Source organism: Rheinheimera sp. UJ51 (assembly GCF_020819615.1).
Taxonomy (GTDB): Bacteria; Pseudomonadota; Gammaproteobacteria; order Enterobacterales; family Alteromonadaceae; genus Alishewanella; species Alishewanella maricola.
In genome coordinates this window covers 56,450-171,448 of record NZ_JAJHOG010000007.1, presented here as the reverse complement: position 1 = coordinate 171,448, position 114,999 = coordinate 56,450, and the positions used below count along the sequence as shown (strand labels likewise).

The 114,999-nt window shown below is 47.0% G+C and carries 109 protein-coding genes (1 of these 109 running past the window's edge); 45 read left to right on the top strand and 64 right to left on the bottom strand.

Annotated features, from left to right (window positions below):
• Positions 1 to 298: 298 nt before the first annotated feature.
• From LMJ53_RS11190 to lptM, 9 genes are all read right to left on the bottom strand, one after another.
• Positions 299 to 1,090, bottom strand: coding sequence for a hypothetical protein (locus tag LMJ53_RS11190; protein WP_229586133.1), 792 nt, complete (start codon positions 1,088 to 1,090; stop codon positions 299 to 301).
• Between the two features lie 54 nt (positions 1,091 to 1,144).
• Positions 1,145 to 3,226: a GNAT family N-acetyltransferase gene (locus LMJ53_RS11185; protein ID WP_229586132.1), complete on the bottom strand. Its 2,082-nt coding sequence runs from the start codon at positions 3,224 to 3,226 to the stop codon at positions 1,145 to 1,147.
• 3 nt (positions 3,227 to 3,229) lie between these two features.
• Positions 3,230 to 5,398 carry a DNA helicase II gene (gene uvrD / locus LMJ53_RS11180; RefSeq protein ID WP_229586131.1) on the bottom strand — a complete coding sequence of 723 codons (2,169 nt, stop codon included), beginning with the start codon at positions 5,396 to 5,398 and terminating at the stop codon, positions 3,230 to 3,232.
• 91 nt (positions 5,399 to 5,489) lie between these two features.
• Positions 5,490 to 6,188, bottom strand: a complete 699-nt coding sequence (locus LMJ53_RS11175) for an HAD-IA family hydrolase (RefSeq protein ID WP_229586130.1) — start codon at positions 6,186 to 6,188, stop codon at positions 5,490 to 5,492.
• Positions 6,188 to 7,117, bottom strand: a complete 930-nt coding sequence (gene xerC, locus LMJ53_RS11170; RefSeq protein ID WP_229586129.1) for a tyrosine recombinase XerC — start codon at positions 7,115 to 7,117, stop codon at positions 6,188 to 6,190. Before xerC ends, LMJ53_RS11175 begins: the two co-directional genes overlap by 1 nt.
• On the bottom strand, positions 7,104 to 7,763 hold the full coding sequence (locus tag LMJ53_RS11165; protein WP_229586128.1) for a DUF484 family protein: 660 nt from the start codon (positions 7,761 to 7,763) through the stop codon (positions 7,104 to 7,106). Before LMJ53_RS11165 ends, xerC begins: the two co-directional genes overlap by 14 nt.
• Positions 7,760 to 8,590, bottom strand: coding sequence for a diaminopimelate epimerase (dapF, locus tag LMJ53_RS11160; protein WP_226751435.1), 831 nt, complete (start codon positions 8,588 to 8,590; stop codon positions 7,760 to 7,762). Before dapF ends, LMJ53_RS11165 begins: the two co-directional genes overlap by 4 nt.
• A 15-nt stretch (positions 8,591 to 8,605) precedes the next feature.
• Positions 8,606 to 9,862, bottom strand: a complete 1,257-nt coding sequence (lysA, locus tag LMJ53_RS11155) for a diaminopimelate decarboxylase (RefSeq protein ID WP_229586127.1) — start codon at positions 9,860 to 9,862, stop codon at positions 8,606 to 8,608.
• Between the two features lie 5 nt (positions 9,863 to 9,867).
• Positions 9,868 to 10,041, bottom strand: coding sequence for an LPS translocon maturation chaperone LptM (gene lptM, locus LMJ53_RS17150; protein WP_420778856.1), 174 nt, complete (start codon positions 10,039 to 10,041; stop codon positions 9,868 to 9,870).
• Between the two features lie 72 nt (positions 10,042 to 10,113).
• Between lptM and cyaY the strand changes: the two genes are divergently transcribed.
• The 10 genes from cyaY (at position 10,114) to LMJ53_RS11105 (ending at position 19,654) form a co-directional block, all read left to right on the top strand.
• Positions 10,114 to 10,434, top strand: a complete 321-nt coding sequence (gene cyaY / locus LMJ53_RS11150; protein WP_226751432.1) for an iron donor protein CyaY — start codon at positions 10,114 to 10,116, stop codon at positions 10,432 to 10,434.
• Between the two features lies 1 nt (position 10,435).
• Positions 10,436 to 11,116: an alpha/beta hydrolase gene (locus LMJ53_RS11145; protein WP_229586126.1), complete on the top strand. Its 681-nt coding sequence runs from the start codon at positions 10,436 to 10,438 to the stop codon at positions 11,114 to 11,116.
• Positions 11,117 to 11,118: 2 nt separating this feature from the next.
• Positions 11,119 to 12,045 carry a hydroxymethylbilane synthase gene (hemC, locus tag LMJ53_RS11140; protein ID WP_229586125.1) on the top strand — a complete coding sequence of 309 codons (927 nt, stop codon included), beginning with the start codon at positions 11,119 to 11,121 and terminating at the stop codon, positions 12,043 to 12,045.
• An 8-nt stretch (positions 12,046 to 12,053) separates the two neighbouring features.
• Positions 12,054 to 12,791 carry a uroporphyrinogen-III synthase gene (locus LMJ53_RS11135; protein WP_229586124.1) on the top strand — a complete coding sequence of 246 codons (738 nt, stop codon included), beginning with the start codon at positions 12,054 to 12,056 and terminating at the stop codon, positions 12,789 to 12,791.
• On the top strand, positions 12,788 to 13,912 hold the full coding sequence (locus tag LMJ53_RS11130; RefSeq protein ID WP_229586123.1) for a uroporphyrinogen-III C-methyltransferase: 1,125 nt from the start codon (positions 12,788 to 12,790) through the stop codon (positions 13,910 to 13,912). The genes LMJ53_RS11135 and LMJ53_RS11130 overlap by 4 nt, the downstream gene beginning before the upstream one ends.
• Complete coding sequence (locus LMJ53_RS11125) at positions 13,905 to 14,987, top strand: heme biosynthesis protein HemY (RefSeq protein ID WP_226751427.1); 1,083 nt, start codon at positions 13,905 to 13,907, stop codon at positions 14,985 to 14,987. Before LMJ53_RS11130 ends, LMJ53_RS11125 begins: the two co-directional genes overlap by 8 nt.
• Positions 14,978 to 15,499, top strand: a complete 522-nt coding sequence (locus tag LMJ53_RS11120) for a DNA-deoxyinosine glycosylase (protein ID WP_229586122.1) — start codon at positions 14,978 to 14,980, stop codon at positions 15,497 to 15,499. Before LMJ53_RS11125 ends, LMJ53_RS11120 begins: the two co-directional genes overlap by 10 nt.
• Before the next feature lie 174 nt (positions 15,500 to 15,673).
• Positions 15,674 to 16,960: a TonB family protein gene (locus tag LMJ53_RS11115; RefSeq protein ID WP_229586121.1), complete on the top strand. Its 1,287-nt coding sequence runs from the start codon at positions 15,674 to 15,676 to the stop codon at positions 16,958 to 16,960.
• A 204-nt stretch (positions 16,961 to 17,164) separates the two neighbouring features.
• Positions 17,165 to 17,887 (top strand): hypothetical protein, encoded by a 723-nt coding sequence (locus LMJ53_RS11110; protein WP_229586120.1) that lies wholly within the window; start codon positions 17,165 to 17,167, stop codon positions 17,885 to 17,887.
• Positions 17,888 to 18,325: 438 nt separating this feature from the next.
• The gene (locus tag LMJ53_RS11105) at positions 18,326 to 19,654 is read left to right on the top strand and encodes a TonB family protein (RefSeq protein WP_229586119.1); all 1,329 of its coding nucleotides are present in this window, start codon (positions 18,326 to 18,328) and stop codon (positions 19,652 to 19,654) included.
• Between the two features lie 191 nt (positions 19,655 to 19,845).
• Here LMJ53_RS11105 and LMJ53_RS11100 read toward each other — a convergent pair whose 3' ends face one another.
• Complete coding sequence (locus LMJ53_RS11100) at positions 19,846 to 20,253, bottom strand: acyl-CoA thioesterase (protein WP_229586118.1); 408 nt, start codon at positions 20,251 to 20,253, stop codon at positions 19,846 to 19,848.
• 159 nt (positions 20,254 to 20,412) lie between these two features.
• On the opposite strand from LMJ53_RS11100, the gene LMJ53_RS11095 reads away from it, so the two are divergent.
• Both LMJ53_RS11095 and LMJ53_RS11090 read left to right on the top strand, forming a co-directional pair.
• Entirely contained in the window at positions 20,413 to 21,762 is a 1,350-nt protein-coding gene (locus LMJ53_RS11095) for an SEL1-like repeat protein (RefSeq protein WP_229586117.1), read from the top strand.
• A gap of 58 nt (positions 21,763 to 21,820) precedes the next feature.
• Complete coding sequence (locus tag LMJ53_RS11090; RefSeq protein ID WP_229586116.1) at positions 21,821 to 23,170, top strand: SEL1-like repeat protein; 1,350 nt, start codon at positions 21,821 to 21,823, stop codon at positions 23,168 to 23,170.
• On the opposite strand, the gene fre is transcribed toward LMJ53_RS11090, so the two are convergent.
• The 7 genes from fre to LMJ53_RS11055 form a co-directional block, all read right to left on the bottom strand.
• Positions 23,171 to 23,878, bottom strand: coding sequence for an NAD(P)H-flavin reductase (fre, locus tag LMJ53_RS11085; RefSeq protein ID WP_229586115.1), 708 nt, complete (start codon positions 23,876 to 23,878; stop codon positions 23,171 to 23,173).
• A 22-nt stretch (positions 23,879 to 23,900) separates the two neighbouring features.
• Positions 23,901 to 24,179, bottom strand: a complete 279-nt coding sequence (locus LMJ53_RS11080) for a 2Fe-2S iron-sulfur cluster-binding protein (RefSeq protein WP_229586114.1) — start codon at positions 24,177 to 24,179, stop codon at positions 23,901 to 23,903.
• The gene (ubiD, locus tag LMJ53_RS11075; RefSeq protein ID WP_226751418.1) at positions 24,176 to 25,660 is read right to left on the bottom strand and encodes a 4-hydroxy-3-polyprenylbenzoate decarboxylase; all 1,485 of its coding nucleotides are present in this window, start codon (positions 25,658 to 25,660) and stop codon (positions 24,176 to 24,178) included. The genes LMJ53_RS11080 and ubiD overlap by 4 nt, the downstream gene beginning before the upstream one ends.
• 219 nt (positions 25,661 to 25,879) lie before the next feature.
• On the bottom strand, positions 25,880 to 27,076 hold the full coding sequence (locus LMJ53_RS11070) for an ATP-binding protein (RefSeq protein ID WP_229586113.1): 1,197 nt from the start codon (positions 27,074 to 27,076) through the stop codon (positions 25,880 to 25,882).
• On the bottom strand, positions 27,076 to 27,780 hold the full coding sequence (locus tag LMJ53_RS11065) for a response regulator transcription factor (RefSeq protein ID WP_229586112.1): 705 nt from the start codon (positions 27,778 to 27,780) through the stop codon (positions 27,076 to 27,078). The genes LMJ53_RS11070 and LMJ53_RS11065 overlap by 1 nt, the downstream gene beginning before the upstream one ends.
• Entirely contained in the window at positions 27,780 to 28,172 is a 393-nt protein-coding gene (locus tag LMJ53_RS11060) for a DUF3019 domain-containing protein (RefSeq protein ID WP_229586111.1), read from the bottom strand. Before LMJ53_RS11060 ends, LMJ53_RS11065 begins: the two co-directional genes overlap by 1 nt.
• A gap of 11 nt (positions 28,173 to 28,183) precedes the next feature.
• Entirely contained in the window at positions 28,184 to 28,972 is a 789-nt protein-coding gene (locus LMJ53_RS11055; RefSeq protein ID WP_229586110.1) for a MipA/OmpV family protein, read from the bottom strand.
• A 253-nt stretch (positions 28,973 to 29,225) separates the two neighbouring features.
• Between LMJ53_RS11055 and LMJ53_RS17090 the strand changes: the two genes are divergently transcribed.
• The 3 genes from LMJ53_RS17090 to LMJ53_RS11035 all read left to right on the top strand — a co-directional run bounded on the left by LMJ53_RS17090 (position 29,226) and on the right by LMJ53_RS11035 (position 36,108).
• Positions 29,226 to 34,394 carry a S8 family serine peptidase gene (locus tag LMJ53_RS17090; protein WP_324295606.1) on the top strand — a complete coding sequence of 1,723 codons (5,169 nt, stop codon included), beginning with the start codon at positions 29,226 to 29,228 and terminating at the stop codon, positions 34,392 to 34,394.
• 204 nt (positions 34,395 to 34,598) lie between these two features.
• Positions 34,599 to 35,243, top strand: coding sequence for a class II aldolase/adducin family protein (locus tag LMJ53_RS11040; RefSeq protein ID WP_229586109.1), 645 nt, complete (start codon positions 34,599 to 34,601; stop codon positions 35,241 to 35,243).
• A gap of 85 nt (positions 35,244 to 35,328) precedes the next feature.
• Complete coding sequence (locus LMJ53_RS11035) at positions 35,329 to 36,108, top strand: EAL domain-containing protein (RefSeq protein ID WP_226751416.1); 780 nt, start codon at positions 35,329 to 35,331, stop codon at positions 36,106 to 36,108.
• Between the two features lie 58 nt (positions 36,109 to 36,166).
• Here LMJ53_RS11035 and LMJ53_RS11030 read toward each other — a convergent pair whose 3' ends face one another.
• Positions 36,167 to 38,665, bottom strand: coding sequence for a TonB-dependent receptor plug domain-containing protein (locus LMJ53_RS11030; RefSeq protein ID WP_229586108.1), 2,499 nt, complete (start codon positions 38,663 to 38,665; stop codon positions 36,167 to 36,169).
• Between the two features lie 160 nt (positions 38,666 to 38,825).
• Here LMJ53_RS11030 and LMJ53_RS11025 point away from each other — a divergent pair, with 160 nt between their 5' ends.
• The 3 genes from LMJ53_RS11025 to LMJ53_RS11015 all read left to right on the top strand — a co-directional run bounded on the left by LMJ53_RS11025 (position 38,826) and on the right by LMJ53_RS11015 (position 42,452).
• Positions 38,826 to 39,995: a cystathionine beta-lyase gene (locus LMJ53_RS11025; RefSeq protein ID WP_229586107.1), complete on the top strand. Its 1,170-nt coding sequence runs from the start codon at positions 38,826 to 38,828 to the stop codon at positions 39,993 to 39,995.
• A 188-nt stretch (positions 39,996 to 40,183) separates the two neighbouring features.
• Positions 40,184 to 41,488 (top strand): sensor domain-containing diguanylate cyclase, encoded by a 1,305-nt coding sequence (locus LMJ53_RS11020; RefSeq protein ID WP_229586106.1) that lies wholly within the window; start codon positions 40,184 to 40,186, stop codon positions 41,486 to 41,488.
• 118 nt (positions 41,489 to 41,606) lie between these two features.
• The gene (locus LMJ53_RS11015; RefSeq protein WP_229586105.1) at positions 41,607 to 42,452 is read left to right on the top strand and encodes an ion transporter; all 846 of its coding nucleotides are present in this window, start codon (positions 41,607 to 41,609) and stop codon (positions 42,450 to 42,452) included.
• Here LMJ53_RS11015 and LMJ53_RS11010 read toward each other — a convergent pair.
• Positions 42,443 to 43,153: a VC0807 family protein gene (locus tag LMJ53_RS11010; RefSeq protein WP_229586104.1), complete on the bottom strand. Its 711-nt coding sequence runs from the start codon at positions 43,151 to 43,153 to the stop codon at positions 42,443 to 42,445. The genes LMJ53_RS11015 and LMJ53_RS11010 overlap by 10 nt on opposite strands.
• A 163-nt stretch (positions 43,154 to 43,316) precedes the next feature.
• On the opposite strand from LMJ53_RS11010, the gene ppc reads away from it, so the two are divergent.
• Positions 43,317 to 45,947: a phosphoenolpyruvate carboxylase gene (ppc, locus tag LMJ53_RS11005; protein ID WP_229586103.1), complete on the top strand. Its 2,631-nt coding sequence runs from the start codon at positions 43,317 to 43,319 to the stop codon at positions 45,945 to 45,947.
• 75 nt (positions 45,948 to 46,022) lie between these two features.
• Here ppc and LMJ53_RS11000 read toward each other — a convergent pair whose 3' ends face one another.
• Genes LMJ53_RS11000 through ltaE form a run of 4 tightly spaced genes read right to left on the bottom strand, consistent with a single transcriptional unit; the run spans position 46,023 to position 49,807 of the window.
• Positions 46,023 to 46,418, bottom strand: a complete 396-nt coding sequence (locus tag LMJ53_RS11000; protein ID WP_229586102.1) for a VOC family protein — start codon at positions 46,416 to 46,418, stop codon at positions 46,023 to 46,025.
• Positions 46,418 to 47,389: a tetratricopeptide repeat protein gene (locus tag LMJ53_RS10995; protein ID WP_229586101.1), complete on the bottom strand. Its 972-nt coding sequence runs from the start codon at positions 47,387 to 47,389 to the stop codon at positions 46,418 to 46,420. Before LMJ53_RS10995 ends, LMJ53_RS11000 begins: the two co-directional genes overlap by 1 nt.
• 17 nt (positions 47,390 to 47,406) lie before the next feature.
• A complete protein-coding gene (locus LMJ53_RS10990; RefSeq protein ID WP_229586100.1) occupies positions 47,407 to 48,702 on the bottom strand; it encodes an amidohydrolase in 1,296 nt (431 codons plus the stop codon).
• A gap of 19 nt (positions 48,703 to 48,721) precedes the next feature.
• Complete coding sequence (ltaE, locus tag LMJ53_RS10985; protein WP_229586099.1) at positions 48,722 to 49,807, bottom strand: low-specificity L-threonine aldolase; 1,086 nt, start codon at positions 49,805 to 49,807, stop codon at positions 48,722 to 48,724.
• Between the two features lie 114 nt (positions 49,808 to 49,921).
• Here ltaE and LMJ53_RS10980 point away from each other — a divergent pair, with 114 nt between their 5' ends.
• Positions 49,922 to 50,539, top strand: coding sequence for a flavin reductase family protein (locus tag LMJ53_RS10980; protein ID WP_229586098.1), 618 nt, complete (start codon positions 49,922 to 49,924; stop codon positions 50,537 to 50,539).
• Positions 50,540 to 50,549: 10 nt separating this feature from the next.
• Positions 50,550 to 52,109, top strand: coding sequence for a serine hydrolase (locus tag LMJ53_RS10975; protein WP_229586097.1), 1,560 nt, complete (start codon positions 50,550 to 50,552; stop codon positions 52,107 to 52,109).
• 52 nt (positions 52,110 to 52,161) lie between these two features.
• Here LMJ53_RS10975 and LMJ53_RS10970 read toward each other — a convergent pair whose 3' ends face one another.
• Positions 52,162 to 54,402: a TonB-dependent receptor gene (locus LMJ53_RS10970; protein WP_229586096.1), complete on the bottom strand. Its 2,241-nt coding sequence runs from the start codon at positions 54,400 to 54,402 to the stop codon at positions 52,162 to 52,164.
• A 228-nt stretch (positions 54,403 to 54,630) separates the two neighbouring features.
• Here LMJ53_RS10970 and LMJ53_RS10965 point away from each other — a divergent pair, with 228 nt between their 5' ends.
• The gene (locus tag LMJ53_RS10965; RefSeq protein ID WP_229586095.1) at positions 54,631 to 56,688 is read left to right on the top strand and encodes a protein-disulfide reductase DsbD family protein; all 2,058 of its coding nucleotides are present in this window, start codon (positions 54,631 to 54,633) and stop codon (positions 56,686 to 56,688) included.
• Positions 56,689 to 56,728: 40 nt separating this feature from the next.
• Positions 56,729 to 57,328, top strand: coding sequence for a redoxin domain-containing protein (locus LMJ53_RS10960; RefSeq protein WP_229586094.1), 600 nt, complete (start codon positions 56,729 to 56,731; stop codon positions 57,326 to 57,328).
• Positions 57,329 to 57,349: 21 nt separating this feature from the next.
• On the opposite strand, the gene LMJ53_RS10955 is transcribed toward LMJ53_RS10960, so the two are convergent.
• The 7 genes from LMJ53_RS10955 to mtnK all read right to left on the bottom strand — a co-directional run bounded on the left by LMJ53_RS10955 (position 57,350) and on the right by mtnK (position 64,639).
• Positions 57,350 to 58,258 carry a sialidase family protein gene (locus LMJ53_RS10955; protein ID WP_229586093.1) on the bottom strand — a complete coding sequence of 303 codons (909 nt, stop codon included), beginning with the start codon at positions 58,256 to 58,258 and terminating at the stop codon, positions 57,350 to 57,352.
• A 12-nt stretch (positions 58,259 to 58,270) separates the two neighbouring features.
• Positions 58,271 to 59,506: an ABC transporter permease gene (locus tag LMJ53_RS10950; protein WP_229586092.1), complete on the bottom strand. Its 1,236-nt coding sequence runs from the start codon at positions 59,504 to 59,506 to the stop codon at positions 58,271 to 58,273.
• Between the two features lies 1 nt (position 59,507).
• Complete coding sequence (locus tag LMJ53_RS10945) at positions 59,508 to 60,689, bottom strand: efflux RND transporter periplasmic adaptor subunit (protein WP_229586091.1); 1,182 nt, start codon at positions 60,687 to 60,689, stop codon at positions 59,508 to 59,510.
• Complete coding sequence (locus tag LMJ53_RS10940; protein WP_229586090.1) at positions 60,689 to 61,684, bottom strand: HlyD family secretion protein; 996 nt, start codon at positions 61,682 to 61,684, stop codon at positions 60,689 to 60,691. Before LMJ53_RS10940 ends, LMJ53_RS10945 begins: the two co-directional genes overlap by 1 nt.
• Position 61,685: 1 nt before the next feature.
• Positions 61,686 to 62,627, bottom strand: coding sequence for a multidrug transporter (locus LMJ53_RS10935; RefSeq protein WP_229586089.1), 942 nt, complete (start codon positions 62,625 to 62,627; stop codon positions 61,686 to 61,688).
• On the bottom strand, positions 62,615 to 63,295 hold the full coding sequence (locus LMJ53_RS10930; protein ID WP_229586088.1) for an ABC transporter ATP-binding protein: 681 nt from the start codon (positions 63,293 to 63,295) through the stop codon (positions 62,615 to 62,617). The genes LMJ53_RS10935 and LMJ53_RS10930 overlap by 13 nt, the downstream gene beginning before the upstream one ends.
• Positions 63,296 to 63,445: 150 nt before the next feature.
• The gene (gene mtnK / locus LMJ53_RS10925; protein WP_229586087.1) at positions 63,446 to 64,639 is read right to left on the bottom strand and encodes an S-methyl-5-thioribose kinase; all 1,194 of its coding nucleotides are present in this window, start codon (positions 64,637 to 64,639) and stop codon (positions 63,446 to 63,448) included.
• An 88-nt stretch (positions 64,640 to 64,727) separates the two neighbouring features.
• Between mtnK and mtnA the strand changes: the two genes are divergently transcribed.
• Positions 64,728 to 65,756, top strand: a complete 1,029-nt coding sequence (gene mtnA, locus LMJ53_RS10920; RefSeq protein ID WP_229586086.1) for an S-methyl-5-thioribose-1-phosphate isomerase — start codon at positions 64,728 to 64,730, stop codon at positions 65,754 to 65,756.
• Between the two features lie 98 nt (positions 65,757 to 65,854).
• Here the strand turns inward: mtnA and LMJ53_RS10915 are convergent, their stop codons facing one another.
• Both LMJ53_RS10915 and LMJ53_RS10910 read right to left on the bottom strand, forming a co-directional pair.
• The gene (locus LMJ53_RS10915; protein WP_229586085.1) at positions 65,855 to 66,223 is read right to left on the bottom strand and encodes a PH domain-containing protein; all 369 of its coding nucleotides are present in this window, start codon (positions 66,221 to 66,223) and stop codon (positions 65,855 to 65,857) included.
• Positions 66,224 to 66,331: 108 nt separating this feature from the next.
• A complete protein-coding gene (locus LMJ53_RS10910; protein WP_229586084.1) occupies positions 66,332 to 66,526 on the bottom strand; it encodes a hypothetical protein in 195 nt (64 codons plus the stop codon).
• 292 nt (positions 66,527 to 66,818) lie between these two features.
• On the opposite strand from LMJ53_RS10910, the gene LMJ53_RS10905 reads away from it, so the two are divergent.
• The 6 genes from LMJ53_RS10905 (at position 66,819) to LMJ53_RS10880 (ending at position 71,380) form a co-directional block, all read left to right on the top strand.
• A complete protein-coding gene (locus LMJ53_RS10905) occupies positions 66,819 to 67,148 on the top strand; it encodes an ArsR/SmtB family transcription factor (RefSeq protein ID WP_229586083.1) in 330 nt (109 codons plus the stop codon).
• Between the two features lie 29 nt (positions 67,149 to 67,177).
• Complete coding sequence (locus tag LMJ53_RS10900) at positions 67,178 to 68,233, top strand: alkene reductase (protein ID WP_229586082.1); 1,056 nt, start codon at positions 67,178 to 67,180, stop codon at positions 68,231 to 68,233.
• A gap of 321 nt (positions 68,234 to 68,554) precedes the next feature.
• Positions 68,555 to 69,757, top strand: a complete 1,203-nt coding sequence (locus tag LMJ53_RS10895; protein ID WP_229586081.1) for a GGDEF domain-containing protein — start codon at positions 68,555 to 68,557, stop codon at positions 69,755 to 69,757.
• A gap of 152 nt (positions 69,758 to 69,909) precedes the next feature.
• Positions 69,910 to 70,077, top strand: coding sequence for a hypothetical protein (locus LMJ53_RS10890; protein WP_229586080.1), 168 nt, complete (start codon positions 69,910 to 69,912; stop codon positions 70,075 to 70,077).
• A gap of 224 nt (positions 70,078 to 70,301) precedes the next feature.
• The gene (locus LMJ53_RS10885; protein WP_229586079.1) at positions 70,302 to 70,484 is read left to right on the top strand and encodes a hypothetical protein; all 183 of its coding nucleotides are present in this window, start codon (positions 70,302 to 70,304) and stop codon (positions 70,482 to 70,484) included.
• Between the two features lie 197 nt (positions 70,485 to 70,681).
• Positions 70,682 to 71,380 (top strand): CPBP family intramembrane glutamic endopeptidase, encoded by a 699-nt coding sequence (locus LMJ53_RS10880; protein ID WP_229586078.1) that lies wholly within the window; start codon positions 70,682 to 70,684, stop codon positions 71,378 to 71,380.
• Between the two features lie 551 nt (positions 71,381 to 71,931).
• On the opposite strand, the gene LMJ53_RS10875 is transcribed toward LMJ53_RS10880, so the two are convergent.
• Positions 71,932 to 72,504 (bottom strand): hypothetical protein, encoded by a 573-nt coding sequence (locus LMJ53_RS10875; RefSeq protein WP_229586077.1) that lies wholly within the window; start codon positions 72,502 to 72,504, stop codon positions 71,932 to 71,934.
• A gap of 3 nt (positions 72,505 to 72,507) precedes the next feature.
• Positions 72,508 to 72,780 carry a hypothetical protein gene (locus tag LMJ53_RS10870; protein WP_229586076.1) on the bottom strand — a complete coding sequence of 91 codons (273 nt, stop codon included), beginning with the start codon at positions 72,778 to 72,780 and terminating at the stop codon, positions 72,508 to 72,510.
• Between the two features lie 410 nt (positions 72,781 to 73,190).
• Between LMJ53_RS10870 and LMJ53_RS10865 the strand changes: the two genes are divergently transcribed.
• Both LMJ53_RS10865 and LMJ53_RS10860 read left to right on the top strand, forming a co-directional pair.
• A complete protein-coding gene (locus LMJ53_RS10865; protein ID WP_229586075.1) occupies positions 73,191 to 73,784 on the top strand; it encodes a DUF6088 family protein in 594 nt (197 codons plus the stop codon).
• The gene (locus LMJ53_RS10860) at positions 73,781 to 74,827 is read left to right on the top strand and encodes a nucleotidyl transferase AbiEii/AbiGii toxin family protein (protein ID WP_229586074.1); all 1,047 of its coding nucleotides are present in this window, start codon (positions 73,781 to 73,783) and stop codon (positions 74,825 to 74,827) included. The genes LMJ53_RS10865 and LMJ53_RS10860 overlap by 4 nt, the downstream gene beginning before the upstream one ends.
• Positions 74,828 to 75,140: 313 nt before the next feature.
• Here the strand turns inward: LMJ53_RS10860 and LMJ53_RS10855 are convergent, their stop codons facing one another.
• The 4 genes from LMJ53_RS10855 to LMJ53_RS10840 all read right to left on the bottom strand — a co-directional run bounded on the left by LMJ53_RS10855 (position 75,141) and on the right by LMJ53_RS10840 (position 77,901).
• The gene (locus tag LMJ53_RS10855) at positions 75,141 to 76,124 is read right to left on the bottom strand and encodes an MDR family oxidoreductase (protein WP_229586073.1); all 984 of its coding nucleotides are present in this window, start codon (positions 76,122 to 76,124) and stop codon (positions 75,141 to 75,143) included.
• Between the two features lie 35 nt (positions 76,125 to 76,159).
• Positions 76,160 to 76,786 carry a TetR family transcriptional regulator C-terminal domain-containing protein gene (locus LMJ53_RS10850; protein ID WP_229586072.1) on the bottom strand — a complete coding sequence of 209 codons (627 nt, stop codon included), beginning with the start codon at positions 76,784 to 76,786 and terminating at the stop codon, positions 76,160 to 76,162.
• Positions 76,787 to 77,103: 317 nt separating this feature from the next.
• Positions 77,104 to 77,568, bottom strand: a complete 465-nt coding sequence (locus LMJ53_RS10845) for a hypothetical protein (protein ID WP_229586071.1) — start codon at positions 77,566 to 77,568, stop codon at positions 77,104 to 77,106.
• A gap of 147 nt (positions 77,569 to 77,715) precedes the next feature.
• Complete coding sequence (locus LMJ53_RS10840) at positions 77,716 to 77,901, bottom strand: hypothetical protein (RefSeq protein WP_229586070.1); 186 nt, start codon at positions 77,899 to 77,901, stop codon at positions 77,716 to 77,718.
• 26 nt (positions 77,902 to 77,927) lie between these two features.
• Between LMJ53_RS10840 and LMJ53_RS10835 the strand changes: the two genes are divergently transcribed.
• Positions 77,928 to 78,251: a YajD family HNH nuclease gene (locus LMJ53_RS10835; RefSeq protein WP_226751378.1), complete on the top strand. Its 324-nt coding sequence runs from the start codon at positions 77,928 to 77,930 to the stop codon at positions 78,249 to 78,251.
• Between the two features lie 162 nt (positions 78,252 to 78,413).
• Here the strand turns inward: LMJ53_RS10835 and LMJ53_RS10830 are convergent, their stop codons facing one another.
• Complete coding sequence (locus LMJ53_RS10830) at positions 78,414 to 80,507, bottom strand: choice-of-anchor I family protein (RefSeq protein ID WP_229586069.1); 2,094 nt, start codon at positions 80,505 to 80,507, stop codon at positions 78,414 to 78,416.
• A 47-nt stretch (positions 80,508 to 80,554) separates the two neighbouring features.
• On the opposite strand from LMJ53_RS10830, the gene LMJ53_RS10825 reads away from it, so the two are divergent.
• A complete protein-coding gene (locus LMJ53_RS10825; RefSeq protein ID WP_229586068.1) occupies positions 80,555 to 81,805 on the top strand; it encodes a serine hydrolase domain-containing protein in 1,251 nt (416 codons plus the stop codon).
• 105 nt (positions 81,806 to 81,910) lie between these two features.
• Here LMJ53_RS10825 and LMJ53_RS10820 read toward each other — a convergent pair whose 3' ends face one another.
• From LMJ53_RS10820 to LMJ53_RS10810, 3 genes are read right to left on the bottom strand one after another with little or no spacing between them, the layout of a single operon-like run.
• Complete coding sequence (locus tag LMJ53_RS10820) at positions 81,911 to 82,402, bottom strand: CC0125/CC1285 family lipoprotein (protein WP_229586067.1); 492 nt, start codon at positions 82,400 to 82,402, stop codon at positions 81,911 to 81,913.
• A 21-nt stretch (positions 82,403 to 82,423) separates the two neighbouring features.
• Positions 82,424 to 83,149, bottom strand: coding sequence for an anti-sigma factor family protein (locus LMJ53_RS10815; RefSeq protein ID WP_229586066.1), 726 nt, complete (start codon positions 83,147 to 83,149; stop codon positions 82,424 to 82,426).
• Complete coding sequence (locus tag LMJ53_RS10810) at positions 83,146 to 83,634, bottom strand: RNA polymerase sigma factor (protein ID WP_229586065.1); 489 nt, start codon at positions 83,632 to 83,634, stop codon at positions 83,146 to 83,148. Before LMJ53_RS10810 ends, LMJ53_RS10815 begins: the two co-directional genes overlap by 4 nt.
• Positions 83,635 to 83,760: 126 nt before the next feature.
• On the opposite strand from LMJ53_RS10810, the gene LMJ53_RS10805 reads away from it, so the two are divergent.
• Positions 83,761 to 85,149 carry a S8 family serine peptidase gene (locus LMJ53_RS10805; protein ID WP_229586064.1) on the top strand — a complete coding sequence of 463 codons (1,389 nt, stop codon included), beginning with the start codon at positions 83,761 to 83,763 and terminating at the stop codon, positions 85,147 to 85,149.
• Here the strand turns inward: LMJ53_RS10805 and LMJ53_RS10800 are convergent.
• The 6 genes from LMJ53_RS10800 to LMJ53_RS10775 form a co-directional block, all read right to left on the bottom strand.
• The gene (locus tag LMJ53_RS10800) at positions 85,129 to 86,040 is read right to left on the bottom strand and encodes a surface lipoprotein assembly modifier (protein ID WP_229586063.1); all 912 of its coding nucleotides are present in this window, start codon (positions 86,038 to 86,040) and stop codon (positions 85,129 to 85,131) included. The genes LMJ53_RS10805 and LMJ53_RS10800 overlap by 21 nt on opposite strands.
• Before the next feature lie 55 nt (positions 86,041 to 86,095).
• Positions 86,096 to 86,908 (bottom strand): hypothetical protein, encoded by an 813-nt coding sequence (locus LMJ53_RS10795; RefSeq protein WP_229586062.1) that lies wholly within the window; start codon positions 86,906 to 86,908, stop codon positions 86,096 to 86,098.
• Between the two features lie 670 nt (positions 86,909 to 87,578).
• On the bottom strand, positions 87,579 to 88,487 hold the full coding sequence (locus tag LMJ53_RS10790; protein WP_226751369.1) for a LysR substrate-binding domain-containing protein: 909 nt from the start codon (positions 88,485 to 88,487) through the stop codon (positions 87,579 to 87,581).
• 178 nt (positions 88,488 to 88,665) lie between these two features.
• Positions 88,666 to 89,208 (bottom strand): 1,2-dihydroxy-3-keto-5-methylthiopentene dioxygenase, encoded by a 543-nt coding sequence (locus LMJ53_RS10785; RefSeq protein ID WP_226751368.1) that lies wholly within the window; start codon positions 89,206 to 89,208, stop codon positions 88,666 to 88,668.
• A 6-nt stretch (positions 89,209 to 89,214) separates the two neighbouring features.
• Entirely contained in the window at positions 89,215 to 89,889 is a 675-nt protein-coding gene (gene mtnC / locus LMJ53_RS10780) for an acireductone synthase (RefSeq protein ID WP_229586061.1), read from the bottom strand.
• A complete protein-coding gene (locus LMJ53_RS10775; protein ID WP_229586060.1) occupies positions 89,886 to 90,527 on the bottom strand; it encodes a methylthioribulose 1-phosphate dehydratase in 642 nt (213 codons plus the stop codon). Before LMJ53_RS10775 ends, mtnC begins: the two co-directional genes overlap by 4 nt.
• A gap of 143 nt (positions 90,528 to 90,670) precedes the next feature.
• Here LMJ53_RS10775 and LMJ53_RS10770 point away from each other — a divergent pair, with 143 nt between their 5' ends.
• The 5 genes from LMJ53_RS10770 (at position 90,671) to deoA (ending at position 95,644) form a co-directional block, all read left to right on the top strand.
• Positions 90,671 to 91,816 (top strand): methionine aminotransferase, encoded by a 1,146-nt coding sequence (locus tag LMJ53_RS10770; RefSeq protein WP_229586059.1) that lies wholly within the window; start codon positions 90,671 to 90,673, stop codon positions 91,814 to 91,816.
• Positions 91,804 to 92,586 carry an amidohydrolase gene (locus LMJ53_RS10765; RefSeq protein ID WP_229586058.1) on the top strand — a complete coding sequence of 261 codons (783 nt, stop codon included), beginning with the start codon at positions 91,804 to 91,806 and terminating at the stop codon, positions 92,584 to 92,586. Before LMJ53_RS10770 ends, LMJ53_RS10765 begins: the two co-directional genes overlap by 13 nt.
• A gap of 86 nt (positions 92,587 to 92,672) precedes the next feature.
• Positions 92,673 to 93,848 (top strand): MFS transporter, encoded by a 1,176-nt coding sequence (locus LMJ53_RS10760; RefSeq protein ID WP_229586057.1) that lies wholly within the window; start codon positions 92,673 to 92,675, stop codon positions 93,846 to 93,848.
• 54 nt (positions 93,849 to 93,902) lie between these two features.
• Positions 93,903 to 94,331: a cytidine deaminase gene (locus LMJ53_RS10755; protein WP_306178596.1), complete on the top strand. Its 429-nt coding sequence runs from the start codon at positions 93,903 to 93,905 to the stop codon at positions 94,329 to 94,331.
• Positions 94,332 to 94,333: 2 nt separating this feature from the next.
• Positions 94,334 to 95,644, top strand: a complete 1,311-nt coding sequence (gene deoA / locus LMJ53_RS10750) for a thymidine phosphorylase (protein WP_229586056.1) — start codon at positions 94,334 to 94,336, stop codon at positions 95,642 to 95,644.
• Positions 95,645 to 95,796: 152 nt separating this feature from the next.
• Here deoA and rho read toward each other — a convergent pair whose 3' ends face one another.
• Together rho and trxA are read right to left on the bottom strand one after the other, a co-directional pair.
• Positions 95,797 to 97,062 carry a transcription termination factor Rho gene (gene rho, locus LMJ53_RS10745; RefSeq protein WP_226751360.1) on the bottom strand — a complete coding sequence of 422 codons (1,266 nt, stop codon included), beginning with the start codon at positions 97,060 to 97,062 and terminating at the stop codon, positions 95,797 to 95,799.
• Between the two features lie 194 nt (positions 97,063 to 97,256).
• On the bottom strand, positions 97,257 to 97,583 hold the full coding sequence (gene trxA, locus LMJ53_RS10740) for a thioredoxin TrxA (RefSeq protein WP_226751359.1): 327 nt from the start codon (positions 97,581 to 97,583) through the stop codon (positions 97,257 to 97,259).
• A gap of 102 nt (positions 97,584 to 97,685) precedes the next feature.
• On the opposite strand from trxA, the gene rhlB reads away from it, so the two are divergent.
• Together rhlB and gppA are read left to right on the top strand one after the other, a co-directional pair.
• Positions 97,686 to 98,975 carry an ATP-dependent RNA helicase RhlB gene (gene rhlB / locus LMJ53_RS10735; RefSeq protein ID WP_226751358.1) on the top strand — a complete coding sequence of 430 codons (1,290 nt, stop codon included), beginning with the start codon at positions 97,686 to 97,688 and terminating at the stop codon, positions 98,973 to 98,975.
• Positions 98,872 to 100,497: a guanosine-5'-triphosphate,3'-diphosphate diphosphatase gene (gene gppA / locus LMJ53_RS10730; RefSeq protein ID WP_324295605.1), complete on the top strand. Its 1,626-nt coding sequence runs from the start codon at positions 98,872 to 98,874 to the stop codon at positions 100,495 to 100,497. Before rhlB ends, gppA begins: the two co-directional genes overlap by 104 nt.
• A 51-nt stretch (positions 100,498 to 100,548) precedes the next feature.
• On the opposite strand, the gene hemB is transcribed toward gppA, so the two are convergent.
• The 10 genes from hemB to LMJ53_RS10680 all read right to left on the bottom strand — a co-directional run bounded on the left by hemB (position 100,549) and on the right by LMJ53_RS10680 (position 108,436).
• Complete coding sequence (gene hemB / locus LMJ53_RS10725) at positions 100,549 to 101,556, bottom strand: porphobilinogen synthase (RefSeq protein ID WP_229586055.1); 1,008 nt, start codon at positions 101,554 to 101,556, stop codon at positions 100,549 to 100,551.
• Complete coding sequence (locus LMJ53_RS10720; RefSeq protein ID WP_229586054.1) at positions 101,546 to 102,346, bottom strand: TatD family hydrolase; 801 nt, start codon at positions 102,344 to 102,346, stop codon at positions 101,546 to 101,548. Before LMJ53_RS10720 ends, hemB begins: the two co-directional genes overlap by 11 nt.
• A gap of 2 nt (positions 102,347 to 102,348) precedes the next feature.
• Positions 102,349 to 102,858 carry a hypothetical protein gene (locus tag LMJ53_RS10715; protein ID WP_229586053.1) on the bottom strand — a complete coding sequence of 170 codons (510 nt, stop codon included), beginning with the start codon at positions 102,856 to 102,858 and terminating at the stop codon, positions 102,349 to 102,351.
• Positions 102,855 to 103,619: a twin-arginine translocase subunit TatC gene (tatC, locus tag LMJ53_RS10710; RefSeq protein WP_229586052.1), complete on the bottom strand. Its 765-nt coding sequence runs from the start codon at positions 103,617 to 103,619 to the stop codon at positions 102,855 to 102,857. The genes LMJ53_RS10715 and tatC overlap by 4 nt, the downstream gene beginning before the upstream one ends.
• The gene (tatB, locus tag LMJ53_RS10705) at positions 103,597 to 103,977 is read right to left on the bottom strand and encodes a Sec-independent protein translocase protein TatB (protein ID WP_229586051.1); all 381 of its coding nucleotides are present in this window, start codon (positions 103,975 to 103,977) and stop codon (positions 103,597 to 103,599) included. The genes tatC and tatB overlap by 23 nt, the downstream gene beginning before the upstream one ends.
• A gap of 2 nt (positions 103,978 to 103,979) precedes the next feature.
• Complete coding sequence (gene tatA, locus LMJ53_RS10700) at positions 103,980 to 104,243, bottom strand: twin-arginine translocase TatA/TatE family subunit (protein ID WP_229586050.1); 264 nt, start codon at positions 104,241 to 104,243, stop codon at positions 103,980 to 103,982.
• A gap of 51 nt (positions 104,244 to 104,294) precedes the next feature.
• Positions 104,295 to 105,923, bottom strand: a complete 1,629-nt coding sequence (gene ubiB / locus LMJ53_RS10695; RefSeq protein ID WP_229586049.1) for a ubiquinone biosynthesis regulatory protein kinase UbiB — start codon at positions 105,921 to 105,923, stop codon at positions 104,295 to 104,297.
• Positions 105,924 to 106,532: a ubiquinone biosynthesis accessory factor UbiJ gene (locus tag LMJ53_RS10690; protein WP_229586048.1), complete on the bottom strand. Its 609-nt coding sequence runs from the start codon at positions 106,530 to 106,532 to the stop codon at positions 105,924 to 105,926.
• Positions 106,532 to 107,287, bottom strand: a complete 756-nt coding sequence (gene ubiE / locus LMJ53_RS10685; protein ID WP_229586047.1) for a bifunctional demethylmenaquinone methyltransferase/2-methoxy-6-polyprenyl-1,4-benzoquinol methylase UbiE — start codon at positions 107,285 to 107,287, stop codon at positions 106,532 to 106,534. Before ubiE ends, LMJ53_RS10690 begins: the two co-directional genes overlap by 1 nt.
• Positions 107,288 to 107,410: 123 nt before the next feature.
• Complete coding sequence (locus LMJ53_RS10680; RefSeq protein ID WP_229586046.1) at positions 107,411 to 108,436, bottom strand: GGDEF domain-containing protein; 1,026 nt, start codon at positions 108,434 to 108,436, stop codon at positions 107,411 to 107,413.
• 252 nt (positions 108,437 to 108,688) lie between these two features.
• Between LMJ53_RS10680 and LMJ53_RS10675 the strand changes: the two genes are divergently transcribed.
• On the top strand, positions 108,689 to 110,434 hold the full coding sequence (locus tag LMJ53_RS10675) for a DUF885 domain-containing protein (RefSeq protein WP_229586045.1): 1,746 nt from the start codon (positions 108,689 to 108,691) through the stop codon (positions 110,432 to 110,434).
• Between the two features lie 94 nt (positions 110,435 to 110,528).
• On the opposite strand, the gene LMJ53_RS10670 is transcribed toward LMJ53_RS10675, so the two are convergent.
• Positions 110,529 to 110,771, bottom strand: coding sequence for a hypothetical protein (locus LMJ53_RS10670; RefSeq protein WP_229586044.1), 243 nt, complete (start codon positions 110,769 to 110,771; stop codon positions 110,529 to 110,531).
• A gap of 42 nt (positions 110,772 to 110,813) precedes the next feature.
• Complete coding sequence (locus tag LMJ53_RS10665) at positions 110,814 to 111,272, bottom strand: EVE domain-containing protein (protein ID WP_229586043.1); 459 nt, start codon at positions 111,270 to 111,272, stop codon at positions 110,814 to 110,816.
• Positions 111,273 to 111,335: 63 nt separating this feature from the next.
• Between LMJ53_RS10665 and tesB the strand changes: the two genes are divergently transcribed.
• Complete coding sequence (gene tesB, locus LMJ53_RS10660; protein ID WP_229586042.1) at positions 111,336 to 112,205, top strand: acyl-CoA thioesterase II; 870 nt, start codon at positions 111,336 to 111,338, stop codon at positions 112,203 to 112,205.
• Here tesB and plsB read toward each other — a convergent pair.
• Positions 112,202 to 114,703: a glycerol-3-phosphate 1-O-acyltransferase PlsB gene (gene plsB / locus LMJ53_RS10655; protein ID WP_229586041.1), complete on the bottom strand. Its 2,502-nt coding sequence runs from the start codon at positions 114,701 to 114,703 to the stop codon at positions 112,202 to 112,204. The two genes, tesB and plsB, sit on opposite strands and share 4 nt — an antisense overlap.
• 80 nt (positions 114,704 to 114,783) lie before the next feature.
• On the opposite strand from plsB, the gene lexA reads away from it, so the two are divergent.
• Positions 114,784 to 114,999: the beginning of a transcriptional repressor LexA gene (gene lexA, locus LMJ53_RS10650; RefSeq protein WP_226751343.1), read on the top strand. It continues 405 nt past the right edge of the window; 216 of the gene's 621 nt are visible here — the first part of the coding sequence; the start codon lies at positions 114,784 to 114,786; the stop codon falls past the right edge of the window.

Here is a 114,999-nt window from a genome sequence, read left to right as displayed (position 1 = left end):
CAATAGCGAGCAAACGCATGCGCTTACGCCCATTTTTCTCGGCGCGAGAAAGCTTAAGGATGTCTTCAGCAGTATGATTCATAAGACTCAGAGTGTGATGATTTGGTGAGTACAATTAGAGCAAAAAACAAGATGGAATGGTATATCTTGGCTGTAATATCATCCGTATCACAGCTTTGGCTATTCAGTCATCTCATCAATAAAACTGACTTTGTAAAGCTGAGCTGTTATTAATGAAATATAATCGTGTCATATCTATAAAATGAATCAGGAAAACAGTCAGTACATTTCAGATTAATTAAGGACGTTGTAAGTTACCGTTACTATCAACTTGCCATTCTGTTTTGCCAAGGCTTTTGATGAAATCTTCGACATCCTCTACTGGACGAGCAGCGATATATTGCTTTTGTGCGTCGAGAAAAATCAGCCAATTACCATCAAACTTATTTAAATCAGCTTCGTTTATTTGAATGTGCATGCCCATGTATAACGGTGGTACGTTTTTCCAGCCTTGGGTAATTCGATAGATAAAGCGACTGGTATAATCTAAATGTAAATAGTTGGCTTGTTCTATAGCGGTAAGTGTTTGCCTATCAGTAACGGTGACAATAGCTATGGTGCTACTACGTTGGGCGTAACTTTGTAGTAAAGCGCTGCTCTCTTGCTGTTGACTATTTACAGGGGTGGTCAGTAAGGGTTTTGTGATGGGTTCTGCAATTTCTAATGCAAAACGTTGTAGTGCATATTGATCAAGATAATCTTGATATACCATGGTTTTACTACAATCAACTAATGGCATCGGTTCGCGAGGTTTTAAACTTTGCCAAGCTTTAGCGTGGTTAATTGCAAATAGAAAATCTTTATAAGGAATATTTAAAGTGGCTTCAATGATGCTGGTTAATTCTCGTTTCTCAGGCAAACCCAATATTTGATAATCTTTGATTTGTTGGCATTGAGCATATTGTTCAGCAATAACGTTATAACTGGTTTGGGTATGGATAGCTGTTTGTAATAAGCTTCGCTCAGACAGCGTAAGATGATCAAGAGTGGGTGCTGTACTACTGAGCAATAATGAAAATAAGCTAAACATAATGTCTCCAATAATAAGACCTTACTCTAGCATTAATAACGCAATGACAATAGTTTAGGCTGAATCTATGTGCTGTGTTATGGCTTGTTGCATCAGTTTAATAGCGCAAGCTTTGCCCGTGAGTGAAAAGCGTTGGCAAATCACTGCCCAGCTTTGTTTTTGCCAAAGTTTAGCAATGAACACTTGCTGCTGCTGCTTTGATAATACGACCGCGTATTGATTAAACCACTGTAGTAACTCACTGATCACGAGTTCAAAGGGGCGTTGATCTGCGCTAAATAATTGCAGATTGCTAAGAGTAAGGGGCGTCATGGCGTGTTGAGTTGGCTGAATAAGTTGCAAGAGCAAATCACTCGCTATATTGCTTGGGTAGTCTGGTAATTCTTGATAAAGGCGCGAAGTAAATTCTAGTTTTAGCTGCTGAACCTTTGATACATTTTCTGCCGATAATGCTTTTAGCATAACCAGTGAAGGCTCCGCACTCGCTTTATCTAGCTGCATGCCGAGTCGAATAGCCGCAAAGCCCGCTTTTTGCCAAAAACGCACTAAATCAGCGGAAGCAGCAAAGCTACTGCCAACATAAAGATAACCTTGTTGCTGCAATGGCTTTTCTAATCGAGTTAGCAACTGACTGCCTAATTGCTGTCGTTGCAAATGAGGTTGCACCGCAATACGCATAATGCGCGCCAATTTAACGGTGGCTAATGCCGGGCTGGCCAAATGAAAAGCCAGATTTTGTGCTAATAAATGCCCTTGGATCCGGCGCCGTCCTTGATAGATTGCTTGGCTTAGCGCGTCATCGATCTCTCCCTCTTGGCTGATCAGGGCACAGGCCAGTATTTGTTTATCTTGTTCAAGGGAATAAACACTCAATGCTGGGTTATCTAGCAGTGCAGCCAGATCTTTTACCTGCGTTTGATAATGCGCAAAGCTCAACAAACCAAAGACTTGTTGTAGTTTCTTCGGTTCAGTTAGCCAGTCGCTGGCGTGATAATGTTTAAGTTCAAGGCTTTCAGCAGTGAGCGTCACGGCAGTCTCATCTGTTTGCTTTAAAAGAAAGCCTAGTCTAATTAATTGTTCTAGCGGATCTTGTGCTTGATAACGGATAGGTTGAGTTAAACGTAATAATCGCCAATTTGGGCAGCGTTTCGTCAAATAAGGTTGAAAACGTAATTGAAAACCGCGGCCGGTGCCTTCGTAACCATGCTCGGTACTAGCAAAGACGATACGACTATAATGGTCTAATAATTGTTGTAGCAAGGGCGTTGGTATTGCTGCTGCTTCGTCGATCAATAATAATTCGGCTTCGGGTTGTGAAGCTAATAACTCATCTACAGCAACAAAGCGCAATGCCGATGAAGCAGAAGCCTCATGTTCGGTAAGTTGCGCAAAATGTGCTAAGGCGACTGCAGCTTGTGCCTTTGCCGGTGCGGTGATCAGTATGTGCTTTTTCCCTAATAGGGCTAAGTGTGCGGCGGCAATACCTAATGCCGCTGATTTACCACAGCCGCGATCGGCAAGTAATAATAATGGCCTGCGACGATGGCCTGATACGACGTTTAAAATAGCGCTAACCGCTGTAGCTTGTTCAGACGTTTTATAAGGCATGGTAACGTCTAATGTTGTAGAGGGTGCCTCTGCCTCAGGCCAAGTTAAGTCATTAAAAAGTGTTGTGGCGTTGCCGCGCAAAACATTAGCTTGTTGTAATTGCCCAAGCCAAAACGCTATAAAGTAACCAGGGTAATCAGTGGGGGTTGGGTAAGAGCGTAAACGCTGATGCGCAGGGTTTGCGAGTTGCTGCCATTGTAATGACTCAGGTGCTAATAATAACCAGAGACCGCCTGCGGTGAGCGCACCGGCACTGGCGGCAATTTTGTCGGCATCAAAACCACTGAAGGCATTAATAATTAAGCAGTCACACTCAATTCCCAATAGCTGATGCGCTTTGTATTGTCCGATGTTCTGGCATTGCGCTGGTGTATGTTCGCCCAGCCACCAACCACGCTCAGGTTGTAGTGCCATTAACAAATGTTGTGCTTGAGTCAGTAACGACTTTTCATCACCTTGCAAAATAACCGGTAGGCGAATTCGGCAATTAGCCGCTTTCACTAATGCTTGTTGCAGAGCGGCAAGCACGGCTTAGACCGCCTCGAGTCGTGCATAGGCGGTCATTAACCATTTGCTACCTAACTGGTCAAAGTTCACTTGAATACGTGATTGTGGGCCGCTACCTTCATAATTTAACACGGTTCCTTCGCCAAACTTTTCGTGTAACACGCGCTGACCCAGTTTAAAGCCGGTATTTTCAAAAGCGCTATGGCTGGCGGCATTACTGTATCGGTTGAACTGTGCCGGGCGACTGACTTGCGTGGTTAAACGGATCTCTTCAACGCAATCATCCGGGATTTCGCGTAAAAAACGTGAGGGTTTTGGGTATTGCTCTTGACCGTATAAACGACGGCTTTGCGCATGGCATAAATACAGTTTTTGCATCGCTCGCGTCATGCCGACATAACAGAGGCGACGTTCCTCTTCTAACCGTGTTGGATCATCACCACTTTGCTGGCTTGGAAACATACCTTCTTCTAAACCACACATAAATACTAACGGAAACTCTAAGCCTTTAGCGGAGTGTAAGGTCATCAATTGTACGGCATCAGAATGTTCTTCTGCTTGGTATTCACCTGCTTCGAGCGCGGCTTGAGATAAGAAGGCTGCTAACGGGGTCATTTCTTCTTGCAGCACACTGTCGAAGTTCTGACAGGCGGTAACCAATTCATTTAAGTTTTCTATCCGAGTTTGAGCTTTTTCCCCTTTCTCGGCTTGATACATTGCATATAATCCCGACTGCTTAATCACTTGCTCGGCTTGTTCGTGTAACGGTAGCTCGTTAAGATCGGTATCTAATTGCGTGATCAACTGCATAAACTGCTCAATCGCATTCGCTGCTCGGCCACTGAGTTGTTTTTCTGCGAGCATTTGCTCAAGGGCTTGCCATAAGGTTTGTTGGCTAGCGCGAGCCTGCTGGCGTACCTTGTTCATGGTGGTTTCACCGATGCCCCGCGCCGGAGTGTTAATTACCCGTTCCATCGCCGCATCATCTTGCCGATTATTCAGTAAGCGCAGATAGGCTAAAGCGTCTTTGATTTCTTGTCGTTCATAGAAGCGTAAGCCACCGTATATCCGATAGTGTAATCCTTCTTGGATTAAGGCTTCTTCTAATACCCGCGATTGCGCGTTATTACGATATAAGATAGCGCTTTCGGTAAGTGGATTACCTTTGTTATGCCAATCGCGAATGCGACTGACAATAAAGCGCGCTTCGTCGAGTTCATTAAAAGCGTTGTAGGAAGAAATGGTTTCGCCTTCACTGCCGTCGGTCCATAGATCTTTACCGAGTCGACCACTGTTATTGCTGATCACCGCGTTGGCCGCTTTAAGAATAGTGGCAGTAGAACGATAGTTTTGTTCAAGGCGGATCGTATCGGCACCAGCAAAGTCTTTTAAAAATTGCTGAATATTTTCAACTTTTGCGCCGCGCCAACCATAGATAGATTGGTCATCGTCACCTACGATCATCACCTTGGCACTGCTGCCTGCCAGTAGGCGTAACCAGTTATATTGAATAGCATTGGTGTCTTGAAACTCGTCAACCAAAATATGCCGAAAACGTTGTTGGTAGTGGTTTCTGACGGCATCATGTGTTTTCAATAATTCAAAACTACGTAGTAAAATTTCGGCAAAGTCGACTAAGCCAGCACGGTCACACATATCTTGGTAAGCCGCATAAATTTTAACCATTTGTTGTAAGCTAAAATCAGCACCGGCATCAATCATGCCTGGGCGTTGCCCTTCGTCTTTGCGGGCATTGATAAACCATTGAATTTGTTTGGCAGGCCAATGCTTTTCATCCAGATTCAGTGCTTTTAACACACGTTTGACTAAGCGGTGCTGATCATCAGAGTCAATGATTTGAAAGCTTTGTGGCAAGTTAGCTTCTTGATAATGCGCGCGCAACATGCGATGAGATAAACCGTGGAAGGTCCCCATCCATAAGTTATTTAAGCTAACGCCAATGGTGCTCTCAATCCGACCACGCATTTCTTGCGAGGCTTTATTGGTAAAAGTAACAGCGAGCAAGCTGTAAGGGGCCACTCTCTCTACCTGCATTAACCAGGCTAAACGATGCACCAGCACCCGGGTTTTACCACTACCGGCGCCAGCAAGTACCAGCATATGTTGTGGCGGTGCCGCCACGGCATCGCGTTGTTTATCGTTTAGCCCGTCCAGCAGGTAAGAAACATCCATTCGTCGCTCTCGATTCGCTATTTTTAGCCATTATAACAGCCTTGGTCTAAGCGCCAAGTCATACGCGTGGTATTAGTGTATAAATAACCAGTTATATTAGGTCGCGCAGTTGCTGTAATTGGTTAAAGTGCAAGTGAGGTAAAATTGACACCGGGGTTTGGTAATGATCAAGCCACGCCGCCTGGCAACCCGCACTTAGGGCACCCATCACATCCGCGCGATGGCTATCACCAATATGCAATATAGCACTGGGTTGCACAGCTAAACGTTGAGCTGCAACTAAAAAGAGATCTGGATAAGGCTTCATGCGGCCATCAGGGCCAGCTTGCAAGCTAAGTTCAAATAAGTCGCCAAGCCCCATTTTTTTGATACAGGCATTACCGTTAGTGATGGCAATCAGTTGATAGCGGCTGGCTAGACTTACCAGCAGTTCTGTTACTTCAGGTAATACGTTAATGGTCGTACGTGCATCCCAAAACGCTTGATATGCTAACTCGGCAATTTCGCCTGCTTCGCAAGATGTTAAGCCTAATGTCACTAAACCTGCCTCAACACCCAGTAAGCGCCAGCGGCCAATATCGTGGCGAATGTCGGGGTTGTTTTTCGCTAATAAACGGCGTTGCTGCCACCAAAAATCACTGTGGGTACTTTTTGTCAGAGGGGCATGCATATGCAGACTTTGCAACATAGCGGCTTCAGCCGCGGCAATCACTGGCTTGTTGTCATATAGCGTATCGTCTAAGTCAAAAGACAATACCGATATGGGTTTAAGTGACTTATATAATTGCATTATTTTTTCCTTGCCCGCGGATGGGCGCTGTCGTACACCTTGGCCAAATGCTGAAAATCGAGATGGGTATAAACCTGAGTGGTGCTCAGATTGGCATGGCCCAATAGCTCTTGTACGCCGCGAAGGTCACCGCTGGATTGCAATAAATGGCTGGCAAATGAGTGGCGCAGCATATGCGGGTGTAAATGTTGGCCCAGGCCTTGCTGTTTGGCCCAATGTAAAACGCGCTCGCGCACTTGCCGTGGAGAAATGCGTTGATGCTCAATACTTAAAAAAAGTGCACCGCGGTCTTGCTCAGCAGTGCTGTCGGTGAGCAGCGACGGGCGCATGTTTAACCAAGCCTGCAACGCACGAAGTGCTACCGAACCAACCGGAATTTGGCGCTGCTTATTACCCTTACCGGTAACACGAATTAAGGCTTCACCCTGATTTAAGTCGTTCAGATTAATCGCCACTAACTCCGCTAAGCGTAAACCGGAAGAGTAAAACAACTCCAACATGGCTTTATCGCGGCACGCCAAAATATCTTCAGAGCTATCAAAACTGAGTAATTGACTGAGTTGTTCAATTTCGAGTTGTTTCGGTAAGGTTTTGCTGGCTTTGGGCAACTTTAAAGACAGCGCAGGATTCTCGCGAGTTAAGTTTGCTTGTTGAGCCCAGCGATAAAAGCTACGTAAAGACGACGCGCTAAGTGCCAAGCTACGGGCACTAAGGCCTTCTTTTCGAAATTGCAGCAATTGCTGTTGGATATGCGCTTGGCTTAATTTAAACCAACTTTCATGTGCAGGCTGTAAGGCATGCGCGAGTTTGCTAAGTTGCTGCTGATAGGTTTGCAGCGTTTGTTTACTGTAACCGCGTTCCAGCCGAAGATAGCTTAAAAATTGCTTCACCGGAGTAGACCAGTGCAGCGGTAGCTCAGCTGCGGACATAAGGCGGCAACACTAAGGCGAGCAGTGTCACTAAATGACTTAAAAACAACACATCCATACCCGGTTGAAAGTGCTCATCTTGTTCACTACCAAACGCCAAAATAGCCAATGGCTCATTGGCATGGTCAATGCGAAGTAGGGCTACCGAATGCACTTTCGCAGGAAAAATGCCTTGTTGCTCTTCTTTGTTTAAGCGACCTAAATAAACCGACTGTTGCTGCAAGCGGCGGCTTAATAACAGTTCATAGGGGGCTAAATCTTGTTGGCCATTTTCTAAACCTAACAAACGACAATGCTTTACTAAGGGCATGGTATCAGCAAATTGCTGTAACGCTGCGGTCAGTTGTTTAAAGCTCGTTGCTTGGTGAATAGCGATATGCAAGGCATTAAGAGCGATGAAGATATGTTCGTTTTGCCGTGCTACCGACATTAAGCGTGTTATATCTTCTTCAAGGAGATGAATTTTTTCACGTTGTAATTCAAGTTGTCGCTCGACTAATGACACTGTTCCGCGTTGTTGATGCGGTAAACGCAATTGCGGCAGTAAATCAGGATAGTGCTGAAAAAAATCAGGGTGCTGTTGTAAGTAATCGAGCACCACAGAAGCGGCGAGCAGCTCTTTTTTCTGGATCAGGCTGTCTGTCATAAGGATAATTGTCCATCAAATACATGTTCTGCGGGGCCGGTCATTTTTACCGGTGTGCCCGGTCCGTTCCAACGAATTTGTAGGCTGCCACCAGGTAAGTCAACGCGAACCTGTTGCCCCAGTTTCTTTTGAAGTTGGCCTACTACTACCGCAGCACAAGCGCCTGTGCCACAAGCTAAGGTTTCACCAGCACCGCGCTCCCATACTCGCAATTTAATATGGTGTTGGTTTAATACTTCCATAAAGCCAATATTGGCTTTTTCTGGAAAGCGCTCATGCGTTTCCAGTTGTGGCCCCAGCGTGTGTACATCGGCTGTGGCAACATCAGGCACATCAAGCACCGCATGCGGGTTACCCATTGAAGCGACACCGCAAAATACGGTTTGTTGCTCTGTCAGCATAATGTAGGTCGCTTCTTGTTTTTGGGCTTTAAACGGCACTTTGGCCGGTTCAAGTTGTGGGATCCCCATATTCACCGTGACCTGGCCGTCTTGTTCCACATACAAGGTGATCTTGCCTGATTTGGTACTCACGTTGATCTTAGTTTTATTGGTTAAACCACGATAGCGCACAAATTTAGCAAAGCAGCGGGCGCCATTGCCGCATTGTTCGACTTCTGAGCCATCAGCATTAAAAATCCGATAATGAAAATCCAGATCTGGATCGTAAGGCGGCTCAACCATGAGTAGCTGATCAAAGCCGATGCCAAAGTTACGGTCGGCTAATTTTTTGATCTGCTCTTTGGTTAAGAAGACATTCTGACTGACAGCGTCAATCATAATAAAGTCGTTGCCTAAACCGTGCATCTTGGTGAAATTAAGTAACATATGAGCCCTAAATGCTTAGTCTGCGAGCAATTGTTCGCCACGCCATAAATCTTGCCATTGTTCACGGGCACGGATCAGGTGACTGCGTTCGCCATCCACCATGATTTCAGCAGCACGCGGGCGGCTATTATAATTCGAGCTCATGGTAAAACCGTAAGCCCCCGCAGAGCGCACGGCTAATAAATCGCCTTCACGAATGGCGAGCAGCCGATCTTTACCTAAAAAGTCGCCTGTTTCACAGACCGGGCCCACCACATCATAAGTTTGTGGTGTCAGGTTTTGCTGTATGACTACCGGTACAATGTTCATCCAAGCACTATACAAAGCGGGGCGGATTAAGTCGTTCATCGCCGCATCAACGATGGCAAAGTGCTTTTCTTGTCCTGGTTTTAAGAACTCAACCTTCGTCAGTAACACCCCTGCGTTTGCAGTGATGGCCCGGCCTGGTTCCATAATCAGTTCTAACTCGGGATAATCTTTTAAGCGCTCGACCACTTTTTTGATATAGTCTGAAGGTTGCGGCGGTTGTTCTTGGTCATAAGTTACCCCTAAGCCACCACCAATATCGATATGCTTTAATGCGATACCATCGGCACGAAGCTGAGTGATCAGCGCCAGCAGTTTTTCTAAGGCATCTAAGAATGGCTGTGTTTCAGTGAGTTGAGAGCCGATATGACAATCTACGCCAACCAACTCGATATGGCTTAGTTGCTTGGCATCACGATATATCTCTGCGGCTAATAAAATATCGATACCAAATTTGTTCGCTTTTAAACCGGTCGAAATATAAGGGTGCGTTTTCGCATCGATATCGGGGTTAACGCGCAGCGACACCGGGGCTTTTTTATTCAGCGACTTTGCCACCTCTTGTAAGCGGTGTAATTCACTCACTGATTCAACATTAAAGCATTTAATACCGAGTTGTAACGCAAAGTGCATTTCTTCAGCGGTTTTACCCACGCCAGAAAAGACCACTTTGGCTGGATCACCCCCAGCAGCAATGACACGACGTAACTCACCGGCAGAAACTAAATCAAAACCACTACCGAGTCGAGCCAGTATATTTAACACGGCTAAGTTGCTGTTGGCTTTCACAGCATAACAAACGAGGCTGTGCGGATGCTGCGCGGCGGCATCGGCAAAGGCATGATAATGCCGTTCAATGGTGGCTTTAGAATAGACATAGGTTGGTGTGCCATAATTGGCCGCAATTTCTGACAGAGCAACTTGCTCTGCAAATAAGGTATCACCCTGATAATTAAAGTAATCCAATCTAGTCACCCTTGTTCTTCAGATTGTGTTGTTATCTTTTGCGATGCGGGCTCTGCCACTTCTGGCTCGGCCTGTGGTAAGGTAAGTGGGCCTTTCTGGCCGCAAGCCGTAAGCAGAGCAGCGCATAATAGTCCGCTAAATAGCAGGCGTAACGGGCGTGAAATTCGCTGAGCGTACATGGTTTTTATTTCATTAATTAATTGACGCTCTATAATCGCATCCTTAGCAGTAAAAGCAAACAGGTGAAGCAGATGAATGACCTAGAATATGATGAATTAGCTGACCAAATGTTGTTAGCGGTAGAAGATGGCATCGAGCAACAGGACCTTGATCTGGATTATGAGTCGAATGGTGGTTTGTTGAGTATTGAGTTTCCCGACAAAAGTAAAATCATCATTAACAAACAGCCGCCGCTACACCAGCTATGGGTAGCAACCAAGTTTAACGGCCATCACTTTGAATGGCGCGATGGCCAATGGATTGATAATCGTACCGGTATTGAATTCTGGCAATTAGTTAACGAGGCCGCTTCTAAACAAGCGGGTGCAACAGTTGTGTTGGGGCCGCAATAACATGGCATTACTTCCTTTTGTTGATGTACCGGCACAAGGCACGGCTCAAGCCGTTGTAGTTTGGCTACATGGTTTAGGTGATTCTGGTCACGGTTTTGCGCCGATAGTGTCGGAGTTACGCTTACCTGCTAATGCCGGTATTCGTTTTATATTTCCGCATGCGCCTGAAATTCCGGTCACGGTAAATGGCGGAATGCGGATGCGGGCTTGGTACGATATCAAAACCATGGATTTGACCAATCGCGCAGATGAAGCAGGCGTAAGGCAATCAGCTACCGCGGTCACGGCATTGCTCGATAAATTAATCAGCTCAGGTGTCCCGAGTGAACGCATTATGCTGGCGGGCTTTAGTCAGGGTGGCGTGATTGCACTGCACTTATTACCGCGCTTGCCTTATAAGTTGGCGGGTTTTATGGCGTTATCTACCTACATGGCTTGCCCCGATAAACTGAGCGCAGAGCAGTTGAGCCACAACAAAAATACGCCGGTATTTATCGCACACGGTACACAAGACCCTGTCGTGCCAATGGCTGCTGGTCAGCAGGCCTACAATACCTATAAAGCTGCTGGCTTTAACGTCAGCTGGCGCGATTATCGGATGCCGCACAGTGTTTGTGCGCAAGAAGTTGATGAAATCAGCCGCTTTATTCAAAGTCGCCTGATCAATAAGGCAGAGGTATAAGCATGGCCAAAATCCGTATTGCGACACGCAAAAGTGCCTTGGCACTTTGGCAAGCCGAATTTGTGAAAGCCGAGTTGCTGAAATATCATGCTGATTTAGACGTTGAATTAGTGCCGATGTCGACGCAAGGCGATAAAATTTTAGATACGCCGCTGGCGAAGATTGGCGGTAAAGGTCTATTTGTTAAAGAGTTAGAAACCGCCATATTGGAAGACCGAGCCGATATTGCCGTACACAGTATGAAAGATGTGCCGGTAGCGTTTCCCGAGGGCTTACAGTTACAAACAATTTGCGTACGCGAAGATCCGCGTGATGCCTTTGTTTCTAACCAGTTTCGTCGTTTAGCTGAATTGCCACAAGGCGCTGTTGTGGGCACTTCGAGTTTACGGCGGCAATGCCAAATAAAAGCCTTACGGCCTGACTTACAAGTGCGCGATTTACGCGGTAATGTTAATACTCGGCTCAAGAAACTTGATAACGGCGAATTTGCAGCGATTATTTTGGCTGCGGCCGGGCTGATACGTTTAGGTTTTGCTGAGCGTATCGCCAGCTATTTAACCGTCGACAGTAGTTTGCCAGCCAACGGTCAAGGGGCAGTGGGTATCGAGTGTCGTAGTGATGATGCTCAGGTACAAGCCCTGTTAGCACCTTTAGAGCACAGTTTAACGCGGCAATGTGTGTTGGCTGAGCGAGCAATGAACCGCGCGCTACAAGGGGGTTGTCAGGTGCCCATTGGTGCTTTTGCTATATTAGAGGGTGAACAACTGTGGCTGCGAGGTTTAGTTGGCTCACTGGATGGTCAGCAGATTATTCGTGATGACGTTCGCGGTTGCATCGATGCGGCTGAGCAATTAGGTCAGCAATTGGCTGAACAATTGTTGGCAGCAGGCGCCGGAGAGATCCTCGCTGCTGTTTATCAGCAAAGTTAGCGCTTACTATGTTCTTAATCACGCGCCCTGCTGGCAAAGCAGACCATTTACTGGAATCATTAGACAGCTACGGTATTCCCTATCTGTATCAGCCGGTGATTACTACACAAATGGTGCAATTAAAACCGAAAGATATTCGCTGGCTAGAGCAAGCGGATAGCTTAATTTTTGTCAGCATCAGTGCGGTGAACACTCTAGAGCAACAAGTGACAGTGAAACAATTGCCGGGGCGCTTATTTGCTGTCGGTGCCACCACCGGTGCCGCTTTACAACGTTGGACTGGGCGTCAGGTGATCATCCCAGAAGATCAGCGCAGTGAAGGCTTGTTAGCACTACCAGAGTTGAACAGCGTTGCAGAGCAACAAGTGGTGGTAGTGCGAGGTAATGGCGGTCGTGAACTGATTAAACAAACCTTGGTGCAACGTGGTGCCACGGTGCGTTATGTGCAAAGCTATAGCCGTTTGCCATTGCCGTTAGATGGTGCTCAGCTGAAGCAGCAATGGCAACAGCAGGGCGTGCAGTGTATCGTAGCCACGAGTAATGAAATTTTGCAGCGCATTTTTGGGTTAGTGCCCACAGAGCAGCATGCTTGGCTTGCTCAACAACATTGGATCCTGGTTAGCCCACGGGCACGCGACAGTGCGCTGGCGCTAGGGATCCCACTACAGCATATTCATCTAGCAAGCAGCGCCAATGACGATGCCTTGTTAGAAGCGGTGACGCAGTTTAAGAGGAACATTCTATGAGTGAGCAAGGGCAGGCGACCGTTTCGGAAAAAGTGACAGCACCCGCTGAGGTTGCATCCGATACGACCCACACGGAATCATCAAATACACCGCCGCGCAAAGGTAATGGTCTGGCCTGGTTTGCCATTTTTCTCGTATTGTTATTAACCGCCGCTATGGTGGCGGGGGGGTATTGGCTGTGGCCACAATGGCAATCACTCCAACAGCAGAGCCAGATCACAGAGCAGGGCATTGAACAAAAACTGCAGCAAACGACAGCGACGATCAGTCAGCAGCAACAGCAATGGTTAGAGGCTCAGCAACAAAAACAGTTACGCTTGCAGCAAGAGTATCAACAAGCGATGCAGCAAGATCGTGAACAATTGCAAATGCAAATACAGAGCTTACGCCAGCAAGTGCAACAGCGTGATGGCGCACCGCCACAACACTGGGTATTGATGGAAGTACGTTTCTTGTTAAAGCGAGCGAGTCAAAGTTTGGTCTTGCAACAAGATGTGCAAAGCGCGCGTTGGTTGTTGCAAGCAGCGGATGAGCAACTTGCTAAGCTAGATAATGTGCTGTTGTTAATGGTTAGACAGGCAATTAAGGATGATCTGGCTGCGCTGCAACAAGTCCCTAAAACGGATTTTTCACCGTTATATTTGCAGCTTGGTCAATTACGCCGGCAAAGCATGCAGCTACCATTAAAACAGCAAGAGCAACGTTTAATTCCTTCGCATCAACCGAATGATGATTTAGGCAATTGGCGTGAAAATCTGTCAAGTTATTGGGAGCAAGTATCAGGTAAATTATTCAATGTGCGTGCTGCGCAACCCCAAGATTTTTTCAGTTTATCTTCAGAGCAGCAAATTACGGTGCGCTTAAGCTTACAGCAGCAGTTATTGCTTGCGGAGCTGGCAATTTTACAGCAAGAGCCGGAAGTGTATCAGCACGCATTACAACAAGCCGCCGATTTATTGCAGCGTTACTTTGCTGCCGAAGATCCTATTGTGCAGCAAACCAGCGCTAGCATTGTCGAATTAGCTTCGGCTGCGATGCAAAAGCCCGCATTGCCAGCTTTGCAAAGTATCAATCAGTTAGACCGACAACTTAGTATCATAACGGAGGCTAATTATGAGTAAGCTGTTGATCCTAACAGCAGTCTTAATTCTAGCCATGTTGCTGGGGCCGGTGTTCATTAATAACCCTGGTTATATCAAGATTGTTGCAGCAGGTTACACCATTGAAATGACCTTATTAGGCTTATTTGTGGCCGTCATCGCTGTGGTGTTAGTGTTAAAAATATGCTTAATATTGCTGCGGAAATTAGCTTATTGGCAGCAATTTTCGCTAAACTTCTTTCGTGGTAGGCGTCAACGTAAAGCGCGAGAATCTTTTGCCATTGGTCTGCAAGCGTATGCGCGGCAACAATGGCCTTTGGCCAGCGAAGAGTTACAACATGCTTTGTTAGATCCACAATACGTGAATGAAAAACGCATGTTGGCCAGTTATGCCAGTTTTTATGCCGGCAATAGCGAGCATGCAAATGAATTAGCTGCGGCGTTAACGGCCGATGAAAGTAGCACGACCTTTGTGCAAGCTGATTTGATGCTACAACAAAATAAACCTGGGCAAGCATGTCGTTTATTGGCGGCACATCTTGATGCTGCGAAAACCGATCCCGCTTTAGGGCAATTGTATCTGCAAGCACTAAAACAAGCCGGCCAATGGCAAACGTTGCTGCAAACTATTCCGTTATCATTAACTCAGCAATGGTTTGGTAAAGCAGAATGGCCGTTGCAGCGTTATGCCGTTTATCCTGCGGCATTGAGCCAACTGAGTGCGCAGCAAGGTTTTAGCGAAGAGTCTGAAATTTGGCAAGCGTTACCGTCAAAAGAGCGTAAATCGGCGGCTGCGATGTTGGGCTTAGCATGGGCGCAAGCTCAGGCGGGGCAATGTGAGCGTGCTGAACAGCGTTTAGTACAAGCACTCACCTTAGAAGACTTACCGGCAGCTTGGCCTTACTTAAAACAGATCCCGTTAAATAACTCAGTATTAAAGTTACGTAAAGAAGTGCAGCATTGGCTACGCTCTAGCCCCTCTAATGGCTATATTTACGCGGTACTTGCCTACTTAGCCGAGCAAGAAGGCGATCGTGAGCAAGCCAGTATGGCGTGGCAAAAAGTACGGCAATATAACCCCGAGCTGTGTCGGTAATTTTGCAAGGCTTGGCCGCGGTGACAAACCGCGATGCCAAGGTGTTAATTTTGGGGAGTATGCCGGGGGCTCAGTCGCTCGCCAGCCAGCAGTATTATGCCCACCCGCGTAACGCCTTTTGGCCCATTATGGCATCGTTGTGCGGTTTCTCTGCCAATCTTCCTTATCACGAGCGCTTAGTCTTATTGCGACAACATGGTTTTGCGTTATGGGATGTGCTGGCGCATTGTCAACGTCAGGGCAGTTTAGACAGCGCCATTCGCCATGAGCAAGCCAACGACTTTAATCACTTCTTAGCCGAACACGGCCAGTTAAAACTGATCGCTTTTAATGGTGCCAAAGCACAGCAAAGTTTTAACAAGCAGGTATTACCAACGTTAGCCATCACACCCCCGCGCTTGTTAACCCTTCCTTCTACTAGCCCGGCACATGCGGCGATGTCTTTTGATGCTAAATTGCAACAATGGCTACAAATTAAGCAACGCTATCAGTTAAATGAGGGCTCAACATAAAAATCGTGCTTTTCGTGCTTGAGAAATGTGCAGCGGTAAGACGCCTATTCATCCTTTAATGTGCGCCTATTGTTGTGCTAAAGTGTATTTAGTGTAGATTAAGTGTGTTTTTAAATCTGGCAAGGATTAACAATGAAGCGCTTATGGATTTTGCTCCTGACATGGCTATGTAGCATGCCCCTTTTAGCTGATTGGAATACGGCAATGACGGCATACGACAAACAAGATTATGCGGTAGCTAAAACGGAATTTGAACGCTTGGTTCCTCTCGGCAACGAAGAGGCTATTTTTAATTTGGGCGCGATGTATCACCTCGGTGAAGGTGTATCGCAAGACAGTATTTTAGGTCTGGCGCATTTTATGTTGGCAGCAGAGCTAGGTAAGCCTAACATTTCCCATGTGGTAACGGGTTTACAGCAAAACCTAACCGCGTCGCAGTTAGCCCTAGTTGACACACAATTACAGCGTATCCGGCAACAAGTAAAAGTGCCAATGTTGACATCGATCGATGACAACGATAAGACTAAAGCGCCACAAGCGGTGAAGCGTGTTCAGGCAAAATACCCCGCGGCAGCGGCGGCAAAGGGGCAGTTTGGCTATGTGGCTATGCGCTTTTTAGTTGATGGCAAAGGTAATGTTCAAACCATTAATGTGGTGGACTCATTTCCTAACAACGTGTTTGATAGGGAGGCTATTAGAGCGGTAAGTCGTTGGAAATACGAAGCCAGTGGCAAAAGCCATATATTTAGCGCAGAGCTAAATTTTTTCCTCGAGGGTGGTGTCAATGTTGCAAAAGTTGATGATTTAATACAGCAGCATCAACTATGGCAAGGCGCGTTAATCGGCTCACCGCAACATCAATTTATGCTAGGCCATTTGTTACGTCTGGTTAATATACAAAACAGTAACTACATTTCTATCGACCGAGATATGCCGATTACGGCAGATTTAGATTTATCCGTTTTCAAGCCGTTAAATAAGCTAGAAGCTGATTTCAGTGGTTTTGTCGGTTATGCGGTGGTGCGAATAGCCGATGACGGCACTATTGTTGAGCAAATTTATGCCGATATTGATCCCAGTAGTCAGGTGCAAAATTTGTTGGGGTTAAAATTAAAAGGCAAGATAGATCACGACGTTTATCAGATCATTAAGTACAGTCATGTTTCAGCGCATCGCGCACCCTGGGTTAGAGCTTCTTTTAAGATGCCGTCGAGTTTTTCTGCGCATTTTTGGTGGGATAAAGCGGCGAAGAATGGCAGTAAAGAAGCGCAACGTATTATGGCGGCCTATGATGAGCGTTGGGAATGGTATTTGTTAGAGCAAGAAGATGCCGAAGTGATGGCCTGGGTAGGCAGCCGTATGCTATTAGAAGGGCAGCGTGCGGAAGGTTTAGCCTTGTTAGATGCCGCTATCACCAAGCAGTATCAACCGGCGAAAGAGTTAAAAAAGCAATTGCTATAAGCAACTCTAGTTATTATGAAAAGCGGCGAAAAGCCGCTTTTTTTGATCTTCAATTAAGCGGGTTTGGATAGTTAGTCATTCATTAAATAGCGACAACAGTGCTATAAAAATACTTAATGCAACTAAACGACAGTGAGCTTATCTAAACAGAACACTTTATCTTGAGGCCAGCAGTAACCTGGTTATGTGAGTGAACTCTGCTTAATGGTTAAACTAAAACAGCTATTTCGCGAATATGCAGCAGCCTTTGCTTGGGCATTATTGTTGCACAGCCTCGTGTTGGCTTTGTTATTACACACCACGCTACAAAAACCCGTTGCTTTGCCGCAAGCCGAGCCGATCAGCACCTTTCTTTATCAACCAGCAATTAAATCGCCGGAGCCTGTTGCAGAAATGAAAGTAGAGCGTCCAGTAAAGATACCTGTAGCTCATGCAGATCAGAACGCAGCAAAACAGGCCGCGGCTAGCCACATTAATCAATCCATCAAGCCGCCTGAAGTCAGTGCTACAACCGTTAGCAAAGCGCGGGAGGACGAGCCCGTGTTAGCCTCAAGCGACATTATCTCCTTGCCTATTACGCCAAGGTCCAGCTTAGCTGAGCGTAGTTTAAAACAATTAGCGCAGCCTTATCAGCAAGCGTTAGCACAAGCCGCTGACGCGAGCTATCAACAATGGCAGCAACAGCAGCTGCAACCTAGGATAACCGTAGCAAAACAACATCAGCATGCCGGTGCCAATCCAGAAAAAGCCGTGTTATTTACTTATAATGATGGCCAGCAATTGGTTAAGCTCGGTAACAACTGTTTAATCGTCGATCCACAACTAAGTGGCTTTGAACAAATGATGCAAGCCAAGGGCGCACCTTGCCAAGAGAGTGATGATGCGCTGTTATTTCGTCAAACCATGGCCAAGTGGTTAAGCCGTTAAGTACGCAAAACACCACAGTTAAAGGTACAGGTTATGCTTGTTAGCACAGACCTGTTGCTCCCTCAACGCAATAGTGATTAAAAGCGATGTCAATCTGATTCCATAGTAATCGGCGGGCGGGCTGAACGTTAAAAATAGCAAGTATGTTAAAACACGAGACAAGCATAGCAGTTGGAAAAGGGATGCTTATAACCAAGCGCCCATAACGCTTTGGTTACTACACACTGTAAATGCTTGTTACTAAACTGCATTTTGTATCTCTGCAAAAGATATTGCCGTTCAAAGTTGACTGCGAGCCAGTGGCTCGTTCGACATCACCTGAGAGTAATTGAAAAAGCATAGTCGTTTTTCAGTAAGCGGTTACGTGGTTTTTGTGTTGCAATTTTGAGCGATAGGTGTAGATTATGTGTCAATAGCATACAAAAACAAGGACGATCAATGAAACGCACATGGACTTTAATGTTAGGCCTGATATGCAGTTTACCCCTCTCTGCCGATTGGAATCTGGCAATGACCGCCTATGACAAACAAGATTATGCGGTCGCTAAAGTGGAGTTTGAACGTTTAGTCCCTTTCGGTAACGAAGACGCTATATTCAACTTAGGCGTCATGCATCACCTTGGTGAAAGTGTGCAAAAGGACAGCCAACTGGCGTTAGCGTACTTTATGTTGGCGGCTGAACTCGGTAAAGCAGATATTGAACATGTGATTGCGCAATTACAACAAAGTTTTACCGCAGCGCAATTAGCCGTTGTCGAAACGCAACTGCTGCAAATTCGGCAGCAAGTGAAAATTGCGGCGTTGAATCCAGAAGATGACAGTGTTGAAGTCGACTTACCACAACCGATAAAGCGCATACCTCCAAAATACCCCGTATCAGCCGCTGCGCAAGGTCAATTCGGTTATGTGGCTATGCGTTTTTTAGTTGATGCAGAGGGTAATGTGCAAACCATAGATGTGTTGGATGCGTTTCCTGAGCGTGTTTTTGTCAGGGAATCTATCAGAGCGTTAAAGCGCTGGAAGTATGAAGCCAGTGGTAAAAGCCATCTATTCAAAGTACAACTAGATTTTATGTTGGGCGGCGGTGTTAATGTGGGGCAAGTGGATAACTTTATCCAAAAACATCAATTGTGGCAGGGCGCTTTAATAGGTTTGCCGCAACATCAATTAACCCTAGGCAGTTTATTGCGTTTAGCTGATGTGCAAAGTAGTAATACTTTGCACATAGATAGCGAATTGCCGATTGCTGCAAATCTGGATTTAGCCGTGTTTCGGCCAATAAAGCAGTTAAAAGTCGATTTTGATGGTTTTATGGGCACTGCGGTGGTCCGAGTAGCGGACGATGGTACTATTACAGAGCACATCTCGGGTGAAATTGCCCCCTCTAGCACAGTACAAAATCTAGTAGGTTTAAAGTTAAAAGGTCAGGTCGAACACAACGTTTATCGTATAACGAAGAACAATGACAGCCCGTCGCAGCAGGCGCCTTGGGTAACGGCGTTATTTTCCGTGCCATCCAATTTTTCTGCGCGTTTTTGGTGGGACAAAGCCGCTAAGAATGGTAGTAAAGAGGCACAACGTATTATGGCGGCTTATGATGAGCGTTGGGAGCAGTATTTATTAGAGCAAAAAGATGCCGAAGTCATGGCTTGGGTAGGTAGTCGCTTGTTACTGGAAGGGCAACGTGATGAAGGTTTAGCCCTGTTAGATGCAGCCATCGCTAAGCAGTATCAGCCCGCGAAAGCGCTTAAAAAGCAGCTGTTGTAAGCAACAGACGTGACGTTAGAAAGCGGCTTAAGGCCGCTTTTTTGATCTTAAAAAAGTGTTTCGCCAGCGGCTTAATGTTCAGCGCAATAGCGCGTAACAGCAAAGAAAACCTAATACCATAGTTATTGGTTGAACATTAAAAACAGCGCATTTGCGCAAAACTGAAAAGGGCCTGCAAGCCCGCTAACAGTTTACTCCACTAAATGCTGCTCTAGACGCTGGCGCAGATCACCCTCAATGGCTACCGCTTTACCGGTTTTTTGATCCAGGCAAACGAATGTCACTTGAGCATCTGCCGCAATAGCGTCGGAACCGGCTATCCGAACTTCCTGAGTGACCACAGCGCTTTTGCCACCCACTTTACTAAAGCGTGTATACACTTCTAGGGTTTGGCCCATGGTCGCTGCCACGCGATAGTTAATATTGATATTGACAATTACCCAGGCCAAATTGTGTTGGCTAAACCACTGAATATCCCCGCTGTCTTCTAAATACCCCCAACGGGCTTCTTCTAAAAACTCTAAATAGCGGGCGTTGTTTACATGTTGATAAATATCTAAATGATAGCCCCGAACTTTAATCACTGTTTTATGTTGCATCCATAGCACCTGTTTTTAGTGTATTTGCTCTGATTTTGGCATAGTTCGAACACCGCTGCCAGTGACCATTATGTTTTAATAGTTGACGCTTAACACGCCTTTGTTAATATGCTGATAACTGCTTCACAAATAAAACGCTTATATGTTAAGGATGAATCGATGCGATTAATTTTAGTGCTAGGATTTTTGCTACTCAGCTTTGGGGTGCGGGCTGATTGGCTGAGCGCTTTGCAAGCATATGAAAATAAACAATACGCTGTTGCAAAAACAGGTTTCACTAACTTATTACCTTTAGGTAATGCTAATGCCGCTTTCAACCTTGGTGTGATGGCATATTATGGTGAAGGTCAGGAGGTTGATCTCGAACAGGCCTTAACTTATTTTTTACTAGCAGAGCAATTACAGCATGAACAAGCTGCAGACATTGTTAAGCGTATTTATGAAGAAGCTAGCACAGCACAACGAGCTGGTGCAGAAGAAGCGGCGGCTAAAGCTTTAGCGGGAGTGTTTATCAAAAAAAATGCTCAGCGCTATCAATTAAGTAAAGAGCAACCGCCAGCTGAAATATCCACACCGATGCCCGATATTCCCAATGATGTCACCAGAAAGCATCCATTTGGTTATGTCGTTGTACAGTTTTTAGTGGATGGTGAGGGGCGGGTAAAAGTTGCCGATGCCGTAGACGGCTTCCCGGAAGGAGCTTTCGATCCTTATGTTTTCCGTACTATGGGGCGTTGGCAATATGAAGCAACCGGCAAAGCCCATTTGATGTCGGTACGCCTGAGCTTTTGGGCCACGGGTTCAATGAATGCGCGTTCTGCTAATCAGATTATTAAGGGGCAAAATTTATGGTCCTATGCGCAACTGGGCTCGAGTAGGCATCAAGAAATGCTAGGCAGCGTACTGAATTTAGTGTCGATGGTGTCAGGTGCTGAAGTGTATATCGACGAAGATTTGCCCGCACCAGCCAATGAACCAGATGTTTCGGCATGGTTTGAAAGCAGAAAATTTGATATCAACATCCCGGGTTTGGCCGGAGCAGTCAGCGTAGCAACCAACGAAAAAGGTGAAATTGTTCGATTGTTGGATGCCAGTGAGTTAACTCATCCCGCGGCAGAAACACTGCAGGGAACGCGGATCCGTGGTGCTAATAGTGGCTTTTTCCGGTTAAGTAATAGCTTATCGCAAGATCGTTCGTTTAGCCGTGTTAGTAAGAAAAACAGCATTTTGGTTGAACAATATCATGCCGTGCATCAAGAGTTGACAGCGGGTTACTGGTGGAAAACCGCGGCTGCAAATGGTGATCGCCGAGCACAGCGTATTTTAGGTGCGCAACGCGAAGATTGGCAGTTCTATCTTATTCAACAGCAAGATCCGCTGGCGACGGCTTGGCATGGCGCACGTTTATGGTTAGATGGCGAAGCCGCAGAGGGTAAAGCGCTATTAGAACAAGCGCAAGCCGCAGGTTACAAGCCCGCGAGCGAGTTATTACAAGCCTTAAGTTTGTAGTGCGCTTAGCTATTCAAACCACGCTAATTGAAAAATAGCGAAAATTAAGGAACATAAAATGCGTTTTATGACACTCGTATTGCTGATGCTGACAACCTTCGCCGTGCAAGCGGATTTGCTGGTGTCTTTACAAGCCTACGAAAATAAAAAATATAGCGAGGCAAAAGCGGGCTTTATTACGCTATTACCACTAGGTAATCCCGATGCAGCCTTTAATCTAGGTGTGATGGCTTATTATGGTGAAGGACAAGAGATTAATCGGGTAGAAGCATTAAGCTATTTTTTACTAGCAGAAAAATTACAGCATCCAGATGCCAGCGCTATCGTGCAACGTGTGTATGCCGAGGCGAGCAGCGATGAGCGTCTGCAAGCCGACGCTGCGGCAGCTAAAGCTTTTGCTGCGGTCATTATTAAACAGGATGCGCAACCTTACCAGCTGAGTAAAGAGCAGCCTCCGGCCGCCATTAATACGCCGATGCCGATAATCCCTGAAGAAGTCACCAGAAAGAATCCGTTTGGTTTTATCGTATTACAGTATTTAGTAGATGGTACGGGAAGGGTGCAGGTTGTTGATGTATTAGATAGTTTTCCGGTTGGTGCTTATGATTTTCACGCTATGCGCGAGCTGCGCCGCTGGGAATATGCAGCGACCGGTCGTCCGCATTTAATGTCGGTGCAGTTAAATTTTTGGATAGCCGGCGTGATGGATTCAGGCAGCGCGAATAGGATTGTTAATCAAAATAACCTTTGGACTTATGCACAAGTGGGTTCTGCTCGGCACCAAGAAACACTGGGCAGCGCGCTAAATGTGATTTCTATGGTGTCGGGTGCTTTAGTGTATGTAGATAAAGATATGTCGGAGCCTGGTGATAAGCCGGATTTAACGGCTTGGTTTGACAGTAGAAAACTGAAAATTAATATTGAGGCATTTGATGGCGAAGTGACAGTGCAAACCAATACAAAAGGCGAAATCGAGCGTGTGTTGCAAAGCGATGAACTTATTGCCCCCGAGGCAGAGGCGTTGCTGGGCATGCGCATTCGTGGCGGCAAAGAAGGCATTTTTCGACTCAGTAATAGCACCAAACAAGAACGCGCTTTTAGTCGCTTAGTGAATCGCCCGACTATTTTGATACAGCAATATGTGCCAGTGCATGAGCAGTTAACGGCAGAGTATTGGTGGCGCACAGCCGCGACAAATGGTGATCGTCGAGCACAGCGTATATTAGGCGCGAAGCGCGAAGATTGGCAGTTCTATCTGATCCAACAGCAAGATCCGTTGGCGGCAGCCTGGCATGGCGCACGTTTATGGTTAGATGGAGAGAAGACCGAAGCTAAAGCCCTGCTAGAGCAAGCACAAGCCGCAGGTTACAAGCCTGCGACTGAGTTATTACAAATATTAAGTTTATAGTTAGATATAAGCAAACGCATCAGCAAACATGTGCTCGCGATGGCCGCCTTGCGCGATAAAAGCCTCGCGAGCCACCCCTGCCATTGCAAATGGGCCAGCCATATAAATGTCGTAGGCTTCAAGAGAAACAATATCTTGCAACACGGCTTCATGCACTAAGCCACTGCGACCTTGCCATTGTGCGCTAGGCTCTTGCACCACCGGAATCACTTGATATTTACGATTGCTGGCTGCCCAACTCGCCAATTCGGTCTGGTAATACAAGGCGTCTTCGCTTTTTACACCCCAGTACAATAATACCGGGATGTCTTTTTTCGCAGCCGCGATTGCTAAGGCAATACTGTGTACATAAGAGAACCCGGTGCCACCGGCTAATAACACGATGGGGCGATCACTGTTCGCTTGCCAAGCGGCATGACCCAGACCGACTTCAACTTGAACCGGCTCACCGGCAGCAAATTGTTGTTGTAGATGAGTTAACGCTGCCCCAGACCAGTTATCTCCCGCTGCCGCGCCAATGTGCAATTCCAACAACGGTTGTTCTGGGGTGCTGGCGATAGAGAAAGGTCTTTTATCTGTTGCTGTCAGACACAGTTGTAAGTATTGGCCGGCAATAAAGTTAACGGGCGCAGCTGGCGCGAGTACAACTTTACTGACAACGTGAGTAAGGGCTTCAATGGCAACAACCTGACAAGCAATAGCGTTCATAAACATCTCATGTTAAGCGGGGTTAACCGCGTATAAAAGGGTGGTGTAGTTGCAGATCGGACTGGGCATAAGCCACGCAACAGTAAACAAATCGCTGCTGACGGTCAACGTCTGTTAATGGGCTTGGTTCAATATAACTCACGTTACCGTCACGTAGTTTACACACGCAACTGGTGCATACGCCCTGCTGGCATCGGTAAGGAAAATCGATACCTTGGCGCAGCGCGGCCTGCAGAATAGTTTCTTCAGGCCGCACTTCAAAACTTAACTGCGCTGGCAGTACCGTGACCTTATGGCTCATGGTTTGGCCGCGGGTAAAGTGATGCCCAGGCTTGGCCATAAACTATCAACCCGCTGTTTAATTTCGTCAGACATGACAATCGGCTCGCCCCATTCACGAGTGGTTTCACCTGGCCATTTATTGGTGGCGTCCATACCCATTTTTGACCCTAATCCCGATACAGGTGAAGCAAAATCAAGATAGTCGATTGGCGTGTTTTCAATCAGCGTGGTATCGCGCGCGGGATCCATACGGGTGGTAATGGCCCAAATCACATCTTGCCAATCGCGGGCATTGATATCGTCATCACAGACAATTACAAATTTAGTATACATAAACTGGCGTAAGAACGACCACACACCCATCATTACGCGTTTGGCATGGCCAGGATACTGTTTTTTCATCGTGACAACAGCTAAACGGTACGAACACCCTTCAGGGGGTAAGTAAAAGTCGGTAATTTCCGGAAATTGTTTTTGCAAAATGGGCACGAACACTTCGTTCAGTGCGACGCCCAAGATAGCCGGTTCATCTGGTGGACGGCCGGTGTAAGTACTGTGATAAATCGGATCTTTACGATGTGTAATATGCGTTACAGTAAATACTGGGAAATTATCGACTTCATTGTAATAACCCGTGTGATCCCCGTAAGGCCCTTCGGGGGCCATCTCACCCGCTTCAATGTAGCCCTCAAGCACAAATTCAGCACTGGCCGGCACCTGCAAGTCGTTACTCACGCATTTAACCACTTCGGTGTTATCACCACGTAATAATCCGGCAAAACCATATTCAGACAGCGTATCAGGTACAGGCGTAACGGCACCTAGAATGGTGGCAGGATCGGCGCCCAGTGCAACCGACACAGGGAAGGGTTTGCCCGGGTGAGCTTTTTGCCATTCAAAGAAATCTAAAGCGCCGCCACGATGCGATAACCAGCGCATAATCAGCTTGTTTTTGCCCAGCACTTGTTGACGATAAATACCCAAGTTTTGGCGGTCTTTATGCGGCCCTTTGGTTACGGTAAGACCCCAGGTGATCAGGGGGGCGGCATCGCCCGGCCAGCAAGTCATAACCGGCAACTGGGTCAAATCGACCTCATCACCACTGAGTACGACTTGTTGGCAAACGGCTTTTTTCACCTGTTTGACCGACATATTCAGAACTTGTTTGAAAATAGGCAATTTACTAAAGGCATCTTTCAGCCCTTTTGGTGGCTCGGGCTCTTTTAAAAAAGCCAACAATTTACCGACTTCACGTAAGGCCGCCACATCTTCTTGGCCCATACCCAAAGCCACTCGCTGAGGTGTACCAAATAGGTTGGCTAATACTGGGATCGAATACCCTTTTGGGTTTTCAAATAATAACGCTGGGCCACCGCCACGCAGAGTACGGTCGGCAATTTCAGTCATTTCCAATACCGGATCAACGGGCTGCTTGATGCGAATTAATTCACCACGTTGTTCTAACTGCGCGATAAAATCACGTAAATCTTTATATTTCATTGGTTGCCTTCATCAATGCCAGCGTAACATCGAGCTTCATTTCGCTGACTATTATACATTTCTAAGGGCTATCTGCCAGTTCTGGCCGACGCTGTGGCCAAGTGTCGTGGCACATTAGAGCTATGCTGCGATAAATACATGGGCAGATATACGCGATAACGAGCAGAAGGGGTTAGAAATTAATGTCAAAAAATGTCAGCTAACGCTGGGGCTGCAGTGTTAAGGGGGTGTTAGCTGGGTGCTTATAGAAACAGCGGCGCCGCCAAGTGAGGCCGATTGTTTTACTTGCACCTGAGCTTGATGCCAATTGGCAATTTGACTAACAATATACAAACCTAAACCAAAGCCTTTATCATCTTGCTGTTGGCGTTTGAAGGCCTTTAATACATCTGGAGTGCTTTGCAAGAAGCCTGGACCATCATCTTCAACGCTCAAGCTCCAACCTTGGTCATCTGCTGTTAATTGCACTTCAATCTGCTGTTTTGCAAAACGCGCCGCGTTAGTGACCAGATTCTGCACCACAATACTGATGGCTGCTGGGTCAAAGCAAGCTTGTTCACCTTGCGAAGAAAAGCGGAGCCTAATGGCCGGTGGTAGGTGAGTAAAGCGTGGCCTTAGCTTCTCTATAAACTCTACCAGCAGAACCGGTTGTAATGTCTTTTCATGCTGCAGATGTTCCAATTTGGCAAAGCTTAAATAACTAGTGGCAAGTTGTTCAATTTCGTCTAAATCAGCATTTAGCCGCTGTTGATATTGTGGTGCAAGTTGTTGTTGAGATAACGCTAAAGCAAAACGCATACGTGCCAGTGGCGTACGTACTTCGTGCGATATTATTTTTGATAGCGCTTTGTGTAGATCAACTAAATTCACTATTTGATTGGCCACCTTGTTAAACGCTTTTGCCAGTGGGTAGATGGCGGAATGCTTGCTGATGTTTAAAGTAAGATGCTGTGGGTTCTCACCAAATTCGATTGCGGTTTTTTGTAAGCGTTGTAAATCTCTAAATACTGGCCAAATGAGCATAATAGCGATCAGCGTTAAACAGCCATAAAATGCCAGTAGCAGTATTGGCATCACATCTTCAGTTTGTGCTGTTTTTTGCAGCGGACCCAGCCTAACGACTTGTGTCGGATCAGCGCTCAATTGGTAATAGTACAAAGAGGTGGCATCGTGAGCCAAGGCAATGGTTTTACCTTGCTCCAGTAAGTTCGCTAACGACTCAGGCAGTGCCAGTTGATTACGTGCTATTAAGCTTCTACTTGGCAGGGGGTGTTCTGGCGCAATTAGGCTCTCAATGTTGAGCATGTACTGGTTGTGTTCTGGATACAGTTGCTCAACGATTTGACTAAAACTCCAGATGACCAAGGCGCATGAGAGTACTAAGAAGAGAAACAGGCGATAAAACTGTTGTTGCATTAGCGGTTAGTCCTGGGATCATAATGGAATAGATAGCCTTGGCTAACCAGCGTGGTAATATCTAAGCCGATAATATCTAATTGTTGTAGTTTCGTGCGTAAACGACTGATTTTAACATCAATGGTGCGATCCAGACCGTTGTATTCACGCCCCACTAGTTGCTCAAATAAAAACTCGCGATGTAATACTTGGCCATTGTGGCAGGCAAAGATCCACAATAAAGCTAATTCTTTAGTCGTTAACTTAACGCTTTTATCTTGCACGCTAAGTTGATGCGTTAAGCGGTTAATCGTGAGATCCGCTAATCGTAATTCATGGCGATTCAGTGTACTCATTTTGCGTAAGTTTGCATTGATGCGGGCGAGCAGTACTGTTGGCTTCACCGGTTTGACAATATAGTCGCAAGCACCTAGTTCTAACCCTTTGATTTGTTGATGATCCTCATCGAGCGCTGTTAGAAATAAAATCGGACAATTAAAACGTAGTGTCAGCCAGCTACTGGCTTCGAAGCCGCTGACACCAGGTAACATGACATCGCAAATAATTAAATCAAAGCCCACGCTTTGTGGAATTTGGCTGATCAGTTCAGCTTGGCTGATATGTTGTACGTTAAACCCTTGTTGTTGCAGATAAGACAGCGTGAGTTCGGCCAGTGGCAAGTCATCTTCTATCAGTAAAAGCCGTGTTGATTGACTCGCTTCCATTATAAATTCCAACCAAGGCCGCGCCGGCGGCGTGATTTTACGGGGTTATATTTAGCGGTAGTAAATTCAGCTTGGGCTATTAAATTGGCATTCATATCCAATAAACGAAACATGGTATTGCGTTTAATACTGAGAAAGAGGCTTAAGCTAACGTGATTAAAAGCGGCATAACAAGATAACGGGGTTTCGTCATCACTGCGCCATAAACAGGCTTGCTCGGTTAAGGGGGCTTGATACTCTATCGATAAATTAAGCTGACACACAGGTTGCTCGTCTGTGACGACACATAAGTTAGGCGTTAAGATCAGGTCATCAAGATCCTTAGCGGTCGCCGGTAATGCCCACCATGTCGTCAGAATTAAGCCTAGCGAGGCAACTATTTTACCCTGCATGCGGTACCTGTTTAAAAAGAATAACTCACCCCCACAAAGGCAGAAAGATAATCAGACTTTTCAATCAACGGGCTTTGGCTAATACCATGCCCCAAATGGTTATATTCCAGCAAACTGATTAGCGTCCAGTGAGCATTAAGTGTTTTGTTGGCAACCCAGCGAATATGCGAGTTAAGCGTATCTCGTGGTTGATAGCTTGTGCGCGCTGTTTGTAATTCGGCATCCGTTAAATAGTAATAATAACTAACCAGTTCACGGCTTTTTTGTGTTAACCCAAGCTCTAGCCCCCAAGATACGTCATACCAATCAAAGACATATTTGTAGCGTAAGTGTAGTTCATAACCATTATGCACACCGGAAATGTCGGTATAGGCGCCGGCAGTCATATCGCCTACTGCACTTTGCCAAGTGAGTTGCGAGCCAAGCAAATAAGATACTTTACGTTCTATCGCGGCATAATTTATGGGTCGGCTGGGGCGGCCAGGCGTCTTACCATTAGTAATGCCAAATAGATCAGTGACTAATAAGTTGCCAATACCATCCAGTTCAAAAAATAAACCATCTTCATTTAGCCGACTTTGAATATCGACAAACAGCTGTTCATTTTCGAACAGGCTATAGCCTAAAGTGAAATTTTCCAGATAAAAGCGCTCACCGTAGTAAAGCACGCTGGGCAGCACATAGGTTTTTATCGGTTCAGCATGGGCACGCGGGTTTTCGACGTAACCATAGCCTAAGGCCACAGCAACTTGCCATTCTCCAACAGGTACGTCGTTTGCTGTAGCGACCTTAGTTAGCATGGCACATGCTAACCAGCAGCCGACAAACAGCTTTAGCCTGAGCTGAAAATTCAAACGCTTGCTCCACCAAAAATGTATAGCGTTATTAAAACACAGAATAGACCCAGTGTGACGCATGCTTTATGGCAATTGATACACACTGTAACACCAAGATGCTATCGGTTAATTATTAGCCTGTGATTATATCTTAATTCTGGCAGAAACATCTGCTGGTGCAAAACGCACATATTAAAACAATCCAGGAAGCATAATCGTGAAACTAAAACATGTCACCATCGCAATAGCGGCAGCACTTTACAGTGCCAGCTCCGCCTATGCCGCTGGGGTAGGCGTCCCAGGGCAGCCCATTCAACATAAACTGGAAAAACCTAAGCTGGATATTGAAAAGATTTATCAATATTCAGATGAAGCGCGACAGCGTTACGATTCCATGGCACAAAATGATGGACTCAATGTGCAGGTTAATCGCCAGCACGGTAAGTTTACGCCCGAACAAGATCTTCGTGGTGAGCATGTCTATATTGTCCGATTAGCCAAGCCTGCTATCTCAGCGGCGACCTTTAGCGAACAGACACTGCAACAAATCAATAATAACGAGCAAAAGCTGTTTCGTGCCGGTAAAGCGGTGTCGGTAGAAATTGAGCAGTACCGTAATCAGTTGATGATTCAGCAAAACGAATTTATGCGTCAGGCTGGAAGTCTCGTCGGGTATGTACAAGTTCGTCGGCAATTTACTAATGCGATCAATGGTATGACGATGACCATGACGCAAGAGCAAGCCGCTCAATTAGCGACGCTGCCTCAAGTGCTCTCGGTGCAGCGTTCGAAAATTTATGAGCTGTTAACTGACGCGGGTCCGGAATTGATTAAAGCCGATGCCGTTTGGACAGGGCAGGCTGCAGCAACAGCAGGTATACCGTTTAAAGGTGAAGGTACCATCATTGGTATCATCGATACCGGTATTAATACCGATCACCCGTCGTTTGCGGCGACTGCCGAAGACGGCTACACCCATAGCAATCCATGGGGCGCCGGTACCTATGTGGGCGACTGCACAAAAAGTGGTTTTGAAAGCCTATGTAACGATAAGTTAATTGGGGTACGCAGCTATTCGGTGATCACGGATTTATTTACCTCGGGTGAATTGGGCGCGGTGATGCCAGCCAGCGGTGAAGATTATCAAGGCCATGGTTCGCATGTAGCCTCAACGGCAGCGGGTAACGTGTTAAACAATGTGGCCTTTGTTACACCAGAAAGCGCTAGCGCGGGTGATGGTGAAGTCATTCAAGAGGCCATGTTTCCACAGATCAGCGGTGTAGCACCGCGGGCAAATATCGTGTCTTATCAAGTGTGCTATCCCGCCGCCGAAGAAGTATCAGGCTGTCCTGGTGAAGCTTTAATTGCCGGTATTGAAGATGCAATCAGTGATGGGGTTGATGTGATCAACTTCTCCATTGGTGGTCAGGACTCTCACCCTTGGACCGACTCTGTTGAAATGGCTTTTTTGAATGCACGTGAGGCTGGCATTATTGTGGCCGCCGCTGCAGGTAACTCCGGTCAAGCGAACGGTGCAGCAGAATTCTTTAGCGCCATCGATCATGCGTCACCCTGGTTGATGAACGTGGCGGCAACAACGCATGGTCGTGAAGTCGTAGTAGAAACCCTGCTAGCTGAACCGCAATATGCTGATCCTGCGTTAGCGGGCAGCCGGATGCCAACTTGGGAAAGTTTAACGGGTGGCTCTATTACTGAAACCGCCGTTACCGGTGTGGTATTGCGTGCCGCAGACTACTTGAATGTGAATGGCGTAAAAGATCAATATTGTGGTGCAGCCTATGCGCCAGGTACTTTTGAGGCTTACCCCGATGGTAGCCCAGTAGTTGATGCGAATAATAATCCTGTTGATACCTTAGTGGTTTGTGCTCGTGACAACCTGGATAACCCTAATGGTGTGGCACGTACGTTAAAGTCAGACAATGTGAAAGCCGGTGGTGCAGACGGTTTTATCATGTACAACTTTGGTTCCTCTGATCCCATAGTGTATACCGCTAAATATTCTTTACCCTCAGTACATTTGAGCTATGGAGATTGGTACGGTCATGTCAGTAATGGCTCTTATGGCTTAGAGGATTGGACACGCAGCAGTAATGGTAAGAGTCATATGATTACCATTAAACCCACGGTGATTGAACGTCGCGTTGATCAAGCTAATGCCGATTGGTTGGCGCCTTTTTCTTCACGTGGTCCAAGTTCGTCAACTGCAGAGGCGTTAATTCCTGCTGTTGCGGCGCCGGGCGTGAGTATTTATGCGGCTTATGCCGATGAAAAACCCTTTGTTGATACACCGACTACCGCTGATTTTACCTTTTTAAGTGGTACGTCAATGGCTTCCCCACATGTAGCCGGTGCCATGGCGTTATTACGTCAAGCTCAGCCGACGTGGAGCGCCACCGAGATCCAATCTGCTCTAGCGATGACCGCAGATAATGTCGTGCAATATCGCCGTTTAAACTCAGCAACTGGTGATGTGGAGTTAGCCAGTACCTATCGTGCGGGTACCGGTCGAATCAACGTTGAAAATGCAGTAAACGCCGGTTTAGTGATGGACGAAACGGCGGCTAATTTCCGCGCCGCGGATCCTGAAAATGGTGGTGCAGTGCATAAACTGAATTTACCGCAGTTAGTTAACTTCAGTTGTAAGCCACATTGTACTTGGCTGCGCACCGTGAAAGCGACGAAAGACGGCAGTTGGTCAGTCAGTGCTGGCGATGTAATGAATTGGGCCTATGATTCACGTTCACAAGTAAAGCAAAACGGTGTCACTATTGAAGTTTCGCCTAGCGAGTTTACCTTGGCTGAGGGTGAAACTCAGGTGCTTATTGTCAAAGCTTCAGTGATGGATACGCAAGACTTATTCTCCAACGCAGAAGTTGAATTGCATTCACAATTATTCTTAACCGAAGTGAACGGCGCCAGTCCTGAAGCGCATTGGCCGATGGTTTTCAAGTACGACATGAATAACATGCCGGCTAAGCTGGAAGCGATTGCCCATGCCAACAATGCCAGTGCCGTTTTCAAAGGGATAGAATTACCTGCCGGTGATAATTTCGGTCGGGTCTTTACTCCCGTAAAAGCAGAGGTTATTGAAGTTACTTTACCCAAGGATGATGACGCCCAGTTCCCGTGGAGTACCAATATGGATCTGTCTGTTGATGTGGCAGAGCGATTGGACGAAGCGACCGTCACGCATTTTGTTAATGTACCTGAGGGTGCCAAGCGCCTTGTGGCAGAAACCATCGGCAAAACGGTATCGCCATTAGGTGAAAGTTTTGATGTGGGTAACTTACTGGTTTATGTGGGTAAAGACTACAACGGTAATGGCTTCCCCGATATGAATGATGAAATCTTATGTTTCTCTAATCATATTATGTATAACAACTTCTGTAATATTAATAATCCGGATGCAGGTGATTACTGGGTAGTGTTCTACAGCTCAAGAAAGGGGTCTGCGCAGAACAACTATTATGATGCGGTAGAAGAAACCTTTAAGTATGCCGTCGCGGTAGTGAGTGATGACATCAACAACGAGCTTACCGTGCAAGTACCATACAGCGATGGTAAAACGCCGGTTGATGTGAGTTTGCATTGGGATTTACCCGAAATGGCGGAAGACGATATTTATTATTCGGTCGTCGACTTTGGTTCGTCAATGGTGAATGCAGGCAATATTGGTAAGGTCGGTTTAAAACTGGTGCGAGGTCAAAACGATATTAGTTTAGATGTACCTAGAACCGCAGCCAAGCGTGGTGATAAGGTCCCGTTTACTTTTGAAGTGTTACCTAATAATACCGGGGCGGATCGTCAATTTACCATTAGTGCAACCATCCCAGCGGGTTTAACCGTGAGTACACAAGATGTGTTTTCTTCTAACAGCGATATTGTGACCGGTATAGAGTTAGAAGGCGATCAGCTTGTCATCACGGGTATGCAACCTGATACTTCAGAGTGGGTGTCGGATTATATTGTAACCTCCAATCTGGATGATGCGATGTGCCGCACGCCTAACTTTGGTAATACTAATGTGGGGGGTTATGTCAACCTAGCCGAGTTTGGTATTCAACCTGTGTTCGGTGGTTTTGCACCTGTTGAGTATGACAGCAACGGTCGTGCTCTCTCTAATAAAGACAATAGCATCCAGCATCGTAACGGTGTGGTCATTCCGATGAGCAGCATATTTAACGGGTACTACGATAGCTTCCATCTTTACAACAATCGTGATCAGTTGAATGTGAATAAGCAAAATGCCGTTGAGATCCGAGGTACAGGCTTAATTTCTTTATGGGAAGGGCAGCCACTGTTTGCACCTTATCATTATCGTTATCCTTATAACTCTTTCCCTTACGAGTCGATCTCTCCGTTGTGGCGAGCTGCTGGTGGTATTGGGTCTAATTTTAATGCCGATTTGATGAGTGTGCCGTTGGATACTGCTGGTTCAGATCGTTCAGGCATTTCTTTGGCTAGCACACAAAGCGGTTGGGGGATTATTGAATTTGATAATGCACGCTCTTACGGTAATCAAGTACGTGCCGCTGATCGCACTTATAGCTATACCGAACGTGATGATCGTTTCGATTTCCAATGGATCTTTAATGTCGATGTAAACCATCAAAAAGGTCAATACGAAATGTTTATGGCGTACGACAACATAGACTTTGGCTCACAAGATGAGCGTGGTTCGATTGGTGTGCAAGGTTTCCGTGGCCCAATATATAACCGTGGCCCGTTTACTGCTTATTTAGCCAGTGATGTAGCTTATAACGACTTGACCGATAAAGTGGCTAATGATTTGGTCTATTGCTTCGATTATGTAGGGCCTGAGTCTTCGCAGTTTGAAGTCACCGTTTGGGCGGAAGTCACTGCGGCAGCAGCGGGTAGCGACTTGCAATTTAACGCAGTGAGTCAAATCGATGGCATGGCAGATATTGCAATGAGCCACAGTATTAAGTCACCAAGTAATATTACGCTGGGCACTATTGCTGATCAGCAAATCGATGAAAACACGACTTTAAGCAACCTTGTGGTGTACTACGTTGATGAAGAAAACAGTGTTAATAAAATCAGTGTGACTGGCGATAAGATCACGGCAACAACTACTGGCCATGAGTCAGGTAGTAAGATCAGCATTACGCCAGACAAAGATTTTCATGGCGAAGTGGTCGTTACCGTCAGTGTTGCTGATGTTGAAAACCCAGCGGATAAAGCAAGCACACAGTTTAAATTAACCGTTGTGTCCGATGGTAAGGAACCGGTAACGGTCTCACCGCCAGTGGTGGTTCAACCGTCGAGCAGTTCATCAGGTGGTAGCGTCAACTTCTGGTTATTAGCCATGTTAGGGTTATTAACTTTGAGAAGAAAGCGCTAATCATTTTACGCAGTGAGACAGGGATGTCCCTTGTAAAAACCGCCGCTGGCGGTTTTTTTTTGCCAAATTTAGTCAGTTTAGCGGTGCTAAACGCATCGTTAGCATTGTGCGATATAACAGACTGCTCGTTTTGGCCTGCTAAGCGGCTGGCATCGCTGCTGAGGAGACTTATACTGTTGTTAACATATTTCGACGGGTTATACGATGCAAGAGCAAGAAGGGGTTATAAAATTTCAATTGTTTTATCAAGCTGCGCCATTACCTGCCAACATAGATATTACCGAGTTAAATGCGTGGCGTACGCTTTGCGTACAAACGGGCATGTTAGGGCAGCATCTTGAGCGCTATGATAATTATGGTTTTGGGAATATTAGTCAGCGGGTCGCAGGTGGTGAACACTTTATCATCAGTGGCACGCAAACGGGTGGTAAACTGCAGTTAAGCGCAGCAGATTACGCGCTGGTCACCGCTTGTCTACCGGCACTAAACCGAATTAGCGCACAGGGCGTAACTAAACCCTCTTCTGAAGCGATGACACATGGCCAGCTTTATCAGTTACTGCCACAGGTTAATTTTATTATTCATGCGCATTGCCCGGCAATTTGGCAGTATGCAGATGCACTAGCGTTAGCGCAAACGGCTGCGCAAGTGCCTTACGGCACGGTGGCGATGGCGGAGGAAGTGTCCCGCTTGTTCCAACAAAGTGAGGCCGCGGCACAAGGTATTTTCACTATGGCAGGGCATGAAGATGGTGTGGTGACCTTTGGCAAGAATGCTGAAACCAGCTTTCAAATTTTAATGCGTTATTATGCAGCTGCGCTGGCGCTGGGTGCGACACCAAATCTGTGATTGTCTTTGATAAATTATCAAAAAGCAGTCACAATGCTTTAATGTTATTTTATCTCATTTTCACTCCCACTAGAGAGCGCTTTTTATGCAGTTTCCCGATTCAGTTAAACAGCAGAGCTGCCAGGATTGTTTAAGTGGTCAAGATCTGGGTTTTGAAATCCGTATGGCATTTCAACCGATTATCGATTGGCACACGCAGCAGATTGTTGCTTACGAAGCCTTGGTGCGCGGGCCGAACGGTGAAGGTGCAGGGTGGGTTTTTTCTCGGATAAACGATAGCAATAAATATTACTTTGATCAGGCTTGTCGGGTAAAAGCCATTGAAACCGCTGCGCGTCTAAAATGCAGTACCTATTTGAATATTAACTTTTTGCCGAACGCGGTGTATAACCCAGAAACCTGTATTAAAGCCACCATTGAAGCTGCCGATCTCTATGGCTTTGATTTAACCAAGCTGATTTTTGAAGTGACTGAAGGTGAGCAGATCCCAGATAAAGCGCATTTGAATCGCATCTTTCGCAGTTATGCTAAACGTGGCTTTCAAACTGCGATTGATGATTACGGTTCGGGTTTTGCAACATTAGATTGGCTAATCGAGTTAAGACCTCACTTATTAAAGCTAGATATGGAACTGATCCGTAATATTCACCTTAATTGCGCAAAACAATTTATCGTGGCCAAAACAATTGAGCAATGCGAGTTGCAAGGTACCAAGGTGTTAGCTGAAGGCATTGAAACAAAAGAAGAACTAGATTACTTAGTGGGTATTGGTGTGCGCTTGTTTCAAGGATATTATTTTGCCAAGCCGGCTTTAGAAGCGCTGACACCGCTAGAAGGCTTAACAGGGATGAAAGCGTTAAATTGAACGTATAACCCCAAAAAAACAAGGCGCCTTAAGGCGCCTTGTTTATTTTGGCGGTAACTTAGAAGTTATAAGATACCCGGCCATACACTAAGCGACCTGAACGTCCGAACGGTGAATAGTTCGAGAACGAGGTGGCGCCTGTGGTATTTAAGTTAATGGGGTTAGCATCTGGATATTCATCAAAGATGTTATCAGCACCCACTGCCACGGTCCAACTATCGTTAAAGTCATAGCGGCCTTCCAAATCCATCAAGACTTTCGGGCTTAATGTCAGATCAGTGGCTGCCGTAGTGCCCGGTGATAATACCTCACCGTAACGAGTTGCTTTAAAGGTCGCGCTGAAATTGTCGTAGCTCCAGTTTACTGTGGCGCCAAACTTATCTTTAGGCGCACCTTTTTCAAAGGTCAGTACGTTAACGCGACCAAACAAGGTGGGGGCGGGATCAAGTGCTGACAGCTCTGCGGTTACTGGCACGGCAGTAACTTTCGTTTCGTTGATGTTACCTACCACCGTAAAGCTGAACAAACCAAAATCTTCTGTTGGTGTTGACCAGTTAATAACAACATCCACGCCTTGTGTTTCGGTATCTACACCATTGATAAAGAAACGACCACCACCGATACCGATAAAGCCTTGCGAGCTTAAATAATCGCGCACGTTCGTTTGGGTTAAGTTTTCTGATAACACGATACGATCATCGATATCGATGCGATAACCATCTACCGTGATAGAAACACCGCCCACTTTAAACACGGCACCTAACGAGTAGTTTACTGACTCTTCAGCATCTAACGGTTTGGCACCTAACGCTTGCGCAACCGGGTTGCTTACCGGGAAAGTCGTGATATCAAAGGGTACACCGTTGATAAAGTTAGTTGAGGTTGCGGTAAAGTATTGTTGCTGTAACGATGGGGCACGGAAACCGTTTTGTAATGAACCACGAATACCAAAGTCATCGGTAAAATCGTAACGTAACGCGGCTTTACCGGTAACATTACTGCCAAAGTCAGAATAATCTTCAGCACGCAGCGCTACTGAGCCCAGCATGTTATCCGTGATATTCGCTTCTAAATCGACATAAGCGCCAATAGCACGACGTGTTTCACGTACTTCGTTAGACGGGCGGAAGCCGGGGAACACCTGCGCGCCAGAAGCCGTTGGGTTACCATTTAACAGTTCGCCGCCATTGCGCCATGAATCAGGTTCACCGGCGAAAATACCGTAACGTTCACGGCGTAATTCTATGCCGGTAGCAATGTTTAACGGCGAAGCTAACGCATCGACATTAATTGAGCGCACACCAGATAAGTTAAACACGGTTTGGCCATAACGGAAGCCACCAGCATCAAACTCGGTTTTGCTGGTTGGGCCGATTGAGCGGTTTAAGGTGTTTTCAATAGTGAAGGCCATACGGTTTTGGCCCCAAACTAAAGACGTATCAACGGTCCACTCGCCCACATCAAATTCATAACCTACAGCAGCACTGGCATCCGTCACATCGGGTGCAATAATAGGTAAGAAACCATCTGGGTAGATCGCCAGAATGTTGCGGGAATCGTTGGCTGGGCGATAGAAACCGCCTGAACGCGCTTCACGATCTTGGTAGCTTAACCAAGCATAAATTTTACCGTTATCTAAGGTTTTACCGGCATTAGCAAACAAGGTAAATTGCGATAATTCAGGCTCACCATACCAAGCACTGAAGCGGTTGAAGTAGGTTTCACGCGTATCATATTGGCCATTGACCAACGGATACTGTTGACGATAATCCCAGCCGCCACGCTCTGTGCGTTCGGCGTCTTTGTATTCTGCAGATACGGTGAGGAAAGCATCTTTGCCAAGTTCAAAACCACGCCAGCCACTCAAGGTTAGCGTTTCACCGTCAGTACGACTACGCTCAAGATTAGCTGGTGCACTCCAAGTGGCGCCTGTTGGGGTCGGTGTTGTTGGCGTGGTGTAGCTGGTTTCACGCCAGCCATAAGACGAGGTAAAGTTACCGCCTTCGCTCGCTTCGCGTAAACGAATGTTTAATACCCCGGCAATGGCATCTGAGCCATACTGGGCTGAAGCACCATCACGTAATACTTCAACTGAATTAATCGCTGCGGTAGGAATGGTATTTAAATCAACAGCAGAAGAGCCACGGCCCACGGTACCGTTTACGTTAACCAAAGCAGCGGAATGGCGGCGCTTTGAGTTAACTAGCACCAGAGACTGATCTGGCCCTAAACCACGTAAAGTAGCTGGGCGCACGGTATCAGTACCATCGCTTAAACCTGGACGCGGAAAGTTAAAAGACGGTAGCGCGGTTGATAGTACTTGATTCAGTTCGGTTGAACCTGCACGGGTTAAATTTTCTGCGCTGATAATATCGATTGGCACTGCAGTATCAGACACCGAACGACCGGCAACCCGAGTACCCGTAACAATAATCTGCTCAATTTTTTCTGCTTTTTCATCGTTTTCGCTGGTATTGCTTTGTTGCGCCATTGTTAGCGGTGTAAACAACGCTAAGGTAATAGCTAACGCAATAGGATGCGGTTTTATTTGGTGCATGTGAGTTATCCCTTTGTTATTTTTATTGAATCTAGTTGCTGAACTTGCTGGTGTCAAACGTGTAACAGAATTAAACATTGCTTGCAGCGGCAAAATAATGACATAGTATAAAGCAGACTTCTAGAAGTCTTTTCGCCTTTGATTAACGTTGGAGCAATACATGAAAAAGAATACCCAGTTAATTCATGCAGGTCGTGGCAAAAAGTGGACTGGCAGTGCGGTTAATCCGCCTATCGTACGTGCTTCAACGATTGTGTTTGAGACCATGGAAGAGCTTAAAAACGCCAGTAAAAATAAAGGTAACGCTGTGCCGTATTATGGTCGGCGCGGCACGGCTACACATTTTGCATTTCAAGAAGCCATGTGTGAGTTAGAAGGTGGGGCCGGTTGTGCTTTATATCCTTGCGGTGCCGCAGCAATCAGTGGCGCTTTATTGGCGTTTTTAAAAGCAGGCGATCACTTGTTGATGGTCGATACCGCGTATGAGCCAACACGAGGATTATGTGAAAAAGTGCTCGCCGGTTTAGGGATTGAAACCAGCTATTACGATCCCTTGCTGGGTGCCGAGATTGAGAGCTTAATTCGTCCGAACACTAAGGTGATCTTTTTAGAATCACCTGGTTCGTTGACCATGGAAGTGCAAGACATACCGGCAATTTGTCAGGTTGCAAAGGCGCATAATATTATCACTATGCTAGATAACACTTGGGCTTCGCCGATCCTATGTCGGCCGTTTGAGCTTGGTGTGGATATTTCTATTCAAGCTGCCACCAAATATATCATTGGTCATTCAGATGTGATGTTAGGCACAGCGAGTGCGAATGAACAGCATTGGCCTCAATTACGTGAGCAGAGTTATTTGTTAGGTTATTGCGCTTCGCCAGATGATGTATATCAAGCTAGCCGTGGTTTGCGCACATTGGGCGTGCGTTTAAAGCAACACGAAAAAAATGCTTTAGAAGTGGCAGAGTGGTTAGCACAGCGTCCAGAAGTTGAAACAGTGCGCCATCCTGCTTTTCCTGAGCATCCAGGGCATCTGTTTTTTCAGCGCGACTTCAACGGTAGCAATGGTTTGTTTTCTTTTGTATTGAAACAGGGCAGTGCTGCGCAGGTGCAAGCCTTTATTGAAGGTATGCAGCATTTTAAAATGGGTTTCTCATGGGGCGGCTATGAGAGCTTGATTACTGCGGTGCCTAATGTGCAAGCGCTTCGTTCGGTGACTCATTGGCCCTATGCTGGGCCTTTATTGCGCTTACATATTGGTTTGGAAGATCCAGAAGATTTATTGGCTGATCTGGAACAGGCATTTGCGCGCATGGCGTTGGCTTAAACTTACACCGCAATACTCTGCTTTGGTGTGCTCGGTGTGTAAAGAGCCTGGCAAACGTTTAAAGGCAGCGTTAGTTTAACGACAACGCAAGTAGCACGTTATATTACCGCTGCCTGATGTAAATACCCCAATATCGGCTATAGTTAAGTATTGATTTGCAAAGTGATTCTATAGTTGAAGGGTATCAATTGAATTTATCGCTCATTAATGCCGCTTCCTTAATTAATAATCTGCATGCGGGTGTGGTGGTGCACGCGGCAGATACCGCTGTGTTATTCGCCAATCCGGCTGCGCTGAAGATGTTACGACTAACAGAGACGCAAATGATTGGTAAAGATGCGTTAGACCCGCATTGGCACTTTTTAGACAGCTACCGCAGTATCATGCCGTATGAAGCTTTCCCAGTTAACCGCGTTATAGCTACTGGCCAACCCGTATCAAACCTTGAGGTCGGTATTACCGATAGCTCTTCTAAGCGGGTGACCTGGGTTTTGTGTAATGCTTACCCCGAGTATGATGAGCAGCAGCATCTCAGCCATATCGTCGTCACCTTTATTGATACCACGCGTAGTAAGCGCAATATTCCTTTTCAAGATGTGGTGGAATTAGCCAGTGACTTAGTCTTAGTGTTAGATGCTAAAGACGACATTGCCGGTGGCCCGAAAATCATTTATGCCAACCAAGCATTAACTCGAATTACCGGTTATCAAAAAGCCGAAGTTTATGGACAACCCCATACCATGTTTGATGGTATCGATACCGATCCGAACAGCCGTGCCGACATTGCAGCGGCCATGCAAAATCGCGTTGCAGTGCAAGCGCAGTTGTTGAATTACACAAAACTAGGCGAACCGCTTTGGTTCGATTTAAATATTGTGCCTTTATGTAACGATGTGGGTGACGTGGTCTATTTTGCTGCGATTGAAAAAGATATCACTACCCTTAAATCGAAAGAGGCCCAATTGCGTGAATTAGCCACGCGCGATCCGTTAACGAAGTTATTGAACCGCCGAGGTTTTACTGCCGTAGCCCGCGAAGCACTTAAGCTGGCTGAACGGCAAAAAAGTGCGGTAACTTGCGGCATGGTAGACATTGATTTCTTTAAAAAAATAAACGATCAATATGGTCACGAGGTCGGTGATCTGGCGTTAAGTCATTTCGCTAGCATAATGCGCAGTTGTTTCCGCTCCAGTGATATTATCAGTCGAGTCGGCGGTGAAGAGTTCTGCATTTTACTGACCGAATGCTCACAGGCCGATGCGCTGCAGTTGTTGGAATATTTTAGAGTGCAGCTTGCTGCCACACCTCTAGTGATGCACGATCAGCAACGGATTAGCATCACAACCAGTATTGGTGTCAGTAGCAATGACGGTAAGCACCGCGCATTGCTTGAGCTGATGAAAACGGCCGACCAAGCGCTGTATCAAGCCAAAAGCAATGGCCGCAATCGCACCGAACTGTTTAGCAGTACAAAAGCAGAAGAAGCCGGTTGACTATGCTGTGCTGCCCGAAAGGAGTTATCTTAGCCACTGCAACGCTATAACGTTCGCAATGCATTGACCTGTTCTATGGTTCTTCTACAATAGCGCCCTGATCTTTATGGAGGCTGTTATGACAGAAGTTACCCGCTCAGCAGGCGTCAGCATGCAGCAACAGGTTGCGACCTGGTTAAATAAAAATCTGGTGCAACGCACCTTACTGGCATTGATCTTAATTAATGCGGCAATTTTAGGTTTAGAAACATCCAGTGCAGTGATGGCCGCATTTGGCCAACCATTAATGCTGCTCGACAAGTTTATTCTTGCTGTCTTTGTCATCGAAATTGCGCTGCGCATTTACGCTCATCGTTTGGCGTTTTTTAAAGATGCCTGGAGTTTATTTGACTTCACAGTAGTGGCCATTGCCTTAGTGCCAGCCAGCGGGCCTTTTGCGGTATTACGCGCCCTTCGCGTATTACGGGTACTGCGTGTACTAACCTTTGTACCGTCGATGAAGAAAATTGTTGGCGCTTTAGTGCAATCGTTAAACGGTATGTTGTCGATTGCGATGGTGCTGGGCTTGGTGTACTACGTGTCTGCGGTCATGGCAACGAAGCTTTTTGGTGAAGCCTTCCCTGAGTGGTTCGGCAGCCTTGGTGCCACCTTATATACGTTATTTCAGGTGATGACGCTAGAAAGCTGGTCGATGGGGATCTCGCGGCCGGTGATGGAACAGTTCCCCTATGCTTGGGCGTTCTTTGTGCCTTTTATTCTGATCGCCACTTTTACTATGTTGAACTTGTTTATTGCCGTGATCGTCAATGCCGTACAAAGCATGCATGATGAAGAGCACAAAGACGAAATCGATGCCAAACAGCAATTACAACACGATCTCGTGGCGCAGATGCAGCAGTTGCAGGCAGAGTTAGCGGCGTTACGCGCGCAGCTGCCGCCTGCAGCTAAATCGGATCAAGGTTGATGCATAAAGGTGTCGAGTTCTTGGCCTGTCAGCTTGCTAATACTGCTAAACATAAACCACATTGCAAAAAATAATACCAACATACTGGGCAAAACGATAACGGGGTAACTTAGCCACGTCATCGTGCCCAGCTCTTCATTAAAGGCGGTGCTGCCAGGAGGGCTAACCAAGATCACCTTGGCCAAAATATAATTAAGTACCGACGATAAAAAGAACGAGCTCGCCACTAAATAACCGGCTATTGCCATTTTCTTTTCAAATTGTGCGCGTTGTTGTTGTGCATCCAAGGCCGCATAAAGCTTATCGTTATCCAACAACTCGCCATTCAATAAAAACTTTTTCACCAACGGATAGGGTGTGTATTGGCTAATCAAAACCGCTAAGCCTAAAGCGCCGGGGATCGCGGCTTCTTTAATGGCGATATACGCGGCATCAAGTTGCAGTAGAGCAATACCGCCCGTTAATAACACACTGATAACACCGAGTACCGAAAAGAAATTAACCTTACCGGCTTGGCGTAAATCCCAAATACCAAAACCAATAGGAAAAGCCAGTGCAACCACAATGCCCCAGACGGGGCCAAGGTATTCTTCACCGCTGAATTTACTCAGGATAATCGCAGGGATCACCACGTTTAGCAGTAGGTTACTGATGAGGCCTGTCGATTTTTTTGCTGGGGTAGGACGTGTTTCCGAAGTCATAAGATGCCGTATTAAAAGTCGTAAAATACCGTTAAGCGCAGTATAGCAAGAACCCAAGTTATCGCCTATGCACAGTTGTTGCCCAGTTGGTAAGCAATCATAGTTGAGTACCAACGCAGAACAGGCTAGGGTGTATTAATTCTAAACGCAGTGGAGCACTGAAATGGATCAATACGCCGCCCTTAGGGCGAATGTCGGGTTATTAGGTACGGAGTTGGGTGAGACCTTACGCCAGCATCTTGGTGATGCGGTATTGGCACGAGTGGAAGAGATCCGCCAGCTGTCTAAAGAAGCGCGCCAAGGCAATAGCCAGCAAGCCGAGCAGCTACGCCAAGTACTCACGGCACTCAGTGATGATGAATTACTGCCAGTCGCTCGGGCTTTCGCGCAGTTTTTAAATTTAGCTAACCTCGCCGAGCAACATTTTAGTATCAGCGCGGCAGGGCGCAGCAGCATTGAAAAGCCTGAACCGTTAACGGAGTTGTTTCAGCGCTTAAAAGACACCGCTATCGCCAAGGGCGACATTCAACAAGCCGTACGTGAGTTATCCATTGAGTTGGTGCTAACGGCGCATCCTACTGAAGTGGCGCGGCGTACCCTGATTCATAAACTGACCGAAATTGCCGCCTGCTTAGCGCAGTTAGAGCATCCGCAAACCGACTGGCAACAGCAACAGTTACAATTACGTTTAACCGAATTAATTAGCCAAGCTTGGCATACCAATGAAATTCGTGAGCAGCGGCCAACCCCGGTTGATGAAGCGAAATCGGGCTTTGCAGTCATTGAAAGTTCGTTGTGGCAAGCCATCCCTGACTTTTTACGTGAACTTGATGCCGATTTACGTCGTGATCTTGGCACCGGCTTACCGCTTGATGCCGCACCCGTGCGTTTTTCTTCTTGGATGGGCGGCGATCGTGATGGTAATCCTTTTGTTACCTCCAAAGTAACCCGTCAGGTGTTGTTACTGAGTCGCTGGAAAGCGGCAGATTTGTTTATTCGGGACTTAGATTTACTCTCTACCGAGTTATCGATGAATACGGGCTCTGCGGCGCTACTCGACGCCAGTGAGCAGGCTTCTGAACCCTATCGTGCGGTACTTAACAAGTTACGCCAACAACTGATCACCACCCGAGATTGGTTAACTGAAGCGTTAAAACATGATCGCTTACAGCGGCCGGCTGATTTAATTTGGCATAACCAGCAGTTGCTTGAGCCGTTATTACTGTGCTTTGAATCATTACAGCAAAGTGGCATGCAATTAATTGCGCAAGGCCGCTTAACTGATACGCTGCGCCGCGCCTATGCTTTTGGCTTAACGTTATTGAAATTAGATATTCGCCAAGATGCCGCGCGTCATGCCGATGTCTTTGCCGAGCTCACCCGTTACTTAGGCTTAGGTGATTATAGCGCTTGGACTGAAACGGATCGGCAAGCATTTTTATTGCGAGAACTGGCAAATAAACGGCCGTTATTTCCGAAAAACTGGCAACCCTCAGCCGACGTTCAAGAAGTGCTGGATACCTGCGATATCGTGGCGCGCCATGGTAACGAAGCACTCAGTACCTATGTGATCTCAATGGCGGGTAAACCTTCCGATGTGTTGGCAGTACAATTACTGTTGCAAGAAGCCGGTAGTAGCTTTGCTATGCCAGTCGCACCGCTGTTTGAAACCTTAAGTGATTTACAAAACGCGCCCGATTGTATGCGGCAATTGCTCAGTATTGATTGGTATCGCGGCTATATTAATGGTCGTCAAGAGGTGATGATCGGTTACTCTGACTCGGCTAAAGATGCCGGTGTGTTCGCGGCCGCGTGGGCACAATACAGTGCGCAAGAAGCGCTAGTGAAGCTGAGTAAAGATTATGGCGTGAAGCTAACGCTGTTTCACGGCCGTGGCGGTACTATCGGCCGTGGCGGCGGCCCTGCACATGCGGCGATTTTATCGCAGCCGCCGGGTTCGTTAGCTGGGGGGTTGCGCGTGACCGAGCAAGGCGAGATGATCCGCTTTAAGTTTGGTTTGCCCGAGCTAGCCATCCGTAGCTTGGCTCTGTATGCCAGCGCGGTATTAGAAGGCATGTTGTTACCACCGCCGGTACCAAAAGAAAGCTGGCGCAGCCTGATGAGTAAGCTAGCCGATGATTCTTGTAACGCCTATCGGGCCGTCGTGCGACACAATAAAGATTTTGTGCCGTATTTCCGTGCCGCCACGCCAGAGCAAGAATTAGGTAAGTTGCCATTGGGTAGCCGACCCGCTAAACGTAACCCGACCGGTGGCGTTGAAAGCTTACGAGCGATCCCGTGGATTTTTGCGTGGTCACAAAATCGTTTAATGCTGCCCGCTTGGTTGGGTGCCGGCAATGCATTAGCCTTGGCAGTTGAGGCTGGGCAAACCGATTTACTGAACGAAATGCAGCAAGAGTGGCCATTTTTTGCGACGCGGTTGTCGATGCTGGAAATGGTGTTTTTAAAAGCCGATCCAGAAATTGCTGCCTATTATGATCAGGTGTTAGTGCCTAAAGAGCTGCAACACCTTGGCGTTGAGTTGCGGCAGCAACTGGCGGCGGATCGCGAGTTACTGTTAAAGTTGATCCACAGTGATACGTTGATGGCCAAAGAAGGCTGGATCCGTGAGTCGATAATGCTGCGTAATACCTATGTCGATCCGCTGCATATTTTACAAGTGGAGCTACTAAAACGCTCTCGGCACGATCCGGAGAAAATCAGTGCGCAAAGTAATCGGGCGCTGATGGTCACTATCGCCGGTATCGCGGCAGGGATGCGTAACTCGGGTTAAGCACGGTGTGTTAATAAAAAAACCGGCAAGCTTGGGCGTGCCGGTTTTTTTGTATCCAATATAACGAAGATGTCTTTAATGTTGATAAAGCTCTAACGGTAAGCCATCGGGATCTGGAAAAAAGGTAAAGCGTTTGCCGGTAAACTCATCGACACGAATGGCTTCGACCTCAACAGCGTTGCTTTGTAAATAACTGACCCAATGGTCGAGGTCGGTGACGGCAAACGCCAGATGGCGTAAGCCTTGCGCTTCAGGTTGGCTGGGTCTGGCGGGGGCCGCTGGAAAGCTAAATAACTCTAATTGGCTGCCATCTGGCAGCTGTAAATCCAGTTTCCATGAGCTGCGCGCAGCCCGATAATTTTCGGCCAATATTGTTAAACCCAATACTTCCGTATAAAAGGCTTTGCTGCGCGGATAATCACTGACAATCAGCGCCACATGGTGGATCGCATTTAATTTGGGTGGCTGCACTAGAGGATCTTCTTAATTTCGGTTACTAGGGTGCTATCTTTGCTGCTGTTTTGCAATGGCTTCAGTATGGCTTCGGCAGCACTGCGTTGCTCTGTCGCCAGGTACAGTTGGCCCAAGCGAAACTGTGCCCATTCTCGAAATTCGGGCAAGCCTTCTGCTTCAAGAAAGCGTTCTAACGCGCGAATGCCTTGTTGCTCTGCGGTTTTACCGACAGCGGCAGCACGACCGAGTTGATACAGCGACAATAAACGACTGCGGCTAGCTTCTTTATCGACAGCGGGCTGTGCACTGGCTTTGGCAAACTGTTCAATCGCTGCCTCATAATCACGGCTTTGCGCAAACTTTACCCCTTGCAAAAAATAGGGCTCAGGTCGAGTTTGTAGCGTCGTTGCCTTGGCTAATAATGCCTGCGCAGCGGCCGGGTCATCGAGTTGCAGTAGCAATTCCAGTTCCAGTAATTGGCCTTGCAGCGGTGAGGTAAGTTGCAGCTGCTTACTCAGTTGTAACGCTTGCGCTTTATCACCACCAGCAATACCGGGTGCCTGTGCATAATATTTCGCTAAGGCTTGTAAATACTGTGCATTGTCTGGTGCCAGTTCTACTGCCGTGGCAAAGGCTTTAGCACAGCGTTTCGCCGCGCTAAGTGCACTGAACATGCTGGCTTTTTGTGCGCTGTCGCAGTTAGCTTGGCCATACCAAAATTGATATTGTGCCTGCTCAGGGGCGTTTTTCACCGCTCGGGCTAACAGCTTTTCGGCGAGTTCAACGTTACCCAGTGACAGCTCGGTGCGGCCGAGCGCAGCCAATAAGGCCGCGTCTTTTGTTTTGGCATTCACCAAGGGCGTTAACAGGCTTTTTGCTTCTTGATAGGCCTGTTGTTGCCACAGCGTTTGTACTTGTTGCTGCACATCTTGTTGCGCCGCAAGGGTAAAGCTGCCGCACAGCAGTGCGGCGGAAAAAAGGCGAAACATGCTATTCCTTAAAGTGTTCACTCTTGCATGCTAGGGTAAGATAACGCCCAGTTTACATAAAGCTCGGTGCCAGTTTTTAACGCTTTTTCATCAGCATAGAAAAACGGTGAATGATTCGCCGGTGCTTTAGCCGCGTCTTGGCCTTCAGGTGTTACGCCAAGAAAAACAAATAAGCCCGGTGTTTCTAAGGCGTAAAATGAGAAATCTTCGGCACCGGTCACTAGGGCGCTCTCTTCAACTTTATCTTTACCCGCAACTTGTTGCAAAACTGGCAAGGAGCGACGAGTCAGCGCCGGATCATTTAACGTGACAGGATAACCTTCGAGGATTTTAACATCGGCAGTGGCACCGGTTACGGCAGCACTGGCTTGCGCGGCTTGTGTTAATAAACCAAAAATTTGTTGGCGAATACCCATATCAAAGTTACGAATCGTGCCTTCTAAATACACTTCATCAGGAATAATATTATTGCGTACGCCGCCTTCAACGATACCAAAGCTGACAACGGCTGGCGCGCGGGTAATATTAATTTGGCGGCTGACAATGGTTTGCACATTATTGACGATTTGCGCAGCAGCCACGATCGGATCAACCCCAGCCCAAGGCGCAGAGCCATGGGTTTGCTTACCTTTAACGGTGATTTGAAATTGATCAGAGGAAGCCATCAAAGGCCCTTGCCGATATTGCACAACACCGGCGTTGGCGGCAGACCAAACATGAATGCCAAAGATGGCTTCGGGTTTGTTTTTAGCAAACAAGCCTTCTTTTAGCATCAATTCGGCACCGCCTTCTTCACCTGCCGGTGCGCCTTCTTCTGCCGGTTGGAAGATAAACATCACTTTACCGGTGAGCTGCGCTTTGTTTTTTGAGAGATATTCGGCCGCGCCCATCAACATCGCCACATGTAAATCGTGGCCACAGGCATGCATTACGCCCACTTCTTTACCGCGATATTCGCCTTTGGCTTCTGAGCGAAACGGTAAGTCGGTTTGTTCGACAACCGGCAAACCATCCATATCAGCGCGTAATGCCAGTAAGGGGCCGGGCTTACCACTGTCTAAAATCGCCACTACACCGGTATGCGCAATACCCGTTTGCACGGTCATACCGAGTTTTTTTAAGTGTGCGGCAACCAATTTCGAGGTACGGAATTCGCGATTACTTAACTCAGGGTGCTGGTGCAGATCCCGGCGCCATTCAATCACTTTTTTTTCTAGCTCAGGGCTAATGCGTTGGGTGTCAGCGAGCAGTGGCATGGCCATAAAGGCGAATTGGCTGGCTAGCAGAGCGGCCACAAGGGGGCGTAAGATCATGATGAGACTCCAGGAAAGGTTAGTGAGATCTACTATGCGCAAATTGGCTTAATAAATCCAGTGTCATGGCAATATCTGCTGCTGATACATCTAAATGACACACCCAGCGCAAGCGCGTGAGGTTGCCACTGGCACTGGCGTAATTGCTGCTGGTGAGTTTGACGTTATGTTTAGCCAGAAAATCAAGCAGCTCATTAGCCACAGACGGAGTGATATCAGTAAACACAATATTGGTTTGCGGCAAATCTAACTGCAAATGCCCAGCAAAACAGCCTTTAGAGCTTAATGCTTGTAACCCTTTCGCGAGTGTATCAGCATTATGGTGATCCTCTGCCAAACGCTGAATATTATGTTGCAGGGCATATAATCCCGCGGCGGTAAGTATACCGGTTTGGCGCATGCCGCCGCCGAGCATCTTGCGTACACGCCGCGCGCGCTGGATAAAAGCCTGCGAGCCCAGTAATAACGAGCCTACTGGTGCACCTAAGCCTTTGGATAAACAAATAGAGACCGAGTCATACCCCTGGCACAGGGCTTTAGCCATGGCGGTTGGGCTCAGTTGATGCTGTGGTGCTAAAGCCACAGCGGCATTAAATAAGCGCGCACCGTCGATATGGCATTGCAGTTGTTTTTCTTTCGCTAGCGCGGCCACTTGCTGCATATAACGCAACGGCAGTACCTTGCCGCCGATAGTGTTTTCAATCACGATCAAGCGCGTACGGGCAAAGTGTGGATCGTCTGGCTTGATAGCATCGCTGATATCTTGTAGCGCTAGGCTGCCATCCGCTTGCAGCGCAATCGGTTGCGGTTGAATTGAACCGAGCACCGCCATACCGCCGGCTTCCCATTTATAAGTATGCCATTGTTGGCCTACGATGGCTTCATCGCCGCGCTGGCAATGGCTCATCATCGCAATCAGGTTGGTTTGCGTGCCACTTGGTGCAAACAACGCATCTTCAAACCCCAGCATATCTGCTGCGTAGCGTTGCAGTGCTATAGTAGTCGGGTCATCATTAAATACATCATCACCCAAAGCGGCGTTGAGCATCGCCTGTTTCATGGCGACAGAAGGTTGGGTTACCGTATCACTGCGAAAATCTGGCATCTGGTCTCATCTCTGCGGCTAACATCTGGCGTTCAGGCTAGATTGCTGGCAGGCTAAAAGCAAGTTGCTTGCGCTTGCTAGACAAGGGCCAGCGACAGAGTAAAGAGGAAGAGCATGGCTGATTATTTTTTTGAACCACAGCAGGGGCATGGTTTGGCACATGACCCGTTTAATAGCATTATTGCGCCACGGCCCATTGGTTGGATTTCTAGCATTAGCAATGCTGGGCAGGTTAATCTGGCACCTTACAGTTTTTTTAATTTGTTTAACTATAAGCCACCTATTATTGGCTTTGCCAGCACCGGTTGGAAAGACTCGGTACAAAATATTGCCGAGCAAGGCGAATTTTGTTGGAACCTGGTGAATCGACCTTTGGTGGAGGCGATGAATCAAACCAGTGCCAGTGTCGCCGCCGAGGTGAACGAGTTTGCCTTGGCGGGGTTAACCATGGCTGCGTCTAAATTGATTAAACCGCCACAGGTAGCCGAAAGCCCTGTGCGATTTGAATGTAAGCTAAGCCAGTTAATCCCATTACAGGCAGCGAATGGCGAGCAGGTACCCACTTGGTTGGTGCTTGGAGAGGTAGTCGGGGTGCATATTGCGTCATCGTTATTAATTGATGGGGTGTATGACACCTTGGCTGCAGATCCGGTATTGCGGGCGGGTGGCCCTGGCGATTATTACACGTTAAATGCCGCGAATAAATTTAGCTTATTGCGACCAAAAATTTAAGGATAAACTGATGCAACGGCAACTCTGCACATTATTGTTAGGCTTAACCACGGCGGCCATGCTGCAGGCTGAACCGCTAACACCTGAAGCCAACCCGCTCGATTTAGCGCAAGTGGTGCCCGCGGCGCTGCAGCAGTTTGATACGCCGGGGATGGCTGTGGTTATTATTAAAGATGGCCAATTGGTGCATCAGGCGGGTTATGGTGAACGTGATATGAGTGCTCAAGCGCCAGTGACCGCGGAGACGTACTTTCGCTTGGCCTCTGCGAGCAAAGCCTTTACCGCTGCCAGTGTGGCGATCTTAGTGGATGCCGGTAAGTTAAATTGGGACGACAAAGTCGTACAGCATCTACCGCAATTTCGTTTGCAAGATGCTTGGGTCACCGCCGAGTTTACGATACGTGATTTATTGAGTCAGCGCAGCGGCTTAGCCAGTGGCGCAGGCGACAGTATGATTTGGCCTGAACCCAGTGGTTTTAGTCGTGATGAAGTGATCAACAATTTACGCTACTTAACACCGTTAAGCAGTTTTCGCAGCCAATATGCTTATAGTAATGTGCTGTATATCACTGCCGCCGAATTAGTGGCCAAAGTCAGTGGCCAGCCTTGGCAGGATTTTGTTGCTGAGCAGATTTTTCAGCCGCTGGAGATGCAGTGTTATGCCGGTGCCGTGCCTGATAGCGCCTTAGCCGAGGCGGCACTACCGTATGAGTTTCGTGCCGAAGCGGGTTTTTTGCCGATCCCACGAAATGCGATTGACGATAAAATGTTGATGGCCGCAGCTGCAGGTGGTGTGGTGTGTCGCGCCTCCGACATGGCGAAATGGTTAAGTTTTTTATTGGCTCAAGCCGATGCCCGTACCGCAAAAGCGGGGCCGGTCAGTCGTCAGCAATTACAACAAATGTGGACAGCACAAACACTGATGCCCGTTAGTTCACTCGATTTGGAATTAGATTTCACCCATTTTAGTGCCTACGGTATGGGCTGGCGCATGGCTGATATGCATGGTTACAAGGTGATTCATCATACCGGTACCTTATCGGGTTTTCAGGCGCATGTGTTGTTAGTGCCAGAGCAGCAGTTGGGGGTTGTGGTATTAAATAATGGCTCGAACAGTGGTGCACGCCAGTCGGTGGTGCAAACGGTGTTAAAGCATTATCTAGCGCCTGAACTGCAACGTGATTGGGTCAGTTATTATGCCGATCAACGACAAGCCTTGGCAAAGCGCGCAGCGCCGCCGCAACCGGTGGGTACGGGGGAGGTGTTGTTGGCTTTACAAGATTACGCAGGCAACTATGCAGACCAATGGTTTGGTGGCATTGAAATCAGTCAAACGGATAGCGGCTTACGTTTACAGTCGGCCAAAATGATTAATTTACAAGGCAGTTTGCAGCCGTTTGCCGATCATAGCTTTATCGTGCAGTGGGATGATGCCAATGTCGCGCGCAATGCGTTAATTCATTTTGAGATGAATAATCTACGGCAAGTCACCGGCTTTAGGTTAGAGCCTTATGCAGCGGAGCCTGGCGAGCGCCACGAATATCGGGATATGCACTTTTACAAACAGTAAAGGCGAAACAAAAAAGGCAGCCAAAGCTGCCTTTTTCATGAGCGGGTATGACTTAGTAGAAGTTCATCCGGAAGTCGATACCAAACACCCGTGGTTCGTTAACAAAACCAGTCAGGTTACTGAAGTCAATAGCACCTTTCAGGTTGTCCTGATCAGTGATATTGCGGCCAAACACACCGACTTCATAACTGTTTTTGTAGTTAACGTAGGCCACGCGTAAGCCAGCTTCATTATTGTTTTTGCTGTTGAATTCTGCTGATTCATACAAGAACAAATTGGTGTCGCCTTGCACTTGGTAATCGGCATACACATAGATTTCACCGCTTTCTAACGGATAATCGTAGCGTGCATTCAAGGTTAAGATGGTTTCTGGTGCTTGTGGGAAGGGGTTGCCGTTAATTAACGCTAAACCATTTACCACCGGATCTAACACCGTACACTGCCCAGAGCCACAAGGTGCGATAGTCAGGTTGTCGTCTTTTAGCTCGGTTTTGTTATAGCTAAAACCACCCCCTAACATCAGGTTTTTTAATACCCGATAGTCAAAATCCACTTCAAAGCCGTAGCCTGTGCCTTTGTCAGCATTGATTAGCTGGTTACCTTGGGTTTCACCACCAATGGCTGATAATTGAATATCATCAATGACGTAGTAAAACAGCGCAGCATTTAAGCGTAAGGTGTTGTCGAGTAAGTCAGACTTAGTACCCACTTCAAATGAAGTAATGGTTTCAGCACCGGCGACTGACGGCGGCGCTTCAAATGCCACATCACGACCTTGGATAGTTTGCGCACGGAAACCTTCAGCGGCGCGGGTAAATAAGCTAGTCGTATCGGTTAAGCGATAGTTAGCGCTTAATTCCCAGCCTAATTGATCGTCTTTTACTTTGATCGGGTCATATTGTTGCTCAGACGCGAAACCAATCACTACCGCAAAACCATCAACGTTTTGTTGGCCAACCGAGAAGGTTTTTTCATCATCGGTATAACGTAAGCCGCCCGTTACGGTTAGCTTTTCGGTAAGTTGATAGGTTGCTTGACCAAATAACGCCCAGCTAGTATTGCCGTGAAATACTTCGGTGGCACCAAAGAAACCATCAACGGTATTCACCGCAAAGGATGAGTCAAAGTAGTAAGCACCGACCTGCCAGCTCAGCGCATTACTGGTATCACTGGCTAAACGGAATTCTTGGGTAAATTGACGCAGACCATTAAGTTGATCTTCAGTAACGGCATCGGCTACTGCAGCATCACCGGCTTCATTCACATTACCACCGTCGATGTCACCAATACCGCCGCCACTGGCTTTTTCTAATGCGGTGATAGAGGTAAGGGTCATTTCTTCTAATTTCACGTCAACTTTCAGCGATGTACCCCAAGCATCATAGTTTTGACGGTTATTACCCGGGCCATCATAAGCGACAACATCACGATCGTAATTGTTGTTTAGCTCGTTGCTGCCTTTAGTCAGGATGTTTTTGCGGAACATGGTTGATGTGCCGTCGTAGTTACGATTATGCACATTTAACAAGGCATCAAATTCATCTGATTCAAATAAGAATTGTAGACGTGCCGCGCGCTCATCATAGCCGCCCATCACATCATTTTGGCCAGTAAAGCTATTGTCGATCCAGTTACTGCGATGTTGTGACAACAATGACAAACGCGCCGAGAGTGAATCAGTTAAACCGCCACCGACAGCACCTTCAAAGTGTGCACTGCCTAAGGTGCCCGCCGTCGTTTTTACATAAGCATCGAATTCTTGGCGTGGCTTAACGGTATCAAATTTAATGATACCGGCTGTGGTGTTACGACCAAACAGCGTGCCTTGCGGACCACGGATCACTTCAACTTGTTCGACGTCGAACAACGGGAAGCTTTTTAAGATCACGTTTTCCATAACAACATCATCCATGACGATAGATACAGGTTGTGATGCAGCGAGATCGAAATCGGTGTTACCTAAACCACGAATATAAAAACGTGGTGCGGCACGGCCGTTCGAACTTTCGGCATAAAGGCCGGGCACTTTAATCGCTAAAGCGGTAATGTCATCACCCGATGAGAAAATACTGTCGAACTTTTCACCAGACAGTGTGGCAACAGAGATTGGCACTTCTTGAATGCTTTGGCTGCGACGCTGTGCGGTAATAGTGATGGTTTCCAGTTGTTTTTCTTCAGTTTCTAGGTTTTTGTCACTTTCCTGCGCCAGCAGAGCAGGAGAAAAACCCAGTGTTGCACCGAACAGTGCTGCGTGCATCGCAGCGACTAGGGCAGATTTGCTGAATGGGGTCATTAACATTGCACCTTTTAAGTTGTGAGCGAATCGTCATTTTATGAGTTTATGTGCCTATAACGATGCCGTGCTGGAGTGACCACAGTGGCATGGTTAAAAGCGGCGGTTAATATACCAGCTTATCGTGTTTTTTGCTGCAATTAGCCGAATTTTTCAACAGGAACACTAGTAAAGTGATCGCCGGTGTTGTAATAACGTAAACAGCGTAAATGGTTAAAGGATAAGACGATGCGTTTTTTAACGGCTTTGTGGTGCTTTGTGCTTTTGGGTGTTAGCCCGGGGTTATTTGCACATACCACCGGTTGGCAACCTGCACAGCATTTACGTGCTGAGTTAGTCAGTGAATACCAAACAGTAAAGCCTGGGCAAACACTGCAACTCGCCTTGCATTTTATCCCTGACGAACACTGGCACACCTACTGGATTAACCCAGGTGACTCAGGCTTACCCACCAGTATTGATTGGCAGCTACCCGCAGGCGTGACGGCGGGCACTATTCAATGGCCCACACCTCAGCAATTCTCTATTCCCCCTTTAATGAATTACGGTTTCGGCGGCCCCACCGTATTGCTGAGCGAATTAACCGTACCGGCAGATTACGCCGCTACTGAGCTAAACATTGCGGCGAATGTTGATTGGCTGGTTTGTGAAGAAATTTGTATTCCCACCTCAGCCAGTTTTGAACTGACTTTGGCGGTGGCTGCACAAGCTATCGTGTCAGAAACCGCCGTTGACCTGATCAACCAAGGTAAAGTGAGTCAGCCCAATGTACTTGCGGTCAGCGGTCAATATGATATTGCCGGAGGCAGCTTGTCAGCCGCGATCAGTGGCTTGCCTGATATCGATTTTCAGCATTTCTTCGTGCGCGCCACTGAAGTTGTCGATCACGCCGCGCCGCAGCAATTATTAGTCAGTGAAGGGGAGTGGATTTTACGCCAGCCGCTGAACACTTACTTTACCGGTGCGCCAGAGCAATTTGAAGTGGTGTTAGTGAGCGCTTCCGGGCAGGGGTACAGTGTGCAATTGCAAGTGGCCAGTGATAGTGCTGCAAGCAGCCCTGCCACGAAAACAGCGCCAGCGCTGTGGTTGGTGTTATTAATGGCCGCAGCAGGCGGTTTTATTTTGAATCTCATGCCGTGCGTGTTCCCGGTATTATCGTTAAAAGCCTTGAGTATTGCGGGTAATACCGGATCGCAGCAACAACAGCGCTCAGATGCCCTCTTTTACAGTTTGGGGGTGGTGCTCAGTTTCGTTGCTTTAGCCTTAGTGTTATTAGCCCTGCGCAGTGCCGGCAGTGCGGTCGGTTGGGGCTTTCAATTACAAAGTCCTTGGCTCGTGGCGGCACTGGCCTATCTGTTATTTGCCTTGGGCTTAAGTTTGTCGGGTTTGGTGCAGTTTGGCTTGGGCTTGATGAATACCGGCAGCGCCTTAACCCAGCAAAAAGGCGGTAAAGGCTCGTTTTTTACCGGCGTTCTGGCAGTGATTGTCGCCAGCCCTTGTACCGCACCCTTTATGGGCGGCGCTTTAGGTTATGCCGTGACTCAACCTCCGTTGTTAGCCTTGTTGGTTTTCGTTGCCTTAGGCTTAGGTATGGCGCTGCCTTTCTTGTTACTTGCCTATATTCCTCGCTTGGCAAAAGCCTTACCTAAGCCTGGCGCCTGGATGGAGACCTTAAAGCAATTATTAGCCTATCCACTGTATTTAAGCGCTGTTTGGCTGGCTTGGGTCTTTGGCCGACAAGTCGGTATTGATGCCTTAGCCATTTTGCTGTGTGGTGCGGTGGCCATTGCTGCAGCGTGTTGGTTATGGGGCCGTTGGCAAATGCGGCGCCAAGGTAGCGCCGAGCCTATTTTTGCCGTGTTATTGGTGGTGCTAGCTTTGTATGTGGTGAGTTTACCTTTACCCACTGTCTCAACCGCAACCGCGAATGCGGAACAACAACATTGGTCTGCATGGAGCCCGCAACGTTTAGCCGAGCTGCAAGCGGCGAATAAACCGGTATTAGTCAATATGACCGCTGATTGGTGTATTACCTGCTTAGTCAACGAGCGAGTGGCACTGAATACCGAGAGCAGTAAAGCCGCGTTAGCGCTGTACGATGTAACGTACTTAAAAGGCGACTGGACGCGACAAGATGCCGATATCACGGCGTATTTGCATCAGTATCAGCGTGATGGTGTGCCGTTGTATGTGTTGTATTGGCCAGGGCAGCCTGCCGAAGTGTTACCACAGATTTTAACGCCTGATACGCTCAGGCAAACCTTAGAGCGGTTAAGTCGTCAATAACACCGCTTCATTTATTTGATCATTTACAGGAGTTAACCCTATGAAAAAAATGACATTACTTGCAGCCGCCGCTGCTACGTTGTTTGCGGCTAACCTGTTTGCAGCACCGCAAGTAGGTGCGCCAGCACCTGACTTTACGGTAAAAGACTCAACCGGTAAGGTACACAGCCTAAAAGATTTTGCTGGCAAAGAGGTGGTATTGGAGTGGACCAATCATGATTGTCCGTTTGTGGTCAAACATTACAACGGCAATATGCAGCAGTTGCAAAAAACCTATACCGAGCAAGACGTGGTGTGGCTCAGTGTGATTTCCTCTAAGCCCGGCAGTCAAGGCCATATCGATGGCGCAAAATCAGCTGAACTGACCACTAGCCGTGGTGCCGCGCCAACAGCGGTGTTGTTTGATGAAAGTGGTGTGATGGGGAAAGCCTATGACGCCCGTACCACGCCGCATATGTATGTGATTGATAAAGCCGGCGTGCTGCAGTATATGGGGGGCATTGATAGCATCCCGTCTGCCAAGGTAGATGATATTGCTAAAGCTACGCCGTATTTTGCTAATGCTGCAACCGCAGTATTAGCCGGTCAAACGCCGGATCCTGCGGTGACTAAGCCTTATGGTTGCAGTGTTAAATACTAAGAGGTGAGTATGCTGCCGGTTTTAAGCAGCCGGCAGCTCACTGAGCGCCACTGCAGCAAAATAAATCGCCGTTTTACTCTCGTGTGACGAATAATAACTGAGCAGCAATCTGTCATCTTGTAATACCATTCCAGCGTAACTGCAATCACCACCTGAGGGTAGTGTTAGCCATTCTGTTAGCTCACCGCTTTGTATGTTAATACCGCAGAGGCTAGTACGCACCCTATCATCATATAATCTGACGCACGCCACAGCGCGGTTATCGGCTAATTGTAGCCAGTGTGGGCCACCAATTCGCGCCGTTAATGCTTGCCAGTGCCATTGGCGATAAGGGGGGGTGCTGCGTCCTAAGAGCCCTACCTCAGGATCGCGGCGCAATAGGCAATACGCGGTGTTATCAGGTTGAAATAGCAGACTGTTTTCATTGGCATAACTGCCTTGGTAAATATCTTCCTGTAGCTTAAATTGCAGGGTGCTATCGCCAATATATAACCGCGATAGTGAGGGGCGGCCAACATAATAAGCCAAAGCATAGGCCTGCTGGCCGTGCCAAGTCAGTCGCCATAGCCAAAAGTTAATATCACCGACCGCTTGCGCGGCAGACCACACTGCACCGTCGATTGAATACCAAATATAGGATTGATGACTACCCTGGCTTTTATCATGCAACGCACCGGCGCCTAAAAGCATTAAGCGGCCATCAGGATGGCAACTGAATTTGGGATCACGTAAGTCGGCGGCGGCATGCTGCACTAACGCCATATTTTGCCAGCTATTGCCGTGATCGGTTGAACGTAGCACGCGAAAAGCACCATCAGGCGAAACATGAGCTGTAGCTTCCCGAAACACACACCAAAGCGCACCCTGCCAAGCAATTAAGTCGGTAAAGGCATTGTGCTCACCTTGTTGCCAAATACAGCGACTGTGCATGGTGACTCCGTATTAATCTGTTTGTAAGGCCGTGATCGGATCCAACTCTGAGGCTTTAATGGCAGGATAAACCCCAAAAGCGACACCGATTAGGGCACAGATACTAAAGCTTAGCACGATAGCCGGGATTGACCAGGACACCGCCCAACCAGAATAAAAAGCAATTAATTCAGAGAGAATAATACCAAACAGAATACCGGCGATGCCGCCGACAATAGCGATGGTGAAGCTTTCGGCAACAAACTGCAGTTTAATATCGCGTTTCGTGGCGCCAATAGCGCGTAATAAACCAATTTCTTTCGTGCGCTCTAACACCGTGGCCAGCATGATATTCATAATACCAATACCGCCCACCAGCAACGAAATACCCGCCACACAGGACATCACAATATTAAATATTTTTTGTGTTTGCTCCTGCTGTGCTAATAACGCCGCGGGTACGATTAAGCGAAAATCATCAATATCATTATGACGTTGCTGCAATAAATAGTTTAGGGCGCGGGCTGCGACGGCGCTATTTGCACCTTCGGTTAACTGTAAACGAAACGAGCTGAGTTCGGCATCCAGAGGAATACTGCGAAAGCGGCTGCGGGCGGTTTGTAGCGGCATAAACAGTTGATTTTGTTCACCACCCAGCTTAATACCCTGAAATTCGTTTTGGCTGTTATAGGGCTCGGCTAACACGCCGATAACCTCTAACCAGACATGATTGACTTTAACATAACGGCCAAGTGCATCGCCTTCAGGAAACAAATTAGCGGCCATTTGTGAGCCGAGCACGGCCACTTGTGCGGCATACAGGTCTTCTTGCTCGGTAAAGTTACGGCCGCTAGCAAATGGCAAGCTACTAAGTGCCATATAACTGGGTAATACACCCACGGCTAAACCTTCGCTTTTACCGCTGTGGCTGATAATGGCATAGGTTTCGAGCTGGCGCTCGGCGCTAAAGCCGGTGATGTTAGGTAGCGTTGTCACGGCCGCTTGCAGATCGCTTTGGCTCAGCCCTAAAGAATGTTTGCGATGCTCTAATAAGGTTTTTTCGTCAAAGGTTTTGCTCTCAACAATAATGTTGCGCAGCCCCATGGTTTCAATGGTTTTTAAGGCTTCGCGTTCGGCGCCTTCACCAATATTGAGCATCGCAATTACCGCACCTACACCAAATATCATACCGAGTAAGGTTAGAAAGGTACGAAGCTTATGTTGTGCCAACTCGGCCAAGGTATCTTTTAGCATGGCGCTATGTTTCATGTTAGTTCTCCGGTGGCAATAAGCTGATACGATCGCCGGCGCTTAGGCCTTCGATAATTTCGGCGTGTGTTAGGCTTTTAGCACCTAAGCTTACGGCTTGTCGTTGCAAACTGCCGCCGCGTTGTTGCCACACATATTGGCCTTTTTCATCGCTGAAAATCGCTTGCAAGGGTAGCGCTAATACCTCCGGCAAGGTGTTGGCTAAAATCTCAGCGCGTACTTTTGCTCCCGGTAAAAAGAAATCTTGTTGGGCGCTTGGTGCCACGATAACTTCAATATAGCGGCGCGGATCACGACGTTCGCGCGATTGCGCCACTTGGCCTACGCTTTGGATGCGGCCTTCAAGTATTTGCTCTGGGCGAGCGGTTAAACGAAAAAACACCGGTTGATCGACCGCTAAGCCAACCGACTCTTGTTCAATAATCAGCAGTTTGACATGTTGTAAGCTTAAGTCTGGAATACTGCCCAGCTTTTCACCGGGAAACACCATCCGACCCACCTCAGGTTTTTCACCGCGCCAGTTGCTGTCATACAGCAAAATACCTTGGTGTTGAGCGCGGATTTCGAGTGCAGCTAAGCCCGTTTCAGCCTGGGTCAGTAAGCTTTGTTGCTGCCCTTTTTGCAGTTGTAGCAAGTCGAGTTCGCCTTGCGAGCGGTTGGCAAAACTTTGTTGTTGCCAATCTAAGTAAGACTGCTTTTCACCTAAAAACTCTTTATTTTGCATCGAGTCTAAGATTTCTAGGCGTGAGCGTATTTGGATGTCATCAATACTAAAACGGTCGGCAAAGGCAAATTCTTGCTGCACAAGGCGCTGATCTAAGCCAATAGTGGACAGTTCTGCTTGTTGCTGAGTGCCTTTAAAGTCTTGATCGGCCAGTACGCCAGATAAAGCATTACTGGCATCACGTCGGCTGCGTTCTAACTGCGTTGCATCAAAACGGATCACCAAATCTCCGGGTGAAACACTGCTGTACTCGGGGGTGATCTCGGCGATAAAACGGGGGCCGCGGGTACTTTGAGGCGCATTGATGCTAATGGCGTTAACGGCAAATAACTCCCCTTCAGCTTGAATGCGGTGTTCAAGCGTGCTCGATTGCAGTGTTAATAAGGCTGCGTTCTGATCGGTTTCACCACAACCACTGAGCAGAAGCAAACTACCGGCTAACATAACGGCATAGCGCATTATTCACCTCCTGCCGCTAAACGAATTTGTAAGCGCGCACTCATACCTGGGCGCATAATAGCCAAATCTGTTTCATCGAGTTTGATACTGGCATCGACGACGCGGCTAAGATTCTCGGCTGTTTTGTTGCGCACCGCAGTGCCTAAATCGGTTAGTACGCCACTAAAGTTACGCTCGGGATAGGCATCCAAGGTAATTTGCACCGTAAGGCCGCCACGAAGGTACTTTAAATCAACTTCATCAATTTCAGTTTTGATATACAAACTTTCTAATTGGCTAACTTCAGCAATCGGTTGGCCAAACTGAACGGTATCGCCAACCGATGATTTTTCACCGTTATAATTGGGTACATACACCATAATGCCGGCAAAGGGCGCGCTAATTTTTAACGAGGCGACTTCCCGTTTTAATTGTTCCACTTCGGCGCTTAAGCGGGCAATTTTCGAGGAAATAATTTGTTGCTCGGCATCGCGCTGTTGTTGATGAAAATCTAAACGACTTTGCGCTAATTGATACTGACTTTTCGCAATAGTGAAGTCGATCTGCGATTTTCGGCGATCATTTTCAGAGCGAGAGTTATCCACTATCTCGGCCTTACGCTGTTCACGATCATGGTCGTTTTTGCGTTCGGCTAATTGCAGTTTTAATTCCTCAAAACGTTGTTCATCAGCGGTTAAACGGTTGGCCAATTCTTGCTCTGCACTGCGCAGTTCAATATTTTTATTACGCAGCTCGTCTTGTACGCTTTGGCTATCAAAGCCAATTACCGGCATGCCTTGTTGCAACAAACTGCCTTCTGGCGCCATTTCTTTAATATTGTATTGCCATAAGCGGCCGACACTGGGAGGGGTGATGGTAAAAAAAGTCGCCGCGGCTAACTGACCCGTTGCTCGTACCGTTTGGCGTTGTTGCTCATTATTGCTCGTTTCTGGTGCGGGTGTGCAGCTAATTAAGCCGAAACAAACCAGGCTAGAGAGTAGCAGTCGATATGGCATGTTAGCGTACCTCTAATAGCAAGCCCATGCCCAGCAACGGCTGAGATATGGGTAGGTTATTCGCGCTAAATTGCGCTCGATAATACAAGGCATTGCCCCAGGCTTGGCGCTTTTCGCCTTGACCGGCCAGTTGTTGCAGTGTTACGGGGAATTGCAACTCAGGGGAAATATCAAAGCGAGCGCTAATGTGTTTGGCTTGCTGCAAACGCGCTACATCTACTTCATGTACCCAGGCTTCAACATAAAGGCCATTTAACTCGGTCACTTCGGCAATCGACCATCCGGGCTGTGCGGTAACACCGCCAAATAATTTGGTGCGATACCAAGGATGTAAGCCATAACTGATGGCGCCGTCCCGTTCGGCGTACACGCTCATTTTGGTCAGGTTTAACTCAGCTTCAGCGAGCTCTGCCGCTGTTTTATCAATTTGCAGTTGTTGTTTAAATAACGTGGTTTGTTGTTCTTGCTTAGCAGTAACGAGGGTTTCCCGGGCTTTTTGCAATTCGGTAGTAGCACGTTGCTGTAATAGCTGGTTATTTTCATAGTCGTACAAACTGAGGTTGGTTTTAGGCACCGCTGCGTCAATGTTGGCTTTCTCTAATAATAATTCGCGACGCTGCAATTCATACTCTGCTTCCATCACCTTTAACGCTTGCTGGCTTTCGAGTTGTTTTAATTGCTCTTGAGTGCTGACTAATTGGTTTTTGAGCCGTTCAATATTGGCTTGAATGGAGCCGGCATCAAAAACCGCCACCAAGTCGCCGGCTTTAACCGCTTCTGCTTCCGGTTTTAGCCATTGCACTTGAATACGCCAAGTGTCGCTCATTGGTGCGACAATGGTTTGCCGATATTCTGACACTAAACTGCCGGTGAGCAGCAGCGGTAATTCACTTTGTGCTTGCTGGCTCAGAGTGGTGGCCAGGATCAAACTTAAACCGAACATTGGCTGTCCTCAAGTATTTGGCCGTCACGCATTCTAATAACCCGCTGGGCATAGGCGGCAATGTCATCTTCATGCGTTACCATCACGACGGTATTGCCTTGCTGATGCAGGCTGGTAAGTAATTGCATGATTTCTATTGAGGTTTTACTGTCTAGGTTACCGGTAGGCTCATCGGCAAAAATCACTTTGGGGTTGTTTATCAGCGCGCGGGCAATGGCCACACGCTGACGCTGGCCCCCTGACATTTCTGCCGGCTTATGATGCATACGATGGCCTAGCCCTACTTGTTCTAACAATGTTTCGGCACGTTGTAGCGCTTCAATGGCGGGGGTGTCGGTATAACGTAAGGGCAGCGCCACGTTTTCGGCGGCACTTAGCCGGGGGAGCAAATGAAATGATTGGAAAATAAAACCAATATGCTGATTGCGCATGGCCGAGAGTTGTTCATCATTCAGCGCACTAACATCAGCACCGGCCAGCTGGTATTGACCACTGCTCGGGGTGTCGAGACAACCCAGAATATTCATCAGTGTAGATTTGCCTGACCCCGAACTGCCCATAATGGCCACAAATTCATTTTCGGCGATGGTTAAACTGACCTCTCGTAGCGCTGCAACCTGAGTATCACCGCTACCAAAAATTTTACTTAACGCTTGAGCGCTTATCATGGAGCAACCTTACAACAAAATCATTATGGCAGTTTGGCATAAGGTGCAGTGCAAGAACCAGTTTTTGAAGGTAGCTATAGTGTAACGAAATGTAAATTTGGCTTTAATAACCCCTGCACTCAGTGTCGCTTGGGCAGGGGGTAACTCGGCTTAAACAGGCAATAAATCTAAAACTTGCTCAATACTGCTCAGGCTTTGGCGCTGAGTAATAAAACGGCGGCCAAGCTCGATAGCCTGTTTTTCGATGTTGGCGCGTTGTTGCGCGTTGCTAATGTTATCCAAGTCGGCCACATGCGCTAACCCTACGGTACGCCGGATCAGCTCACAGCCAGCATAGCCAATGGCATCTGCAAAAACTTGCTGCAAAAATTGTTTTTGATACAAGCTGTTGCGCAGCATCGGATCTTGGCTGTCTTGGCTCATTAATTGGCTAAATTGCTCCGCGAAAACGTGCCACAGTGTCAGGCATTGTTGGCGCACATAGGCTTGATGTGCCGTCACCGCCTCGGCATCAGCCAGTAAGCCGGCACAGCCAAGATAGTTTAAACAAAAGTTCGCCAGTAACGAGCCGACATCAAAGCCGATAGGGCCATAAAAGCCAAACTCGGCGTCGATCACCTTGCAGTTTTCAGCATTGGCAAAAATACTGCCGCTGTGCAAATCGCCGTGTAACAAGGCTTGTGGCTTAGATAAAAAGTCGGCTTTTAGTGCGGCGACTTCCGCTTGTAGCGCTTCGTCTTGCCATAGCTCGCGCGCGGTGCTGATAATCAAATCATGGATGTTATTGCGCTCGTGATTACAGTAGGGATCGGTAAAAAATAAATCTTCGGTAATTTGGCAAAGATCGGGGTTAATAAACTGCGCCACGGCAGCTTTTTTTGCGGGCCCCGTCAGCACAAAATCACTGGTATAAAATAAGGTGTGCGCTAAGTAATGGCCAATTTGCGTTGCCACATGCTCATACTGTTTGCCTTTAATCAGTGCCGTGCGCAAGATGGTATATTGCTTTAAATCTTCCATCAAAATGGCGGACAGCTCAGCATCAAAATGGCGGATTTCAACGGTATGCTCAGGGCAAAAACGCGCATGTACGCGCAATACTTCCGCTTCAATGCGGGCGCGGTCGGTGCTTAAAGGCCAACTTTCGCCGACACAGCGAGCATAGGGCAGGGCTTGCTTTACAATCAGCGAAGTCCCTTTATCATTCGACACACGAAACACTAAATTAAGATTGCCGTCACCAAACTCTTCGGCAGACAGCTTACTGTGATCGCCAAAGAGTTCACTGTGCTTGTCGGCAAAACGCATGGCGTCGTCGTTATTGAAAATGCGGTAATCAGTCATCGGGTTACCTATTTACTTGAGAAGAAAAACGCGTGGCAGCATAATCGCAAACCTTATAGACGTCTGCAACGCCAAATAGGAATAAGCTATGAAAAACTTGTCTGCACTTAGTCTGAAAACGCATCAGGGAGAGCTATACGTTTTAGATCAAACCTTATTACCCCATCAACAGCAATGGCTGCATTGCACAACGGTAACGCAGATGGTGACGTTGATCCAGCGTTTACAGTTACGCGGCGCACCGGCTATCGGCATTGGTGCCAGTTTATTATTAGCCTATCGTGCTACTCAGGGCGATAGCCAAGCGCAATTGCAAAAAGACGCCGAAATATTACGGGCCGCACGGCCAACGGCGGTTAATTTAATGAATAACTTAGATAGCATGCTTGAGGCTATTCAGCAGACGGATTTTGTCAGTGCCACGGTCGCGTGCGCCGAAGCATTATTTGCGGAAGATGTGGCGTTGTGTCAACTGATGGCAGAGCACGGTGCGGCCTTAGTGCAACCGAATGAACAGTTATTAACCCACTGTAATACCGGTGGTTTAGCTACAGCAGGTGTCGGTACGGCGCTAGGTGTGATTAATTTAGCGCATCAACAAGGCAAAAATATTCGGCTGTGGGTAGATGAAACGCGGCCACTGTTACAAGGCGGTCGTTTAACCGCATGGGAGTGCCAGCAATTGGGTATTCCGTATCAGCTAATTTGCGACAATATGGCCGCGATGTTAATGGCGCGCGGGCAGGTCGATCGCATTTTTGTGGGGTCAGATCGTATCGCGGCCAATGGTGACTTTGCCAATAAAGTAGGTACTTACAGCTTGGCGGTATTAGCGCACTATCATCAGGTCCCCTTCTATGTGGTGGCACCGCATACCACCGTCGATTTAGCCTGTGCCGATGGCAGTGTCATCCCTATTGAACAACGAAATGCCGATGAGGTACGCGGGGTCAGTGGCGCTTTTGGTCAAACGTTGTGGGCACCCGAGGAAGCACCGGTGTTTAACCCCGCTTTTGATGTCACGCCTGCCAATTTAGTGACTGGTTGGGTGTTAGATACCGGGGTTTACAGCCAACAAGATATTGCCGCGGGGGTATTGCAGCAGTTATTTGGTTAATGCTATTAGCGGCCAAGTATTTACCACCCCGTATAACGATAACTCGCCAAAATACCGGTTAGCCGCCCGAGGTTGAGGGTGGCAACACCGAAATTTTTTTACAGAATGCTCAGCGAAATATGCTTTGAGATGTCAACAATGGCAGTACTACCAGTAAACTCAAATCTTACCTTACCGACTGAAGATAAATAAATTTCTAGCTCAGAGTCGAGATCGAAAGTGCCCGACGTTTCTACTGAGTAAGCCACGATATTTTTGTAGGGTAGCGAGGTAAAATCTTTTTTGCTGCCGGTAATACCTTGCACGTTTACCGCAATAATTCTTTTATTGGTGAATACCACGCCGTCACGCATCGATTTATACGAATCGATCACGGTTTCATCGTCTAATAACAGTGCCGTGACTTTTTCAGCAAAATCGTTGTTTTGTTTCAGTTTAAAGACGCTTTTATTATTAAAATCGATCATGAAATATCCTTGTTAGCGATGTTTGGTCAACAAGCAAAAATGGCAGCTTAAAATAAACAATGCAATAACGCTAATGTGGCTTTGTTTATTTCACCGCCTGGTTAAACACTATTTATACCAAATGCTCACGACAACCGTCGCGGGCATCCAGGAGCCACCACTTTGCGATTGCGTGATATGAGTAATCTCAATATCCGGATGTGTGGCCAGCCACAGGTTAATTTCTGCTTCTAATCCAGAAATAACCGGTGTTGCAGAACCAGGCCAAAACCCGGGTTTGGGTTTTAAGATTTTAGTGAACACTTTTACTTCCATACTATGACGCTACTCCCATTTTAATCAGTAAGCTAATTTGTCGGTATAAATGCAGCATAGAGTAAAATGCGACCGCTGAAAACGGATGACAGGGTTTAGCATCATCATATGTTCAGTGCGGTTTTATTTATTTGCTTTAAATCGTGCTGGTGGCTATTGAAAAAGCGTTAAGCCGGTTCGTGCTGCCACCTTGTCATTATTTTGTGTTTGCCCCCTTGAAATCGCTTGCTGCCATCTACATATATCGGCTTATCGCGATATATAAATAAACCTATGCCTGATGACGACAACCTCAACAACACCGCTAACGGCCAAGCAATTGGACGACATTATCAAAGCGCTGGCACATCCGGTGCGCCGCGATATGGTGATCTGGTTAAAGACCCCAGAGCAGTATTTTGCTGATCAAGAACATCCACTGAGTTTAGGGGTGTGTGCTGGCAAAATTGAGCGACAAACTGGCTTGTCGCAAAGTACGGTATCGGCGCATCTGGCCACGCTGCAGCGTGCCGGGATTATCTCCAGCCAGAAAGTTGGGCAATGGCATTTTTTCAAACGTAACGAGGCGCTGATGCAGCAATTTATGTTGCAACTTAGCGCCGAGCTTTAATTTCTCTTTTCAACGCACAGGACAACACTATGCCAACCTTATTTGATCCTATTCAAGTGGGCGATTTACAGCTAAAAAACCGCATTATTATGGCACCGTTAACCCGCTGTCGTGCCAGTGCCGGGCGAGTACCCAATGATTTAATGGTGGAATATTACACACAGCGCGCCAGCGCGGGTTTAATTTTAACCGAGGCCACGTCGGTGATGCCAATGGGCGTAGGTTACCCTGATACGCCTGGTATTTGGTCAGCCGAGCAAGTGGCCGGTTGGCGCAAAATCACTGCGGCGGTACACCAGGCTGGTGGCAAAATTATGCTGCAATTATGGCATGTGGGCCGTATTTCCGATCCGCATTACCTAGATGGTGAACTGCCGGTAGCGCCAAGCGCTATTGCTGCCAAAGGGCATGTTAGCTTAATGCGCCCTAAAAAAGACTATGTTACGCCGCGCGCGCTAGAAACCGCAGAATTGGCTGACATTGTAGCAGCTTACCGGCAAGGTGCTGAAAACGCGAAATTAGCGGGCTTTGACGGTGTGGAGATCCATGGCGCTAACGGTTACTTATTGGATCAGTTTTTACAAGACAGCACTAACAAGCGTACCGACAATTACGGTGGCAGCTTAGAGAACCGTGCCCGATTGATGTTAGAAGTGACCGATGCCGTGATTGAAGTGTGGGGCGCAGGGCGTGTGGGTATGCATTTAGCACCGCGCGCAGATGCGCATGACATGGGCGATTCGCAGCGAGCGGATACCTTTGGTTATGTCGCCAGTGAATTAAGTAAGCGTGGTATTGCCTTTATCTGTAGTCGCGAAGCGCAAGCTGCGGATAGCTTAGGACCAAAGCTGAAACAGCTCTTTGGCGGTGTCTATATTAGCAATGAGAAGTTTGATAAGGCGGCTGCAAATAAAGCATTGGCTGAGGGTATCGCCGATGCGGTGGCCTTTGGTGTGCCTTATATTGCTAACCCTGATCTAGTGGAGCGGATGCAGCAAGATGCACCTCTGAATGAGGCCAAGCCTGATTTGTTTTATGGCGGTGGTGTTGAGGGTTACACCGATTATCCGTTTCTACCTCAGTAATTAGCCCTCACGTTATGGTGTAAGTTAAGAGCAGTTGCCGCAAGGGCACTGCTCTTTTTTATTGTTTTCAGCTACGCTGGGGTTATCGCTATTGCAGTGGGCGTGTTAAGCGCATGTGTTACTCAATGAGTGCAAATAACAGCTTTAGACCTTGCTAAATCTTATTGAAAGCCAAAATGCTGCCAGCATGCTTCGGAAAGCTTGCGGCTTTTTATGACAATCTGTATAAATCAGGCAGGGTAGCGGGTGTGTATGGCTCACCCAACCAATGGCCTTATTTAAGGCACCGAAGAGTTTTTGCTGTGCGCTTCGCACCCTGTTATGGGTTTACTGTTGATGCCGTTATTTTTGTTATCACCCCTTTTTACGTTGTTACTGGTGCACTGGCAGTTTGCGCCACAGGCTGCCGCGATCAGCCAGCTATTTCCTGTGTTGGTGTATGTGATGTTGCTGTTAACCGCTGGGCTGGCGGTGCTAATGCGGCAATGGCATTGGTTGTACAGTGCCGTGTTGTTAGCTAGTCATTATTATGTGGTTGAAATGGCGCTGGCCAGTGAGCAACTTGCAGCAATAGCGATGCTACTGCCATTGCTGATCACCCTGTTATTTCTGTTACTGCAATTAAAACCTAAGCCACAACCTAGCACGCTATCAGGCGTGTTCCTGCTGCTTGTCATACTGTTTGCACCGCCCGCCATGTTGGTATTACCGCTTGCTGACATTGTGACGCAGTTATCCCTGCCGGAAACGTTTTTAAAGCCGGTTTCTGACAGCGTTGCTATTAATTGGGGCACCCTTTGGTGGATGGCCTTAGTGGCGACTGGCTGGTTAAGTATGCTCAGTTATCATAGTGCTAATGGCCAGCGTTGGGGGCAGTTTGCTTCGTGGTTAGCGGTGATGCTGTGTTATCCCTTTATCTTGTTTGAGCAAGCCGCCGGATGGGTCACTCTGGCGGCAGGTTTAAGTTTGCTGCTCAGTTTAACCAGTCAGATGCTGCACCTAGCTTATATTGATGAACTAACCCAATTACCCCAGCGGCGAGCGCTGCTGAACCACTTAAGTCGCTTAGGTAAACGCAGCGCGGTGACCATGCTAGATGTTGATCACTTCAAAAAGTTTAACGATACGTATGGCCATGATGTTGGCGATCAGGTGCTTAAGTTGCTTGGCTCGATTTTGGCTAATCAGTCGGGTTTAACGGCTTATCGTTATGGCGGCGAAGAATTTACCTTGGTGTTTCATCATAACAATCAACAAAAGCTGGCTGAAAAGCTAGAGCAAGTGCGTGAAGCCGTGGCAGAGTATCCATTGGTGATCCGTCAGCAACAGCGGCCAACAGACAGTAAAGATGGCAAGCAACAACGCGGCAGTGCCGCAGCAAACAAAACCGTGCATGTCACCATCAGTTTAGGTTGCGCCTTGCGCAATAGCGGTGAAAGTACCGAGCAATTACTAAAACGCGCCGATGAAGCCCTTTATAAAGCGAAAAAAGCCGGGCGTAATAAAGTGGCGTTTGCTAGCTGATAAAAGCGGTATATGGCGTTGTTTTGGTTGAAACTGAGTGTTTAACCTGCAGTTGCATACGGTGCAAATTTTTCAAGTCGGTAACGAATTTACAGTCTAAACTTTCCACTTCCAGGTGGTAACACCTGAATCTAAAGAAGGGGGAATATACTGTGAAAAAAAATCTACTAGCCATACTTACTGCACTGGCCATAACCGCGTCATACTTTTTGTTAACTGCGGTTTCCCCAGAGATGACATTAGGTATTAAAGCCACTTTGCTGGCGGTATTAGCCACAGTTTTTTATGTACTTTTCGCAGCGCTGCTCAAGAAAGATTAGATTTGATGGTGAGATTAATAGGAAGCCATCCCTTAAGATCTTGCTGCTATGGCGATAAAAACGAAGGACTGTAGCGATTAGCTTATGATGTGTAATAGCGCCTTACGAAACAATAAATAAAGAATATCATTAATATCGGTTCAAGAACGCGTTGACCACTCTTGCTTTAGCATTTTAGATTTTAAGGTATTTCAATAACACCTATTCAAATTAAGGTGATAATAATGCTCTATTTTAGAATTGCTTTTGTTTTTGTTACATTTGTCATTGTTTATGCTGCCGGAATGCTGAACATCATTAATGAAAACCACTGGCTAGTAAATGCCGGGATCTTAGCGCTATGGATTGTATGCTATGGCTATGTTTTAGAGCCAGTGGTAAAAGCAAAGCTTGCTCGAAAACACTGATTGTTTATTGATGCGCTCGCTATGTGGTTCTTCAGTCAGCGTCTGCAGAGTATGACCATGGCGGCCAATCATCAGGGCTTCCAGCCGGATTTAACCGCTTTACTTAGTCGCCATCGCTTATCGTTAACATGGACCAATATGTAGCAGTTGCTGCTATCAGTTAAAATCAGAACAACAACAAGTGATTTGGTACCGGTATGTCAATTAATAATGCAGATAACAGCTCGAAAGTTCTCACCTATGGCTATAAACATGCACTTAAATTTATAATTTATTTAATATTATTCTATTTAGCTTTCTCTGTGCTGGCTGGATTTGCACTTTATGTTATGGAGAGTGGAAAACTTGCTGATTTCGCCACGTTAAGGTTAACTCTGTTTTTTTCAGTGTTATTAGCGCACGTCACAACAATGAGAAAGGCTGCTCTAGTTCTGCACATCAGTAGGGAAAATTTTCTGATCAGTCTGGCATTTGTTTTATTGTCGACTTTTACGTTTGTTATTTTTTTATTATTAACTCTACTGATGAATAACCCAGTAGAAAATATCAAGCTGGCATCCATTTCGCAGGTAACAAATAAAGGAGAAATGTTGTTTCTTTTATTTCTGACTTCGGTGGTAGTACCAGTGTATGAGGAAATAATAAGCCGCTTCCACCTCGTCAACGTTTTAAGGAAGTTGGTAAATTCGAATTTTTTTGTTGTTATCGTTTCATCGGCATTTTTTGCACTATTGCACACCCAGTATCAAGGTTTAGGCTTGTTCTTGCCGTTCTGCTTTGGGGTACTGTTTTGTATCGCCAGAATTGTTACTGGCAGTATTGTTCCGGGAATATTTATGCATGGCATCGCCAATGCAATTTGGTTTTTTCACGAAAACTTAATACTTATCCGCTGACATTGCAGGTTAGCAGAGAGACGGTGTCAGGTCTTGCTTTTTGCCCAATTCACGCGCTACTCATGCAGATTCCTGTCATTGTTCTCGAATACAGCTTAGTTATTTAGAACAACTTGCCTGATCGGCAAGTCATTATTTCACCTGCGGTGAAATACTTTCTTTTGCGTCGCCAAAAGAAAGTATCCAAAGAAAATGCGACCCCACTTCCGCTCGAAAGCCCCACTGCTCATGCGCTGTCCAAGGCGAAAACGTAACTCGCGCCATGCTTCGTCGCCGCACTCAAACACTCGTTTTCTTAAAACCTTGGCCAACGATGATCAGTCGACTCGCTCTAAGGGGAATAGAAGCCAGAGCGGTATTCGCTAAGCTGAATAGTTTGTTTGTGCAAAGCGGACATTTCACGGGGTCATCAGCAAAGACTGCTTTATATCTTACAGCGGTCAATACTTAAACCAAATGTCACGCTTGTTCGACGACGTATATCTGAATCATCTTCAATGTTAGGCTTTTAATGGTTTGCAATGAGTTGTGAATGGAAAAATCCAGTGCGGTTATTTTTTCCGCGACTCAGTCGATACACTAGCGCTGTAGTCAATCCAACGTTCTCTTAATGACTCTATTAATGCCAGAGCGATAAAGAAAAAAAACAAACACCAAGGGTTAGGATTGTAATGAATGCCCAAGCCATTTACCGGGTAAATTAATGGCTTATTGGGGTTTACCAAATCAACTGCGTGGATCCATAAAGCTCCTTCGCTGTCACGACTAAGTATCCCTTTATGCCTTTGTGTATAAAATATTACTTGCTGAGGTTTACTCGCTAAGGAGAAAACAGAAGCTAGGTTTTTACACTTTTGCCAACCACTAAACCATACTTCTCTCTCTCTTAGAGACGTATACAAAATAATATCGTCTTGGCCAGACATCCTCGGATTACACTGAAATGAGTACAATACACCTTCAACCTTTGTCAGCTCAGCCTCATCCACTCCATTGGTGTAGTACCTGAAGTGCCAAGTAAGATACAACAGACTAACGATTAGCAAAATTTGTAACGGCACCGGTAAACGCTTTAGCCAAGCCATCACTTTTGATTGTTTAGGTAACGTTGGGATTTTCTGCAAAACTTAATCCTTTTTCTCTAGAGACTCAGCTAATTTCGTAGAATCAATACGCCCATTCACTGAATAGGTCTGAACTCCACTTGCCATATTCGCCATATCTCTTGCCTGCGAGGTAGCGCCGGCAGCATCACCGATATTACCAACATTTTTTGCAACGCTGTGTAAAGATTGTGCGCCCCTGCTGGTTGTTCCTTCGATAAAATCACCAAACTTACCTGCACGAGCGATATCCTCTCGTTCCAAACCATAATTTGCGGCTGCGGTCTCTAATCCCATACCGGTGAGTGTTCTTCCTCCAACCCATAAAGACCGAATACCATCTAAACTTGCTAGTGTAAGCAGAGCTGCGGGAACTGTTCAAACACCAGTTAAAGATCCGCCAATACCAGTAGCGAGGCTTACAGTACCCAATAACACGCCAGCTGGATCTTGTGGTGCAACTGCAGCCATACTGATCGTTACTATAAAACCGCCCGATAAGCGGGTCATAATACCGCTGCTGCATATAGATTAGTACTATTTATCTTCCAGCAAAATAAGCAAGAGCATGTCACACATGAAAGCTATCTATCCTGACGTAATCTCCTTTGCAAGCATTGCTATTATTAAGCTATACTAAAGCCACCTTAAAAACCGGTCGTCAGAAATATACTACGATGTCAGTCTCAGCTTTAGTCGCTCAAAGAGTGTCCCGTCTACAAAAAGGGATGCCGTTTACCATTGAGGGCTTTTATGCTCTGGGTTCTGTCACGTCTGTTCAAAAAGCGCTGAGCCGACTTGCAAAAGAAGGTACAGTAGTTCGGGTAGCCAAAGGTATTTATGCCAGACCTAAACCTCTGAAAAGCTTTCCATCCATCAAGACAACAGCTACCGCAGAAGAAGTCGCATTGTCGTGGGCCCGTAAATACAGCTACAGCATAGTACCCCATGGTCTTGAAGAGGCTTATCGATTAGGTTTACAAACTCAGGCTCCGGTAAAAACCGTATTCTGGACATCAGGCCCATCTCGTGAATTTAAAGTGGGTAATCAGCAAGTCGTGGTAAAACATGCAGCTCAAAGTAAATTGCGCTGGGCAAATAAACCCGAAGGGGCCTTCTATCGTGCTCTGCTGGTGCTGTCAGCCGAACATACTTCGCTACAACAACTTAAAACGGCTCTGAAACGACTTAACTTAGCCAGTAACGAAGTTATTCCCGTTATACACAAGCTAAAATTGCAGCCCACACTTCTCTCCTGGCAAAACAAGTTAACCAAGCTTGAAAGTGAATTGCTGTCATGAATTTGTTTCAGCTGTATGCTGACAAAGCCAAACATTCAGAGCTGGCTGAGTTATTTAATTTTGCGTCCACCCAGCAGCAATTTGGTCTGGCAGCGAATTTTTTGGAGAAGGACCTTTGGGTCACCGAAGTACTACGGTTATTGTATGACGAGCAATTGCTCGGTGCTAAATCCGTAGCGTTCAAAGGTGGAACTGCGCTCAGCAAATGCTGGCAAGTGATCCAGCGCTTTTCAGAAGATATTGATTTATCGGTACATTGGGCAGAGCTGTCTGATCTGACCGAAGAGCAGGAGCAGAACGCCTGGCTACAAAGTACTAAAAATGGCAGCCAAGCCAGGAAGTTCCGCGAACAACAACAGCAACGATTACTGGGATGGACAGAGCAACTGGTGCATCGGCTTAACCAACGCTTTGCTGCTTATCAGATTGATGGTCTGAAAGCTGAGCTGGAACCAGACTCTGGCGGCGAAAAAGTAGATATCCATTTTCCACGAGTGACAAAAAACGCAAGAGACTACCAGCTTGACCATATTTTACTGGAGTTCGGCGGCCGTAACCGGGACAAACCCACCAAAACCATAACAACCAGTTGTTATCTTGGCGAAATCAAAGAATTCGCAGCAATAGTTTTACCGAAAGCCAATGTTCAGGCCTATGAGAATGACTTTATTTTCTGGGAAAAACTCACTGCTCTGCACCAGTTCAGCACCCAAACGAATGAACCAAACCCTGATCGGTTAGCCAGACATTGGTATGACGTGGCCTGTCTGCTTCGTTCTGATTTCGCCGATGCCTTTAATAGTAGCGAAGCCATGCAAGCAGTAGTTGAAATGAAAAAACACCGCTGGCCGGTGCAAGGCGTCGACTATGACGCCATTTTACGTGGACAATTATCTGTAGTGCCACAAGAAGCTCGCTTGGCAGCAATAGCTGCTGATCACAAAGCCGCTGTCACTGGCCAAATGTTTTTCACCTCACCAGACTCTTTTGAACACATCATTCAGCAACTGTCAGACTTCCAAGACCGGTTTAACAGTCGCTAGCATAGAGGTAACTCAATAGTTTTATAATGTTATCTAAGATAGCTATATTTGCGCTTTGCATCTTCAACTCTTTGTTTGCAACATTTTTTGTATTTTTTTACCATTTCCGCAAAAACAAGGATCATTTACTTTCGGTGCGATTGAAGGAACAGATGCATTGTTTTCGGGGGAAGTCATTTTTTATTATTTATAGCGAAAGTGAGTAAGGTGTTAATTTTTATCATTTCAATTAAGTGATAAAGGCGGTTTATTTTGCTACTGCTACATAAAAATGCCCGCAAAAACGGGCAGTTTATCAACCTAACTCAAAGCATTACTCAGCGACTTTCACAATAACTCGGCCGCGTACCTTACCTTGTAGCAAGTCGTTAGCGGTGCTGACCACTTGCTCTAGCGAAATGACATGGCTTATCGTGTCAAAATCTTCAGCGGTTAACAATTCACTTAACCGTTGCCAGGCTTCAATGCGATCTGCTAATGGGCGCATTACGCTATCAATGCCGTATAACACGACACCGCGCAGGATAAAGGGCGCCACGGAAGAGGGGAAATCCATGCCTTGTGCCAAGCCGCAAGCGGCAACGGCACCACCATAACGGGTGCTAGCACAGGCGTTGGCGAGGGTATGGCTACCGACGCAATCGACAACTCCCGCCCAACGTTCTTTTTGCAGCGGTTTGCCCGGCGCACTTAATTGTTCACGGGGTAAAATGTCGGTTGCACCGAGTTTTTTCAGATAGTCACTTTCTTCAGGCCGACCGGTGGCCGCTACCACGTTAAAACCCAGCTTGCTGAGTAAGCGCACGGCATAACTACCGACACCGCCATTGGCACCCGTCACTAAAATTTCACCTTGCTCAGGGGTAACACCATGTTTTTGCAGCGCGAGCACACAAAGCATCGCGGTATAGCCTGCCGTACCTACACCCATCGCTTGCGCTGGGCTGATGCCTTTAGGAAGCGGGATCAGCCAGTCACTTTTTAAACGGGCTTTTTCAGCTAAGCCACCCCAATGACCTTCGCCCACCCCAAAGCCGTTGAGCAGCACCTTATCACCGACTTGAAAACGGCTAGAATCAGATTGCAAGACTTCGCCAACCAAATCGATGCCTGGCACCATGGGGAATGCGCGCACAACAGGCGCTTTGCCGGTAATGGCCAAGCCGTCTTTATAATTGAGGGTACTGGTTAACACTTTTACGGTGACATCACCGGCAGGCAGTTGTTGCTCGTCTACGGTCGTTAACTCGGCGCGATAACCTTGGTCATCTTTATTAATTAAAATTGCCTTAAACATACGATTCTCCGTTTTACAGTGGGGTGTAATTAAAATTAATGGGAAAGTTGTTTCAAAAAGAACTGACCAAATTGTTGTAGCGGTTGTGCGGATTGGAGCAAGCGCGCTCGCGCGACCGCACCTTCCCAACCGATCCAAAATACTTCTGCTAAAGCTGCTGGGTCTTTATCTGCCGTGATCTGAGCTTGGGCTTGTGCTTGTTTTAAGCAATTCGCGACCAATGCTTGCCAGCTGCTATAGGTCGCCACAATGGCGTGGCGAAAGGTGTCGGGTAATTGCGGTAATTCCAGTTCTAAATTACCGATCAGGCAGCCTCGACTAAATTGATACTTGGCCATACCGTTACTGGCATCGCTCATAAAATGGCTAAGCCGTTGCAGAGGAGGATAACGGGTGTCGTTAAGATGTTTGCTTAATTTCGCTTCAAAGTACTGGCGATAGTGAGCTAATACTTCTAACCCATAAGCTTCTTTGTTTTCGAAGTAATGATAAAACGAACCTTTGGGGACCTGCACCGAGCTTAATATAGTATCCAAACTGCTTTGGTTAAATCCTGACGAGGTCAACCATACTAAGCCTGCGCGCAGCAGCACGGCCTTGGTATTCGGATCGGCATCTTGGTTTTTCTTCGGTCGGCCGCGTTGGCGCTTTTGGTTATCCATAGCTCACGTTAATTAATTAGACTGCTTGGTCTAATTTAGGCCAGTTGCTGCCATTTTGCAAGTGACATGGTTGTCGACTTTGGTCTAGGTGTTAATGATGCTTAGTAAAAATTGCGGTGATGGTGGTGAAGTTAAAAAAATGGATTGCATCTGGCAAGTGATTTGAGAGTGACTTGCCGGCGACAGTAAAAAGCTATTGGCGCCGTCATGTGCAGCTTTTGAGTAAAGATGAAGCCGCAACGAAGAAGCCATTTAGATCTTCGGGGGAACTACGTCAGCCCTAGCAGCTATTGAGCATGAAAGGGCGACTAGAGCCCTTATGCCGTCGTTTTAATAATGCTTTCGCGCTGGGTTAAGCCAAATTTTTCTAATACCTGCGCGTAAATCGAGGTTTTATCATCATCTGTCAGATTTTCAGCGCCTTTCTCCGCATATTTTGATTCTAACAACTCGGTGAGGTAGGCGGTTATTTCACTCAGTTGCTGTGTATCTTGCATCACTGGCGGCGCACCCATGCCAGCGTCTTTTGATTTCTTGACCCGATCGCCCAAGGCTTTAGCATCAATACCCTCGGCAGCTAACGCCGCTTGTAGCGCTTTACCCGGTTGAATGCCCGCTTCGTTAAAGATACTGACAATCGCAGACGCATCTTCATCTGACAAGTTATCGAGATCATATTCTGCTAAGGTATCGGTAATCAGTGTACTTTGCTCTGCGGTAAGCGGCTTATCATTTCTTGGCGGTGGCGGCATACCAGCACTAGAGTTAATCGATCCAATCATTGCCTTGCTCCTGTGTTAGAAAAGCGGGTTCATCTAAAATTTGGACGTGCTAACCGAGTGAGCACAAACTTAGGCTAACAACGAAACTTGCAAACAATGTGCAAGAAAAACGACATGTGTCCTGATTGTTCTGGCTTTTGACTGAATTTATTTAGGGAAGGGTGAACACCGGTTTGCTAAAACACTCAATGCTGTTGCGCAAAAGAGCAAGCCGTTGTAATGAACTGCATTTTTTGCGGTGACGCTGCGCTGATGAATTGCATCAATCAAACAGGCTGGTAAGATAACCATTTCATCGAAATGGTTTGCCTCGCAGTGGCGGTTATCTGCCATGCCACCCCAAAAATACTAGGACAGTCATGAGCAAAAGTGCCTATCAGCAACAAGAGCAAGGTTATCGCGATAAAGCGTTAAAAATGTATCCCTGGGTTTGTGGCCGTTGTGCCCGTGAATTTGTGCACTCAAACCTGCGAGAATTAACGGTGCATCATATTGATCATAATCACAGCAATAACCCTGCAGATGGCAGCAATTGGGAGCTGTTGTGTATTTATTGCCACGACAATGAACATAATAAATTCCACGAATATGTGTTGTATGGCGGCACCACCGAGCAAAAGGTCGCAGCGGCAACGCATAATCCTTTTGCTGATTTAAAAGCGCTGCTGAATAAACCTAAATAAGGACGGTTATTCTCTTTTCTGGCCTGGTTTTGGCTGGCCGTAGCGGCAAACCTGTTACTGCTCAGTTACGTTATTGGCAAATGGTAGTTTAGGCGTTGTGCTAAAGCCTAACACCTGCGTGGTTTCGCAGCAGGTGTTAGGCGATAACGTCAAGCGCAATGTTTACTGTAACTGGATATGATATACGCTAGTGGTGCCACTGACTTCATTGCCAACAAGTAGCATGGGTTGGCCGCTAGGTGAATGTTTTGCGGGTACAAAAAATAAACCTTCAGGGCCCAAGTCGCCGCTGTTGCTTAAATTGAGTGACGGATCAGCTTCATCCCAAAAATCACGGCTATTGAAGTAATCTTGAAAAATCGGCTCAGCAGGATTACTGATATCAAATACCACTATACCGCCCATCCGCTCTAAGCCTATAAAAGCATAATGCTTATTACCAATCTTGCCGACAGCTAAGCCTTCTGGCTCGGGTCCTTTATTATCGCTGCGATTGTCAAAGGCATCACCTTCTTCATGGTTGCTGTTAAACCAGTCTTTGCAAGGTATGTCGCGGTTACTACCCAGCCTACAATCGTCACTGGCTAGCAGTTGTTCTAAAAAGTCGCCAGAATCATATTTTAATGACATATCTGTGGTATCCCAGATGGCAAAGGAGCGCGCCCCGTAGGTATAGAGTTTGTCATACATCAATCTGTCGCCTGTTTCACCCAACGCAGGTAAAGTGCCATCGGCTTTGTAAAGCAATGGTGAGCCATCAGCATGAGTTTGGTAACCCATGGTCCAACTCACGTTTACGCGGCCTAACAGATCATCTTCGCGACAGTTGCCGGGTTCGCCCAGCGCTGCGCCACAGTAAGCGAAAACGCTGGGGTTAAGTAAGGCGCCGGCTGCTAACTCACGTAAATGGGCGGGTAAGTCATCGCCACAGCGGCGATCAAAACCATTACGATGCACTAAATGTTTAACGCGGAACTCTTCGATAAACCCCTTGTTGGTATCGCCATTACAAGGGGTGTTGCCGGCGGTACCAAAATAAGCGGCGTTGTTTTCGCCCCAAGCTCGGGCATCCCCCTCGTTGGCCGTGATGAGATAAGTGGTATTGCCCACTTGATAAGCGGCCATCGCATCAGGTTGGTACATACCGGTGATACCGGGCCATTGCGCAATATTAATACTGTCTTCGGTATCACTGAGGTCAAGGCCTTGACCATTGGCACCATGATCTTTAAAGCCTAAAGGCAAAATAGCACTGATACTGGCGCTCTCAATATCTATCACCGCGACGGCATTATTTTCTTGTAAGACCGCCCATGCGGTTTTACTGTCTGGTGCAACGGCAAGATATTCAGGTTCCAGATCTTGAGCCACGCTAGCATTGGGGCCATACACCCGAACACCGGCGGTTAAGAGTTCGGCTTTTGCTGTGTTGAAGGCGTTAAATCCGGCCGTGCGCACTTGTGCTTGAGTAATATTGTTCAGATCACTGACACTAATTATGCTGATTGATCCTTCAGGATCAACTTGATAATCGTCACTGGGCTCACCTTCATTAGCGACTAATAAAAACTGGCCATTTGGGGTAAAGGTGAGCATATCAGGTAGCGCACCTACTTGTACCTGCGCCAGTTTGCTCAGATCTTCAGCGCGATAAAAGGCGACAAAGCCGTTATCTGTTTTATTTGCAGCTTCAATGGCTACTGCAATAAGTCCTTTGTATATTGCTACGCTGTTAACTTGTGCACCCGCAGCGATCTCTGCCACGGAAATGGTCCCTATTTTAATTGGGGCGATTGGATTGTCCATGGCTAACACATCCAGCTCACCTAGTTGAGCGTTAACGACAAAGCTGCGTTGTGTTGCAGGATCAAATGTGACTATTTCAGCCGCGCTCTGCCCAAATGCATTGCTTTCATAACGACCAGCAAATGCCAGCTTTATGCGGTTAGGCGTGCTTTCTGCTGCCGCGGCATTACAGAGTAAAGACGTTTGCGAGACTTCGCTATCGTCGAGCTGTTCATTACGATTGCTGTCTAAGCCTGTTTCCAGTTTTATCCCTCCGACATCACATTCACGATCTAAGCCAATGTGAGTTGTGCGGATCAAGGTGTTGAAGCCAGCGGCGCCATCCGAACCGGCTAAACCGGTAGCGCCATCGCTGCCATTTTCACCATCGTCACCAGTACAGCCGGCCATTATGAGTGCCATGCTAGAAAAACAGATTAACTGAGCCAGTCGAGTTTTGTTAAAGCGCATTATCATCTCCAGAGTATATGCAAATGAAAGCACTTTAAGCAGTAAAGATGACAGCGGGGTGTTGTTTACATGACCAAGTTGTGACAGTAGCGCCATTACTGTTAGCATGGGCTTTAAAACCGATTTTAGATGAGCCCGCTATGAAGTTAACGTTGATCAGTGCCTTAATGTTATTTAGCAGCGTTGCGATTAGCGCTGAAACTTACTATCCCCCGGCCGGTACTTGGCAGCAGGTTAGCCCACAAAGCTTGGGCGTTAACGCTAGTAAACTGCAACAAGCGGTTGATTATGCCATTGCCAGCGAAAATCCCGCCGCCAAAGATCAAGCCCTAGTACAAGCAACCACCTTTGGTGCACGCGAACCCTATGATCAGATTATTGGCCCAATGTCGGTAAGAGCCGCGGCCAATGGCATGGTGATTTATCAAGGTAAAGTGATTGCGACTTGGGGCGATACGCAAAGTGTCGATATGACACACAGTATCAGTAAAACCTTTTTAACCACGGTAACCGGTTTGGCGTTGCAGCAGGGCTTGATCCACAATGTGCAGGATTTAGTTGGCCCTTATTTACCTTCAGCGAGTGATCTCTTTGCTAGTGAGCACAATCAGCAAATTCGCTGGGATCATTTGCTGCGGCAAACCAGTGATTGGCAGGGAACCTTATGGGGTAAACCGGATTGGGCCGATCGCCCGGAAGGCGAAGCAAAAGACTGGCCTAATCGGCCACTTTATACGCCGGGTAGCCGTTACAAATACAATGATGTGCGTATTAATGTGCTGGCGCTGGCCACCACCTATGTTTGGCGCAAACCGCTGCCGGTGGTGTTAAACGAACGGATTATGCAGCCAATTGGTGCCAGCAGCACATGGCGTTGGCACGGTTACGACAACAGCTGGATTGAACTGGATGGCCAGAAAATCCAAAGTGTTTCTGGTGGGGGGCACTGGGGCGGCGGTATGTTTATCAATGCTTGGGATTTAGCGCGTTTTGGTTATTTATTTTTACGTGACGGCAATTGGCAAGGCCAGCAATTAATTAGCCAAGACTTCATTCGTGCTGCCAGAACGGGCGGCAGTGCCAAAGCCGATTATGGTTATGCTAATTGGTTTCTCAACCCCGGCCGGCAAGCGTTACCGGCTGCACCAGAAAGTGCAGTAACCTTTCAGGGCGCTGGGCGTAACGTGATTTACCTCGATCAAGAGCATGATGTACTGCTGGTTGCACGCTGGATTGGAAATGGCGACGAGTTGAACCAGTTAATTGCTAAAGTGTTGGCGGCGTTACCAAAAAAATAAAACCGTCTATTTAACTGCCCACGTTGCGCTGACCTTACGTGGGCAGTAATTGCGGCTTGCTTGTCGCGGGGTATTGTTTAAGCCGCTTGCGATTAAGCCTGGTAGTTAAAGCGTTTTCGCGGGGTAAACTTGCTGGTTTTCTGGTGAAACACCTTTACCCATGCGCACTTCTAAAGCCACCTCAACATGCTCGCGGCTGGTGCTCACGCCAACGCCAACACCGGCTTCATAACTGGGTCGATTAACCGTGCGGGTACGGCAACCGAATAACGTACACTTTTGTTCGATATCGCGCTGGTAGGTTACGCCAAGTTGGTTGTTCGCTGCAGTTTCACGTTCTTTCAACGTTTCTTTGTCGACTAACACAAACCAGTCATAGCCTTGTTGTGCCGTTAATTCGGCAGCACGACGTAAGGCATAGGCTTTGGTTGCGGCTTGATCATCGCCGCGTGCTTTAAAGGTCACGCGGTAGTAGTTATCACTGATTTGTTGTTCGGCATAGCCGTAGCCACTGCCTGAGGCAGCCCGATAAGCTGGCGCACTGCTACAGGCGGTTAACGTTAAGGCTAATAAGATTATGCTAAGAGTCTTGTTCATGGTGGTACTCCTTGATGTTAATTAGTGCTGCAGCCGCAGCTGTTCTTCTGCTAAAGTAAGGGCAGGGCCTGCCATTAATTCATCTAACACGCTGTCTAAAGCACTGGGGCCACTGGCCGTTTGATAGCCGTTATTGTTGCTCACTTGGCTAAATGCGAGGCTGGCTTTTAATTGCCATTCTCCTTGTTGCTGACAGGCAATATTTTCGGTGCGGGCAGTGGCACTCTCCACGCTGTACTGCCGACAAAAATCACCATTTTTATTGACAAAGCTTAGTTGTGGCGTCAACTGTTCATTGGCAATTTGATAGCGTTGCCCGCTGGGTGATTGGCTTAAATGTTGCTGTACCGCTGGCTGGATTGCGAGCATAGTGCTGCTGGTTGGATGATTGAGTTGCGACAAGCCATAACCACCAAATAAAGCAACACAGGCAACGGCAGCAGCATAACGTTGCCAGTGCTGTTCCACTCGCCGCCAACGCGACATGCTAACAACATTATTAGGCTTGCTATCATTGGCTGCGGTTGGCGCGTCGTTTTCGGCTAACAGCGCTAATAAGGCCGCTGGCACAGGGCGCTGTTCAATTTCGCTGTAGTGCTGTTGTAATATAGGGTCAACCATCGCCAGATCGGCCAAGCGGGCGACCAGGTCATCGTTCAGTGCTAATTGTTCGCGCACCTGTTGCATCTCGGCCTCGGGCAGCGCCGCATCTAAAAATGCGGATAATTGTTCATCAGTAATCTTCATGCGGGGCTCCCAGTTAGCGGTTTAAAGGCGGCGACCATGGCGCTGCGTGCGCGTGCCAAACGGCTCATAATGGTGCCGGTGGGCACCGCTAATACTTCGGCGGCTTCGGCATAACTCATGCCTTGTACTGCAACTAATGACAACACTTCGCGTTGGTCATCGGGTAATGTATTCATTGCGCGGTCAACTTCCTTTAAGTGCAAGTCATTGATCAGGTCCTGTTCGCCATCACTGCTGTTTTCAGCTTGCAAGTCGGGATTATGTACGGCATTTTGCCGAACTTTTTGCGCGCGATATTCGTCTATCCAAACATTGCGACAAATTTTAAATGCCCATTGTGCTAAGACGACACCCTCTGGTGCTGGCGCGTTTAACAAGCGTAATACGGTGTTTTGTACCAAGTCATCGGCGTCTGCCATACTTCCGGTTAGCGAGTAGGCAAAGCGGCGTAATGCCGGCAAAAGTAAGGTTAATTCGGCTTTCATGGTAAGGTTTATCTCCTATTTACCTTGATAACGGTTGGGCCTAGCGTTTTATTCCAGCATACGGGGAATATTTTTTGCTACCAGACGTTTTATAAGTAAATAAATGTATTAATGATCGGGGTAAAGATGCGATTAGCCATATTGTATAGCAGTGTGTTGTTGTGTTTAAGCAGCGCCGCACACAGTCAGTTACTACCAGAGCAGCCAGTGACAGGGGTATTACTACCGCAAGTGACCGAGCGGCTGGAACGTACCACGCAAAGTCTGGCACAGCAAAAGTTATTGCAGCAACAGCAGTTGCTTGAGCAACAGCGGTTAACGGAGGCGTTGGCATTAAAAGCTAACTTAGCCGATCCGTTAACAGTGTTGCCTGAGGTATTGCCAATCGTTAATGTACAGGGCCAAGTGCGCTGGACAGAGGTTAGGGTTGAACAAGGCTTTCGGGCTGTAGAGCGGGAATGGTTGTTATTAGTATCGGACACTGAGTGGCAACAGTTACAGCAACGTTGGCCAAGGCTGCGCGAGTACACACAGCAACAACAAGACTTAGCCGCCATTGGGCTATTAATGATTACCTTAAAAGTGCCAGAGGAGCTGGATTCAGCTGCGGCTTTAGACCGTGAGTTTCAGCAAACCTTAACTAAGCTGGCCGGTCGTAACCATTTATATCAGCCGCAACAAGCGAGCACTACCACCACCACCGCCGCTGTTACGTCGCTGCAAACTCATATGTGCCAGTTACCGGTCACACTTGGCATGATCGACACCGCCATTGCCGAGGCGCTTCCGGCGCTGACTCCCGAAACCGAGCGTTTGCAAATTAGCCAGCAACATTTTTTACCGGAAGACATTCCACGTAGTTATGGTCACGGCACTGCAGTAGCGGGAGTGTTAGCGGCAAAACATCCACAAATCACCCCTTTGTTAGCCAACTTACATTTATATAGCGCCAGTGCTTTTTATCCGAGCAATGAATTTCAACAATCGGCTACCTTAGCGCATATTTTAAGTGCGTTAAATTGGCTCGTCAGTCAAAACGTGACGGTGGTTAATATGAGTCTAACCGGTCCGGCCAACCCGGTGTTAGCAGCGACAATTCAGCAATTAGCCAAGCGAGACATTATTTTAGTTGCGGCAGCAGGCAATGGCGGGCCTGCTGCCGCGCCTTTGTATCCTGCAGCTTATGAAGAGGTGTTAGCTGTCACCGCAGTGGATGCGCAGTTACAGCTGTATCGCTGGGCTAATCAAGGCGATTATGTGGAATTTGCCGCGCACGGCGTGAAGGTTAATACCTTAGCGGTTAGCGGCGAAGTGTCGCCGCAAAGTGGCACGTCTATGGCAACGCCGGTGGTCAGCGCGGCGGTTGGTTGTTTGCGGGCGCAATATCCGCATTGGTCTGCTACACAAATTCGGCAGCATTTACGACTCCAGGCCCGCGATTTAGGCGAGCCTGGACAGGATAAGCAATTTGGTTATGGTGTGATTAGCGCGCCATTAAAAGCTGACTTGCAATGACACTGAGCTGCGGGTTTCACGATAATCTGCGCTTTCAAGCGTTGAGCTAAAATCACCGTGCTCTACAGCGGTGACCACACTAAACACTGGCGTGACATTCAGCTGCCACTTTGCTTCTAGTTGGCTGTGCGTATCTTGGCGTGGCGCGGTATCAGTGTCGAGCTTTTGGTAATCACGCTTGGAGATTTTCATACCGAGTTGCAGTTGTTGCTTCAGATGCCATAAATCAAAACGACCGGACACTTTAAGGCGCAGCCCAGGTGCACGGTAACTAAAGCTGTTATCTTGGGTGTCTTCATCTTCATACACCAAGCCTAAACTGACAAAGTGTTGCCCTTCGGCAAAAAACCAGAAGCTATCGGTACTGATACTAAGGTTGTTGGCATCTCGGGCGCCAATGTTAGCAAAGGTTTTTTCGGTCGCAGTAATAGCAGGGCGCACAAACCAGCTGTCAGATGCGCTATGCATGGCATACACACTACCTTGATTTAACGTTAAAAAACGCTCGCCAGCTAACTCTGCCATGGCGTAGTAGTAATTGGTACCGTAGGTGGTGTTGCCATGTTGATAACCGGCATCAATATTGGCTAAATGCAGCCTAGTATTGAAATCGTCCGCTTCGCGGTAGTTTTTATCTTGCACAGAATAGCCACTACTCAGTGTCCACTTTGAATTAACTTGCCAAGTCGCGTTCAGATCTGCCGCAAGTAAAGTGGCCACATCAGAACGGCCAGAGGCTTGCTCCAGTTGGCTAATATTAACGTTAGATTGTTGCTCTAACCCTGCGCTTGCCTTGCCTGAGATATCCCAGTTGTCGGCACTAAAACTGGGTGCGCTCGAAAACAAACTTACAGCAGCTGTTGTTACAGCCAGACGAGTGACGAATAACATGGTAATTCTCCTACAAGAAAAAGGCGCCGACGGTGTGGTCGGCGCATCAGGGGGCTTATAAACCGGTAGATAACTTCAGCGTGTTGCGCACGGTGTTAGATACTTCAGCGCTGACGGCTTGGCTTACACTGTTCATCACTTCGGCATTGGCATTTTGCTGCACCAATTGGTTGGTATTGCTGATCACTTGTTGTTGAACGGTGCCAGCCGCATTGCTAGTCATTGCTGCTGTCACTTGTTCGGTTGCTGATGCACTGACACTGCTGAGCAGATCAGTATTGACTGCCGATTGTAATGTTTGTGCAGCGGCGCTAGTTAAGTCACTTGCAGAAGTCGCACTGGCAGTAACGCTGGTCATAACGGCGCTACTGGTTGATGCGGCTAAAGTAGCAACATTGCTGCCACTATCTAACAGCGCGGTCTCGCCTAAACTCACTAAGGTTTCGGCATTTGCTGCCAATGGTGTTGCGAGTTCAGTGACTGCCAAGGTGGTTGCTTGGGCTTCTTCATCGACACTTAGCTCTTCAGCTGGCGCTGTTTCAGTTGCTTCTTCAGGTTCGCCGGCTGCTTCATCACTTTCTGGTTGTTCAGTCGTCACTTGCATATCAGCGTTGGCATTGGTTTCGCTGTTCATCTCAGCGGATGTCTCAGTTTCTGGCGTTGCGGCAGAGTTGGCAGCTACATTTGCGTTAGTTTGTTGATTGGCACTGGCTGAGCTGGCACTGTTGTTACCGGCTGCAGAGAACTGTTGTTGCAGTTGTAATTGGCTAGAGGTATTGGTTTCAGCAGTTACGGCAACTTGCGCTGCAGTTGAGAATACAGTGAAACAGGCTAAGGCGATTAATGTTGGCTTGAATAATGTTTTCATGATGTTTTCCTCGTAATGTCATCAGTGACACTGCGATAACGACTCAGCTGTTCGCTTTATTCCAACGACCAGTAAAAAAAATTAAAAAAAAGCACGCATGCTGGCGCATTAGTCAAGTTTTTGCAGGTGAATTCTATTTTTTACTGTTTAATATGAAGGGCTTATTGCTAGGTAATTTATTTTTGAGTCCATACAAAAATAAATAAAAAATTTGCACCAAGCATTAGTGACTGTTGCTTTTGGCTAGGTAGCCTAAGAAATTTTGGGCAAAAAAATGCCCGGTTTATAAAAACCGGGCTAAGACAAGGTAGACAGGTAAGGGTAGGTTAAACCCTTCAACAACTTTAACCGCTGCATTCGAATCTCGAACACGGGTTAACTATAGAATTTTGTAGCGATCGGTACAAACGATAAAAAAAAACCTGATAGATTAAATTTATTCAACTGTATTATGGGAACTTTTTAAGGTTAATAAAGCGGCAATAATAGCCAAAAATGCAGTAAATACGGGGTATTTGCGCAAAGAGTAGTCGATTAGGCTGGAAAATTATCGGGTGCGAAATAAAGAAAAATAGCCATTAACGCGACTTGGCACTCATTAATAAACTAGCAGGAGCAAGGAAGAAGGCGATTGGCTGTTAAGGCCTTGGCGCAAACGGCAGAGAAATCATCACTTAGTCATGGCGGGTAAAGAGAAGTCGGCGGTATGAAAGCTTTTTAAGATCCAATCAATCAGCAGTTTAATTTCCGGCCGGTCGGTATCATCATTATGTTGCACGAGGTAATAGCGATCGCGACTGACTAACTCTTGTTCAAATAATTTAACTAAAGAGCCGCCAGTAAACCATGCGTGGCTGATGGGCATTGGAATTAACGCAACGCCCAAACCCTGCTGCGCAGCACGTGCCACACTAAACATACTATCGAGTTGGATAATTTGTTTTGGCTGAAATTGATGATAACCGACACGTTCGGCCCATTGATGCCAAGCGGTTGGCCGTGCTTGATGCAAAATAAGCGGTGTTTTTTCTAATACCCGATAACCTTTGTTATGCAATTTTTGAAACAGTGCTGGGTTACAAGCGGGTAAGTAACTGATCGGGAATAAATCGTAAACGGAAGCGTCTTCAGGTTTTTTACCGGATAGCACCACAGAGACATCGGTATACTTAGTGTTTTCGCGTCGTGATTTAACGGTTTCTAACTTTAAGTTGATATTGGGGAATTGCTCTGACCATCCCCGCAAACGTGGCACAAACAGTTCACTGGCAAAGAATTCAGGCATGGAGATGCTCACTTCACGCACGCGTTCAACTTGGCTAAATTGGGTAATGGTTTGGCTTAACTGTTCCAGTAACGGTTTTATTTCAAGATAAAATTGCTTGCCCGTTTCGGTTAATTCTATGGCCCGCGTTTTCCGTTCAAATAAGCTTAAATTTAAATTGTCTTCAAGTTGTTTGATCTGATGGCTGACAGCAGAAGGCGTTAAGTACAGCTGTTTAGCCGTATCTTTGAAGCTTAAACATTCAGCTGCAACACAAAAACAACGTAGACCGCGAAGCGGTGTTTGCAAAGACATAAAAGACTTACCTGCAGTAAAGCATGGGATAAATTGGTTAGTTTAGGTGTTAAGTATGACAAAATTAATGCAAGAGCTGAACCACTAAATGCAATATCTTCGCATTCAGTGGTTTATTGGCAACAATAAGCTGACTTTAAGCACAAAATGCACGAAGTTGGTGCATTTTGTGCTTAATTTAGTCTAACAGCGGAAACTGACGAGACACTGCACTGCCGGTAAAATGAGCAACCCAGCCTTCGGTATTATTAAAAAAGCGGATAGCGGTAAAATCTGGGGCACTGCCCATATCAAACCAATGCGGAGTGTTGGCGGGTACGCTAATCAAATCATTTTGCTGACATAACACTTGATAGATTTCATCGCCTAAATGTAAGCAAAATAAGCCTTGGCCTCGCACAAAAAATCGTACTTCATCTTCCGTGTGGATGTGCTCATCCAAAAATTTTTGTCGCAATACCGCCTTGTCAGGATGGCTTGGATGCAAAGAAATGACATCGACAGTGCTGTAACCTTGCTGTTGTTGTAGTTTGGCAATATCTGAAGCATAAGCCAACATCACTTGTTCAGCGCTGCTGTTTTCATCAATAGGCGCATTGGCTTGCCACTGCGTAAATTGCACGCCTTGTTGTTGTAACTGTGCACTGATCTCATGGGCGTTGCTAGAAGAAAAGCGAGCTTGTTCCGGTTGATTAATGGCGAAAATACGCAAAACACTCATGCTTATTTATACCTCTATTTGATAAAAGTTTTCGGCAACGGGGTGATCGCTAGCAGCTTGTTGTTCGCGGATCAATTGGACCGTGGCCATGCCTGCTTGCCGGGCGGCATCTAATTCTGCGACGACATCGGATAAAAACAACACCTGCGCTGGCGGCAATTGCAGTTGTTTTAAAATAGCTTGATAACTGGCTAAGTCGCGTTTCGCCCCAATGCGCGTATCAAAATAGCCACTGAGTAAGGGCGTAAGATCACCCGCGTCAGAGTATTTAAACAAGAGTTGTTGGGCAGTAACAGAGCCTGAGCTATAAATGTACAATGGAATACCGCGCTGTTGCCACGCCTGCAATTGCGCTACGGCATCGGGATACAGATGGCCCGTAAAATGACCTTGCTGATAACCCTCTTGCCAAATCATGCCTTGAAGGCTTTTTAACGGCGTAATTTTTTGATCGGCATCTAACCAAGACAACAAAGCACTAATGCATTGTTCAACATCTGCTTCTGGTTGCTGTAACTGTTCGCGCACGGCGGTTAGTTCCGCCAAGACCGCCGGTTGCTGTTGATGCTGACGAACAAAAGCCGCTAAATGTAAGCGAGCATAAGGAAACAGCACCTCAGTGACAAAGCTAATGCGTGTTGTGGTGCCTTCGATGTCGGTAATAATGGCTGAATAAGTCACGGTTTTCCTGTTATTTTTAGACGTTCAAGCTCGCAGTTTATGAGAAATTCCCAGCCTTCTAAATGCCTTTTTGCTTCAGCTAAACTGTATCCCCACACGTAAAGGCCATGGCCTCTCACTAACAGCGCAAATGGCAAGGCTTTGCTTTTCCAGCGTTGCTGTACTTGTCGAGCTAAAGCCGGAATATCTTGAGTGTTGTCAAAAATCGCTAAAGTGAGCGTTTGCTCATGGCTCTGAATGCCGCTGATGGCTTTTTGCATTTCATAACCCCGAAATGGGTAGTTATCGGCACCGATCAAGCGAGAAAAAACGGTAGCATGCACGGAATGGGTATGCAAAACGGCTTTGATCTGAGGATCTAGTTGATAAAGCTGAGCATGCAGTGCGGTTTCTGCCGAGGGAGTACCGTATTGGCAATGCAGTTGATCGGCTTGCCAGCTCACCGGTAATAAATCTTGTGGGCTAAGTTCACCTTTGTCTTTACCTGATGCGGTAACCAACGCCATATTGTCAGTTTGACGGATCGAGAAATTGCCGCCGGTGGCGGGTACCCAGTGGCGGCTGGCGATCCAACGGCCTAAAGTGCATAGCGCAATAGCGTTTGGATTAAGTTGTTGCACCTGTGCGGTATTATTCATCAGAACCTTACCTTCATAACGGTTTGCCTCATCGCGGGAAATAATAAAGCCATACGTTTAAGTGTTTAAGCGTATAGATGTCTATACATGAAATAAGCCAAATGATAGCATTGAAGGTAGTTTTCGCAACTTTTTCTGCACTTATGTCGATAGTTTCCAAGTTACCTGCGGTAGGTACCACCATCTTTAGTCAGATGTCGCAATTAGCGGCAGAGCATCATGCCATTAACCTGTCGCAAGGTTTTCCGGATTTTGCAGCTAATCCGTTCTTGTTACAGCGCTTAGCTAAGCACAGTGCGGAGGGTTTAAATCAATATGCGCCGATGCCTGGTGTGCCGATGTTACGATCACAAATTGCGGCGTTAACCGCGCGTTGTTATCAGCGACAGGTCTGTGCCGATAGTGAGATCACGGTAACGTCAGGTGCAACGGAAGCCTTATTTGTGGCAATCCAAATGCTCGTGCAGCCTGGTGATGAGGTGCTGCTGTTTGATCCCGCCTACGACAGTTATGCTCCGGCAATCCAGTTAGCCGGTGGTACGCCCGTGCATGTTAGGCTGCAAGCACCTGATTATCAGGTTGACTGGTCACTAGTATCAGCGGTGATGACGCCTCGGACCCGATTAATTATCGTCAATAGCCCGCATAACCCCACCGGTATGGTGTTTAGCCAATCCGACTGGCTGGCTTTACAGCAGTTGGTGCTGACACATCAGCTATATTGCATCAGTGATGAAGTGTATGAGCACATGGTGTTTGATGCCGCACAACTGAGTGCGCATTGCTTCGCGGCATTAGCGGCGCGTACCGTGGTGGTATCCTCTTTTGGTAAAACCTTTCATGTTACCGGTTGGAAATTAGGCTATGCCATAGCTCCGCCTTCGCTCACCGCTGAGTTTAGAAAGATTCATCAATATGTCACCTTTGCCAGTTTTACGCCGGCGCAATATGCCATTGCGGATATGTTGCAACAGCAGCCCGAACAGGTTGCCGAGCTGGGGCAATTTTATCAGCAAAAACGCGATTTTTTTGCTGCGGCGCTAGCGACTAGCCGATTTACCTTGCTTCCCTGTGCCGGTACTTACTTTCAGTTGTTAGATTACCGTGCAATTGCTGCCGAAATGACCGATGTACAGTTTTGTCAGTGGCTCACCACTGAGCATAAAGTGGCAGCCATTCCGCTTTCTGTGTTTTATCAGCAAGGTTCAGCAGATCGGATTATTCGTTTATGTTTTGCTAAAGAGCAACATACTTTGGCGCAGGCTGCGGAGATCTTATGTCAACTTTAAAGGTCGCGGTGCTGCAAACCACGCTAGTGTGGCAAGATTGCCAAGCAAACCTGGCTCAGTTGACGGCGCAATTAGCTGATGTAGAGCAGGTAGACTTAATTGTGCTACCCGAAATGTTTAGTACTGGCTTTAGTATGGATAGCTCGCAAGTGGCAGAGCCTGAACCGGGTGAGGCCTTGTTGTGGTTAAAACAGCAAGCTGCGTTGTATCAGGCGGCCATCACTGGCTCAGTCGCTGTGCGCACGGCAGAAAATCATCGGGTAAATCGATTATATTTTGTGACGCCGGATGGCGCAGTGCAATTTTATGATAAGCGGCATTTATTCCGTATGGCAGGAGAGCATCATGCTTATCAGGCTGGGCAGCAGCGCGTTATTGTTAATTACCGTGGCTGGCGCATCTTGCTCCAAGTCTGTTATGACCTGCGTTTTCCAGTATTTAGCCGTAATAAAAATGACTATGATGCGATGATCTACGTGGCTAACTGGCCAGCACCGCGCAGTCGTGCCTGGTGGGTGTTATTGCAAGCGCGGGCGATTGAAAATCAAGCTTATGTGTTTGGCTGTAATCGGGTGGGTCAAGATGGTAATGGTATGCAGTATGCGGGTGACAGTTTAATTGTGGACTATCTGGGAAAGCCAATAGCAGAGCTTGCCGCAGACGAAGCCGGAGTGCTCTATGCCACAGCCGATCTTAAGGCATTACATGCCTTTCGTGAAAAATTTCCAGCCGCTTTAGATGCCGACCACTTTAACTTGGTTGAGCGTTAAAACGTGATCCGCCTTACTGCCTAGCAGGGATGAAGCAATTTTTCGCTGATACCGAAGCCCATTCGGTCAGCATTTTGGAGTAGGTTATGTCGCGTGCAGCGCCAACCGCAGTGATTTTTAGTGGTTTTTTTCTGTTAGGTAATTTGATCATTTTATGGGGTATTTTATTGCCTGATATGGCCAAAGACCTACAAATGTCGACCAGTATCAGTGGTCTTTTTTTTAGTTTGTTGTCGATGGGTGCCATTTTTGGGGCGGTGATGGGCGGCAAATATGCGCAGCGTTTTCACTTTTTAAGGTTGTTTGCCAGCTTGGCGTTGGTTGAAACCTTGTTACTGTTATTGTTCTCATTTATTACTCGCTGGCAGTTATTACTGCCGCTCATCGTGTTAGTGGGCATGACTTACGCGGTGATGTTTACTGTGGGCCACACCTTGATCGCGAGATTGTTTGCGAATAAACGCGCCGCGATGATGGGGCTGATGGATTTTATGTTTAGTTTAGGGACCTTGGCCGCGCCCTTATGGGTCGTGGTGTTATTTTGGGTGCTAGACGATTGGCGCTGGCCGCTGCGCTTTATTGCGTTGGGTTTACTGCTATTAGGGTTCTACAGCTTATATGTCGCCAAGGCGCAGCCACACATGGCCAGTAAGGCGGAGCACAAGGGCAGTAGTTTGTCTTATGCCAAAGTGCTGCGCCAGCCGCTATTTTTCTTAATGTTTTTAGTGATGATTGGCTACGGCGCAGCCGAGTGGGGCCAAGGTAATTGGTTTGTCAGTTACGCAGCAGACGGTATCGGTATAGAAACCGAGCAAGCGCGATTATTACTTGCTTGGTTTACCGGTGGTATGGTGCTTAGCCGCTTGGGCTTTGCTTTATTACTCCGTTGGTGCAGCCCAGCGCAATTGATGTTGCTGCTAGCCTCGCTCGCACTGAGCGGTGCTTTGTTATTAAAACTCAGTGTTGGTTTGCCACAACTTACCGCAGGTAATGTATTACTGGGCTTAGGCATCGGCGGTTTATTTCCACTGATGTTGGCAACCGCGATGGATATAGATAGTGAGAATGGCCCTGTGTTATCGGGTATTGCCAGCATTGGCACTTCTGTGGGTTTTCAATTTGCGGGTTTAGCCACTGGGGTGTGGGCGCAGCAAGCGGGTATTTTACAAGCTTACTGGTTAGTCCCTTTAGCCTGTGCGTGGTTGTTGCTGATGATTCTGTTGTTTTGCCGTCGTTTAACGCCATTAACCGCAAGCGCTTGACCGCAGCGAAAAACCCAGCAAAACTATATGCCCATTAGTCACTGAGTTTTAGCTGTGAAGACAATTAATTGGGCCGCGTTAGAAGCGGCCGCAAAAGACGCCGCTGCGCAGGCATACGCCCCTTATAGTCAATTCCCTGTAGGCGTAGCTGTGCTGGCCGAGAATGGCCACATCTTTGCTGGTTGTAATGTTGAAAATGCTTCTTATGGTGCAACCGTATGCGCAGAGCGCAATGCCATCGCCGCTGCCGTGTTGGCGGGGCATCGTAAATTATTGGCCGTGATGGTCTATACCCCTCAAGAAAAGCTGACACCGCCTTGCGGTATGTGTCGTCAGGTGATTGCAGAATTTTTCCAACCAGACAGTCCTATCGCTAGTTGTAACCATTTAGGTCAACAGCAACATTGGGAACTGCAATACTTATTACCCGATGCCTTTACCCCTAACTATTTAGCTGCTAGTAACAAGATATCAAAGGATTAAGCATGGCGATCCCACAGGAAATTATTAAAACAAAACGGAATGGCCAAGTGTTAACTGAGGCCGAGATTAAACAGTTCGTACAAGGTTTAACAGACGACAGCTTTAGCGATAGCCAAGCGGCTGCGCTGGCCATGGCCATTTATTTAAACGGTATGACGGTAGCCGAGACCGTATCCTTAACGTTAGCGATGCGCGATTCAGGTACGGTATTGAATTGGCATGGTCAGTTAAATGGCCCGGTAGTTGATAAACACAGCACGGGCGGTGTGGGTGATAAAGTCACGCTCATGTTAGCTCCGATGGTCGCAGCCTGTGGTGCCTATATGCCAAGTATTGCCGGCCGCGGGTTGGGCCATACGGGGGGCACAGTAGACAAACTGGAAGCGATCCCAGGCTATAGCTGTACGCAATCACTGAACCGTATTCGCCAACTGTTACCTGAGTTAGGTTGCGTTATTGTTGGTCAAAGTAGTGAGCTCGCCCCTGCAGATCGTCGTTTGTATGGCATTCGTGATGTGACGGCCACGGTAGAATCTATACCACTGATTACCGCGTCTATTTTGTCGAAAAAATTGTCTGAAGGCTTAGATGTGCTGGTGATGGACGTTAAAGTGGGCAATGGGGCCATTATGGCAACGGCGGATGATGCTGCTGCGCTGGCGAACAGTATTGTTAACACTGCAACCGGTGCAGGTGTTGCTACGCGCGCGTTAATTACTGACATGAATCAAATCTTAGGGGCTACTGCGGGTAATGCGTTAGAAGTGATGGAAACGCTGGATTATTTAACCGGTAAATACCGTGAGCCAAGATTACATCAATTAACCTTAGAACTCGGTGCGAATATGCTGGTTCTAGGCAAGGTGTATGCCGATAAAGCCGCTGCGGTAGCTGCGTTAGAGCACAGTTTGAGTTCGGGTAAAGCGGCAGAGATTTTTGCGAAGATGGTCAGTGCCATGGGTGGCCCCGCAGACTTGTTTGAAAAACCTGCGCAATATTTAGCGGCAGCACCAGTGAGTTTAGTGATCGAGTCACCTCAAGCAGGAGAACTGCACTATGCCAACACCGTTGGTTTAGGCATGGCCGTTGTAAGATTGGGTGGGGGGCGTTCGCATCCTGCACAGAAAATTGACCCTGCAGTTGGCTTTAGTCAGATTGTGAGTGCGGGAAATCAAGTCAGTATAGGGCAACCTTTAGCCACCGTGCATGCGGCAACCACGGCTGCAGCCGAGATGGCAAAAGCGGAGTTTTTAGCCGCGTGTCGTTTTGACCGTACCGCGGTAGCACCGTTAGTACATCAAGTGATTGGTTAACGCGAGTTGCGGTTTGCTGTTAAGATTTTTTAAGCGGTGTTTTTACGCGCGAAACGAGTAGTGCACTACGCGCTACCCGGTTCGTTTTGTTAAATGCGGCGTACAGTCATAAAAAAATCGGCTTGCGCCGGTTTTTTTATTAACAACTCAACTTAAGACTTTTGACGCTTCATCGCATCAAAGAATTCGTCGTTCGTTTTCGTCATTAACAATTTATCGATAAGGAATTCCATACAATCGGTTTCATCCATCGGATGTAAGATTTTGCGCAGGATCCACATTTTTTGCAGTTCTTCAGGTGACGCCAGTAATTCTTCACGGCGTGTACCTGAACGATTAAAGTCGATAGCAGGGAACACGCGGCGCTCAGCGATTTTCCGCGATAAGTGCAGTTCCATGTTACCGGTACCTTTAAATTCTTCGTAGATAACCTCGTCCATTTTAGAACCGGTATCTACTAAGGCTGTGGCGATAATGGTTAAGCTACCACCTTCTTCAACGTTACGTGCCGCACCAAAGAAACGCTTTGGTTTGTGCAAGGCGTTTGCATCCACACCACCGGTTAATACCTTGCCTGAGCTAGGGATCACGGTGTTGTAAGCGCGAGCTAAACGCGTAATCGAGTCAAGCAGGATGATCACGTCTTTCTTGTGTTCAACCAAGCGCTTGGCTTTTTCGATAACCATTTCAGCAACTTGTACGTGACGGCTAGCCGGTTCATCAAAGGTAGATGCAATCACTTCCCCTTTCACTAAACGCTGCATCTCGGTGACTTCTTCTGGGCGTTCGTCGATTAACAACACCATCAGCACACAATCAGGATGATTAGCGGCGATAGATTGGGCGATGTTTTGCAACAGAATGGTTTTACCGGCTTTTGGTGGCGCGACAATCAACCCGCGCTGGCCTTTACCGATAGGTGAGGCTAAGTCTAGCACACGTGCCGTGATATCTTCGCGGCTACCGTTACCCCGTTCCATGCGTAAACGTGAGTTCGCATGCAGCGGCGTTAAGTTTTCGAATAAGATTTTGTTACGCGCATGCTCAGGTTTGCCGAAGTTAACTTCGCTGACTTTTAGCAGGGCGAAGTAACGCTCACCTTCTTTAGGTGGCCGAATTAAACCGGAAATGCTGTCACCTGTACGCAAGTTAAAGCGGCGGATCTGGCTAGGCGAGACATAGATATCGTCTGGGCCAGCTAGGTACGAGCTGTCAGAGGAACGAAGGAAACCAAAGCCATCCTGTAAGATTTCTAAGCAACCATCACCGTAAATTTCTTCACCGTTTTTGGCATGGGATTTAAGGATGGCGAAGATGATATCTTGTTTGCGCAGACGAGCCATGTTTTCTTGGCCCATAGACTCAGCTAACTCAACCAGCTCGCTAATTGGCTTCAGTTTCAGTTCTGTTAAATGCATATTTGATGGGTTCTTGTTGGTGGAAACAGATTAAATGCTTATCAATTCGATAAATATGGGATAGAAGTTGGTTTATTCGACAGACAAGCGTGGTTCAGGGTATTTGCTACTGCACACAATAGCAGCTGCGATAACGTCCGTCCAGCGGACAATAGAAAAAAGGCGTACAAAAAATACGCCTTTTTAGTACATCGTTAGATGTTGCTGTCTAAAAACTGCTTTAATTGCGTTTTTGACAGAGCACCTACTTTAGTGGCGGCAACTTGACCATTCTTGAATAACAGCAAGGTTGGAATGCCACGAATACCAAATTTTGGTGGTGTGTTCGGGTTTTGGTCAATGTTGACCTTGGCCACTGCAACTTTACCCGCATATTCAGATGCGACATCATCCAGGATCGGCGCGATCATTTTACATGGGCCACACCATTCCGCCCAGAAATCAACCAGTACTGGCGTTTCTGCTTTTAATACATCAGCTTCAAAGCTGTCGTCAGAAACCTGTAAAATATGTTCGCTCATCTATTTCTCCGTTCATGCTGTGCAGTTACACTGCAAAAAATATATTATCAATTTAATCGCGGCTGTTTCTTATTGCAAGCGTAACAGTTATGCTAGGTAGATATGAATAAAACACACTTAACATCGCATAAATTCGCCGATTTCGGATTGGCACCACAGGTTCTTGACGCTCTTGCAGCGCAAGGTTATGACTATTGTACGCCAATTCAGGCACAATGTTTACCCCTAGCGCTTGCTGGGAAAGACATTGCAGGTCAAGCACAGACGGGAACGGGTAAAACACTCGCTTTCCTTACTGCGACCTTCCATCATCTGCTTACGCATGAACCCAAGGGTTCAGGTCAACCTCGCGCCATCATAATGGCTCCTACGCGAGAGTTGGCGGTTCAGATCCATAATGATGCCGTTATGCTAGCGCAAAAATCGAATCTGCGCCTTGGCTTGATTTATGGGGGCGAGGGTTACGATTCTCAACGGCAACTGCTGGAACAAGGCGTAGATATTTTGATCGGCACCACCGGTCGCTTAATTGATTATTTAAAACAAGGCTTATTTGAGCTGTCACAAATTCAAGTGGTGGTGTTAGATGAAGCCGATCGCATGTTCGATTTGGGCTTTATCAAAGACATCCGCTTTATGTTTAATCGTATGCCGCCAGTCACTGAGCGGTTAAGTTTACTTTTTTCTGCTACTTTGTCTTACAAGGTACAAGAACTGGCCTTTGAAAAAATGAATCAGCCAGTGCATATCCATATCGCACCAGAAGAAATGACCGGCAGCCGGATCAGTGAAGAGCTGTTTTATCCAGCACATGAACACAAAATGGCCTTGTTGCTGACGTTATTAGAAGAAGAATGGCCAGATAAAGCCATTGTTTTTGCGAATACTAAGCACGCCTGTGAAGACGTGTATCATTGGTTAGATGCTGATGGTCACCGCGTCGGTTTACTGACTGGCGATGTTATTCAGAAGAAACGTTTAAAAATTCTCGACGATTTTACTACCGGTAAGTTAGATATTTTAGTTGCCACCGATGTGGCTGCGCGTGGTTTGCATATTCCGATGGTAAGTCATGTATTTAACTATGACTTACCCGATGATTGCGAAGATTATGTGCATCGTATTGGTCGTACTGGCCGTGCGGGTGAAAGTGGTAAAGCGATCAGTTTTGCTTGTGAGCGTTATGCCCTGAATTTAACCGCGATCGAAGAGTATATTCGGCATCCGGTACCTGTTACCCAGTATGATGCTGACGCCTTGTTAACTGATGTTACACCACCGAAGCCACGTGTTAGACGCCGTCCAGCACAAGCACGAAGTGGTGCAGGTAACCGCGGTAATAGTGGACGCCCGAGTAATGGCACAAGATCTCCTCGCAGCCGCCCTAGATAATCACTCCCTCGACAGCGATCACGCTGCCTCGATACGCTCACCGCATAGTGATATTTATGCGGTGATTGATCTCGGCTCCAACAGCTTTCATATGTTGATGGTCAAGGTGGTTGGCGGTTCTGTGCAAGTTATTGGCCGGGTTAAACGCAAAGTACGTTTGGCTGCGGGTTTAAATGACAACTTAGTCCTCAGCCACAAAGCCATGAAACGTGGTTGGGAGTGTTTGGCGTTATTTGCAGAGCGCTTGCAAGATATTCCTGCTGAAAATATTCGCATTGTCGGCACTGCCACCTTACGCTTAGCCCAAAACGTCAAAGTGTTCTTGCAAGAAGCAGAAGCGATCCTTGGCCAACAGGTGCAAGTGATTAGCGGTGAAGACGAAGCGCGCATTATTTACTTAGGTGTTGCACATACCTCCAATAGCGACAGCAACCGTTTGGTGATCGATATTGGCGGTGCCAGTACCGAGGTCGTCATTGGCCAGGGTTTTACACCGACCTTATTATCTAGCCTGAATATGGGCTGCGTAACCTACCTTGAGCGTTATTTTACAGACCAACAATTAAGCGAAGATAATTTCTCGGCGGCGATTCAAGCGGCTGAAACGGAGATCGTTAAAATCCGTGATTCTTTTCTTAATGAAGGTTGGCAGATTGCGGTGGGGGCGTCAGGCACCGTGCAAGCCATGCAAGAAATCTTGGTGGCACAGGGCAAAGACGAAGTGATTACACTGCGCCGTTTAGAAGATATTATGCAGCAAGCCATGGCGTGTGGTCCGGTTGAGCAATTAAGTATCTTAGGTTTAGCGCAAGAACGTAAACAAGTGTTTGCTTCTGGTTTAGCGATTTTGATTGCGCTGTTTCGGCAGCTACAAATCAGTGGCATGACCTTATCCGGTGGCGCTTTACGCGAAGGCGTGCTGTATAGCATGTTGCCGGGCCTGCAAGACAGTAACGTGCGTAATCGTACGGTAAACAGCTTGATGGTGCGTTACTTTATTGACCAGCAACATGCCGAGCGGGTTGCCGAGATGGCGACGGAGTTGGCTGGGCAATTACAAAGCCGTTGGGATCTGCAAAAGTTTGAAGGGCACAGCATGCTTCGTTCTGGTGCCTTATTGCATGAGCTGGGCTTACTGATTGAATACAAAAATCATCATCATCATGGTGCTTATATTATCAATCATTCTGACTTGCCCGGGTTTACCCGTGCGCAACAGCAGCTAGTGATGGCTTTGGTGTATAACCATCGTGCTGATATCGCACGGGAAGTGATCGCCAGACAAACCATGACCTCGGTGTTATTAACCGTGCGTTTAACGCGGATCTTACGTTTAGCGGTGATTATGTCGATGCGGCGTCGGCTAGAGGCTTTACCGCAGGTAACGATTAGCGCTAAGGCAGAAACCCTGACCTTAACGATGCCAGCGGGTTGGCTAGAGCAGCATCCGTTAATGCGTGCCGAGTTAGAACAAGAAGTGCAATATCAGCAACAAGCGGGTTGGGAATTAATTATCAATTAAGTCTGCTTGCCGCCATTGCTAAAAGCAGGGCAGCAAGCAACCTCTTGTCGCTTAACCGTTTTGTTTTAACCAGATCGCGACCTTCTTCGCAAAATACGTCAAAATGCCATCTGCGCCTGCCCGTTTAAAGGCTAATAACGACTCCATAACCACCGGTTGCTCTGCTAGCCAGCCATTTTGAATAGCGGCCATGTGCATGGCGTATTCACCACTAACCTGGTAGGCAAAAGTCGGCACGCCAAACTCGTCTTTCACGCGACGGACAATATCCAGATAAGGCATACCTGGCTTTACCATGACCATATCCGCGCCTTCTTCTAGATCCATGGCCACTTCGTGCAGGGCTTCATTGCTGTTTGCCGGATCCATCTGGTAATTCTTTTTATTACCACCTTTTAGGTTGCCAGCTGAGCCAACTGCATCGCGGAACGGGCCATAATAGCTGGAGGCATATTTAGCAGAGTAAGCCATGATACGGGTATTCACATAACCGGCTTCTTCTAATGCTTCGCGGATCGCCCCAATTCGACCATCCATCATATCAGAGGGCGCCACCACATCGGCACCGGCTGCGGCATGCGACAATGCCTGTTTTACCAATGCTGCGGTGGTAATGTCGTTTTGCACATAACCCTTTTCATCAATAATGCCGTCTTGGCCATGCGTGGTAAAAGGATCTAATGCCACATCGGTAATGATGCCCAATTCGGGTGTATGTTCCTTTAATAACTGAACTGCGCGCTGCGCTAAACCATCGGGGTTCCACGCCTCTTCAGCGGTTAATGATTTATTGGCGGCTGGGGTGACTGGAAACAACGCGATAGCAGGGATCCCCAGTGCCACTAATGCTTTGGCTTCCTCAAGTAACAAATCCAGTGTTAGCCGCTCTATACCCGGCATTGAGGCAATGGCTTCGCGTTTATTAACACCGTCGATAATGAACATCGGATAAATCAGGTCGTTCACTGTTAGCTGATTTTCTGCCATTAAACGTCGGCTAAAATCATGCTCACGCATGCGGCGTAAACGGCTAGCAGGAAAAAAACGGTTAGTGTGCATCAATAAGATCCTCAACGGGTAATTGCAATAAACGACAGCTATTTTGGTAACTCTGCTCGGCCACTTGCGCTAAGCTTTGCCCCGTTAAACGCGCAACTTCGGCGCCAATAGCAGGCAATAAAGCGGGCGTATTATGCCGAGGGCGCGGCCTGATCGTTCGGGGGGTTAAATAGGGTGCGTCGGTTTCTAAGATTAAACGATCGGCCGGTAAATATTGAATAGCTTGCTGTAAGGCTTGGCCTCGGCGCTCGTCACATAACCAACCGGTAATACCAATATAAAGCCCAAGCTCAAGGTAGGCTTTCAGTTGGGTAGTATCGCCCGTAAAACAATGGGCAATGCCACCGTGAAGCGGGGGTTGTTCTTTTAGCATGGCTATTTGCGTAGCAAAGGCATCACGTTCGTGCAGATACACGGGTAATTGATACTGCTTAGATAGCGTGAGTTGTTCGGCAAAGACGTGTTGTTGTTGGTCGCGTGGTGAAAAATCGCGATTAAAGTCTAAGCCACATTCGCCTATCGCCAATACATGGCTTGCTTGCAGCTGCAGAGCAAGTTGTTGCAGCCAGTCTGCTCCGACGTTGGCCGCTTGATGCGGGTGCACGCCAGCAGTACTGTAACAACCGGTATATTGCTGGCAAAAACTGAGATTTTTCTGGCTTTCTGCTAAGTCGCTACTGATTAATAAACAATCAGTGACACCTGCGGCATTTGCTGCAGCAATAATGGCGCTTTCTTGGGCCGCGAATTGGGCACTAAAAAGATTTAGCCCACAGTCAAACCAGCGCATGATTAGTCAATGCGTCTTACTTTAAGCGTACGGTTGTTTTTATCATTGGCTAGATAAAACGATCCGACCGCGCCACGCTTAATGTGATGTACCTCACCTACACTGATGGGATAAAAACCAGAATTAGTTTGACGCCACACTTGGTCATTCTCAAATTCCACAATGACCTCTTTGCGTAAGCTATAGCTGACTTTCCGCACGATAGAGGTGATTTGCTCAATATTATCCACGGCTTGCTTGCGTTCGTGACCAAATTGGCTTTCTATCGTTTTCAGATCAACTTCGGCTGCAACCTCCGGCTTAGTTTGCACGACTTCTGCAGGTGCAAGTGTCGGTGCTGAAGTACTTAACGTATTGGTCGATGTATTAATGGCATCATAACAGGCCAAGCGTTGCGCTGTTTGCGTTAGCGTGCGGCACTGTTCAAGTGCATTCGCAAGGGGGCTTTGTGCCATGCTGATCGGGCTGAAACACAGCAGTAAGCTGCTAGTTGTTAACAAGCGTTTGATCATGGTTGTTGCTCCTCAGTGTTGTCTGCTGCACTGTTATCGGGTTTAGGCTCATAAAAGCGGCTTAGCCACAGACCCACTTCAAATAGCATCCACATTGGAATAGCCAATAACGTTTGTGATAATACATCTGGTGGGGTTAATAGCATGCCGAGAATAAAGGCTCCGACAATAATATAAGGCCGTTTTTCTGCCAAGGTGGCACGGCTAACGCTACCACTCCATACCAGTAATAGAATGGCGATAGGAATTTCAAAGGACAAACCAAAAGCAAAAAACAGCTTCAGTACAAAGTCGAGGTAACTGGTAATGTCAGTGGCAATGGTTACACCTTCTGGCGCGACGCTAGTGAAAAAGGCAAAAACCAAGGGGAAAACAATAAAATAAGCGAAGGCGATGCCACCGTAAAATAACAGGGTGCTGCTGGCCACTAACGGCGCTATTAAACGTTTTTCCCGACTGTACAGTGCAGGGGCAATAAATTGCCAAACTTGCAATAAAATATAGGGGATGGCTAAACAAATAGAGACAATAAAGGTGAGCTTAAACGGCGCAAAAAACGGTGCGGCCACGTCGGTGGCAATCATACTGGTGCCTTCTGGTAGCACTGCCAATAAGGGCTCGGCTAGCAAAGCATAGATATCGCGTGCAAAATAGGCGAGACAAGCAAACACCACCAGCACCACAATGACTGAACGCAGTAGTCTGTTTCGTAATTCGAGTAAATGTCCTAGCAGGCTATTAGGATCCGGTTTTGTTTTCATCTTTTACGGCAGTCTCACTAACGGTGGGGGTGAGGTCTTTACTGAGCTTCTGTTGCAGCGGGTCAAGGTTTACCTGACCATTAGCAGGGCGCACCGAGTTTGCGGCTTCAGTTAATTCTTTAATCGCCGCTTGTTCATCAGCGGTCAGATTCAGCATGTCTTTGGCTTCAGCATCTTTAAGCTTTTGATGTAACTCATGTATCCGTAGATTATCACTGAGCTCGGCTTGCATTTGCTGACCAAATTGTTTCACGCTACGCACCGTTTTCATGGTACTGCGAATAGCGCCAGGTAAGCGTTCCGGTCCGAGCACCAGCAGTGCTACTACCGCGATCACTAAAATTTCCCAGAAGCCCATACTTAACGCTTATCTTTCTCAGCGTTGGCTGAGTGAGTGTGAGTGGTATCTGTGGCTTGATCCGCTTTGCCAGTTAATTGTTCTGGCTTGTGCGGCGTGTCTTCGTGTTCTTCATCCGCTTTTTCATCTTTGACGGAGCTACGAAACCCTTTAATCGCAGAGCCCAAATCGGTGCCGATGCCACGTAAACGTTTAGTGCCGAAAATCAACACAACGATGGCTAAAATAATTAATAATTGCCAAATGCTAACACCACCAATACCCATTTTAACTCCTCATCGATACTACGAACATGTTGCGCTGGACTACACTGCCTATTAGGCCAGTAGTGTTTTAATCGTAAAAAATGCGGCAATAACACCCAGTATGGCGGTAAGCCATGGCGAGCCTTGATTGAACGTTATACTAGCACTAATCACGCTGGCTGCAGCAAGAATAGCGTTAATTATTTGCCGTTTGCTTTGTTGTTGCTGCAGTTGCAGTTGTTGTAGTTGCAATAACAAAGCTTGCTGCTGTTGTGGGCCTTGCTGCAAATAGCGATGAAATAATTCCGGCATTTGCGGCATCTTTTCAGCCCAAAACGGCAGGTTCTCTTTTACTTGGCGCCAAATAGCCGGTAAACCGACTTGTTGTTTTACCCAATTTTCTAAAAAGGGTTTCGCTGTTTTCCACAGATCCAGTTGCGGATATAGCTGGCGACCTAGCCCTTCGATATAAAGCAAGGTTTTTTGTAAAAGTACCAGTTGCGGCTGCACCTGCATTTCAAAGCGTCGCGCGGTGTTAAATAAATTGAGCAGGACTTGGCCAAAGGAAATTTCGGCCAAAGGTTTTTGAAAGATCGGTTCACACACGGTACGGATCGCGCTTTCAAACTCTTCTACTTTGGTATGAGCCGGTACCCAGCCCGAATCCAGATGGAGCTGTGCCACTTTGCGATAATCACGGTTAAAAAAGGCAACAAAGTTTTCAGCTAAATAGCGTTTATCTTCAGCATTTAAGGTGCCGACGATGCCACAGTCGATGCCGATGTACAGTGGGTTCTCGGGATGCTCACGCGAGACAAAAATATTACCCGGATGCATATCGGCATGAAAAAAACTGTCGCGAAACACCTGCGTAAAAAACACTTCTACACCGCGTTTGGCCAGCAATTCCATGTCGGTGCCTTGTGCTTGCAGCGCCGGAATATCCGATACTGGAATACCGTAAATACGCTCCATCACCATGACATTGTTGCGACAGTGATCAGCGTAAACCAAAGGAATATACAGCGAATCTGAGCCTTCGAAATTACGTTTTAATTGAATGGCGTTGGCGGCTTCACGTTGTAAATCTAATTCATCTAAAATGGTTTTGCGGTATTCCGCGACGACTTCGCGTGGTCGCAGACGTTTGCCGTCAGGTAAAAACCGTGCTGCAATTTGCGCCAAGCTATCCATCAGCGCTAAATCAGCCAAAATTTGTTTACGAATACCGGGGCGGATCACTTTGATTACGACGTCTGCGACACGGCCATCGTCTTGGCGCAATTGCGCGGTATGCACTTGGGCAATCGAGGCTGAGGCTAAAGGTGTCACGTCAAAATCGGCAAATAAATCACTGATGTGCTTTAACCCCAGTGCTTGCTCTATCAGTCGTTGTGCTTCCTCTCCAGGAAAGGGCGCCACTTTATCCTGCAAAATACTTAATTCATCCACCAAGGCGGCGGGAAGCAGGTCACGGCGAGTTGAGAGCATTTGGCCAAATTTAATCCACACCGGCCCTAAACTTTGCAAGGCTAAACGCAATCTGGCGCCCACGGCGTGTTCTGGATAACGATTACGTAACCAAAAGGCACAACGACGGAATAAACGCGCGTACCAAGGTTGCCAGTGTTTTGGCAGTAGTTCGTCCAGACCGTATTGCAGCAGGGTTTTTTGGATCTGGTAAAAACGACTTATCCGCACCTAAAGCTCCTGATATTGTTTTAACTGGCGACGTAACATTTCTAATCGTGCCTGTAGCTCGCTAAGATCTTGGGTAAATTGATCCGCTTCTAAACGGGTTGGACTGAGCCGCAATTCATCTTGAACCAACTCCAGTTGCAATTGGCTGAGTAATTTTGCTTTTTCTTGCAAATAGGCTTGTAACTGACTCAGGGTACGACTGATTTTATGTGCTGCGGCATCACCGATATAGCCCGATAAAGCGTGCTGCCAATCGGGATTTAATTGCTGTAAAAAATAAGAAAATTGCTGGGCAACTTGTAAATCACCATCAATGTCGAGTGCATCACTTTTAATCAATTTAGTGAGCTGGCTGGGATCACGCAGCTGGCGTAAGGTCGCTAAATCTGTGGTGATTTTGCAATCAGTGGCTTCGTTATGCATATTAATCAGTAACGAGTCATTACTGGCGCTGATCACTAAGGTTAAGTTTAAATCGCGCAAACAAAAAGACAGCTGCTTGCCTTGCAGACGCTGCAAAGCAGGCTGACAGGCAGGATCCATCGCAATTAACTTGCGGCTGAGTTTTTCAGCAATGGCACAAAGTAATTGCGGTAGTAAGGGTAACATTAGAATTTATATCCGCGGTGTAACGCCACAATACCGCCGGTTAAGTTTTCGTAGGTGACTTCGGCAAAGCCCGCAGCGCTCATCATGGCTTTTAAGGTTTCTTGGTCAGGGTGCATACGGATAGATTCTGCCAGATACTGATAGCTTTCTTTATCATTCGCAATTAATTGCCCCATAAAGGGCAATAGGCGGAACGAATATAAGTCGTAGGCCTTGCTTAACCATTCATGGCTAGGCTTAGAGAACTCAAGTACCAATAAGCGACCCCCCGGCTTTAATACGCGAAAGATGGAACCTAAGGCGGCGTCTTTGTCGGTGACGTTGCGTAAACCGAAGCCGATAGAAACGATATCAAAGCTATTATCGGCAAAGGGCAGGGCTTCTGCATTCGCTTGCACATATTCAATATTATTGACCAAGCCTAAATCACGTAACTTATCACGGCCGACATTGAGCATCGATTCATTGATATCGGCTAACACTACCTTGCCAGTGGCACCGACGCGTTTTGAGAATAGTGCGGTGATGTCACCTGTTCCTCCGGCTAAATCAAGCACCTGCTGGCCAGGGCGGACACCACTACAATCAATGGTAAAGCGTTTCCACAACCGATGAATGCCCAGTGACATGACATCATTCATAATATCGTATTTGGCAGCTACCGAATGAAACACATCCGCAACCATGGCAACCTTTTGTTCTGCCGGTACCGATTTAAAGCCAAAATGTGTCGTGTTGTTGTTGGAATCGCTCATAACAGTGCCTGATTTAAATACTAGACTGTTAGTGTAAAAGATTACTGCAGCTGAGCCAACAGGCGTAACTGCAGAACAGGGGAAAATTCGGTAGTCAAGCCAACGGCTGCCGTAAACGGCAACTTAGGCAAATGCTAGCATGCTTTCACTGGCAACTTGATTACGCCCACGCTGTTTAGCAAGCAGCATGATGCTGTCAGTACGTGCTAAGAACTGATACCAGTTTTCTGATGATTGATACAGGGCTACACCAAGAGAAATGGTGATTTTAGGTAAACTCTTTTTGTCTTTTGCAGAAATAAAGCGAAGTTTTTCTACGCCTTTACGCACTTGTTCGGCAATTTCATTGGCAGTGCGTAAATCAACATCGGGTAGTAATAATAAGAACTGTTCGCCCCCAGCCCGAACGGGTAGGCCGCTTTCTTGCACATAACTGCGCACTTTAGTTGCCACTTTTGACAAGATTATGTCGCCAATAAGATGGCCATAATCCTGATTAAAGCGGCTGAAATGGTCTAAATCGACCGCTATGGCGGCAATTTGTCGATCGGGTTGCTCACTCAGCCATAAATCAACTTGGCTTTGCATGGCTACGCGGTTATACAAGCCGGTTAGCGGGTCTTGTAAACGCTGTTGCTTGATTTGCTCAAGTTCATTGCGCAGTTGGTGGCTTTGTTGATTGGCACTTACCAGCTGTTGATTTAGCTGTTGCTGTTGTTTGCGGTAAGTCAGGGTAACTTGTTTTAACTCTGCTAATGCCGGGGGCATTGGCATAGCATCTTGTTCAAGTTTAAACACGGTATGATCAAGCTGATCAATAAAGTCTTCCGTGGCTTCGGCGGCTAAGTCGGTATAACCAGACAGGCGCGTGACCATACCAGAAACATCTTGCAGTAACTGCTCTTGTTGTTGTTGTTGTTCGGGCAGCAAATGACGGTTGTATAACTCCGCCATAATAAAATCATCGAAGCGGGCTTTAGCAGCCAATTTTTCTTCAATTGCTTGGCACAACGCGTTGTTGTTACCACTGATATACTCATACCCAACCGTGTAGTTTGTCGGATGAGCCGCCAACTGGTTATGTTTCAGAAAAGCAACGACTTGAGCGGCTTTATCCGTGGCTTGCTGCATCGTATCTTTATACTTCATAGCACGACTTAGAGCTCCGTTAACGGTAAGCTGTTAATTAACAAAACCATAGTACGTGATATAACGTCAGTGGCAACAGGTTTTACGGATAATTTGTTATATTCAGTGAATTAATCCCAAAGTTGTTACGGAATTTAAAATTTAATTACTTAATTCTCACGATAAACAGCGGTAATGCTGCGTTTCGTTGGGCTGTTATCTGGGAATAAAGCCGCTACAATCAAAAATGAGCGATTAAAACAGGGTGTGTTTATGCTAATGACAATAAAAAGAGTGGCAGGCGTATTAACCGCATTAGCCTTGCTGAGTGGTTGCGCTTCTAAAGTGCCCGCACCAGCAGAATTAAGCTTCAAAGAGGTGGCAAATACCATTTGGTTGGCGGAAAGGGCCCTACAAACTGCAGCACCAGGGCAGTTAATGGATATGTCTGCTGAGGCCATGCGCTTGCGGCAAAATCAACGTTTAGCTTTACAGCAGCGTTTATTGGCCATTGACAGCTCGCAGTTGACTGAACAAGAGCAAATTGATCATGCTATTTTGGCTTATCGTTTAGCTGACGAAATAGATCAGTATCGTTTTAATGCGCATTTGATGCCGCTGACATCTGAATCCGGTTTTCATACAGCTTTAGCGTTTAGCTTACAGCGTACCGCCATTAAAGACAGTAACGATATCGAGCAGTATTTACAAAAGCTGGCAGCGGTACCCCAGTATATGTCGCAGCAAATGAGTTGGATGCGTCAAGGTTTAAGCCAGGGTATTACTCAACCTAAGGCCGTGCTGGCGGGATACGAGCAAAGTATTAGCTCTTATATTGTGACAAATATAGAACAAAGCGTATTTTTTCAGCCTTTATTGCAAAAGCCGGCGGCTGTAAGCGATATGCAATGGCAGCAGTATCAACAACAAGCCAAAAATGTGATCAGATCAGAAGTGAACACGGCTTATCAAGCGTTTTATCAGTTTATGGTTGATGAGTATCTGCCGGGCGCGCGGGATGATATTGCCGCCAGCAGCTTGCCCGATGGTAAGGCGTTTTATCAAAATCGTTTAGAGCATTACACAACGTTAAAATTAACACCTGAACAGGTGCATGCTACCGGTGTGGCCGAAGTTAAACGTATTCGAGCTGAAATGCAGCAAGTGATTAATAGTTTGGGATTTGTCGGTAGTTTTGCTGACTTTGTTCAGTTTTTACGTACCGATCCACAATTTTATCCACAATCAGCAGACGAACTGCTGCGTTACGCCGCGTACTTATCGAAACGCGCCGATGCGCAATTACCGCGTTTTTTTAAGCTATTGCCACGGACACCTTATGGTGTGGTAGAAGTACCTGCTGAAATTGCGCCTAAATACACAACCGGTCGTTATTCGGGAGCAACACGTGATGATCAAGCGGGTTTTTACTGGGTAAATACCTATGCATTAAACCGGCGGCCATTATATGAAATGGAAGCGTTAACGCTACACGAAGCAGTGCCGGGCCATCATTTACAAATTTCCTTGGCCAGAGAGCAAGCAACACTGGCTGATTATCGTCGTTCATTTTACACCTCTGCTTTTGGTGAAGGCTGGGGTTTATATGCGGAGTACTTAGGTATTGAAATGGGTTTTTATCAGGATCCCTACAGTAACTTTGGCCGCTTAACCTATGAAATGTGGCGCGCCGCCAGATTAGTTGTGGACACCGGTATGCACAGTTTAGGGTGGAGTCGGCAACAGGCTATCGATTTCTTAGCGCAAAATACCGCACTGTCGTTACATAATGTGCAAACCGAGATTGACCGTTACATCAGTTGGCCAGCGCAAGCACTGTCTTATAAATTAGGCGAGCTAACCATTAAACGTTTACGCCAAGAGGCCGAGCAGAAACTGGCTGAGCGTTTTGATATTCGTGAGTTTCATCAGGTGGTATTAGGTAATGGCAGTGTGCCATTAGCGGTGTTAGAGCAACAAGTTCAGCGGTATATTGCCCAACAGCTAACTACAGAGTAGATAAATCCATCTAAATAAGCATGCCGGCAATTGCCGGCATGCTTATGTTAAACCTGAAGCGAAGCTGTGATAAGCAGCTAGCAAATAAACAAGTCTAATGACGTAAGACAATGTTGGGTGCGGTATCTATTTCACCATCATGATCAATGGCGGCCAACTTGCCTTCAAAATCAAGCACCGCTATTTTTCCAAATGCCATATTCCTGACAAACTGTAATTGGTAACCATAGCGTTGCAGTTCAGAAACAGCAAATTTCTGAGCTAGGCTAAGTTGTTGCCAAAAATAATCAATGTCCCTATTAATCCGGCGCCTTTCTTGTGACTGAGTTGCAAACATGCTGGGCTCCAAGATGGTTAAGATCGATTAGTCTGCGCTGCATTACTGTAAATCAAGTAATGCTTGCCATTGTTCTTTAGTTAACGGCATGACAGATAAACGATTGCCTCGTTGGGTTAACGAGTGATTCTGCATCATAACTGAGCTTTTGATTTTGTCCAACCTGACCACTTGCGAGAATCGTGTCAAATATCGCAGATCCACGGCGATCCATCGCGGTTGCTCAGCTGTTGCTGTTTTATCATAGTAGGGGCTGTCTGTTTGAAACTGACTGGGATCAGCGTAAGCCGCCCGGACCACTTCTACTATTCCTGCTAATCCTATAACGCGGCAACTGGAATGATAGATCAGCACTTGGTCGCCCACTTTTACGGCATCTCGTAAAAAATTACGTGCCTGATAATTGCGCACACCCTCCCAAACAATAGCTTGTTCTGGCGCATTCGCAAAGTCGTCAATGCTACATTCGGCCGGTTCTGTTTTAAATATCCAATAGTTCATTTTGCCAGTCTCCATGAATTACGGCAGAATAACAGGACTTATTATCACGGAACAGGCCAGAATATGAGTCAGGTATTAGCAAATCTATTGTCTTTACTGAAGCTAGAAAGCATTGAGTTAGGGTTGTATCGTGGCCAAAGTCAAGATTTAGGCTTCAAAGCGGTGTTCGGCGGGCAAGTGATGGGGCAGGCGTTATCTGCGGCGAAAGAAACTCTACCCGAAGAGCGCAAAATTCATTCGTTTCACTCTTATTTTTTAAGACCCGGTGATGCCAGCAAGCCGATTGTTTATGAAGTAGAAAACATCCGCGATGGTAAGAGTTTTAGCACCAGACGGATCAGCGCTATTCAATTTGGCAAACCCATTTTTTATATGACCGCATCGTTTCAAACCGGTGAAGTGGGGTTTGAGCATCAAATTGCCATGCCCGAAGTCCCGGCACCTGAAGAGTTAGTATCTGATTTAGATTTTTATCAGCAGCATGCGGCACAAATTCCAGAGAAGTTACGCAGTAAATTTATCTGCGAAAAACCGATTGAAATGCGACCTGTCGATTTTCAAAACCCTTTTTCGCCACAAGTGAGTGCCGCTAAGCGTTTTGTTTGGTTTAAAGCCAATGGCAATATGCCGGATGATTTACGCGTACATAAGTATCTCTTAGCCTATGCCTCTGACTTTAATTTTTTACCCACGGCACTGCAACCGCATGGTCGCTCATTCTTAGCGCCGAATATGCAAGTGGCCACCATAGATCATGCCATGTGGTTTCACCATGATTTCCGCTTTGATGACTGGTTGCTATATGCGGTAGATAGCCCTGCGGCATCAGGCGGCCGTGGTTTGGTGCACGGCCATTTCTTTACCCGCGAGGGTCGCCTTGTAGCAACCACCATTCAACAGGGCGTTATTCGCGAGTATGCCAGTGCCGATTAAGCCCGACTTTCCTTCGGCATAATGCTATTAATACTTTGCAGTACGTCACTGCGTAGCAGCACATTTACGGTTTGAGATAAGGTGCTAAGCTCTGCCGTGGCACATACTCGGTTGTCTTGATCCAACCGAGTATAGCCTGCCTGTTTTAGTGCCTGACTTAACGTGGCGAATAAATTTTTATCGTAGTATTCGGGTGCATTAATACCGTGCAGTGTTAATAAGCGTTGCGCCAACTGATGGCTTTGCTGTTCTAAATCTGCACGATCTAATGGGCCATGCGCGCGCAATAAATTAAAGACCACGGCATAACGTTGTAAAGTATGCTCGGCATTATGTGCGAGCAGCTCCAGCATCACATATTCGCGATTGTGTTGAGAGGGAGCACGATACTGCTCGTCATCTAACTTTACTAAACCCTGATGCGTAAGTTGTTGCAAGATGGTTTTTACGTAGTTGCCTACCGAGGGCACATACAAAAATAATTCCTGGCGCAGCAAACTATACAATTGTTCGGCAATACGAATTAGCTGGCTTTGGCTGGTTTGTTGTTGATGTAAAACGGCTGAGGCTAAGATGGCTGGGATAATAAATAAATGCAGAATATTATTACGATAATAGCTCATTAATACGGTATTCGCCGGCGTTAAGCTGATGACATCACCGAAACTATCCCGACTAACTTGGATTTTTTTCATCTGCAGGGCATGATCAATCATGTCTGCGGCAGACATATGCGGCAGTGTCACCAAGCTATGATAGGGCGCACCTTGCTGGAGTTGCAGGTAGCAGTCAAGTTGCTGGATCAGTTCTTGCCGACTAATAGCTTGTTTATCGCTGGCTAATAGCGCCAGTGACAGCAAATTAATGCTATTCAGTGCCGCGGCCTGATTGATATGTCGCATAATTTGCTCAGACAATTTAGCCACCAGCGGGTTCAGCCACTGCGGTTTAGGCGCTTCAAGAGCATTAATCTCGCTTTTCCAATCCGGTATTTGCTGCGTTAAATAGTGATTGAGTGAAATGGGTTCGCCAAAATTAACATAGCCAAAGCCATAATCGCGTAAATTACGGATCGCCTTAAGTACACCACCAACCGATTCCTTTTTCTTGCCAGAGCCCTGCAATTCACTGAGGTAAGTGTTTACTTCCATGACATGCTCATAACCCAGATAAACCGGCACTAAAGTAACGGGGCGATCAATGCCACGCAGCATTGATTGTACGGTCATCGCCAGCATGCCGGTTTTAGGGTTTAATAAACGTCCCGTGCGACTACGGCCGCCTTCGGTGTAGTATTTAACCGCATAACCTTTCATAAACAGCAAGCTTAAATATTCGCGAAAAACGGTTGAATACAACTTATTGCCACTGAAACTGCGTCGAATAAAAAATGCCCCACCACGACGAAAAATCGTGCCTGCAGGCCAGAAATTTAAGTTAATGCCTGCGGCGATATGCGGTGGCACTAACCCCTGATGATAAATAATATAACTGAGTAGCAAGTAATCCATATGACTTCGATGGCAAGGTACATAAACAATTTCATGTCCTTTTTGTGCCAGATCGCGCAAGGTGTCGACATTATTGACCTTAATGCCAGCATAAAGCTTTTGCCATAACCATGTCAGAATACGATCACCAAAACGTAAAGTTGACGTGCGGTAATCGGCTGCAATCTCTTGCAGTAATTTGCGAGCTTCTTGTCGCGCCGCGGCGTAATCACCATTGCGGTTAGCCGCTTCATCGGCGATGGCTTTTTTAACCGCAGGCGTGGCTAATAGCGCATTAAATAACTGACTGCGGTTCATCAGTTTTGGCCCTGTTGCTGCCAGTCGCTGCCGATAAAAGTGGATCCGTGACATGCGCAGCAGTTTTCTGGCAGTGCTGGCTTCAGCGCCAAATTGTCCAGCCATTTGTTGTAGATCTACTGGTTTACTTAAGCGCACCAGCGTGTGTCGACCTGAGATAAACACAATCAGTAACTTAGCTAACCAGTTAGGTGAATGAGCTTCCCCTAGTAACCATTTAATACTGTCTTCCTTACCTGGTGCACGGCCCCATAAGATCGAGATCGGCATCAGCTGTGCCTGTAATTTGGGATTGGCTAAATGAGCCGCGAGTAATGTTTGTCCTTGCTTTAATGCACGGGTCTCGCTGCGGCCACCAATGATTTGGTGAGGTTTTTCGAGAAATAAGATGCGTGATAATTTCTGCCCCCGCAGTTCGACATGGCTAAGCGGATCGGGCAAGGCTAATTGCTGGCAAACGCGACGCAGCGTGGCGACATCACTGGCTGATTCGGTGTGGCAAACATAAAATAATGGCCGCTCTGTACTCACTCCCAGTTGTTGTAGTGGGTTATCAGGAACGATTTTGAATTTAACGAGTAGACGAATAGGCCATTTTAATAATAAGGTCAGTAACGACAAGCTTGAGAACATAATGATACCGAGCAAACTGAACAGTGCTAAGAATACCACAGCTGCGTAAGCTGGCAAATTCAGCTGCAGAACAACGCTTGGCATTTCGAAAAAGGCTGTATATACTGACAGTACTTACTGTATAGGTAGCCAGCATTATGAGACCATTAACGCCTCGTCAGGCCGAAATTCTGCAATTAATCAAAGATTACCAACAAGAAACCGGAATGCCACCCACGCGCGCCGAGATTGCGCTGCGTTTAGGTTTTAAATCTGCCAATGCAGCGGAAGAACATCTCAAAGCCTTAGCTAAAAAGGGGGTACTGGAGATGATGCCCGGTACCTCGCGAGGGATCCGTTTATTGGAAGACGAT

Bases quoted from the DNA above. Each gene is read 5' to 3' on its own strand.
- LMJ53_RS10800 (WP_229586063.1), bottom strand. From the start codon at position 86,040: ATGTTATTCGTCACTCGTCTGGCTGTAACAACAGCTGCTGTAAGTTTG.
- LMJ53_RS11135 (WP_229586124.1), top strand. From the start codon at position 12,054: ATGTTCTTAATCACGCGCCCTGCTGGCAAAGCAGACCATTTACTGGAA.
- LMJ53_RS10860 (WP_229586074.1), top strand. From the start codon at position 73,781: ATGAATTTGTTTCAGCTGTATGCTGACAAAGCCAAACATTCAGAGCTG.
- LMJ53_RS11145 (WP_229586126.1), top strand. From the start codon at position 10,436: ATGGCATTACTTCCTTTTGTTGATGTACCGGCACAAGGCACGGCTCAA.
- LMJ53_RS11175 (WP_229586130.1), bottom strand. From the start codon at position 6,188: ATGCAATTATATAAGTCACTTAAACCCATATCGGTATTGTCTTTTGAC.
- LMJ53_RS10810 (WP_229586065.1), bottom strand. From the start codon at position 83,634: ATGAAAGCCGAATTAACCTTACTTTTGCCGGCATTACGCCGCTTTGCC.
- fre (WP_229586115.1), bottom strand. From the start codon at position 23,878: ATGAACGCTATTGCTTGTCAGGTTGTTGCCATTGAAGCCCTTACTCAC.
- LMJ53_RS10885 (WP_229586079.1), top strand. From the start codon at position 70,302: ATGCTCTATTTTAGAATTGCTTTTGTTTTTGTTACATTTGTCATTGTT.
- LMJ53_RS11080 (WP_229586114.1), bottom strand. From the start codon at position 24,179: ATGAGCCATAAGGTCACGGTACTGCCAGCGCAGTTAAGTTTTGAAGTG.
- LMJ53_RS10970 (WP_229586096.1), bottom strand. From the start codon at position 54,402: ATGACCCCATTCAGCAAATCTGCCCTAGTCGCTGCGATGCACGCAGCA.
- LMJ53_RS10760 (WP_229586057.1), top strand. From the start codon at position 92,673: ATGTCGCGTGCAGCGCCAACCGCAGTGATTTTTAGTGGTTTTTTTCTG.
- LMJ53_RS10805 (WP_229586064.1), top strand. From the start codon at position 83,761: ATGCGATTAGCCATATTGTATAGCAGTGTGTTGTTGTGTTTAAGCAGC.
- LMJ53_RS11055 (WP_229586110.1), bottom strand. From the start codon at position 28,972: ATGCTAACTAAGGTCGCTACAGCAAACGACGTACCTGTTGGAGAATGG.
- LMJ53_RS10880 (WP_229586078.1), top strand. From the start codon at position 70,682: ATGTCAATTAATAATGCAGATAACAGCTCGAAAGTTCTCACCTATGGC.
- hemB (WP_229586055.1), bottom strand. From the start codon at position 101,556: ATGCACACTAACCGTTTTTTTCCTGCTAGCCGTTTACGCCGCATGCGT.
- LMJ53_RS11115 (WP_229586121.1), top strand. From the start codon at position 15,674: ATGCCCCTTTTAGCTGATTGGAATACGGCAATGACGGCATACGACAAA.
- ubiE (WP_229586047.1), bottom strand. From the start codon at position 107,287: ATGAGCGATTCCAACAACAACACGACACATTTTGGCTTTAAATCGGTA.
- LMJ53_RS10930 (WP_229586088.1), bottom strand. From the start codon at position 63,295: ATGATAAGCGCTCAAGCGTTAAGTAAAATTTTTGGTAGCGGTGATACT.
- LMJ53_RS11095 (WP_229586117.1), top strand. From the start codon at position 20,413: ATGCGATTAATTTTAGTGCTAGGATTTTTGCTACTCAGCTTTGGGGTG.
- xerC (WP_229586129.1), bottom strand. From the start codon at position 7,117: ATGTCCGCAGCTGAGCTACCGCTGCACTGGTCTACTCCGGTGAAGCAA.
- LMJ53_RS10770 (WP_229586059.1), top strand. From the start codon at position 90,671: ATGTCGATAGTTTCCAAGTTACCTGCGGTAGGTACCACCATCTTTAGT.
- LMJ53_RS11090 (WP_229586116.1), top strand. From the start codon at position 21,821: ATGCGTTTTATGACACTCGTATTGCTGATGCTGACAACCTTCGCCGTG.
- LMJ53_RS10935 (WP_229586089.1), bottom strand. From the start codon at position 62,627: ATGTTCGGTTTAAGTTTGATCCTGGCCACCACTCTGAGCCAGCAAGCA.
- deoA (WP_229586056.1), top strand. From the start codon at position 94,334: ATGGCGATCCCACAGGAAATTATTAAAACAAAACGGAATGGCCAAGTG.
- LMJ53_RS10835 (WP_226751378.1), top strand. From the start codon at position 77,928: ATGAGCAAAAGTGCCTATCAGCAACAAGAGCAAGGTTATCGCGATAAA.
- LMJ53_RS10975 (WP_229586097.1), top strand. From the start codon at position 50,550: ATGCAACGGCAACTCTGCACATTATTGTTAGGCTTAACCACGGCGGCC.
- LMJ53_RS11105 (WP_229586119.1), top strand. From the start codon at position 18,326: ATGAAACGCACATGGACTTTAATGTTAGGCCTGATATGCAGTTTACCC.
- LMJ53_RS11040 (WP_229586109.1), top strand. From the start codon at position 34,599: ATGCAAGAGCAAGAAGGGGTTATAAAATTTCAATTGTTTTATCAAGCT.
- LMJ53_RS11060 (WP_229586111.1), bottom strand. From the start codon at position 28,172: ATGCAGGGTAAAATAGTTGCCTCGCTAGGCTTAATTCTGACGACATGG.
- LMJ53_RS10945 (WP_229586091.1), bottom strand. From the start codon at position 60,689: ATGCGCTATGCCGTTATGTTAGCCGGTAGTTTGCTTCTGCTCAGTGGT.
- LMJ53_RS10980 (WP_229586098.1), top strand. From the start codon at position 49,922: ATGGCTGATTATTTTTTTGAACCACAGCAGGGGCATGGTTTGGCACAT.
- LMJ53_RS10900 (WP_229586082.1), top strand. From the start codon at position 67,178: ATGCCAACCTTATTTGATCCTATTCAAGTGGGCGATTTACAGCTAAAA.
- LMJ53_RS10720 (WP_229586054.1), bottom strand. From the start codon at position 102,346: ATGCGCTGGTTTGACTGTGGGCTAAATCTTTTTAGTGCCCAATTCGCG.
- LMJ53_RS10960 (WP_229586094.1), top strand. From the start codon at position 56,729: ATGAAAAAAATGACATTACTTGCAGCCGCCGCTGCTACGTTGTTTGCG.
- tatC (WP_229586052.1), bottom strand. From the start codon at position 103,619: ATGAAAACAAAACCGGATCCTAATAGCCTGCTAGGACATTTACTCGAA.
- LMJ53_RS11015 (WP_229586105.1), top strand. From the start codon at position 41,607: ATGACAGAAGTTACCCGCTCAGCAGGCGTCAGCATGCAGCAACAGGTT.
- LMJ53_RS10680 (WP_229586046.1), bottom strand. From the start codon at position 108,436: ATGAAGTATAAAGATACGATGCAGCAAGCCACGGATAAAGCCGCTCAA.
- trxA (WP_226751359.1), bottom strand. From the start codon at position 97,583: ATGAGCGAACATATTTTACAGGTTTCTGACGACAGCTTTGAAGCTGAT.
- rho (WP_226751360.1), bottom strand. From the start codon at position 97,062: ATGCATTTAACAGAACTGAAACTGAAGCCAATTAGCGAGCTGGTTGAG.
- tatA (WP_229586050.1), bottom strand. From the start codon at position 104,243: ATGGGTATTGGTGGTGTTAGCATTTGGCAATTATTAATTATTTTAGCC.
- LMJ53_RS11030 (WP_229586108.1), bottom strand. From the start codon at position 38,665: ATGCACCAAATAAAACCGCATCCTATTGCGTTAGCTATTACCTTAGCG.
- LMJ53_RS10675 (WP_229586045.1), top strand. From the start codon at position 108,689: ATGCTAATGACAATAAAAAGAGTGGCAGGCGTATTAACCGCATTAGCC.
- LMJ53_RS10715 (WP_229586053.1), bottom strand. From the start codon at position 102,858: ATGATCAAACGCTTGTTAACAACTAGCAGCTTACTGCTGTGTTTCAGC.
- LMJ53_RS11130 (WP_229586123.1), top strand. From the start codon at position 12,788: ATGAGTGAGCAAGGGCAGGCGACCGTTTCGGAAAAAGTGACAGCACCC.
- LMJ53_RS10795 (WP_229586062.1), bottom strand. From the start codon at position 86,908: ATGAAAACATTATTCAAGCCAACATTAATCGCCTTAGCCTGTTTCACT.
- LMJ53_RS11035 (WP_226751416.1), top strand. From the start codon at position 35,329: ATGCAGTTTCCCGATTCAGTTAAACAGCAGAGCTGCCAGGATTGTTTA.
- LMJ53_RS10965 (WP_229586095.1), top strand. From the start codon at position 54,631: ATGCGTTTTTTAACGGCTTTGTGGTGCTTTGTGCTTTTGGGTGTTAGC.
- LMJ53_RS11025 (WP_229586107.1), top strand. From the start codon at position 38,826: ATGAAAAAGAATACCCAGTTAATTCATGCAGGTCGTGGCAAAAAGTGG.
- LMJ53_RS10905 (WP_229586083.1), top strand. From the start codon at position 66,819: ATGACGACAACCTCAACAACACCGCTAACGGCCAAGCAATTGGACGAC.
- LMJ53_RS11010 (WP_229586104.1), bottom strand. From the start codon at position 43,153: ATGACTTCGGAAACACGTCCTACCCCAGCAAAAAAATCGACAGGCCTC.
- LMJ53_RS10950 (WP_229586092.1), bottom strand. From the start codon at position 59,506: ATGAAACATAGCGCCATGCTAAAAGATACCTTGGCCGAGTTGGCACAA.
- LMJ53_RS11190 (WP_229586133.1), bottom strand. From the start codon at position 1,090: ATGTTTAGCTTATTTTCATTATTGCTCAGTAGTACAGCACCCACTCTT.
- LMJ53_RS10790 (WP_226751369.1), bottom strand. From the start codon at position 88,487: ATGTCTTTGCAAACACCGCTTCGCGGTCTACGTTGTTTTTGTGTTGCA.
- hemC (WP_229586125.1), top strand. From the start codon at position 11,119: ATGGCCAAAATCCGTATTGCGACACGCAAAAGTGCCTTGGCACTTTGG.
- lptM (WP_420778856.1), bottom strand. From the start codon at position 10,041: ATGTACGCTCAGCGAATTTCACGCCCGTTACGCCTGCTATTTAGCGGA.
- dapF (WP_226751435.1), bottom strand. From the start codon at position 8,590: ATGTTACTTAATTTCACCAAGATGCACGGTTTAGGCAACGACTTTATT.
- mtnK (WP_229586087.1), bottom strand. From the start codon at position 64,639: ATGACTGATTACCGCATTTTCAATAACGACGACGCCATGCGTTTTGCC.
- LMJ53_RS10850 (WP_229586072.1), bottom strand. From the start codon at position 76,786: ATGGATAACCAAAAGCGCCAACGCGGCCGACCGAAGAAAAACCAAGAT.
- LMJ53_RS11125 (WP_226751427.1), top strand. From the start codon at position 13,905: ATGAGTAAGCTGTTGATCCTAACAGCAGTCTTAATTCTAGCCATGTTG.
- LMJ53_RS10855 (WP_229586073.1), bottom strand. From the start codon at position 76,124: ATGTTTAAGGCAATTTTAATTAATAAAGATGACCAAGGTTATCGCGCC.
- ltaE (WP_229586099.1), bottom strand. From the start codon at position 49,807: ATGCCAGATTTTCGCAGTGATACGGTAACCCAACCTTCTGTCGCCATG.
- tatB (WP_229586051.1), bottom strand. From the start codon at position 103,977: ATGGGCTTCTGGGAAATTTTAGTGATCGCGGTAGTAGCACTGCTGGTG.
- rhlB (WP_226751358.1), top strand. From the start codon at position 97,686: ATGAATAAAACACACTTAACATCGCATAAATTCGCCGATTTCGGATTG.
- LMJ53_RS10670 (WP_229586044.1), bottom strand. From the start codon at position 110,771: ATGTTTGCAACTCAGTCACAAGAAAGGCGCCGGATTAATAGGGACATT.
- tesB (WP_229586042.1), top strand. From the start codon at position 111,336: ATGAGTCAGGTATTAGCAAATCTATTGTCTTTACTGAAGCTAGAAAGC.
- LMJ53_RS10815 (WP_229586066.1), bottom strand. From the start codon at position 83,149: ATGAAGATTACTGATGAACAATTATCCGCATTTTTAGATGCGGCGCTG.
- LMJ53_RS11165 (WP_229586128.1), bottom strand. From the start codon at position 7,763: ATGACAGACAGCCTGATCCAGAAAAAAGAGCTGCTCGCCGCTTCTGTG.
- uvrD (WP_229586131.1), bottom strand. From the start codon at position 5,398: ATGGATGTTTCTTACCTGCTGGACGGGCTAAACGATAAACAACGCGAT.
- LMJ53_RS10785 (WP_226751368.1), bottom strand. From the start codon at position 89,208: ATGAGTGTTTTGCGTATTTTCGCCATTAATCAACCGGAACAAGCTCGC.
- LMJ53_RS10690 (WP_229586048.1), bottom strand. From the start codon at position 106,532: ATGTTACCCTTACTACCGCAATTACTTTGTGCCATTGCTGAAAAACTC.
- LMJ53_RS10870 (WP_229586076.1), bottom strand. From the start codon at position 72,780: ATGGGATTAGAGACCGCAGCCGCAAATTATGGTTTGGAACGAGAGGAT.
- LMJ53_RS10940 (WP_229586090.1), bottom strand. From the start codon at position 61,684: ATGCCATATCGACTGCTACTCTCTAGCCTGGTTTGTTTCGGCTTAATT.
- LMJ53_RS11100 (WP_229586118.1), bottom strand. From the start codon at position 20,253: ATGCAACATAAAACAGTGATTAAAGTTCGGGGCTATCATTTAGATATT.
- LMJ53_RS10845 (WP_229586071.1), bottom strand. From the start codon at position 77,568: ATGATTGGATCGATTAACTCTAGTGCTGGTATGCCGCCACCGCCAAGA.
- LMJ53_RS10765 (WP_229586058.1), top strand. From the start codon at position 91,804: ATGTCAACTTTAAAGGTCGCGGTGCTGCAAACCACGCTAGTGTGGCAA.
- LMJ53_RS11065 (WP_229586112.1), bottom strand. From the start codon at position 27,780: ATGGAAGCGAGTCAATCAACACGGCTTTTACTGATAGAAGATGACTTG.
- LMJ53_RS10665 (WP_229586043.1), bottom strand. From the start codon at position 111,272: ATGAACTATTGGATATTTAAAACAGAACCGGCCGAATGTAGCATTGAC.
- LMJ53_RS10840 (WP_229586070.1), bottom strand. From the start codon at position 77,901: ATGGCAGATAACCGCCACTGCGAGGCAAACCATTTCGATGAAATGGTT.
- LMJ53_RS11110 (WP_229586120.1), top strand. From the start codon at position 17,165: ATGGTTAAACTAAAACAGCTATTTCGCGAATATGCAGCAGCCTTTGCT.
- LMJ53_RS10830 (WP_229586069.1), bottom strand. From the start codon at position 80,507: ATGCGCTTTAACAAAACTCGACTGGCTCAGTTAATCTGTTTTTCTAGC.
- LMJ53_RS10995 (WP_229586101.1), bottom strand. From the start codon at position 47,389: ATGTTTCGCCTTTTTTCCGCCGCACTGCTGTGCGGCAGCTTTACCCTT.
- LMJ53_RS10820 (WP_229586067.1), bottom strand. From the start codon at position 82,402: ATGAACAAGACTCTTAGCATAATCTTATTAGCCTTAACGTTAACCGCC.
- cyaY (WP_226751432.1), top strand. From the start codon at position 10,114: ATGAATGACCTAGAATATGATGAATTAGCTGACCAAATGTTGTTAGCG.
- LMJ53_RS10990 (WP_229586100.1), bottom strand. From the start codon at position 48,702: ATGATCTTACGCCCCCTTGTGGCCGCTCTGCTAGCCAGCCAATTCGCC.
- LMJ53_RS10915 (WP_229586085.1), bottom strand. From the start codon at position 66,223: ATGATCGATTTTAATAATAAAAGCGTCTTTAAACTGAAACAAAACAAC.
- ppc (WP_229586103.1), top strand. From the start codon at position 43,317: ATGGATCAATACGCCGCCCTTAGGGCGAATGTCGGGTTATTAGGTACG.
- LMJ53_RS10895 (WP_229586081.1), top strand. From the start codon at position 68,555: ATGGGTTTACTGTTGATGCCGTTATTTTTGTTATCACCCCTTTTTACG.
- LMJ53_RS11070 (WP_229586113.1), bottom strand. From the start codon at position 27,076: ATGCAACAACAGTTTTATCGCCTGTTTCTCTTCTTAGTACTCTCATGC.
- LMJ53_RS10775 (WP_229586060.1), bottom strand. From the start codon at position 90,527: ATGAATAATACCGCACAGGTGCAACAACTTAATCCAAACGCTATTGCG.
- ubiD (WP_226751418.1), bottom strand. From the start codon at position 25,660: ATGAAATATAAAGATTTACGTGATTTTATCGCGCAGTTAGAACAACGT.
- LMJ53_RS10955 (WP_229586093.1), bottom strand. From the start codon at position 58,258: ATGCACAGTCGCTGTATTTGGCAACAAGGTGAGCACAATGCCTTTACC.
- LMJ53_RS10825 (WP_229586068.1), top strand. From the start codon at position 80,555: ATGACAGCGGGGTGTTGTTTACATGACCAAGTTGTGACAGTAGCGCCA.
- mtnA (WP_229586086.1), top strand. From the start codon at position 64,728: ATGAAAAACTTGTCTGCACTTAGTCTGAAAACGCATCAGGGAGAGCTA.